The organism is Labilibaculum manganireducens (genome assembly GCF_963665805.2).
Classification (GTDB): domain Bacteria; phylum Bacteroidota; class Bacteroidia; order Bacteroidales; family Marinifilaceae; genus Labilibaculum; species Labilibaculum manganireducens.
Window position 1 is genome coordinate 346,030 of the sequence record NZ_CAXXEE010000003.1, and the last position, 115,343, is coordinate 461,372.

General features: G+C 36.6%; 91 protein-coding genes, 2 tRNA genes, 3 rRNA genes and 1 riboswitch (2 of these 97 only partly in view). Of the genes, 66 read left to right on the forward strand and 30 right to left on the reverse strand.

The window, feature by feature from the left end; translation table 11 throughout:
* Together ACHZAX_RS01475 and ACHZAX_RS01480 are read right to left on the reverse strand one after the other, a co-directional pair.
* On the reverse strand, positions 1–355 hold the 5' end (the start) of the coding sequence (locus ACHZAX_RS01475) for a GNAT family N-acetyltransferase (protein ID WP_101309405.1). Its footprint begins 623 nt before the window's first position; the window shows 355 of its 978 coding nt (coding positions 1–355); the start codon lies at positions 353–355; its stop codon lies beyond the left edge, outside the window.
* Positions 356–505: 150 nt separating this feature from the next.
* The gene (locus ACHZAX_RS01480) at positions 506–1,342 is read right to left on the reverse strand and encodes a 1-acyl-sn-glycerol-3-phosphate acyltransferase (RefSeq protein WP_101309404.1); all 837 of its coding nucleotides are present in this window, start codon (positions 1,340–1,342) and stop codon (positions 506–508) included.
* A gap of 207 nt (positions 1,343–1,549) precedes the next feature.
* On the opposite strand from ACHZAX_RS01480, the gene ACHZAX_RS01485 reads away from it, so the two are divergent.
* The 15 genes from ACHZAX_RS01485 to ACHZAX_RS01555 are packed head-to-tail and all read left to right on the forward strand — an operon-like array spanning position 1,550 to position 18,314.
* Positions 1,550–2,011 (forward strand): division/cell wall cluster transcriptional repressor MraZ, encoded by a 462-nt coding sequence (locus ACHZAX_RS01485; RefSeq protein WP_101309403.1) that lies wholly within the window; start codon positions 1,550–1,552, stop codon positions 2,009–2,011.
* Positions 2,012–2,069: 58 nt separating this feature from the next.
* Positions 2,070–2,975: a 16S rRNA (cytosine(1402)-N(4))-methyltransferase RsmH gene (gene rsmH / locus ACHZAX_RS01490; RefSeq protein ID WP_156196961.1), complete on the forward strand. Its 906-nt coding sequence runs from the start codon at positions 2,070–2,072 to the stop codon at positions 2,973–2,975.
* 2 nt (positions 2,976–2,977) lie between these two features.
* The gene (locus ACHZAX_RS01495) at positions 2,978–3,358 is read left to right on the forward strand and encodes an FtsL-like putative cell division protein (protein ID WP_101309401.1); all 381 of its coding nucleotides are present in this window, start codon (positions 2,978–2,980) and stop codon (positions 3,356–3,358) included.
* Complete coding sequence (locus tag ACHZAX_RS01500) at positions 3,358–5,475, forward strand: penicillin-binding protein (protein ID WP_320017764.1); 2,118 nt, start codon at positions 3,358–3,360, stop codon at positions 5,473–5,475. Before ACHZAX_RS01495 ends, ACHZAX_RS01500 begins: the two co-directional genes overlap by 1 nt.
* Before the next feature lie 10 nt (positions 5,476–5,485).
* Positions 5,486–6,943 (forward strand): UDP-N-acetylmuramoyl-L-alanyl-D-glutamate--2,6-diaminopimelate ligase, encoded by a 1,458-nt coding sequence (locus tag ACHZAX_RS01505; RefSeq protein ID WP_320017765.1) that lies wholly within the window; start codon positions 5,486–5,488, stop codon positions 6,941–6,943.
* Between the two features lie 2 nt (positions 6,944–6,945).
* Entirely contained in the window at positions 6,946–8,199 is a 1,254-nt protein-coding gene (gene mraY / locus ACHZAX_RS01510) for a phospho-N-acetylmuramoyl-pentapeptide-transferase (RefSeq protein WP_320017766.1), read from the forward strand.
* Positions 8,200–8,205: 6 nt separating this feature from the next.
* Positions 8,206–9,543: a UDP-N-acetylmuramoyl-L-alanine--D-glutamate ligase gene (murD, locus tag ACHZAX_RS01515; RefSeq protein WP_320017767.1), complete on the forward strand. Its 1,338-nt coding sequence runs from the start codon at positions 8,206–8,208 to the stop codon at positions 9,541–9,543.
* Between the two features lie 9 nt (positions 9,544–9,552).
* Positions 9,553–10,740 (forward strand): FtsW/RodA/SpoVE family cell cycle protein, encoded by a 1,188-nt coding sequence (locus ACHZAX_RS01520; protein WP_394698204.1) that lies wholly within the window; start codon positions 9,553–9,555, stop codon positions 10,738–10,740.
* The gene (murG, locus tag ACHZAX_RS01525; protein WP_101309395.1) at positions 10,724–11,824 is read left to right on the forward strand and encodes an undecaprenyldiphospho-muramoylpentapeptide beta-N-acetylglucosaminyltransferase; all 1,101 of its coding nucleotides are present in this window, start codon (positions 10,724–10,726) and stop codon (positions 11,822–11,824) included. Before ACHZAX_RS01520 ends, murG begins: the two co-directional genes overlap by 17 nt.
* A 3-nt stretch (positions 11,825–11,827) precedes the next feature.
* Positions 11,828–13,201, forward strand: a complete 1,374-nt coding sequence (gene murC, locus ACHZAX_RS01530) for a UDP-N-acetylmuramate--L-alanine ligase (RefSeq protein ID WP_320017769.1) — start codon at positions 11,828–11,830, stop codon at positions 13,199–13,201.
* Positions 13,195–13,935, forward strand: a complete 741-nt coding sequence (locus ACHZAX_RS01535) for a cell division protein FtsQ/DivIB (RefSeq protein WP_320017770.1) — start codon at positions 13,195–13,197, stop codon at positions 13,933–13,935. Before murC ends, ACHZAX_RS01535 begins: the two co-directional genes overlap by 7 nt.
* Positions 13,928–15,190 carry a cell division protein FtsA gene (gene ftsA, locus ACHZAX_RS01540; protein WP_101309392.1) on the forward strand — a complete coding sequence of 421 codons (1,263 nt, stop codon included), beginning with the start codon at positions 13,928–13,930 and terminating at the stop codon, positions 15,188–15,190. The genes ACHZAX_RS01535 and ftsA overlap by 8 nt, the downstream gene beginning before the upstream one ends.
* 33 nt (positions 15,191–15,223) lie before the next feature.
* On the forward strand, positions 15,224–16,534 hold the full coding sequence (ftsZ, locus tag ACHZAX_RS01545) for a cell division protein FtsZ (RefSeq protein WP_101309391.1): 1,311 nt from the start codon (positions 15,224–15,226) through the stop codon (positions 16,532–16,534).
* Positions 16,535–16,580: 46 nt separating this feature from the next.
* The gene (ftsZ, locus tag ACHZAX_RS01550; protein WP_320017771.1) at positions 16,581–17,819 is read left to right on the forward strand and encodes a cell division protein FtsZ; all 1,239 of its coding nucleotides are present in this window, start codon (positions 16,581–16,583) and stop codon (positions 17,817–17,819) included.
* A gap of 42 nt (positions 17,820–17,861) precedes the next feature.
* Complete coding sequence (locus ACHZAX_RS01555) at positions 17,862–18,314, forward strand: GatB/YqeY domain-containing protein (protein WP_320017772.1); 453 nt, start codon at positions 17,862–17,864, stop codon at positions 18,312–18,314.
* Positions 18,315–18,426: 112 nt separating this feature from the next.
* Here the strand turns inward: ACHZAX_RS01555 and ACHZAX_RS01560 are convergent, their stop codons facing one another.
* From ACHZAX_RS01560 to ACHZAX_RS01585, 6 genes are all read right to left on the reverse strand, one after another.
* Positions 18,427–20,550 (reverse strand): peptidylprolyl isomerase, encoded by a 2,124-nt coding sequence (locus ACHZAX_RS01560; RefSeq protein ID WP_320017773.1) that lies wholly within the window; start codon positions 20,548–20,550, stop codon positions 18,427–18,429.
* A gap of 252 nt (positions 20,551–20,802) precedes the next feature.
* Positions 20,803–22,059, reverse strand: coding sequence for a hemolysin family protein (locus ACHZAX_RS01565; protein ID WP_320017774.1), 1,257 nt, complete (start codon positions 22,057–22,059; stop codon positions 20,803–20,805).
* On the reverse strand, positions 22,060–22,263 hold the full coding sequence (locus ACHZAX_RS01570) for a hypothetical protein (RefSeq protein WP_101309386.1): 204 nt from the start codon (positions 22,261–22,263) through the stop codon (positions 22,060–22,062).
* 41 nt (positions 22,264–22,304) lie between these two features.
* Positions 22,305–22,874 carry an LPS export ABC transporter periplasmic protein LptC gene (gene lptC, locus ACHZAX_RS01575; RefSeq protein ID WP_143470864.1) on the reverse strand — a complete coding sequence of 190 codons (570 nt, stop codon included), beginning with the start codon at positions 22,872–22,874 and terminating at the stop codon, positions 22,305–22,307.
* Positions 22,875–22,878: 4 nt separating this feature from the next.
* Entirely contained in the window at positions 22,879–24,216 is a 1,338-nt protein-coding gene (locus ACHZAX_RS01580; RefSeq protein ID WP_143470863.1) for a tetratricopeptide repeat protein, read from the reverse strand.
* Positions 24,217–24,466: 250 nt separating this feature from the next.
* Entirely contained in the window at positions 24,467–25,204 is a 738-nt protein-coding gene (locus tag ACHZAX_RS01585) for a type III pantothenate kinase (protein WP_320017775.1), read from the reverse strand.
* A 204-nt stretch (positions 25,205–25,408) separates the two neighbouring features.
* Between ACHZAX_RS01585 and ACHZAX_RS01590 the strand changes: the two genes are divergently transcribed.
* A complete protein-coding gene (locus tag ACHZAX_RS01590; protein WP_320017776.1) occupies positions 25,409–26,515 on the forward strand; it encodes a PAS domain S-box protein in 1,107 nt (368 codons plus the stop codon).
* A 40-nt stretch (positions 26,516–26,555) separates the two neighbouring features.
* Here ACHZAX_RS01590 and mfd read toward each other — a convergent pair whose 3' ends face one another.
* On the reverse strand, positions 26,556–29,906 hold the full coding sequence (mfd, locus tag ACHZAX_RS01595) for a transcription-repair coupling factor (protein WP_320017777.1): 3,351 nt from the start codon (positions 29,904–29,906) through the stop codon (positions 26,556–26,558).
* A gap of 294 nt (positions 29,907–30,200) precedes the next feature.
* Here mfd and ACHZAX_RS01600 point away from each other — a divergent pair, with 294 nt between their 5' ends.
* Both ACHZAX_RS01600 and ACHZAX_RS01605 read left to right on the forward strand, forming a co-directional pair.
* Positions 30,201–30,866, forward strand: coding sequence for a hypothetical protein (locus tag ACHZAX_RS01600; protein ID WP_320017778.1), 666 nt, complete (start codon positions 30,201–30,203; stop codon positions 30,864–30,866).
* A gap of 13 nt (positions 30,867–30,879) precedes the next feature.
* Complete coding sequence (locus tag ACHZAX_RS01605; RefSeq protein ID WP_124993898.1) at positions 30,880–31,170, forward strand: YciI family protein; 291 nt, start codon at positions 30,880–30,882, stop codon at positions 31,168–31,170.
* A gap of 1 nt (position 31,171) precedes the next feature.
* On the opposite strand, the gene ACHZAX_RS01610 is transcribed toward ACHZAX_RS01605, so the two are convergent.
* The gene (locus ACHZAX_RS01610) at positions 31,172–31,756 is read right to left on the reverse strand and encodes a hypothetical protein (protein ID WP_320017779.1); all 585 of its coding nucleotides are present in this window, start codon (positions 31,754–31,756) and stop codon (positions 31,172–31,174) included.
* Between the two features lie 366 nt (positions 31,757–32,122).
* Here ACHZAX_RS01610 and ACHZAX_RS01615 point away from each other — a divergent pair, with 366 nt between their 5' ends.
* The 5 genes from ACHZAX_RS01615 (at position 32,123) to ACHZAX_RS01635 (ending at position 36,788) form a co-directional block, all read left to right on the forward strand.
* Positions 32,123–32,797, forward strand: coding sequence for a hypothetical protein (locus ACHZAX_RS01615; protein ID WP_320017780.1), 675 nt, complete (start codon positions 32,123–32,125; stop codon positions 32,795–32,797).
* 605 nt (positions 32,798–33,402) lie between these two features.
* On the forward strand, positions 33,403–35,061 hold the full coding sequence (locus ACHZAX_RS01620; RefSeq protein WP_320017781.1) for a hypothetical protein: 1,659 nt from the start codon (positions 33,403–33,405) through the stop codon (positions 35,059–35,061).
* A 264-nt stretch (positions 35,062–35,325) separates the two neighbouring features.
* On the forward strand, positions 35,326–35,451 hold the full coding sequence (locus ACHZAX_RS01625) for a flavodoxin family protein (RefSeq protein ID WP_320017782.1): 126 nt from the start codon (positions 35,326–35,328) through the stop codon (positions 35,449–35,451).
* A 14-nt stretch (positions 35,452–35,465) separates the two neighbouring features.
* Positions 35,466–36,005: a flavodoxin family protein gene (locus ACHZAX_RS01630; RefSeq protein WP_324292984.1), complete on the forward strand. Its 540-nt coding sequence runs from the start codon at positions 35,466–35,468 to the stop codon at positions 36,003–36,005.
* A 195-nt stretch (positions 36,006–36,200) separates the two neighbouring features.
* Entirely contained in the window at positions 36,201–36,788 is a 588-nt protein-coding gene (locus tag ACHZAX_RS01635; RefSeq protein ID WP_101309378.1) for a phospholipid scramblase-related protein, read from the forward strand.
* Between the two features lie 107 nt (positions 36,789–36,895).
* On the opposite strand, the gene fbp is transcribed toward ACHZAX_RS01635, so the two are convergent.
* Positions 36,896–37,918, reverse strand: a complete 1,023-nt coding sequence (gene fbp, locus ACHZAX_RS01640; protein WP_101309469.1) for a class 1 fructose-bisphosphatase — start codon at positions 37,916–37,918, stop codon at positions 36,896–36,898.
* A gap of 352 nt (positions 37,919–38,270) precedes the next feature.
* Here fbp and ACHZAX_RS01645 point away from each other — a divergent pair, with 352 nt between their 5' ends.
* The 14 genes from ACHZAX_RS01645 (at position 38,271) to ACHZAX_RS01710 (ending at position 63,551) form a co-directional block, all read left to right on the forward strand.
* The gene (locus tag ACHZAX_RS01645; RefSeq protein WP_320017784.1) at positions 38,271–39,527 is read left to right on the forward strand and encodes an aspartate kinase; all 1,257 of its coding nucleotides are present in this window, start codon (positions 38,271–38,273) and stop codon (positions 39,525–39,527) included.
* Positions 39,528–39,760: 233 nt separating this feature from the next.
* Positions 39,761–40,165: an endonuclease domain-containing protein gene (locus ACHZAX_RS01650; protein WP_320017785.1), complete on the forward strand. Its 405-nt coding sequence runs from the start codon at positions 39,761–39,763 to the stop codon at positions 40,163–40,165.
* Between the two features lie 931 nt (positions 40,166–41,096).
* Positions 41,097–41,204: riboswitch (SAM riboswitch) on the forward strand.
* A 461-nt stretch (positions 41,205–41,665) separates the two neighbouring features.
* Positions 41,666–42,985: an O-acetylhomoserine aminocarboxypropyltransferase/cysteine synthase family protein gene (locus ACHZAX_RS01655; protein ID WP_320017786.1), complete on the forward strand. Its 1,320-nt coding sequence runs from the start codon at positions 41,666–41,668 to the stop codon at positions 42,983–42,985.
* A 134-nt stretch (positions 42,986–43,119) separates the two neighbouring features.
* A complete protein-coding gene (locus ACHZAX_RS01660) occupies positions 43,120–44,151 on the forward strand; it encodes a homoserine O-acetyltransferase family protein (protein WP_320017787.1) in 1,032 nt (343 codons plus the stop codon).
* Positions 44,144–45,334, forward strand: a complete 1,191-nt coding sequence (locus ACHZAX_RS01665) for a homoserine dehydrogenase (protein WP_320017788.1) — start codon at positions 44,144–44,146, stop codon at positions 45,332–45,334. Before ACHZAX_RS01660 ends, ACHZAX_RS01665 begins: the two co-directional genes overlap by 8 nt.
* Before the next feature lie 58 nt (positions 45,335–45,392).
* A complete protein-coding gene (locus tag ACHZAX_RS01670) occupies positions 45,393–46,652 on the forward strand; it encodes an aspartate kinase (protein WP_320017789.1) in 1,260 nt (419 codons plus the stop codon).
* A 1-nt stretch (position 46,653) separates the two neighbouring features.
* On the forward strand, positions 46,654–50,325 hold the full coding sequence (metH, locus tag ACHZAX_RS01675; RefSeq protein WP_320017790.1) for a methionine synthase: 3,672 nt from the start codon (positions 46,654–46,656) through the stop codon (positions 50,323–50,325).
* A 102-nt stretch (positions 50,326–50,427) separates the two neighbouring features.
* Entirely contained in the window at positions 50,428–51,387 is a 960-nt protein-coding gene (metF, locus tag ACHZAX_RS01680) for a methylenetetrahydrofolate reductase [NAD(P)H] (RefSeq protein ID WP_320017791.1), read from the forward strand.
* A gap of 177 nt (positions 51,388–51,564) precedes the next feature.
* Positions 51,565–55,539, forward strand: coding sequence for a two-component regulator propeller domain-containing protein (locus ACHZAX_RS01685; protein WP_320017792.1), 3,975 nt, complete (start codon positions 51,565–51,567; stop codon positions 55,537–55,539).
* Positions 55,540–55,803: 264 nt separating this feature from the next.
* Positions 55,804–58,857, forward strand: coding sequence for a SusC/RagA family TonB-linked outer membrane protein (locus ACHZAX_RS01690; RefSeq protein WP_320017793.1), 3,054 nt, complete (start codon positions 55,804–55,806; stop codon positions 58,855–58,857).
* Positions 58,858–58,875: 18 nt separating this feature from the next.
* The gene (locus ACHZAX_RS01695; RefSeq protein WP_320017794.1) at positions 58,876–60,450 is read left to right on the forward strand and encodes a RagB/SusD family nutrient uptake outer membrane protein; all 1,575 of its coding nucleotides are present in this window, start codon (positions 58,876–58,878) and stop codon (positions 60,448–60,450) included.
* A gap of 72 nt (positions 60,451–60,522) precedes the next feature.
* Positions 60,523–61,341, forward strand: a complete 819-nt coding sequence (locus ACHZAX_RS01700) for a phosphatidylinositol-specific phospholipase C/glycerophosphodiester phosphodiesterase family protein (protein WP_320017795.1) — start codon at positions 60,523–60,525, stop codon at positions 61,339–61,341.
* On the forward strand, positions 61,338–62,846 hold the full coding sequence (locus ACHZAX_RS01705; RefSeq protein WP_320017796.1) for an alkaline phosphatase: 1,509 nt from the start codon (positions 61,338–61,340) through the stop codon (positions 62,844–62,846). Before ACHZAX_RS01700 ends, ACHZAX_RS01705 begins: the two co-directional genes overlap by 4 nt.
* Before the next feature lie 165 nt (positions 62,847–63,011).
* On the forward strand, positions 63,012–63,551 hold the full coding sequence (locus tag ACHZAX_RS01710; RefSeq protein ID WP_320017797.1) for a hypothetical protein: 540 nt from the start codon (positions 63,012–63,014) through the stop codon (positions 63,549–63,551).
* Between the two features lie 283 nt (positions 63,552–63,834).
* Here the strand turns inward: ACHZAX_RS01710 and ACHZAX_RS01715 are convergent, their stop codons facing one another.
* Positions 63,835–64,089, reverse strand: coding sequence for a hypothetical protein (locus ACHZAX_RS01715; protein ID WP_320017798.1), 255 nt, complete (start codon positions 64,087–64,089; stop codon positions 63,835–63,837).
* 172 nt (positions 64,090–64,261) lie between these two features.
* On the opposite strand from ACHZAX_RS01715, the gene ACHZAX_RS01720 reads away from it, so the two are divergent.
* Positions 64,262–64,900: a hypothetical protein gene (locus tag ACHZAX_RS01720; RefSeq protein WP_101309362.1), complete on the forward strand. Its 639-nt coding sequence runs from the start codon at positions 64,262–64,264 to the stop codon at positions 64,898–64,900.
* Between the two features lie 50 nt (positions 64,901–64,950).
* Here the strand turns inward: ACHZAX_RS01720 and ACHZAX_RS01725 are convergent, their stop codons facing one another.
* From ACHZAX_RS01725 to ACHZAX_RS01740, 4 genes are all read right to left on the reverse strand, one after another.
* Positions 64,951–65,892 carry a 2-hydroxyacid dehydrogenase gene (locus ACHZAX_RS01725; RefSeq protein WP_320017799.1) on the reverse strand — a complete coding sequence of 314 codons (942 nt, stop codon included), beginning with the start codon at positions 65,890–65,892 and terminating at the stop codon, positions 64,951–64,953.
* A 169-nt stretch (positions 65,893–66,061) separates the two neighbouring features.
* Positions 66,062–66,559, reverse strand: coding sequence for a hypothetical protein (locus ACHZAX_RS01730; RefSeq protein ID WP_320017800.1), 498 nt, complete (start codon positions 66,557–66,559; stop codon positions 66,062–66,064).
* A gap of 173 nt (positions 66,560–66,732) precedes the next feature.
* The gene (locus ACHZAX_RS01735; protein WP_320017801.1) at positions 66,733–68,073 is read right to left on the reverse strand and encodes a dihydroorotase; all 1,341 of its coding nucleotides are present in this window, start codon (positions 68,071–68,073) and stop codon (positions 66,733–66,735) included.
* 112 nt (positions 68,074–68,185) lie between these two features.
* A complete protein-coding gene (locus ACHZAX_RS01740; protein WP_101309358.1) occupies positions 68,186–68,917 on the reverse strand; it encodes a polyprenol monophosphomannose synthase in 732 nt (243 codons plus the stop codon).
* 856 nt (positions 68,918–69,773) lie between these two features.
* On the opposite strand from ACHZAX_RS01740, the gene ACHZAX_RS01745 reads away from it, so the two are divergent.
* The 11 genes from ACHZAX_RS01745 (at position 69,774) to ACHZAX_RS01795 (ending at position 81,879) form a co-directional block, all read left to right on the forward strand.
* Positions 69,774–71,293: ribosomal RNA gene (locus ACHZAX_RS01745) — 16S ribosomal RNA — on the forward strand.
* A gap of 146 nt (positions 71,294–71,439) precedes the next feature.
* Positions 71,440–71,513: transfer RNA gene (locus tag ACHZAX_RS01750), tRNA-Ile, on the forward strand.
* A 107-nt stretch (positions 71,514–71,620) separates the two neighbouring features.
* Positions 71,621–71,694, forward strand: a tRNA-Ala gene (locus tag ACHZAX_RS01755).
* Between the two features lie 120 nt (positions 71,695–71,814).
* Positions 71,815–74,691: ribosomal RNA gene (locus ACHZAX_RS01760) — 23S ribosomal RNA — on the forward strand.
* A 106-nt stretch (positions 74,692–74,797) separates the two neighbouring features.
* Positions 74,798–74,909 (forward strand): 5S ribosomal RNA (rrf, locus tag ACHZAX_RS01765).
* The 16S, 23S and 5S rRNA genes sit together here with 2 tRNA genes alongside, the layout of an rRNA operon.
* Before the next feature lie 274 nt (positions 74,910–75,183).
* Positions 75,184–75,453 (forward strand): 30S ribosomal protein S15, encoded by a 270-nt coding sequence (gene rpsO, locus ACHZAX_RS01770; protein WP_101263426.1) that lies wholly within the window; start codon positions 75,184–75,186, stop codon positions 75,451–75,453.
* Positions 75,454–75,555: 102 nt separating this feature from the next.
* Entirely contained in the window at positions 75,556–77,688 is a 2,133-nt protein-coding gene (gene pnp, locus ACHZAX_RS01775) for a polyribonucleotide nucleotidyltransferase (RefSeq protein ID WP_101311798.1), read from the forward strand.
* 101 nt (positions 77,689–77,789) lie between these two features.
* Positions 77,790–78,278 (forward strand): hypothetical protein, encoded by a 489-nt coding sequence (locus tag ACHZAX_RS01780; protein WP_101311797.1) that lies wholly within the window; start codon positions 77,790–77,792, stop codon positions 78,276–78,278.
* 174 nt (positions 78,279–78,452) lie between these two features.
* On the forward strand, positions 78,453–79,088 hold the full coding sequence (locus ACHZAX_RS01785) for a deoxynucleoside kinase (RefSeq protein ID WP_320017802.1): 636 nt from the start codon (positions 78,453–78,455) through the stop codon (positions 79,086–79,088).
* Positions 79,089–79,203: 115 nt separating this feature from the next.
* A complete protein-coding gene (locus ACHZAX_RS01790) occupies positions 79,204–80,928 on the forward strand; it encodes a tetratricopeptide repeat protein (protein WP_101311795.1) in 1,725 nt (574 codons plus the stop codon).
* Positions 80,929–81,066: 138 nt separating this feature from the next.
* Positions 81,067–81,879 carry a hypothetical protein gene (locus ACHZAX_RS01795; RefSeq protein WP_143470969.1) on the forward strand — a complete coding sequence of 271 codons (813 nt, stop codon included), beginning with the start codon at positions 81,067–81,069 and terminating at the stop codon, positions 81,877–81,879.
* Between the two features lie 2 nt (positions 81,880–81,881).
* Here the strand turns inward: ACHZAX_RS01795 and ACHZAX_RS01800 are convergent, their stop codons facing one another.
* Together ACHZAX_RS01800 and ACHZAX_RS01805 are read right to left on the reverse strand one after the other, a co-directional pair.
* Entirely contained in the window at positions 81,882–82,421 is a 540-nt protein-coding gene (locus ACHZAX_RS01800; protein ID WP_101311799.1) for an RNA methyltransferase, read from the reverse strand.
* A 101-nt stretch (positions 82,422–82,522) separates the two neighbouring features.
* The gene (locus ACHZAX_RS01805; protein ID WP_101311792.1) at positions 82,523–83,812 is read right to left on the reverse strand and encodes an arginine deiminase; all 1,290 of its coding nucleotides are present in this window, start codon (positions 83,810–83,812) and stop codon (positions 82,523–82,525) included.
* 1,321 nt (positions 83,813–85,133) lie between these two features.
* Here ACHZAX_RS01805 and ACHZAX_RS01810 point away from each other — a divergent pair.
* From ACHZAX_RS01810 to ACHZAX_RS01835, 6 genes are all read left to right on the forward strand, one after another.
* Positions 85,134–85,862 (forward strand): DUF6261 family protein, encoded by a 729-nt coding sequence (locus ACHZAX_RS01810; RefSeq protein WP_320017803.1) that lies wholly within the window; start codon positions 85,134–85,136, stop codon positions 85,860–85,862.
* A gap of 462 nt (positions 85,863–86,324) precedes the next feature.
* Complete coding sequence (locus tag ACHZAX_RS01815) at positions 86,325–86,840, forward strand: hypothetical protein (protein ID WP_320017804.1); 516 nt, start codon at positions 86,325–86,327, stop codon at positions 86,838–86,840.
* An 8-nt stretch (positions 86,841–86,848) separates the two neighbouring features.
* Positions 86,849–87,688: a hypothetical protein gene (locus ACHZAX_RS01820; RefSeq protein WP_320017805.1), complete on the forward strand. Its 840-nt coding sequence runs from the start codon at positions 86,849–86,851 to the stop codon at positions 87,686–87,688.
* 155 nt (positions 87,689–87,843) lie between these two features.
* Positions 87,844–88,290, forward strand: a complete 447-nt coding sequence (locus tag ACHZAX_RS01825; RefSeq protein ID WP_320017806.1) for a hypothetical protein — start codon at positions 87,844–87,846, stop codon at positions 88,288–88,290.
* A gap of 7 nt (positions 88,291–88,297) precedes the next feature.
* Positions 88,298–88,987, forward strand: coding sequence for a DUF4145 domain-containing protein (locus ACHZAX_RS01830; RefSeq protein WP_320017807.1), 690 nt, complete (start codon positions 88,298–88,300; stop codon positions 88,985–88,987).
* Positions 88,988–89,136: 149 nt separating this feature from the next.
* Positions 89,137–90,351: a hypothetical protein gene (locus tag ACHZAX_RS01835; protein ID WP_320017808.1), complete on the forward strand. Its 1,215-nt coding sequence runs from the start codon at positions 89,137–89,139 to the stop codon at positions 90,349–90,351.
* Positions 90,352–90,615: 264 nt separating this feature from the next.
* Here ACHZAX_RS01835 and ACHZAX_RS01840 read toward each other — a convergent pair whose 3' ends face one another.
* On the reverse strand, positions 90,616–91,758 hold the full coding sequence (locus ACHZAX_RS01840) for an IS91 family transposase (protein WP_320020417.1): 1,143 nt from the start codon (positions 91,756–91,758) through the stop codon (positions 90,616–90,618).
* Positions 91,755–92,585 carry a tyrosine-type recombinase/integrase gene (locus tag ACHZAX_RS01845; protein ID WP_320017809.1) on the reverse strand — a complete coding sequence of 277 codons (831 nt, stop codon included), beginning with the start codon at positions 92,583–92,585 and terminating at the stop codon, positions 91,755–91,757. The genes ACHZAX_RS01840 and ACHZAX_RS01845 overlap by 4 nt, the downstream gene beginning before the upstream one ends.
* Positions 92,586–93,696: 1,111 nt before the next feature.
* Here ACHZAX_RS01845 and ACHZAX_RS01850 point away from each other — a divergent pair.
* The 4 genes from ACHZAX_RS01850 to ACHZAX_RS01865 all read left to right on the forward strand — a co-directional run bounded on the left by ACHZAX_RS01850 (position 93,697) and on the right by ACHZAX_RS01865 (position 97,716).
* A complete protein-coding gene (locus ACHZAX_RS01850) occupies positions 93,697–94,032 on the forward strand; it encodes a hypothetical protein (RefSeq protein WP_101311137.1) in 336 nt (111 codons plus the stop codon).
* Between the two features lie 156 nt (positions 94,033–94,188).
* The gene (locus ACHZAX_RS01855; protein WP_320017810.1) at positions 94,189–95,283 is read left to right on the forward strand and encodes a serine hydrolase domain-containing protein; all 1,095 of its coding nucleotides are present in this window, start codon (positions 94,189–94,191) and stop codon (positions 95,281–95,283) included.
* Between the two features lie 631 nt (positions 95,284–95,914).
* Positions 95,915–96,739, forward strand: a complete 825-nt coding sequence (locus tag ACHZAX_RS01860) for an SDR family oxidoreductase (protein WP_320017811.1) — start codon at positions 95,915–95,917, stop codon at positions 96,737–96,739.
* Positions 96,740–96,801: 62 nt separating this feature from the next.
* Positions 96,802–97,716, forward strand: coding sequence for a helix-turn-helix domain-containing protein (locus tag ACHZAX_RS01865; RefSeq protein ID WP_320017812.1), 915 nt, complete (start codon positions 96,802–96,804; stop codon positions 97,714–97,716).
* A gap of 106 nt (positions 97,717–97,822) precedes the next feature.
* Here ACHZAX_RS01865 and ggt read toward each other — a convergent pair whose 3' ends face one another.
* Positions 97,823–99,511: a gamma-glutamyltransferase gene (ggt, locus tag ACHZAX_RS01870; RefSeq protein WP_320017813.1), complete on the reverse strand. Its 1,689-nt coding sequence runs from the start codon at positions 99,509–99,511 to the stop codon at positions 97,823–97,825.
* Positions 99,512–99,595: 84 nt separating this feature from the next.
* Here ggt and ACHZAX_RS01875 point away from each other — a divergent pair, with 84 nt between their 5' ends.
* The 3 genes from ACHZAX_RS01875 (at position 99,596) to ACHZAX_RS01885 (ending at position 102,014) form a co-directional block, all read left to right on the forward strand.
* Entirely contained in the window at positions 99,596–100,234 is a 639-nt protein-coding gene (locus ACHZAX_RS01875) for a DUF4294 domain-containing protein (protein ID WP_320017814.1), read from the forward strand.
* A 236-nt stretch (positions 100,235–100,470) separates the two neighbouring features.
* On the forward strand, positions 100,471–100,917 hold the full coding sequence (locus tag ACHZAX_RS01880) for a radical SAM-associated putative lipoprotein (RefSeq protein ID WP_320017815.1): 447 nt from the start codon (positions 100,471–100,473) through the stop codon (positions 100,915–100,917).
* Positions 100,917–102,014, forward strand: coding sequence for a TIGR04133 family radical SAM/SPASM protein (locus ACHZAX_RS01885; RefSeq protein WP_101311130.1), 1,098 nt, complete (start codon positions 100,917–100,919; stop codon positions 102,012–102,014). Before ACHZAX_RS01880 ends, ACHZAX_RS01885 begins: the two co-directional genes overlap by 1 nt.
* 6 nt (positions 102,015–102,020) lie before the next feature.
* Here ACHZAX_RS01885 and ACHZAX_RS01890 read toward each other — a convergent pair whose 3' ends face one another.
* Both ACHZAX_RS01890 and elbB read right to left on the reverse strand, forming a co-directional pair.
* Positions 102,021–102,581 (reverse strand): hypothetical protein, encoded by a 561-nt coding sequence (locus ACHZAX_RS01890; RefSeq protein WP_320017816.1) that lies wholly within the window; start codon positions 102,579–102,581, stop codon positions 102,021–102,023.
* 60 nt (positions 102,582–102,641) lie between these two features.
* Complete coding sequence (gene elbB, locus ACHZAX_RS01895; protein ID WP_320017817.1) at positions 102,642–103,295, reverse strand: isoprenoid biosynthesis glyoxalase ElbB; 654 nt, start codon at positions 103,293–103,295, stop codon at positions 102,642–102,644.
* Between the two features lie 121 nt (positions 103,296–103,416).
* Between elbB and thpR the strand changes: the two genes are divergently transcribed.
* The 3 genes from thpR to gcvP all read left to right on the forward strand — a co-directional run bounded on the left by thpR (position 103,417) and on the right by gcvP (position 108,035).
* The gene (gene thpR / locus ACHZAX_RS01900) at positions 103,417–103,989 is read left to right on the forward strand and encodes an RNA 2',3'-cyclic phosphodiesterase (RefSeq protein ID WP_320017818.1); all 573 of its coding nucleotides are present in this window, start codon (positions 103,417–103,419) and stop codon (positions 103,987–103,989) included.
* Between the two features lie 123 nt (positions 103,990–104,112).
* The gene (locus tag ACHZAX_RS01905; RefSeq protein WP_320017819.1) at positions 104,113–104,763 is read left to right on the forward strand and encodes an MBL fold metallo-hydrolase; all 651 of its coding nucleotides are present in this window, start codon (positions 104,113–104,115) and stop codon (positions 104,761–104,763) included.
* A 380-nt stretch (positions 104,764–105,143) separates the two neighbouring features.
* Entirely contained in the window at positions 105,144–108,035 is a 2,892-nt protein-coding gene (gcvP, locus tag ACHZAX_RS01910; protein ID WP_320017820.1) for an aminomethyl-transferring glycine dehydrogenase, read from the forward strand.
* 380 nt (positions 108,036–108,415) lie between these two features.
* Here gcvP and ACHZAX_RS01915 read toward each other — a convergent pair whose 3' ends face one another.
* The 7 genes from ACHZAX_RS01915 to ACHZAX_RS01945 form a co-directional block, all read right to left on the reverse strand.
* On the reverse strand, positions 108,416–109,387 hold the full coding sequence (locus ACHZAX_RS01915) for a D-alanine--D-alanine ligase (RefSeq protein ID WP_320017821.1): 972 nt from the start codon (positions 109,385–109,387) through the stop codon (positions 108,416–108,418).
* Positions 109,388–109,403: 16 nt separating this feature from the next.
* On the reverse strand, positions 109,404–110,480 hold the full coding sequence (locus ACHZAX_RS01920) for an RluA family pseudouridine synthase (RefSeq protein WP_320017822.1): 1,077 nt from the start codon (positions 110,478–110,480) through the stop codon (positions 109,404–109,406).
* A gap of 13 nt (positions 110,481–110,493) precedes the next feature.
* Positions 110,494–111,321, reverse strand: coding sequence for a PASTA domain-containing protein (locus ACHZAX_RS01925; protein ID WP_180327375.1), 828 nt, complete (start codon positions 111,319–111,321; stop codon positions 110,494–110,496).
* A 288-nt stretch (positions 111,322–111,609) separates the two neighbouring features.
* On the reverse strand, positions 111,610–111,768 hold the full coding sequence (rpmH, locus tag ACHZAX_RS01930; protein ID WP_096429514.1) for a 50S ribosomal protein L34: 159 nt from the start codon (positions 111,766–111,768) through the stop codon (positions 111,610–111,612).
* Between the two features lie 103 nt (positions 111,769–111,871).
* Complete coding sequence (gene rsmG / locus ACHZAX_RS01935; RefSeq protein ID WP_320017823.1) at positions 111,872–112,492, reverse strand: 16S rRNA (guanine(527)-N(7))-methyltransferase RsmG; 621 nt, start codon at positions 112,490–112,492, stop codon at positions 111,872–111,874.
* Positions 112,493–112,568: 76 nt separating this feature from the next.
* Positions 112,569–113,183 carry an RNA polymerase sigma factor gene (locus ACHZAX_RS01940; protein ID WP_101311120.1) on the reverse strand — a complete coding sequence of 205 codons (615 nt, stop codon included), beginning with the start codon at positions 113,181–113,183 and terminating at the stop codon, positions 112,569–112,571.
* Positions 113,174–114,307 carry a glycosyltransferase gene (locus tag ACHZAX_RS01945; protein ID WP_320017824.1) on the reverse strand — a complete coding sequence of 378 codons (1,134 nt, stop codon included), beginning with the start codon at positions 114,305–114,307 and terminating at the stop codon, positions 113,174–113,176. The genes ACHZAX_RS01940 and ACHZAX_RS01945 overlap by 10 nt, the downstream gene beginning before the upstream one ends.
* A gap of 246 nt (positions 114,308–114,553) precedes the next feature.
* Between ACHZAX_RS01945 and tgt the strand changes: the two genes are divergently transcribed.
* Positions 114,554–115,343, forward strand: the 5' portion of a protein-coding gene (tgt, locus tag ACHZAX_RS01950; RefSeq protein WP_124993242.1) for a tRNA guanosine(34) transglycosylase Tgt. Its footprint extends 341 nt past the window's final position; only the first 790 of its 1,131 coding nucleotides appear in the window; it begins with the start codon at positions 114,554–114,556; the stop codon falls past the right edge of the window.

Below are 115,343 nucleotides of genomic sequence, written 5' to 3' on the forward strand. Positions count from 1 at the left end.
ACCTTGAAGTTGCAAGATAGATTTCGCCATTTTCATCTTTAGGGGCCTCGCTGCACAAAATATAACGGTAGCCGCCAAGAATTTCTTTTGCCTTAGGATCCCAAACAATTAATTGATGATATGGTTTTTCATCCAGATCAAAATCATCAATATCAATATCTTTACCTGTACCTCCTCCGGCTTTACGGAAAGTAATTTCACGCAAACGTCCAACTTCTTTCATTAAATTAGGAGAATCATGATGAGTGAAGCAATAGATTTCATTCGATCCCTTGTTGGTCTTGCGTACAAATCTTTCTTCAGTCAGTTCTTTTTCAAGCTCCTCTCGTGGTACAGGGGGAATAATTTCTTTCATCAGTCGGTGTATTGATTCCTTTGCAAGGATAATTATTATTTTGGTTTTTTTTTACTAAAAATGATTTTCAAAAATACTTACATTATCGATAATAATGAATAGTACCGTGGCTAATATTTGATAAAACGAATAAGCCTTAAGGATAAGGATTTATTGATTTGCTAAATTATATGTTTTCTCTTTCATTTTTTCAGCCCACTTGTCATACGACATACTTTTGTCAAAGGTTTGGTATGAGACAGGCTTACCTACGCAAATAGTGAATTTTTTTCCTCTTTGCTTAAAAAGCTCGTTTGGCAAATATAACATTTCCAAATTAGATTTTAACCTTAGGAATTTCCTAAGATTGGCAAGGTTATAAAAGAAATTAGAGTTTCTTCCGTTAATGTGAATAGGTACTATATCGCGTTTGTATTTTTTTGCCTTCGAAATAAAACTTTTTTTCCATTCTAAATCTTCAATTTTCCCTTTTTGTTTTCGGGAAACTAAACCTGCCGGAAAGGTGAGTATTGTTGCTTCCGATTGGTAGGCTTCTACTATTGTTCTTGCAGCTTCTTTTGCTTGCCCTCCATGTTTGTTTATTGGTACAAAAACATCTGATAGGTTCTTGATATTCATTAGGATATCATTAACCAAAAACTTAATTTTCGGAAAATGCCTGCCGAAAATGCTGATTAAAATAATTCCGTCGGGACCACCTAATGGATGATTGGAAGCGAAAATATATCTGCCGTCTTTATTGATGTTTTCAAGACCTTTAATCTCAAAAGTAATTTGAAGTTCTTCTAAAACACTATCTGCAAATTCAATACCTTCTTTTTGATAGTTTCTTGATAAGAAATCATTAAGCTCTTCCTGATGGATGATTCTTTTAAGGTAGCGAATTATAAACTTAGGGAGTAGTTTTGAAATTCTTTCACTTTTACTTGCAAAAACCTTCTCTATATCAATTTTTAAATAGCTCTCAGGAGTGTTTTCTTTTTGCATAAAAATCTTAAATATTTTAATGTAGTTAGCAAATATCGCAATTTTCTTGCTTTGTTTTTCAAAGATTTATAACAATCTCAATATAATTGAGTGATAATTAGTTGGGATGCTTGTTAAAAGTTATTAACAAAACCATAAAAGTGGGAGTATGTGGTTGAAAGTGGGTAAATTTTTCTCTAATTTTACAATTGTAAATTATTTTTCCCAATGGTAACATTTATAGGTGATTATCCTTGTAGGTTGGACTCAAAAGGCCGTGTTTTGCTGCCTTCTGCTTTTCGGAAGCTTCTAAATGGAGGTTCTGAAAACCGTTGTGTTCTAAGGAAAAATCTTTACGAAAAATGTTTAGACCTCTACTCTATTTCGGAATGGGAGAAGCAAACCGAGATGGTGCGGGCAAAGGTGAATCCTTTTAATAAGAAGCATGCAGGATTTTTGCGGGAGTTTTTTAGAGGTACTGCAGAGGTCTTAATTGATGGGAATGGACGGATTTTAATTCCTAAGAAATTTTTTGATTTTGCCGGATTTTCAAAAGATGTTACCCTAGCCGGACAAGATGGGAAAATCGAAATATGGGATACTGAAACTTACGAAAAATCAGCTCTTGGACAGGATGGATTCAGCACTTTGGCTGATGAAATTTTAGGAGGAGATTTAAATAACGGGTAATCGTTGAGTATGAGCATTTAGAGTTGTTCCTTTGTGTTTCAATTAAAAAGATAAAAGAATGAGTACATATCATATTCCAGTTTTACTAGGAGAGAGTATTGAAGGGTTGGATATAAAACCAGATGGAATCTATGTAGATCTCACTTTTGGTGGAGGAGGCCATTCAAGGGAGATTTTAAAACATCTTACTACAGGCAAATTGATTGGCTTTGATCAGGATGTGGATGCAGAAGAAAATGTGCCAAAAGACGATCGGTTCATATTTGTCCGTCATAATTTCAGGTACTTTAAGAATTTTATGAAATATTTAGGTTACCCTAAAGTGGATGGAATTTTAGCCGATTTGGGTGTTTCTTCTCATGAATTTGATGTAGCCGAACGAGGTTTTTCTTTTCGTTTTGACGGCGATCTTGATATGAGAATGAATCAGGATTCGAATTTTACTGCTGCTGATTTATTGAATGAGTATAGTGTTGAGGATTTGTTTCGAATTTTCAAATTTTACGGAGAGGTTAAAAATCCAGGCAAGCTCGTGCGGTTAATTGATAATCAAAGAAAAGAAACGCCGTTCACTACCATTCAGCACTTTAAGGAAGTGATTGCTCCTTGTACGCCTAAGTTTAAAGAGCATAAATATTTAGCTCAGGTATTCCAGGCTATTAGGATAGAGGTGAATCAGGAGATGGATGTTTTGAAGGAAATGTTATTGCAGTCTGCTGAAATGTTAAAGCCGGATGGAAGATTGGTTGTGATCACCTATCACTCTTTGGAGGATAGATTGGTGAAGAATTTTATTCGGGATGGAAAATTTGAAGGCAATGCGGAAAAAGATTTCTTTGGGAATGTGCAAACGCCGTTAACCGCGATTAACCGAAAGGTAATTCTTCCGGGTGAAAAAGAGATTGAGCTAAATGGAAGAGCGCGAAGTGCGAAACTTCGGATTGCTCAACCTAAATCATTATAAGGATGTTTAAATTTCGAAAAAAATACAACGATTTCATTAAGCCTAGTGAGGAACTGAAAGAGACGTCTTCAGGTTCGGTTAAGGATTTTATTGATGGAAGTATTTTAACGAAAACGGAAGTGGTGCAACAGTTGCCTTTTATCATTTTCTTAGTTGTTTTAGGAATTTTTTATATCAGCAACAGGTATCGTTCAGAAAGAGTTTATCGCGATATGGTAGGTTTGGAGCAAGAGTTAAAGGAGCTAAGGTTTGAGTCGATAACAACAGCCTCCGATCTGATGTATATGAGCAAGCAATCGGAAGTTGTAAAAAGAGTGGAAAATGAAGGTCTTGATTTGATTGAAGCAACAGAGCCTCCCATTAAAATATATTTAGAGAAGTAGTGCCGATAAAAAAGGATATCATATGGCGGGTAGGGGCGATCTACACTTTGGTGATTATTTTTGCAATACTCATTGTTGGTAGAGTGGTAGCCTTGCAATTGTTCGAAGGAGATAAATGGCGAAGTAAAGCTCAGTCTCTTTCGCAGCGAGATGTGATCGTGTCGGCCAATCGGGGAGATATTTGTGCCGCCGATGGACGGCTTTTGGCAAGTTCATTGCCTTACTATCAGTTGCGAATGGATTTTCGTGCTTCCGGATTGACAGATTCTCTTTTTCGTGCCGATGTTGATTCTTTGGCACTTTGCTTATCGCGGTTTTTTCAGGATAAATCTGCAAAGGATTATAGAAATATGCTTTGGAAAGCGAAGTATCGAACCAAGTCGAACCGGTATTTTTTAATTCACCGAAAGAAAATTAATTACATCGGACTTAAAAAGATCAAGACCTTTCCTATTTTTCGTTTGGGGCAGAATAAAGGTGGATTAATCTGTGAACAGGAAAACAGACGCATACAGCCTCACTTAAATCTGGCCAACAGAACAATAGGATATTTGCTGGAAGGTGAACAAAATCAGCAAATTGGTAAGGTGGGTATCGAAGGTGCTTTTGAAAGTGATTTAAAAGGAGTTGATGGCATAAGTATCATTCAAAAAATGTCGGGCAGATGGTTGCCTGTAAATATGGTCGAGCCTAAAGATGGGAACGATTTGATCACTACCATTGATGTGAATTATCAGGATGTTGCTGAATCGGCTTTAGAGCAACAGCTTGTAAAATACAACGCACATCATGGATCTGTGGTTTTAATGGAGGTGAAAACGGGAGCAGTTAAAGCAATAGCCAATTTAGGTTTCGATGAAAAATCACAATCATATAAGGAAGATTATAATTATGCTATTGGTGAGGCTACAGAACCTGGTTCAACATTCAAATTGGCTTCAATAATGGCTTTGTTTGAGGATGGATATGTTGGTCCTATGGACTCTGTGGATACGGGGAATGGCGTATTTAGCTATTACAAAGAAAAAATGCGCGATTCTCATGAAGGCGGATATGGAAAAATAACGGTTCAGGAGGCTTTTGAAAAATCATCGAATGTGGGGATTTCGAAATTGGTAAACGATCACTATAAAAACAAACCTCGATCGTTTATTAATCGTCTTTACGAGTTTCGGTTGAATGAACCATTGGGGCTTGCTATTAAAGGAGAAGGAATTCCAAGTATCAAATATCCTGATGATCCATCATGGTCGGGAGTTTCTTTGCCTTGGATGTCGATTGGGTATGCGGTTCAGCAAACACCCTTGCAGACTCTTACATTTTATAATGCAATAGCTAATAATGGTAAGATGATGAAGCCTGGATTTGTAAAGGAATTGAGGTATCACGGCGATGTAATTCAAACTTTTGATAAAGAAGTCTTGAAATCTAAAATCTGTTCCGGAGAAACACTTAAAAATGTGAAAAACATGTTGGAAGGTGTTGTTTTAAGAGGAACGGCCAGAAACCTGCGGAATGCGAACTATACAATTGCCGGAAAGACTGGAACGGCACAAATAGCCGATAAAAATAAAGGTTATAAAGTTAAAGTGTACCAAGCTTCATTTGTTGGGTATTTTCCTGCTGATGATCCAATGTATTCGTGTATTGTTGTGATTAACCGACCAAATAAAACCAAAGGGTTCTATGGAAATCAGGTTGCCGGTCCGGTTTTTAAAACAATTGCAGATAAAGTGTATGCGATGAGCTACTCAATGCATCCAATAAAACCGGATGATGCAAGTTTAGAACCAAAGGTGCCGGTTTCATTGAATGGATATAAAAATGACCTGGACAAAGTGTTTGATGAATTAAACATTGAAATAGCGAATAAAGATATTCAGTCGGAATGGGTGATCACTTCGCGGAAAGACTCAATTATTGAATACAAATACAGAACAATTAAGAAATTTATGGTTCCGAATGTAAAAGGGATGGGCGTTCAGGATGCACTGTATATATTGGAAAATGCAGGACTGAAGGTTCGGGTAAAAGGCTTGGGATCTGTGTCCGGACAATCCATACAACCAGGAGCTTATTTTAATAAAGGAGATCATATTACAATCGATTTATCTTAAAATGTGACAGATGGGAATAAATATAAATGAACTGTTTGGTTCGGTAAATATACAGAGCATAAAGGGGAACAGGGATGTTGAAGTGAATGAGATTCATTTTGATTCCCGAAAGGTGAAACACGGCGATTTATTCTTTGCGTGCAGAGGAACCATGTCTGATGGTCATGATTTTATAAATACAGCAGTTGAAAAGGGAGCAGCGGTAATTGTATGCGAAGAGTTACCTGACAGCAGTACTTCTGAAACAACCTTTATTGTGGTTGAAGACTCTTCGGCCACGCTTTCGCAGATAGCACATAATTTTTACAACAAACCAACCGAAAACATACAACTGGTTGGTGTAACAGGAACAAACGGAAAGACCACAATTGCGACACTTCTTTATGATTTGTTTCGAACACTTGGCTATAAAGTTGGCTTGTTGTCAACAGTTTGCAATTATGTGGATGAAAAAGAAATTAAGGCAACTCATACTACCCCGGACGCATTGCAGTTAAATGCCTTGTTGGCGGAAATGGTTGAGGCCGGATGCGAATATTGCTTTATGGAAGTTAGCTCGCATGCTATCGATCAAAAGCGGGTTGGTGCATTGAATTATAAAGGAGGAATTTTTACAAATATCACTCACGATCATCTCGATTATCACAAAACATTCGATGCTTATTTAAAGGTGAAAAAAGCTTTTTTTGATCAGCTGGGGAAGAAATCATTTGCCATTACAAATGCCGATGATAAAAATGGAAAGCTGATGCTCCAAAATATGAAAGGGCATAAATTTACCTATTCAACTCGTTCTTTTGCTGATTATCGTTGTCAGATTTTAGAAAAGCACTTTACAGGAATGCTTTTGGAAATGGATGGCACAGAGATATGGACCAACTTTATTGGTGATTTTAATGCTCATAATTTATTGGCTGTTTATGGTACAGCTCGTCTTCTGAATCAAGACAAAGATGAGGTATTACGAGGAATAAGTGAGTTGAAATCTGTTGATGGAAGGTTCGAAAGTATCATTTCTACAGATGGCATTATGGCTATTGTAGATTATGCTCATACTCCGGATGCCTTGAAAAATGTCTTGGAAACAATCGAAGCTTTACGAACAGGAAACGAGCAGGTAATAACAGTTGTTGGTGCCGGTGGCGATAGAGATAAAACCAAAAGACCATTAATGGCAAAAATTAGTGCCGAATTAAGCGATAAGGTAATTCTGACATCGGATAATCCAAGATCGGAAGATCCTGATCAGATTATCAAAGATATGAAGGAAGGAGTGACTGCAAACAATACTCGAAAAGTATTAGCGATCACAGACAGAAAAGAAGCTATAAGAACAGCCTGTATGTTAGCGAAAAAGGATGATATTATTTTGGTCGCGGGGAAAGGTCACGAAGATTATCAGGAAATAAAAGGAATTAAGCATCATTTTGATGATAAGGAAATAATTAAGGAAATTTTTAAGCTGTAGTTATGTTATACTATTTATTTAGGTATTTAAATCAATTGGATTTTCCGGGAGCCGGGATGTTTGAATATATTTCATTTCGGGCGGCATTGGCCATTATGACTTCGTTATTTATTGCGACTGTATTTGGGAAAAAGATCATTCTCTTATTGCAAAAGCAGCAAATTGGAGAGATTGTTCGGGATTTGGGCTTAGCTGGTCAAATGGAAAAAAAAGGAACACCAACCATGGGGGGAATCATTATCATTATCTCCATTTTAATTCCGGTCTTATTATTTGCCAAACTCGATAATGTCTACATTTTACTAATGATTATTACAACTATCTGGTTAGGATTAATTGGATTTATCGATGATTATATTAAAGTATTTAAAAAAGACAAGGCCGGTTTAAGCGGCAAGCTTAAAGTAGCTGGCCAAATAGGTTTAGGTCTAATTGTTGGGTTAACCCTTTATATAAATGATGATGTAGTTGTTCGTGAAAAAACGAGTATGTCTGAAATAGGAATTCAAACCGAATTGGTTGACGAAGGATTTACATCGCAGGCTCCCGGGGCAACTCGTTTAACAACTGATGAAAAATCAACAAAAACAACGATTCCTTTTTTTAAGAACAATGAATTTGATTATGAGTCCTTAGTTGCTTTTGGTGGAGAATATTCACCTATGTTGGCTTGGCTGGTTTTTATAATCATTACCATATTTATTGTTACAGCCGTTTCAAATGGTGCAAATATCACCGATGGTTTAGATGGTCTGGCGACAGGTTCGTCAGCAATTATTGGTGCCACTTTGGGAATATTGGCCTATGTATCCGGTCACGTGGTGTATGCTGATTATTTGAATATCATGTATATTCCAAATTCAGGCGAACTGGTGATTTTTATTGCGGCTTTTATTGGAGCAACCATTGGCTTTATGTGGTACAACTCTTACCCGGCACAAGTTTTTATGGGTGATACAGGCAGTTTGTCTTTGGGAGGAATTATAGCCGTTTTTGCCATTGTTATTCACAAAGAATTGTTGATTCCTGTTTTATGCGGAATTTTTCTTGTTGAGAATATTTCGGTGATGATGCAGGTTTCTTGGTTTAAATACACCAGAAAAAAATACGGTGAAGGGCGAAGAATATTTAAAATGGCACCTCTTCATCATCATTATCAGATGAAAGGATATCCAGAACCAAAAATTGTTACCCGATTTTGGATTATTGGAATTTTTCTGGCGATTATAACAATAGTAACTCTAAAAATCAGATAAGTACAAATGGCAAAACGAATCGTCATATTAGGTGCAGGAGAAAGTGGTGTTGGTGCGGCTGTGTTGGCCAAATCAAAAGGCTTTGATGTGTTTGTTTCAGACTTAGGAGAAATAAGTCCCAAGTACAGGCTTGCGCTGAATAAGTATCAGCTTGATTTTGAGGAAATGCAACATACAGAATCTCTTATATTATCGGCAGATGAAGTTGTGAAAAGTCCTGGAATTCCTGATACAGCTCCTTTAATTGTTAAGCTGAATGAAAGAAATATTCCTGTAATTTCTGAAATTGAATTTGCGGGAAGATTCTCCAATGCTAAAATGATATGTATAACCGGCAGTAACGGAAAAACAACAACAACTTTGCTTTTGTATCATATGCTGAAGAAGGCCGGATTGCATGTTGGTTTAGCCGGAAATGTAGGAGATAGTCTGGCTTGGCAGGTTGCCGAAAAAGATTATACGCATTATGTGGTTGAGTTGAGCAGCTTTCAGTTGGATGGGATGTATGATTTTAGAGCTAACATTGCTATACTATTAAATATTACGCCGGATCATTTGGATCGGTACGATTATAAAATGGAAAATTACATCAATTCAAAATTCAGAATATTGCAAAATATGAAATCCGAGGATTCTTTTGTGTTTTGCACTGATGATGATATCATCAAAAAGGAATTAATGAATTGTGATACTCTTGCTCAATTATTGCCGTTTTCCGTTCGGGAAATAAAAGAAATGTGCGGATGGATTGAGAATGAACTTTTAAAAATTCAATACAACGAAAATCTCTTTTCTATGGATAAAAAAGATTTGTCTTTACCTGGAATTCACAACGTATATAATTCATTGGCATCAGGAATTGCCGGAAGTGTACTGCAAATTCGGAAGGAAGTAATTCGCGAAAGTTTAAGTGATTTTCAAGGTGTTGATCATCGATTGGAAAAAGTGGTTCGAGTAAGGGGAATTCAGTTTATTAATGATTCAAAAGCTACAAATATCAACTCTACATGGTACGCATTGGAAAGTATGGATGAGCCGGTAGTTTGGATTGTTGGCGGAGTTGATAAAGGAAACGATTATTCGGTTTTGTATGATTTGGTGAAAGAAAAGGTGAAAGGAATTGTGTGTTTGGGTGTTGACAACGCTAAAATTCATGCAGCTTTTGATGGTAAAGTGGATTTTATAGTTGATGCCGGATCTATGAAAGAGGCAGTGACTCAAGCATATCAAATGGCCAATAAGGAAGAGATTGTTTTGTTGTCTCCTGCTTGTGCAAGTTTCGATTTGTTCAAGAATTATGAAGACCGCGGGAATCAGTTCAAGGAAGAAGTAAGAAATTTATAAATTGAAGATATGGCGGGTTTTTTTAAGAATTTAAGCTTGAAGGGGGATAAGACCATCTGGATCATTATCTTTTTTCTGTCCATGATTTCTTTGTTGGTTGTATATAGTTCAACCGGAACACTTGCCTATAAGGTGAAAGGTGGGAATACATCCTATTTTTTTATTAAGCAACTGATTCTTTTGGGTGGTTGCTACATGATTATTTATGTAGTTCATCGGATACATTTTAAGGTATATTCCAGTTCAGCCAATCTGGTTCTGATCATTTCAATCGGATTGCTCATATTGGCAAAACTCGTTGGTACAAACTTAAATGATGCCTCAAGGTGGATCACCATTCCTGGAATAGGGTTCAATTTTCAACCGTCGGAGCTCGCTAAACTTGCGTTAATATTGCATGTTTCCAGAACATTGTCACGATATCAGGCTGAAGATTCCTGCAAAAAAGAGGCGTTTTGGCACATTGTTATTCCTGTAGGAATTGTGTGTTTGCTGATTTTTTTGGATGATTTTTCTACCTCAGTATTGTTGGGAGGTGTATGTTATTTGCTGATGTTTATTGGTAGAATAGCAAAAAAATATTTGTTCGGATCGGTGGGTGTTGTTTTGGGATTGGTGATTATGCTGATTGTAATGGCACCTTTGCTTCCCAGCATCGGACGTGTTCAAACCGTTCGGAGTCGAATCGTTAACTTTTTTGATAAAGACGAGTCAAATGCAAATAACAACCAGAATTATCAGGTAGAACAAGCGAAAATTGCTGTCGTTTCAGGAGGGATTTTCGGGAAGTTCCCAGGAAATAGTACACAGCGGAATTTTTTACCACATCCGTATTCTGATTTTATTTATGCCATTATTTTGGAAGAAATGGGTTGGATTGGAGGTTTTATCATACTGGCTTTTTATCTCATATTACTGTATCGCGCCGGCTTGATTGTTCGGAAATGCAATCGGACTTTTCCGGCATTGCTGGTGGTTGGTTTAACTTTAAGTATTGTTTTTCAGGCATTGACCAATATGGCAGTGTCGGTTAATTTAATCCCGGTAACAGGACAACCTTTGCCTTTAGTGAGTATGGGAGGTACATCGTTAATTTTTACAAGTGCAGCCTTTGGAATGATATTAAGTGTGAGTAATTGGGTAAATGAGGAAGAGAAATTGAATGAAGAAGCAAAAGTAAATGAAGCAGAAAATTAAAGTAATTGTTAGCGGAGGCGGAACAGGCGGACACATATTTCCGGCTATTTCAATTGCAAATGCTTTAAAACAAAAGCATAGCGATTGTGAAATTTTATTTGTAGGAGCCGAAGGGAAAATGGAAATGGAAAAAGTTCCTTCTGCAGGATATAAAATAGTTGGATTACCAATACGCGGACTTCAACGAAATTTTTCGAAGGAGAATTTGAAATTTTTTTCGAGGCTTTTTAAAAGTTTGAGAAAAGCCAAGGCCATTGTTAAGGATTTTCAACCTGATGCAGTTGTTGGTGTTGGAGGATATGCAAGTGGCCCGCTTTTACATGCAGCAGCTAAAATGGGAATTCCTACCGTAATTCAGGAACAGAATTCGTATGCAGGAATAACAAATAAACTTTTGGCAAAAAAAGCAAAAAAGATTTGTGTGGCTTACGAAGGAATGGAACGATTTTTTCCTGCTGACAAAATATTATTGACTGGAAATCCTGTTCGAAAAGATTTAATGAATATTGCTTCGAAAAAGCAGGAGGCAATGGCTCATTTTGGGTTAGATCCTGAAAAGAAAACCATTTTGGTTGTAGGGGGAAGTTTGGGAGCAAGAACCATTAATAATAGTATGTTGGGTTCGCTTTCAGCAATTTCAGATTCTGAAGTTCAGGTAATCTGGCAAACAGGAAAGTTTTACATTGAAAAGGTTCGTGAAGAATTGAAAAATTGGGACATCCCCGGATTAAAGGTTTTTGATTTTTTGGGGAGAATGGACTTGGCTTATGCTGCTGCCGATATGGTTATTTCCAGAGCCGGAGCAGGTACAATATCAGAACTATGTCTGGTAGAAAAGCCATGTATTTTGGTACCGTCACCTAATGTTTCAGAAGATCACCAAACCAAGAATGCCATGGCTCTGGTAAATAAGAATGCAGCGATAATGGTAAAAGATATTGATGCTGAAAAGGAATTGGTTGCGGAGGCATTAAAACTGATAAATGATGCAGATAAATTATCTGAGCTTTCGGCGAATTGCAAGGCTTTGGCGAAGCCCGATGCTGCAGATGAAATTGCAGAACAAATAATAGCATTAACATAGATTATGCGGATTAAGAATTATAAAAATATTTACTTTATCGGGATTGGTGGAATTGGCATGAGTGCTATAGCCCGCTACTTTAATTCCATTGGTAAGAATGTGTTTGGCTACGATCGAATGGCCACTCAGCTTACTGCGGAATTAACTGCGGAAGGTATTGGTATAACTTTTCAGGAAGATGTCGATCAAATTCCAGCACGTTATCAATCTAAGTATGATACTTTAGTAGTGTACACACCTGCTATTCCTGCAAATCATCCTCAATTGATTTATTTTCAGCAGCAACAATTTGAAATTATGAAGCGATCGCAGGTTCTGGGTTTGCTTTCCGATAATTTGAATGGTATAGGTATTGCCGGAACCCATGGTAAAACTACGGTTTCAACGATTACAGCGCATATTTTTAAAACATCAGCCTTAGATTGCAATGCTTTTTTAGGAGGAATTTCCCGCAACTATCAGTCTAATCTTTTACTGTCAAAAACCAGTCCCTGGATGATTCTTGAGGCTGATGAGTTTGATCGTTCATTTCTACAATTACATCCACAGTTGGCTGTAATTACCTCAATGGATGCTGATCATTTGGATATTTACGGCAATAAAAATGAATTGGAAAAGAGCTTTCAGGCTTTTGTTCATCAAATAAAAGAGGGGGGAATCCTTGTTTATAAAAAGGGATTGATTCTCACTCATGATAAACTTTCGGCTTATACTTATTCATTAGAGGAGAAAGCAGATTTTTATGCTGAGAACATCAAATTAGTGGAAGGATTTTACCAATTTAATTTGGTGTATCCGGATGGAATAATTAAAGATTTGTTGTTCTCCTACCCAGGGAAAATTAATGTTGAAAATGCAATTGCAGCATCAGCTATGGCTCTTCTTTGCGGTGTTGAAGCTGATGAGTTGAGAAAAGCTCTTTCAACTTTTAAAGGTGTTAGAAGAAGGTTTGATTATCAAATCAGAAATGAAAAAATTGTTTTTATTGATGATTATGCACACCATCCAAAAGAATTATGGGAAAGTATTTCATCGGTAAGGGAATTGTATCCTGAAAAGAATATAACCGGAATATTTCAACCTCATTTATATTCACGAACAAGAGATTTTGCAGAAGGTTTTGCTGCAAGTTTAAATCTTTTAGATGAAGTCATTCTTTTGGATATTTATCCAGCCAGAGAATTGCCAATAGAAGGGGTTAGTTCTGAAATTATTTTGAAAAACCTGAAGGTGCCAGCTAAATTATGTAGTAAAGGTGATTTGATAGAGTTACTTAGAGAGAAAGAATTTGAAGTTTTACTAACTTTAGGTGCAGGCGATATCGACAAGTTGGTTGAGCCGATTAAAAATTTAATTTGCGAACGATTGGAATGCTAAAAAAAATTGCAAACACATTAATTTGGGTATTCTTGCTGGGATACTTAATTGTAGTTTTTTCCTTTGCCAATGGCAAATCGGAGAAGCTGGTGTTTTCAGGTACACTGGTAAATGTGGTTGATAGTGTGAAAAGAGGTTTTGTAAGCAATTCTGATGTTGAAAGAATTATTAAGAAAAAATATCCGGGAGTTGTAGGGACTACTATTTCCGAAGTTAATAAAGAAGCATTGGAGGATCTAATAGACAAGATTCCTTATGTGAAAAAATCGGAAGTGTACAATTCGCTTTCCGGGAAATTAATTGTTGAAATTAAACAACGCAATCCAATTGTGCGGATTTTATCGGGGAATGGATATTATATTGATGCGGATGGAGAAAAAATGCCCTTGTCTGTAAATTTTACATCAAGGGTTTTGGTGGTTTCAGGGGCTGTAAATGATCAGTTGATAAAAGAAGAACTGTTTGAGTTGGTAAAATTTATTACAAATGATGAATTTTGGAAATCGCAGATCACACAAATTGATGTAGACAGAAACAAGGAGTATGTTTTAATTCCTCGTGTTGGAGCTCATAAAATTGAATTGGGGAGTATTGAAAACTACGAACAGAAATTTCAAAAATTGAGAGCTTTGTATACCAAAGGATTTTCAAAAAAAGGTTGGAATACGTATAGTAAAATCAATTTGAAATATAAGAATCAGGTAGTTTGCACAAAAAAGAATTTAAATGACTAGCAGGAATAATATCATAGCAGCTATCGATATAGGCACAACTAAAATTGTTGCCATAATGGGAGAAGTAGACGCCGATGGCAGGTTGCGGATTATAGGTATGGAAAAAACCGTATCGAGGGGCGTTAAGAGGGGAGTGATTCATAGTATTGAAGATACAATTGGTGCTATCAGTGAGGTAGTTGATCGATTGACAGAGAAAACCAACAAAGAAATTTCTACAGTTTATGTAGGTATTGCCGGACAGCATATACGGAGCATAAAGAACCGACAGTTTAAATACATCCAAAATGGAATTGGTGAAATTACTAAAATGGATGTTGAGGAAATCATAAATGAGAATTTTAGGATTCCAATTGAGGTTGGAGAACAAATACTGCATGTAATTCCGCAGGATTACGTAGTTGACAAGGAGGCAGGCATTCGGAATCCAATAGGAATGGCCGGACGAAGGCTGGATGGGAACTTCAATATTATTATTGGAAGAACTGCATCTGCACGCAATATTGAGAAATGTGTGAAGGAAGTTGGATTAGAAATTGAAGAACTGGTTTTGGAGCCTTTAGCTTCTTCTTTATCTGTGCTAAGCGAAGAAGAAAAAGAGGCTGGAGTTGTTTTGGTTGACATTGGCGGCGGGACAACGGATATTACAGTTTATTTTGATGGTATACTAAGGCATACTGCAGTAATTCCTTTTGGTGGCGATATTGTTACCCGAGACATAAAGGAAGGTTGCTCGGTACTTATAAAACAGGCCGAAGCTTTAAAAATTCAGTTTGGAGAAGCTGTCGCTGATTTAGTGGACGAAGAAAAGGTGGTTACCATTCCAAGTGTTGGTGGTTGGGATCCAAAGGAAATTTCTTTTAAAACCTTGGCTCAAATCATTCAATGCCGAATGGAGGAAATTATTGACAGTGTTAAATTTCAAATCGAAATTACAGGACTGCACGATAAAATTGGTGCCGGAATCGTATTGACAGGTGGAGGTGCATTACTTACGAATCTTGACGTGCTGACTCAAAAACAAACCGGAATAGATGTTCGCATAGGCTATCCCGGAGCATCATCTAAAATAATTTTAGATGAAACCTTAAATCAGCCAATTTATGCAACAGGAATCGGATTGATGCTAAAAGGTTTGAATAAACCTCGTAAAAAAACTCAGAATCAGAATACAGACAAAAATAAAACAGGCAAAAAGAAAGGATTTCAGAAATTTTTTAGTGCTTTGTTTGATACTGATGATTTGAAAATGTAAATAAAATATTGTAACCCTAATACTTGTGACATCATGATTGACGAATTGTTACCGGTTGATTTTGAACCTAAAGAGAAATCCATTATAAAAGTGATTGGTGTGGGTGGCGGTGGAAGTAACGCTGTTAATCACATGTTAAAAGAAGGAATCACTGGGGTCGATTTTGTAATATGTAATACTGATTCTCAGGCGTTGGAAAACAGTCAGGTGCCGATTAAGGTACAGCTTGGTAAATCACTTACCGAGGGTAGAGGGGCTGGAAACAAACCGGAAAGAGGAAGGGAATCTGCACTTGAGAGTATTGATGACATCAATAAAGTTTTAAGTGAGAAAACCAAGATGATATTTGTGACTGCCGGTATGGGAGGTGGAACCGGTACAGGTGCAGCTCCTATAATTGCAGAAACAGCCAGAAAGCAGGGAGTCTTAACTGTTGGAATTGTAACGATCCCATTTCGATTTGAGGGGAAACGAAGAATTGAGCAGGCGATGGAAGGAATTGCCAATTTGGAAAAGCATGTTGATGCACTTCTAATCATCAATAACGAAAAGTTGAGGATGATGTATGGTGATTTAAAATTATCGGATGCCTTTGCAAAGGCTGATGATGTTTTGTCTATTGCCGCCAAAAGTATTGCCGAAATAATTACTGTTCATGGTTATGTAAATGTCGATTTTGCCGATGTGGAAACCGTGATGAGGGATAGTGGTGTAGCCGTAATGGGATCAGCTTCTGCTTCAGGTGAAGACAGAGCACTTCGTGCTATTGAAGAGGCACTTACATCTCCGTTATTGAATAGTAATAATATTTGCGGAGCAAGAAATATCTTATTAAATATCATCTCTGGTAAAGATGAGGTGACCATGCAGGAGGTTAGTGTGATTACCGATTACGTTCACGATGTAGTGGGTGATGAGGTGAGTATTATTTGGGGAAATGGTAATAGTGATAGGCTGGAGGATGAATTAAGCGTTACAATTATTGCTACCGGATTTTCCGAAAGCCCTATTCCTGAATTAAGTATAGAACCTCGGAAATCAGTTCAAAATGAAGCTCCTAAATTGGAGCTGATTATTGAGAATCCAGCCGAAGCTGAGGAGATTGCGGCAATGAAGAAGCGTGAGGAGAGGCAACGAAGAGAAGAGTTGATGAGAAAACGCTCCGATGAAGACCGTGAGGAGTATGAGGTAGCAGAAGAGAAAAAAACGCCTGTAACTAAAAGTAAGGAACCTGTTGAAGTTGAGGAAGAAAGAGGAGAAGAGGAACATAAAAAAGGAAGTCTTGACAATTGGTTTAAAGATAAGTTTACACAGATTTTTGATAATAATGATTCTTCGATGTAGCGTTTTAAGCAACGTGAGATTATAAAGAGATAATTTTAGATATTAAATGACTGAGGATTTAATTGATTTTAGTTTACAGGAAAATGAATCATCGATTATAAAAGTAATTGGTGTTGGTGGTGGTGGCGGTAACGCTGTAAATTATATGTATAAGCAGGGCATAAAAGATGTGGATTTTGTCATTTGCAATACTGACGCCCAGGCCCTTGAAACAAGTGAAATTCCTGTGAAAATTCAGCTGGGCGAATCGCTGACTGAAGGTCGTGGTGCGGGTAACAAACCCGAACGGGGTGAGCAATCTGCGATTGAGAATTTGGAGGATATAATTGAGGTGCTGGCTGATAATACCAAAATGGTTTTTATTACTGCTGGTATGGGAGGAGGAACAGGCACAGGTGCCGCTCCGGTTATCGCGAAAGCGGCTAAAGAAATGGGGATTTTAACGGTGGGTATTGTTACGATACCATTTCGTTTTGAAGGACGCCAGCGATTGCATCAGGCCATTGAAGGAATCAATAAATTAAAAGAGAATGTGGATTCCCTTTTAGTGATAAACAATGAAAAGCTAAGCGAGATTTACGGCGATTTAAAGTTGTCTACAGCCTTTTCCAAGGCGGATGATGTGTTGGCAACCGCAGCTAAAGGGATTGCTGAGATTATAACGCTTCATGGTTATATCAACGTAGATTTTGAAGATGTAAAAACAGTAATGACGGATAGTGGCGTTGCAGTAATGGGATCTGCTTCGGCTGAGGGAGAGGATCGTGCTGTTAATGCCATTCGCGAGGCTCTTACATCACCATTATTGAACAGCAATGATGTTAGAGGTGCCCGAAATATTCTCTTAAATATTAGTTCCGGTCAGGAAGAGGTAACCATGGATGAGGTGGGACAAATAACCGACTACGTTCAGGAAGCTGTTGGCGATAGTGCTTCTATTATTTGGGGTACAGGTCAGGATTTGGCATTAGGAAACAAAGTATCGGTTACAATCATAGCAACGGGTTTCGATAATGGTTTAATTCCAGAGGAGAAGGCGACACCCAAAACTGCATCTTTTCAGGCTGGCAGAGGACGCAACAGTGCTGTCGATCAAGTAAAAACTATTTTAGAAGAAGAGGCGAATGAAAAATCGGAAGAGAATCAGTTAATCTTGACCGATTTGAAGGATACTGAAATTGATGAAATTGAAAATATTCCTGCTTACAAGCGAAAACTGAAGAATATAGACAACCAGAAATTTCAATCTGGTAAGGTTATTCGCTTTACTTTAGACGAAGAGTAGTCATACAGTCATAAATTTGATAGAAACTTAAAATACAGAACAATGGGTTTATTAGAACAGATCAATTCAGATATAAAAACTGCCATGAAGGCGAAGGAAAGAGACAGATTGGAAGCACTCCGAGCTGTGAAAGCAGCCTTTACAATGGAAATGACAAAAACAGGAGCTGCCGATATCGACAATGATTCTGCACTTAAGATCATTCAGCGGTTGGTGAAACAACGTAAAGATTCAGCCAGTACTTTCTCTGCCGGAGGACGTGAAGATTTAGCCGGAAAGGAACTTCTGGAATTAAGTTATTTAGAGGTTTATCTTCCTACTCAATTGTCTGATGAAGATTTGACCGCTGCTGTTCAGGGTATTATCACTAAAACCGGAGCATCTTCTATGAAAGATATGGGGAAAGTAATGGGATTGGCTTCCAAAGAATTAACCGGTAAAGCTGACGGTAAAGCTATTGCTGATAAAGTTAAAGAGCTTTTGTCTCAGCTTTAATAAGGAATTTAAGAGTGCTGCCTTTGCAGTATCTCTTTTTTTGGACAAACTTAAATGCACAAAAAAAGCGGGATGATAATTTATCATCCCGCTTTTTAATGAGTTTTACTCTCTAATAAAACTTGTATCTTTTATCAATAACATTTGCATTTTCTTTCAATGCCTGGAATGCCTGATAGTTTGTTCTGTATTGATATCCTTGCTCTAATCTTGATTTAAAAGCTTGAACGGTAACATCGGAAACTTCATCGCTGTTTTCGTTAGTAATAACAAGCATGTAAACACCTTGATTGCCTTCAACAGGAGATGAAATTTTACCTTTCTCCAGCATTGAAGCTGTACTTATTACTTTAGGCTCAATTCCTGCACCAGGAATCTGGAACGATTGGAAGCTGATACCTGTTGCAGTTTTAACTTCTAGGTTTTCTTTTTGTGCCACAGAAAGCAAACTTTGAGCTCCTGCACTGCTCTTTGTCATCTCAGCAATAATTAGTTCAGCTTTTTTATCTTTTCTGATCGCTCTCTTGATTTCAGAAACCTTATCTTGAATAGATGCAATTCCTTCTTCTTTTATATCAGAAAGGATCGCAACAACAAACTTGTTTCCAAATTCGAAAACTGCAGAGTTGTCATTATTCAATAAAATACTTTCCATATTATCAGTGTTATAGGCAGCTCTAACAAGATCTCTTGAATTTTCCAGTCCGGGGATCAATTTAGTTTCTCTTTTAAGATTTGCTGTTCTACGGTTTAAACCATCAGCAGTACTAGCTTTCTCGAACGCATTTTTGTCAAGATTGTTACCTGCAAAAGTACGGGCTTTAGCATAAGCTGCCTGAATTGTTTTTTGACTGGCTTCAACCTTACGGTCAACAATAGCAAGTTGAACTTTTTTCACAGCATTACTCATATTGGTAACCTGAATAACGTGAGCTCCAAATTGAGTTAGAACAACTTTTACCTCATTCTTTTTCGAAGAGAAAGCAGCATCGTTGAATGGCTGAACCATTTTTCCTTGAGTAAACCATCCTAAGTCACCACCGTTAACAGCAGAACCTTGATCTGATGAGTTTTCTTTTGCTAAAACAGCAAACTCAGCTCCTTTATCAAGTAAAACTTTCAAACTGTCAGCTTTTGCTTCAGCACCTTTATAGTCACCATTAACAGGACGAATTAGAATGTGACGGGCTTTTACTGAATCAGGAAGCATTTTTACTTCATGCAGTTTTGCCATTTTATACATTTCGTTTTCGAAGTAAGGGCCAAATACATCACCTTTATTTGCAGAGAACGCGAATGCGTTAAGATCAGCATTTGTGATTTCGTCTTGTTTGAAATAGTAAGCATTAAAATCACTGTCGCCATTCAATTCTACAAATTGAACGTTATTGCTTTCATTTGTGAAGTCTTCTTTCAAGTCAACAATCCATTTTTCAGTTGCTTTGTAATCTTCAGTAGAAGGTATAACGTCAAATGATACGTAATCAATTTTTCTTGATTCTGTTTGTTTGAACAGATCTTCGTGTTTACTATAGTAATCTCTGATTTCAGATTCAGTTACATTAATAGTACTGTCTGGAATTAGATTGTAACTTTTTACAATGTAATTGAAATCTACCTTTTTACTTCCTTTAGCAGCCATGTCTTTAACCAATACATTTGGCATGTAAAGACCTTTTTGAACTAAGGTATTGTACTTAACAAGATTTCTTTGCGTAATAATTGATTCTTCGATGTTTAACCAGTAAGCTTTTTGAGGAGTTCCGTTAGGAGCTGCAATTAATTGCTTAAGAGTTGCAACTACTTGATCCTTATCAACCAATCCGTTTTCGTTCTGAAATAACTGACGAATAGCAGGATCAATATTTCGACCTTGAACCATATCAAATAATTCCTCAGAAGAAATAGAAATTCCCAACTCATCATACTCGCGGTTCATTACAAATTCCTGAACCATCTGTTGCCAAACCTGCTCTCTTAAACGCTCAATCTGTTCCGATGGAATTGAGTTCTGTCCGGACATGAGTTTGTTAATCTCAAGACTATGATTGAATCGGTTTTGGAAATCACGGATGTTTACTGATTCCCCTGCAATTTCTGCCATCTCATTTCGTGAGTTTGCTAATAACGAACCACCTGATTTTAGAGCATCTCCAGCAATAAATGCAAGAAGAGCACCACCAATAATGATCCCTATAAAAACACCACGATTTCTTATTTTTTGTAATGTTGCCATCGAAAAAGATTTAAATATTCTTAATTAGGCTACGAATATACAAAAAAATGGGAAATGATCGCTTTTTATTGCAATTGGATTACTTGCTTTTATAGTAAAATAAAAAGAGACTTGAAAGTAATTATTTCTATCTGGAATAATATTGACCTGATCCTACTTACAATTGAGGATGCGGACATGCCCGAATATCTATTTTGGATATAAATAGAGGTGATTTTAATGTAGATAAGAAAATTGGGGATGAAGGATATTCTATAGAATTGTTAAGCGTATTTTAACAACGCGGGTATTGCTTACTTCCAGAATTTTAAAACTGAAATTTTCAATGCGAATTGTTTCATTATTCATTGGGATACTTTCGTGAGTGAAAATAAGAAAGCCGTTTAATGTTTCAAAGTCTTCTGATACGGGCAGGTTAAGTTCATACTTATCATTCAGATAATCTATTTCCAAACGGCCTGCGAAAATGTATTCTGTATCTGAAATTTTCTGTTCTTCCAAATCTACGTCATCATGTTCATCTTCAATTTCACCAAATATCTCTTCCATGATGTCTTCGATGGTAACCATTCCCGCTGTTCCTCCAAATTCATCAACAACTACGGCAACACTTTTATGTTCGCGCGTAAAAAGATTTAGTAATTTATGAGCGGGCATTGTTTCGGGTACAATAATAATATTGCTTAAGCCTGCTTTTATACTTTGTGGATTTTTAAAAATTACAGACGAGTGTATATAACCTACAATATTGTCTATTGAATCTTTGTAGATTAAAATTCTGGAGTATCCGGTTTCTATAAAGCGTTGCGTCAGGCTTGAAATATCACCACTAATTTCCATTGCCTCAATTTCATTTCGGGGCACAATGCATTCGCGCAATTTCACCTTCGAAAAATCGAGTGCATTTCTAAATATTTTTATGTCGTGAAGATCGTCTTCGGCTATGGTTTGGGCATCATGGCCTTCCTGTACCAAATGATCCAGATCAACTTTCCCAAAAGCCTGCGTTTCTTCTTCTTCGGTAATGTTAGTTTTAAAAATTTTTCGGATAATATTTTTTGATAGGAATATAGTGAACGATGTTATCGGATAGAATAAAATGTAAAAAAACATCACCGGAAGGGCAAACAGGTTCAAAGCCATGTTTGGATTGATCCTAAAAAGGGTTTTGGGTATAAATTCTGCAGTAACCAAAATTAATATGGTTGAAAGAAATGTTTGAACTGCCAGTATTATTGAATCGGAATCAATCCATATGGCTATAGAAGGTTCCAATAACTTAGCCATAAGAATACCATATATTACAAGGGCAATGTTGTTGCCAACAAGCATGGTACTAATATAATATCCTGGGTTTTGAGAAAAAATAGAAATAACCTTAGCCGAAACTGTATTTTTGTTTCGGTCAAGTTCCATTCGCAACTTGTTTGCTGCAATAAAAGCAATTTCCATTCCTGAGAAAAATGCAGATAAGGCCAGCATGATAAAAATAATGATCAGCTCGTTCATTTATTTCCGGGCTTTGTTTTTCTCTTGTAATTTCCTCATGTATCTTCTCCATACATACATCAAACCAGCAATGCCGGCGATAACATACAGCATAATACTTTCAGCAAATCCGTAATCAATTGTTTTGTGTACAGCAGCAATCAAGCCAACAATCATAACGATTAACCAAGTGATTTCTAAAATGAAAGGGAGTTTTTGTTTCATGTGTTAAATGATTTTAGATGCAATATAGTACGATTTTATTCTTATTGTTCTGTTTCATCATTTAAATATACTTCACCAGTAACTTTTTTGAGGGTAATCTTATCCATTTTATCATCAGAAGAAAAACCGATTCCTTCCAAAACCTGACCGTCATCTGTGGTAATTCTAACATATTGATCCGAATAAATGAGACCTTTACCTTGATCCCAGTACATTAATTCGGTATTTATTGTTTTCCCGTCATCACTAACAGCAATAACTTTATTTCTTAGTTCCCACAATTGATCTGAGGTAAAGTGTTTGGCATAATTTGCTTCTATTTGTCCGGCAACAGTTCCGTCATCGTCATAGGAAGTAATTTTTCCTCCTTTTGGGAAATCCTGATACTCTTTATCTTCGGTTTTCACATCAATAAATTCAACCGCAAAAGCACGATATTTAATTCGTGTCGAATCGGTGAAAATAAATTCAACATCTTTGCCCGAACGCTCCGGGGTTTTTTCGTTACTTGTAATACTTTGTACCTCTTTAATACTGTTTTCACAAGACAAAAGCATTGTAATCCCGGAAAGGATCACAATGCTTTTGATAATATTATTGATATTTTTCAATGTTTTATTCTGTTAATCTTGCTTTGGTTGATTCGTTAATCCAATCTCCAACTTTATAAGTATCTCCTTCTTTAATTCCTTCGAAGAAAGCTTCCTCTTTGCGAGGGAAATACTTAGAGTAAGTAGTAATTAATTCGCGGGCTTCTTCAGAACAATCAGGATCTAAAGCTTTAGCTTTAGCGAATTTATCAACAGCTACCCAATAAACAGCTTGTTTTTCAAGCGGACTTGATCCGTAATTTTTGCTGTAAGCCGCATAAGCTTTTCCAATCAACAAATAAGGTTGTCCCCAATTCGCTCTAAAGCCAGCAGCCTTTAATGCGTTGGATTTAGCATCACTGTATTTGCCTTGCATTAAAAGAATGGTAGCTAATTTGAAATGAAGGTCTGCTTTAACATCAGCATCTGTTTCCAATTCGATAGACTTAACTAAGTACTCTTTACTTTTGTCAAATTCTTTTTTCTTGATAAACATTTTTGCCAGATTGTGTGCAGCATCAGCATTAGGATCCAATTCGTATTTTCTTTCCGCAACTTCCGCATACAAAGCTCCATCTTCACATTCCTGACGATTCAACATTCTTAAGATCTTATTGATCAGAACCAAATCATCATGATTTGCATGAAATTTAGGAGTAAAGATATTGCTTAAGGTTTCACAATCAGCAACTCCGGCAGCAAAGAAAATTTGTTCTACATTCAATCTTGCGTTGTTGATATTGTCTTTTTTAGCTGGATCAGTCTCAGCATCCATTTGCTTCTTAGCCATATCCATAAAAAGAAGGTAATTGTCGATTACTTCTTCTGCTTCTATTTGATTGTTTTGAACCAAAACTTTTGATGCTTCCATTGTGTTGGCAATAACTTTCGCTTCAGCATCCAGTCCTTGCATTTCAATGGATTTTTTCATTATAGCATAAGCTTCTTTTACAGAAGGGATGTCTTTTTCACGGTATTGAAATAAATCACCACCTTTACGTCCAAGAATCCAACCTGCAGGATATTTACGATCTTTACCAAAATATTTAATTCGGTTATCGTAAACCATCATTAAAGTGTCAATGTATTTGTCATTCTTAGTAGCGCGGTATAATCCTTCCATTATTTTCACACCATTAATATAAGTGGATTTTTGGTAGGCGGGTGCATTTTTATAAACGTATCTCCATCCGGTAAGTGCTTCTTTGTAATTTCCCTGCTTTACCATCTCGATGTAAAGAGATGCGTTCAAAATTGTTTGAGCACTATCCAACCCATATTTTGATTCCAAAGTCTGAGCTTCCGCTTTAAACAGACCCGAAAACAAAAGAACCATTGTTACAATTAAAAGTCTTGTCTTCATATTACTATTTTTTTTTATAATCAAGTTACTTTTTATTTCAAAACCAAAAATGACATTTCGATTTACCTGCAAAATCTCAATATTTTAAACCAGGGTCTAAATATAACGAAAGTTTTAGTTTTGTCAGAACTAAAACTGCAAAACTCATACCAAAAATTAGTACAAGCTTCTAAACTGGTTGGGATATCTATATTTAAGAGCCCTTTGCAAAACTATAAATAAAATATAAAGCTGCAAAAAATACTGCTTATTAAGAGTGAATCAATAAATTAAATTCCAATATCTTATTCAAACCTTCCAATACGATTTCGGGATGATAAGCTGCTTTGTTATCTAATGATTTATTCAAAAAATGGGCATCTCCTCCGGTAATCACTACACGTAATTCCGGATGTATTGTTTTTAATTTGTTGATGTATGAATCTATTTCGAAGATCAGACCATTTTGAACGCCTGATACTATTGCATCATTGGTGTTTTTACCAATTAAACTGAAATCTTCATTTTTTGACAGCTCGGGCAGGTTTTGAGTAAATTCATGCAAAGCTTTGAACCGCATTTTTAAACCGGGAGATATACAGCCTCCTAAATATTGGGCTTTAGCAGTAACAAAATCGAACGTGATAGCGGTTCCGGCATCTATTACCAGTATGTCTTTTCCTTTATACAAACCATGTGCGCCTGCACAAGCGGCTAATCGATCGTAGCCGAGTGTGCTTTTCGATTCATATAAGTTTTCCAGTGGTGTGCCTATTTCTGAATTAAAAAACAGAACAACTTTGCAGGCCAATTTTAATTTGGAGATTAATTCTTCAGGATATTTTCTAACAGAAGAAATAATAACATTGGGTGCATTTTCACATTTTGATAAAAGGCCGGAAACGAATTCAGTTTCCCCTAATGTTGAGTTTTCAAGTCTAACTAATTGATTGTTTTCAAAGAAGCCTGACTTTATTTGTGTGTTCCCTATGTCTACTATTAAATTCAAAAGAGTCGGAATGATGGTAATTTATTGTAAATGTCTTGTAAAATCGCATAAAATTAGTAAACTTTAGGCATATTAGTCTATTGATACTTAGGTTTTTTATAATCATTTTAAATAAGATGGTATTTAATTATTCAGTAAGTACAATTTAAATGATTACATATCCTTTTTTAGATTAAAATCGATCACACATTCAATTTTAGATTGATGAAGAAAAAAATTTTAATTGTAGAAGATGACAGTTTAATATCGACCATCTTTCGGATGTTTTTAAAAGAACTGGGTTACGATCTTATCGGAATAGTAGAGGATGGAAAAGAGGCTATTCGTTTGTGTGAAACAATGAAACCGGATATTATTCTGATGGATGTTCATTTGGGTGGAGGTCTGGATGGAATTCAAACTACAGAATTAATTAAAACCAAATTTGACATTCCGGTTATCTTCCTTTCCAGCGATACTGAAGAAAGCACAATTCAAAGAGTTATTAATATTCATTCTTATGGATATTTGGTGAAACCAATTGATAAGAGGGAACTTGGTATTTCAATAGAATTGGCTTTTTATAAACATCAATTTGATTTGGATCAGAAAATGCGCGAACAGCGTTTTCGAAACTTCATTACCGATTCACCCGAAGCTATTATTGTGATCAATGAAAATGGTTTGATCGAATATCTGAACTGTCTGGGATTAAAATTATTCAAAACAGCATACATCGAAGATTTAATGGGCTTGCCCTTGTTGTCTTTTGTTGATGATGATTACTCGGCAATTTTTAAAGAGAGATTGGAGAATTCGTCGGCTATGGAAAAAGGAATTTCTTATACTCACCTGAAATTAAAAACCATACATGGCGAATTGATTGATGTGGGTTTGACCGGAGCTCAAATTGAATTTAATGGGAAGAAAAATTTACAATTAATTGTTCGTGATATTACGCGTGAGTTTGCCTATCGTCAGTTGTTGGCTGAAAAAGCGAATATCATTAATAATTTTGTTGATGGTGTTGTTACTTTCGACCTTGAGGGGAAGGTGAAATCTTGGAACCGGGCATGTGAACGGATTTTTGGTATTTCCGAAATCAATACTATTGGCAAAGCTTACAGCAGCTTGTTTATTTCTGATAAACAAAAAACTTTTGCTGAAGATATTTTAATTCCGGCAGAAAAGAAAGGCAAATATAAAACAAATTTTATTTTAGATATTATGGGTAAAAAGCAGGAAATTAAATTAATTGCTAATTTGCTGCGAAACGAAAAAGGAGAAGAAACCGGAGTGGTTTGCTACATTCGGGATCATTCGTGTTCTTAAAAAATAAACTCCGATCATTTTATCGATCGGAGTAATGATGTTATATCTCATTGATTAGAGCCAGTATTTCGCTGGCTTTTTTAATGTTCTTAATTTTTTCGAAACTAAGACTTAGTCTGTTTTTTGCTTCTTTCATTTTGCAGGGAACAACTTGTGTTTGCAGAAATTGCAGGACTTTGCTAAACTGTGCTGATTTATAGAAAGCTGAATCCTGATCGGAAATAAAATACAGAACCAGTTTTCCCTTTTTAAGAATGATTTTTTCGATTCCTAAATCCAAAGAAATCCAACGCAAACGAACAACATCCAACAGTTCAAGACATGGTTCGGGTAAGTCTCCAAACCGATCTTTTAGCTGAGATTCAAATGTTTTTATTTCTTCTTCGGTCTGAATGTTATCCAATTCGCGGTACAAACGAATTCGTTCCGAAATGCTTTCAACATATTTCTCAGGAAAAAGAATTTCCAAATCGGTATCTATTTGGCATTCGCTTATAAATCGGAGAACATTTTTTCCTTCATCTTTCTTTTCATCTTCGAAAACATCTTTGAATTCATTCTCCTTCAATTCCAGAAGTGCTTCGTTCAGAATTTTGTGATAGGTTTCGTAACCGATATCAGCAATAAAACCGCTTTGTTCGCCACCCAGTAAATTACCCGCGCCGCGAATATCCAAATCCTGCATGGCAATATTAAAACCACTTCCCAGTTCCGAGAAGTTTTCAATGGCCTGAAGTCTTTGTCTGGCTTCCTGAGTCATGGAATCATGCGGAGGAGTTAACAAATAGCAAAATGCTTTTTTGTTCGACCGGCCAACGCGGCCCCTTAACTGGTGCAGTTCGCTCAAGCCAAAATTCTGTCCGTTATTAATGATGATGGTATTGGCATTCGGAATGTCCAAACCAGATTCAATTATGGTAGTTGCAATCAGAACATCAAAATCGCCACGAATAAAATCAAGCATGATTTTTTCCAGTTTAGGCCCTTCCATTTGTCCGTGGGCAACCACAGTTGAAACACCTGGAACGGCTCTCTGAATCATTGCTTCAACGTCTTTGATATTTTGAACCCTGTTGTGAATAAAGAAAACCTGTCCGTTTCGTTCCACTTCGTAGGTAATTGCTTCCCGAATAATGTCTTCGTTAAAATTATGAATTTCGGTTACAATCGGATAACGGTTTGGTGGCGGCGTATTGATGATTGACAAATCCCTGGCTCCCAGCAAGGAAAATTGAAGAGTTCTTGGAATTGGAGTAGCAGTTAATGTTAAGGTATCAACATTTACTTTAAACTGTTTCAATTTTTCTTTTACGGATACACCAAATTTCTGCTCTTCATCAATAATCAGCAGGCCCAGATCTTTAAACTCAACATCTTTTCCTATGATCCGGTGTGTCCCGATTATAATATCAGTTTGTCCGGCTTTTAAATCTTTCAAAATCTGTTTCTGATCTTTCGACGTTCTCATTCTGCTGATATAATCTACCGTACAGGGAAAATTTTTCAATCGATCGTTAAAGGTTTTGAAATGCTGAAAGGCCAGGATTGTGGTCGGAACCAGAATAGCGACCTGTTTGTTATCAGCAACAGCTTTAAAAGCGGCACGAATTGCAATTTCGGTTTTTCCGAAACCAACATCACCACATACCAGCCTGTCCATTGGGTAAGGCGATTCCATTCCTTCTTTGGTTGCGATTGTTGCTTTCACCTGATCGGGAGTATCTTCATAAATGAAGGAAGCTTCCAATTCCTGCTGCATATAGGTGTCGGGACTGAACGAAAAGCCTTTTTCTGATTTTCGTTTGGCATAAAGGGCAATCAAATCCTTGGCAATGTCTTTTACCTTGCCTTTGGTTTTTTCCTTTAGCTTTTGCCATGTGCCGTTACCCAGTTTGTATATTTTAGGAGCAGATCCGTCTTTGCCTTTGTATTTTGAAATTTTATGCAGCGAGTGCAAACTCACATACAGAATGTCATTGTCTTTGTAAACCAGGCGAATTACTTCCTGTGGTTTGCCGTTTGTATCGATTAGCTGCAAACCTCCGAAACGACCAATTCCATGATCGGAATGAACGATGTAATCACCTGGGTGAAGGCGGTTAATCTCTTTAAGAGTTACCACTTCCTTGGCTTTGTGAACCGTTGAGTTCTTAAGCTGAAATTTGTGGTAACGATCGAAAATCTGGTGATCGGTGAAGATCGATATTCTCAGGTCTTTATCCGAAAATCCTTCATGAAGTGTATGGTTTACATCCTGAAAATCAACTTCAATTCCCTGGTCTTCAAAAATATTGTGGATTCGTTCAATCTGTTTTGGATTGTCGGAAAGAATATAATTCGATTCTGCTTTGGCATTGTTATTTAGTAAATGCTGGCCAAGTAATTCGAAATTTTTATTGAAAGCTGGTTGAGGACTCTGATTGAACTGAAGCTCTTCCTGAGCCACAAAAAAGAATTTTTGTCCGAATTCCAATGTCGAAAAATCACTTAGCTGATTCAAAAATTCTTTGCTGTTTATCAGGTAATCTTTAGTGGATACGGAATCTTCACCCATTTGCATAAAAGGAACCTTTTCGATGGTGCTTTCATATATAGATTGGATTCGATCACAGGAAAACTGTAAATTCCTGCACCAAAAAACGGCATTGCCGGGCACAAAGGAAAGAAAGGATATCCGGGAATCCTTCAGCAGACTTTCCTGAATGTTGGGAATGATATCAACGGAGTTTAGTTTTTTTATGGATAGTTGATTTTCCACATTAAACATTCGGATGGAGTCTACTTCTTCGCCAAAAAAATCAATTCGAAAAGGATGCTCATCCGAAAAGGAAAAAATATCAATAATGCTTCCGCGGATGGAATACTGACCTGGTTCTACCACAAAATCGGCTCGTTCAAATTCATAATCGACTAAGACTTCTTCCACAAATTCGGGAGATAATTTTTCGCCGACCTTAATTGTTAAGGTGTTTTCTTCCAGTTGTGCTTTACTAATTACTTTTTCGATAACGGCTTCGGGAAAAGTAATAATGAAAGTAGGATGCTTATCGGAATTCAAACGGTTCAGACATTCGGCACGAAGAATAATGTTCGAACTGTCAGTTTTCTCATATTGAACGGAACGTTTGAAGGAAGATGGAAAGAACAAAACGGTATCTTCATCAAGCAGATTGCACAGATCATTGTAAAAATAGGCAGCCTCCTCCTTATCGTTAAACAGTAAAATGTGCGGATGTTGGCCGGGTTTAAGGGCGGAAATCAACAAAGGGAGCGAAGAACCAACCAAACCTTTTAGGTGAAGCTGAAACTTTGATTTTTGTTCCAGATATTTTTCAATGCTGTATCGGGCAGGATGCTCCGAGAAAATTTGTATAAGTTGTTTTAGTTCCAAACCCTTGTCCTTTTTTTGTTGAAACGCAAATTTAGGGAAAATATTTTAGGGAGAAGGTAAAAGGGGAAAGGATCAGAATTCAAGTTAAAAGAACAAAGAGGTAAGTGTTAAAGATGCTTCGCGTTTTTAGATGTAGAATTCTCTTTTTGAAAGGAGATTAGAAAGGCATAGATATGAAAGAGATAAATAGGATTCAAATGTTTTTTTTTTGTTAATCATAAATAATGTTTACTTTTAATGATTCGCAAATTGTATCGTAGACGAGGAATGAATTTAATCTTAAAAAAATAAATCATGAGTAAACTATTGGGTCTTTCTGCATTGTTCATATTGTTAGTACTTGTTTCGTGTCAAAGTACAACGAAAAATAGATTAGTTATGAGCTCGGATCAGTTATTGATGGAGACATTTAGTGTGAAGCAAATTGAATCTTTACAATCAATTGTTGCCTATGTAGATGATATGGTTTTATCGAAAACTAAAACTGAAAATATTGAGGAAGCATACCATGAGTATTTTGATTCTTTAAGCAAGCAATTAGAGAATGGTATTACAAAGGATGGTTTTAAATTGAATGCTCCATTTAAAGAACAGGAAAAGTATCAATTCCTGAAAAATATAGATAAGGATGTTTTTAATGGGATTTGGGTCTTAGTGGCAGAAAGTAAGGTTTTAAGTGCTTCAAAAATAGCAAGTTTGGATCAGATGAAAGATTTGGAGTTAAGTACTTCTGGTTTATATATGGATTATCTAAATAAGCTTGGAGTGACAGATAATAGATATAAAGATTTATATGATTTAATTCAAAGTACAGGAGGGATGGTTGGTCCAAGTACTTTCATGTCGGTTCATGAAGGGTTTGATTTTGGAGTTGTTAAGAATCGATTGTGGGCGGCTATTTATCTTTTAAATTTAAAAGATATTGATATTGAAATGAAAGGATATCAGGAAGAAAATTAATACTTAGTTTATCATGTTCATCATCTCATTAACCTACAAAGTACCTATCGAAAAGGTAGAGGAAGAATTGAACAATCACGTTCAGTATTTAAAAGAGCAGTATGCTTTGGGAAATTTTCAGGCCTCGGGCAGAAAAGTTCCGAGAACAGGAGGCGTAATACTTTCAACAGTGAAGGATAAAAAACAATTGGAAGAAATTCTGGCTAAAGATCCTTTTCACAAAAATGATTTAGCCGATTATGCAATCACTGAATTTATTCCCAGCATGACGAGCGACGAGTTAACTTGTTTGCTGGAGGTTTAATTTAAAATCCATAACCGACAGGGCCGTATCCGGGAACACTAACATAGCCACGGGTATTGCCATGATCGGAATTGCCGGCACTAAAGCGGGTCGACCAGAAATTATCTCCGCCACTGCCTTGTCCCATATAATAGTTCTGCTGAGCGGCCAAATACAAATTAACAGTGGGAATTGGATTGCCCTCGTAACCGGCATTACCCTGATCATCGAACCAGTAAAAACCTGGTTGAATGTAATAACCCAATACATAGCTCCACACCAACCATTCGTTCCTGGGCAGTTCCCGCCCGTTAACCACTACACTTGTATTGCCAGCTGATGCGTCTGACTTTAATTCCCCAAAATCGTGTCCGGGCAGCATAAATCCGAAAGAAGCATAACCAACAACTCCATACAAACCACTTTTGCTGTCGTACCAGTAATTTCCAGCTTTGGGTTTTAGGCCATATTCATTTTCAAGATTGGTAAGTTGAGTTTCATTCAGCTCAAGATCATTAATAATCACTTTCCCGTTTTGACTGCAAGCAATAAAGGGAACTGTAAATAGAAACAGGCTTATTAAGAGTTTGTAAATTGTATTTTTCATTGTTTTTGATATTGATTTGTTCACGAATTGGATTTAAAATATACATATGTGTGCGAAGAGAATTGGAAGCAATGTAGGGTGCTTGTGTAAAATTACAACAAAGATGATGGAGTGTCAATAGCTTGTTGATGAGACTTGATGAGTGTTTAAAATGGAGTTGTGAAAAATAATAAAGAGAATTATGTGTATTTTAATAATCGAATTGTTAAATTTAAAAATTCGATCATAAAAAATAATATAGAAGAATTGAGTGGGAACAGAGATGATTGGTGAGTTTGAAGAGCTTGATGATAGTTTATGATCCGTAGTCTCGGAATAATTTATAAAATAACATAGAGAATATTTTTTAACTAAAATCAAATTAAAATGGCAGTATTATTGAATGAAAGAATGTCGTCGCAAACTCACATTAGTAAAGGAATGCGTCATGTAAGATTATGCAAGCGAACTCAGGGAACTGAGCAATTAGTTGCAAACATTCAACCTGCAATTGATGGCTTAAAAGTTAAAGCCATTGAAATCAGTGAGCAAAAAGAGTTGAGAGATTCAGCTCAGGATGATGTGTTTTACAACGATGCCCTTCTTGATGATGCGATAAGAAACGTATCGGATGAAGCTAAATTGTACGACAGGAAAAATCCCGGACGACCTGTTTATCAGGTTTTATTTCCTGGGGGCAAGTATTCCGATATTGTTCGTGCCCCTTTTGCCAAGGAACTGAATTTGGCCGAACAAATCGCTCAGCGTATCGGTAATTTAGGTGCCGAACATGAACTAAACTCCCTGCTTATCCCCCTTACTACTGCTATTGCAAATGTGCGAACCAGCATTACGAATTTGGATGCTGAAGAAACAAAAGTGAAAACAGCAATTGCAGACGAAGAAAGTGTGAAGGCAGAATTACGAAAGCAATATGAATTTAACTATCACGATGCGGCAAAAATGTTCGGTAAAAAATATGCCGACCGACTCTTCCCCAAAACCGCTGCTAAATCCAAAGTGAAAGAAGAAGCTGTGCTTTCAACAGAACAAAGTGAGTAAAAATTTGTTGTTGCATGTGTTACATGCCCGCATTTGGTACTTCATTGTGTTGAACTGAATCATACAAGCCTACAATCGCTGTCCGAAAAAAAATCGAGAGCTGTTTGCAGGCTTGCCAAGTGTACGAAAAAGAAAATGTGAATACAAACACATGCCTGCATACATGGCTTCAACACGAACTACAGGTAGTTTGCACGCATACAAACAGCTTCCGAAAATTTTGCAGCACCACATACAGATTTGCAAACAGCACTCCATCGTTTTGTGAGCCCAAATGTTTGCCTGCAAAGGGTGCTGCAACAAAAATGAACTTCTTTTTGAGGGAAGATTGGCTCGATTTACGGAGGGTATATATTTGTTGCTCTCACTCCGGGTGAGGGGATCAATTAATGATTGAGAATTTCAACTTGAACTTGTGTTTATTATACACATGAACCTGTCTTAAAATACAAAGGATATGGAAATATAGTACAGGTTTTGTGAATGTATACATGAATTGACAGTTGTTGTTGTTGTTGTTGTTGTTGTTGTTGTAATGTGTTGAAATGCAGGGCTTTGATTTCCCATTAACTTAACATGTAATTTTAAAAACAGGAGGAATTAATATGATTAAAATAAAAAAAGTAGTATCGCTTATAGAAGATAATATTGGATCGTTGGAAAAAGATGAAAAAGATTTTCTGGAAAATTTAGAAGATAAAGGATGGATTTCAAAAGATAGAATTTGTTTGAGAGCCATTGTAATAAAATGGCTGTTGTTGCATTCTGAGGAATTTGAATATTTTAAAAACAAAGTATTTTATGTAAATAATGTAAGTATTACTGGCCAACTGGATATAGAATACTTAAAAGTTGATTTTCCTCTTGTATTTATTGACTGTCATTTTGAATCGGGAATTAATTTGATGATTTCAACAATTAAATCGCTTTTTTTATTAACGTGTGAAGTAGAAAAATTGATTAATCTCACAGGGGCAAGAATAGATGGTCAGTTTAACTGTCGGGGTACTTTAATAAATGGCAGTGCCATTGATGACGAAAACGGAGATAAATACTCTGTAATTGCAGATAATCTAATTGTTACAGGGAATGTTTTCTTTAATCTGTCAGATAAAAAACCATTTGTGGCAAAAGAGGAGGTTAGTATAAATGGAATTCAGATTAGTGGCACATTAGATTGTAGTGGTTCATTTTTTGAAAAAGGGATTAATGCACAAAGTGCACAAATTAAACAAAGTGTATTTATGCGTGATGGTTTCAAAGCTTCAGGAGAAATCGATTTGTTAGGTGCATATATAAAAGGATCTTTAGATTGTGGCTCAGGAATATTTAATAATCCTAATGGAATTGCTATTAAAGGTAGCCGTATGATGGTTGACGGAACTGTTTTCTTTGATGCTTATAAAGATGATGAAAATACGGTTGGGAAAAATATTCGTATAGATGGGATTGTTGATTTTAAAGGTGCAGAAATAACTAAGAGTTTTAAATTAAAAAGCGTAGAAAAAACTGATAACTATAAACTTAATTTAACAAATGCTTTTATTCATACACTTGAAGATGAAAACACGGGGTGGCCCCCAAAAGGTAATCTTATCTTAGATGGTTTTATTTTTGAAAATATTTCAAATGAATCTCCTCGTAAACATGAAGAGAGATTGAAATGGTTGGGTTTACAAAAAAAAGAGACCGAGTTTACTCCACAACCATACAGACAACTTGCGAACGTTTTAGATAATTTGGGTTTAGAAAAAGATGCACGCGAAATACGTATTGCAATGAATAATGAAATACGAAATAAGTCTCAAAAATGGAAACAAAAGTTCTGGTTAGGTTTTTCAGGAATGCTTATAGGTTATGGATATAAGCCATTTAAAGTTTTGAAATTCGCATTGGTAATATGGCTTTTGGGAACATTATTCTACATTGCTGGAGATGAATACAAATTAATACAACCTCCCAGTAAATTTGCGTATAAAAATTATTCTGACTCTTGTAAACTAGATGTTTTAGAGCCTTTTGATTACTACCCTAAATTTAATCCACTGGTTTATTCACTGGATGTGTTTTTGCCAATTGTCAATCTTCATCAAGAAGAAAATTGGCGTCCGGTCAGCAATAAAAAAGATAGCCAATTTTATGAAATTTTCAACATAAAAGGAGGCGGTCTTTTAAATTTATGGATGTATTTCCAAATTTTATCGGGCTGGTTTTTAACTACAATGCTTGTGGGTGGTATTTCTGGCTTAGTTAGAGATAAATAATCTACTCCCGCTCCCGCACGATTGCATCGTGTGGTTTATAGAAAAAAGCAGAGCTAACAACTTACGGATGGTAAGCATTTGATGCTCTCAACAAATCTGCCGTAGATTTGAAACTTGCTAAAAAACCTAAAACCAAAAAGAAAGTATTTGAGAAAAGGATACCTCATTGTATTCAGAACAAAAGAATGACTAAACTTGCCTTGATATTAAAATCACAAGTTGCAAACTTGCAATGAGAACAGAAAAAAGCATATAAATTTAAGAATGAAAGTAATTGCATTTAATGGTAGTCCCCGTAAGGATTCCAATACGTTTACCTTACTTAATAAGGCATTGGAAGGAGCGGCATCAATGGGAGCCGATACCGAATTGGTTCATCTCTACAACTAAATTACAAAGGGTGTATTAGTTGTTTTGCCTGCAAATTAAAGAATGGGAAAAGTTATGGCAAATGTGCTGTTAAGGATGATTTAGCTCCATTTCTGGAGAAAATTGAAAATATTGATGCGATTCTGTTTGGGTCACCGATCTATTTTGGTTCAATATCGGGTGAGATGCGCTCTTTTATGGAACGTATAATGTTTCAGTATTTAGAGTACAAAGGGGGTTATCCTTCTTTATACAAAAGGAAAATAAAAACCGGATTTATTTATAATATGAATATTTCTAATGATACAATGCATGAATATCAATACCGTCAGGAACTTAGCAGGATAGAGGCTCACAGCAGGAGGACTTTTGATTCGTCAGAAGCACTTTATGTAAACACGCAGTTTGGAGATGTTAGAGGAGTCATTGAAATAGATGGATTTGATAATATATCGTCTATTTATAGATTAAGTGAAGATCACAGATACAAAACAGATGATAAATTTATTGTAGGTTTTGGTTTGGAAGAGACAACAACTAATTTTCTTCTGAAAATTCGGTTTAAAGCATCATAGTTTGGGTTCTCATTATTATACTTGATTATAAATAATGTTTACTTGCGTAAAAATATTATGGATAATAGTATTGCTTAAGGCTTACAAACAGGCAAGGTGTTTTTCTCTAAAATAGGAATGATGAAATTAAATTCAGATAACCCTTTGGTATCTCTTACAAAATGGAGTGAGACCATTCAACAAAACAAATAAAATATGAATCCAATTTTAAGTCGAAATTCATTTTTCGTGAAGGAACATGTTGGCATGTTCAAAGCAGCAAATAATTTTGATATTTTCAATCCTGAAAATCAGGAAATGATAATGACATGCCGGGAAGAAAAACTTGGTTTTTTCACCAAGATGCTTCGCTTTACCGACTATAAGAGAATGACTCCTTTTAATATTGAAATTAAAACTGTTTCAGGTGAAAAAGTACTAACAATAAAACGGGGTGTTTCATTCTTCTTGTCTACAGTTGAAGTTTTTGATGAGAACGATAATTTATTGGGAAAGTTCAAACAAAAATTTTTCTCAATAGGTGGAAAATTTGATGTTATTGATTCTACTGAAAATATTTTGTGCACCCTTAAAGGAAAATGGACCAGCTGGGATTTTAAATTCAGTAAAGGGGAAATGGAGTTTGCTCATGTAAGTAAAAAATGGGCTGGAATTGGCAAGGAATTGTTTACATCAGCAGACAATTACATGTTGACGATTGATGAAAAAGTAACTGCAGATAATCCGATGAGAGTTTTAATTCTTGCAGCAGTAATGTGTATTGATATGGTTTTAAAAGAATAAGTGACCAATAAGTCAAGAAAACAAAGCCACTTCTCAACTGAAAAGTGGCTTTGTTCAATATTGTATTTTGATCTCACATCTCTTATCTAATATCTCACAATTATTTTTTAAATGTTGTTGAAGAAATGTAAAAACTCTTCGGTTTTCTTCACCATGTTTGTCGATCCGGTATAAAACGGAACACGTTCGTGAAGCGAAGTAGGTTTAATGGTTAAAATTCGCTGTGTGCCATCGGTAGCTTTACCGCCGGCTTGTTCAGCAACAAAAGCAATTGGATTGCATTCGTACATCAAACGAAGTTTTCCGTTGGGGTTTTTACGGGTTTGCGGATAGATAAAAATACCACCGTTCAATAAATTTCGGTGAAAATCGGCCACCAAAGATCCTATGTAGCGGGAAGTGTAGGGGCGATTCGATTTTTGATCATATTCCTGACAATACTTGATGTATTTTTTTACACCCATTGGGAAATTGATGTAATTTCCTTCGTTGATGGAATAAATGGTTCCCGTTTTTGGTGTTCTAATGTTGGGATGCGACAAACAGAATTCACCGATCGAAGGATCCAAAGTGAATCCGTTTACTCCTTTTCCGGTGGTGTATACCAACATGGTTGACGAACCGTAAATGATATATCCGGCCGCAACCTGTTTGGTTCCTTCCTGAAGGAAATCCTCAATTTTGGCAACTTCCCCCCGGGGAGAAAGGCGTTCGTAAATCGAGAAAATGGTTCCGATCGAAACATTTACATCGATGTTCGATGAGCCATCAAGCGGATCCATTGCGAAAACATATTTTCCATGTTTACTCAATTCGTCATCAAAAATAATGATTTCTTCATTTTCTTCCGATGCAACAGCACAGCATTCACCACAGGCTTTTAAGGCATCAATAAAGTGAGTGTCTGCAAAAACATCCAGTTTCTGCTGATCTTCTCCCTGCACATTTCGATCTCCATGTTCACCTAAAATATCAACCAGGCCGGCTTTGTTCACAGCACGGTTTACAATTTTAGATGCAATTCCGATATGATGAAGTAATCGGGATAATTCTCCCTTTGCTCCAGGATGATCGGATTGTCTTTGGATGATGAATTGATTTAGAGTTTGAACATTGTTGTGTTCAGTCATTTTTTTAAGGCTTTTTGGTTTACATTCATTTGGTGGCATAAAGTTATGCTTTTTTGTGAAACGCCGAAACACTTATTTCAAACGTTTACGGCAATTAATTTTAAGGTGTGAAGCCTTGGTATATTAGGTATGTAATATGTGAAAGGAAAATTGTTGTTTTAATGGCATTAAACAGGTTTTGTTTTCAACCGCGTTTTTTCTTTTTTAGGGCTAAAAAGTGCGAAATGAATTACAGGATGATCTTAAAATTTTACCAACTTTGCAATGCTGAAACAATATTTTGTAACTTCAGTTTTTATTTTGAAAGCGGGTTTAAATAACTTTTTAGTAAGAATTATCTAACAATTTTTTGATGAACATATTTAAATTTGGCGGGGCTTCGGTAAATAGTGCTGATGGTGTACGGAATTTTGTAAAAATTGTACAATCCTACAGAGAGGAAATGATTATTGTATTGTCGGCAATGGGCAAAACAACCAATGCTTTGGAAGAGATCGTTGATTCTTTTGCAGCTAAAAAGGATGGGATTGAATTTAAAGTAGATGCATTGCAAACATACCATACGAAGATTATAAATGAATTGTTTTCGAAAAAGGATGATGCTGTTTTTTCGAAAATAGAATCTCTTTTCGGGCAGTTGCGGGCTTATCTGCAAAAATCTCCTTCTTTAAGTTACGAATTTGATTACGATCAAATTGTGTGTTTTGGAGAGTTGATTTCTACAACAATTGTATCTGAATACCTTCGTTTAAGTGGTACGCCAAATAAGTGGGTGGATATCCGTACTTGTTTAAAAACGGATGATACTTATAAGGAAGGACGAATTGATTGGGAGCTTTCGCAAAAGCTGGTGCCTCAGGCTTTCGGTTTTACCAACACATTTGTATACGTAACCCAAGGATTTTTGGGTGGAACTAAAACCAATCAGACAACAACTTTAGGACGGGAAGGCTCCGATTATACTGCTGCAATTTTATCTTATATCCTTGATGTGGATAAATTGGCCATTTGGAAAGATGTTCCCGGAATTATGAATGCAGATCCAAAATGGCTGCCCGATGCGCAAAAATTAGAGCGTATTTCATATCAGGAGGCCATTGAACTTGCTTTTTATGGTGCTAAAGTAATTCATCCAAAAACCATACAACCCATTAAGAAGAAGAAAATTCCTTTGCAGGTGCGCTCTTTTCTTAGTCTGAACGAGTCAGGAACTTTAATTAGTACAGCTTCTAAAAAGCAGGATCAGTTAATTCCTGTTTATATTCGTAAACAAGATCAGGTGCTGATTTCGATACGACCAAGTGATTTTTCTTTTATACTGGAAGAAAATTTAAGTTCGTTGTTTTCCATTTTTGCAAAACACCGGGTGAAAGTAAATTTAATTCAGAATTCGGCAATTAGTTTTTCGGTATGTGTTGATAATTCAGATAGAAGATTGAAAAATTTAATTGAAGAAATTTCTACCAAATTTGAAGTGAGATACAATGAAAATCTGGAGTTGATTACGATTCGTCATCACAATTCTGAAGCTGTTGAAAGAATGACCAACGGCCGGGAAATACTGCTGGAACAACGAAGCAGAGATACTGCACAATTTGTGTTACTATAAGTTTACATTTATTTGATGAGAATTTCACCCCTCTGTCCTTCGGACATCTCCCCTGAAAATGGGAGAACTCTTTAAGCTGCATATGTTCTTAGTTTTTTGCAGAAAAATTGATTGTTAGAATCTTTCCCTTTCAGGGAATCGTAGCGAAGCAGAGATCGTGAACACATTTTAAAAATAAATTACTGTGAACCAAGTGCCGACAGGCGAAAGGGTGATTAATAGTACAAAATAGCATGAAGTATATTGAAATAAAGGATGTTAAGAGGAAATTAAGATGCAATCCTACATTATCCGAAAAGCTATTGTGGAAATATATTCGAAACAGAAAGCTACTGGGGAGGAAATTTTTAAGGCAACATGCAATTATCTATGACCATTATGAGGATGAAAATTTCTTCTTTATACCTGATTTTTATTGCGAAGCAGAGAAGCTTGCCATCGAGTTGGATGGGAAAGTACACGATTTCACCAAGGTGAGAGATGTAAAAAGGGACGAAATATTAACTGATATGGGCATTAAAGTGGTGAGATTTAAAAATGAAGAATTAATAAATATGCCTACTGTTCTAGCGAAAATTGAATCTTACTTTCATAGAAATGATAATGATCCTGTATTTGAAAGAAAATCCTTAAAGTAAATTTTTCCTCACCCCTCTGTCCTTCGGACATCTCCCCTGAAAGGAGGAGAACTCACTAAACAGCTTATGCTCTTATTTTTTTGCAGAAAAATTGATTGTATGAATCTTTCCCTTGCAGGGAATCGTAGCGAAGCAGAGATCGTGAACACATTTTAAAAATAAATTACTGTGAACCAAGTGCCGGCAAGCGAAAGGGTGAAAAGTAGCAATTTTAATTTGTGGTTTTTCCTCACCCCTCTGTCCTTCGGACATCTCCCCTGAAAGGAGGAGAACTCACTAAACAGCTTATGCTCTTATTTTTTTGCAGAAAAATTGATTGTATGAATCTTTCCCTTGCAGGGAATCCCGAAAGCTTTCGTGGTGCCGACAGGCGAAAGGGTGAATAATAGGAAATTTAAAAAAGTATCCATTCAAATTTGTGGTTTTTCCTCACCCCTCTGTCCTTTGGAAATTTTCCCTGAAAATGGGAGAACTCATTAAGCTGCATATGTTCTTAGTTTTTTAACGGAAAAACTTTCTAGTTGAATCTTTCCCTTGCAGGGAATCCCGAAAGCTTTCGTGGAGCCGACAGTCGAAAGGGTGAATAATAGGAAATTTAAAAAAGTATCCATTCAAATTTGTGGTTTTTTTCACCCCTCTGTCCTTCGGACATCTCCCCTGAAAGGAGGAGAACTCTTTAAGCTGCATATGTTCTTAGTTTTTTAACGGAAAAGCTTATTGCGGAATCTTTCCCTTGCAGGGAAAGTGCCGACAGGCGAACGGGTGTAAAAAAGCAAGAGTATAATATGATGTAAGTTGAATTTTTAAAGGAACAGAAGAATGTTTTTTTTTAATAATAAAAGACAAAGAGGTCGGGAATGTTTGGTGAATTCAAAAACTTCCCTATCTTTGTTCCCGTTATATAAGGTAAATCTCTCAGGAGAATATCTATAATTTATACAGAAGAAGTAAGAGAACAGGCTCGTTGACCTTCTGACAACCGCGGCTTCCATAGCTGAAAGGTGTCAAATCCTGACCAAATTTTTGGTGAATATAAATTAACAGATTATGAAGAAGACTCAAATTAATTACAATCAGCAGGCTCATCAGGAGCAAAACTTCACGTTGCAATCTTCAACCATGTTGATGATGCGAATGCAGCAAATGATGCGTATGATTTAACGCATTCTTTCTAAAATCTTTCCCTTTTTTTAGATACTGGTGCGTATAAAATAACACCGAACCCGGGAATTCAAATTCAATTTTGCTTACTTTTTATATTTCTGCTTTAACAGAAAGATGAATAGGTACAACCAAATCTGAAACCACATTCAGAATGTTTGAATCTAAGCAGATATGTTTTTGCGACATTCAGAAACTTCAGTTTCTAACTAATTAATCAATTTTTAAATCAAGGAATAGGCTTTTAAGCTGAATAACAAGTCGGATAATCTGATTGTTATGTAATTGCTAAAAGTGAATGGCTGACAGCAAACAGCCTGTTCGAAAAACAGAATCGCTATGTCAAATAATTTAAGATACGAAACATTACAGATACACGCAGGTCAGGAAGTTGATGCAGTAACCAACTCGAGAGCAGTTCCTTTGTATCAAACCACAGCTTACACTTTTAATAGTTCAGAACATGCAGCAAACCTGTTTGGATTGAAAGAATTCGGGAATATTTATACTCGTTTGGGGAATCCTACCAATGATGTTTTCGAGAAAAGAATTGCGGCCTTGGAAGGCGGAGTTGCAGCTGTTGCAACAGCATCCGGTCAGGCGGCTCAGTTTTTGGCGCTGACAAATATTCTGGAAGTTGGAGACAATTTTGTTAGTGCCTCACAAATTTACGGAGGAACATACAATCAGTTTAAGGTTCAGTTTAAAAAACTGGGAATAGAGTGTCGTTTTGTTGATATCGATGAGCCGGATACTATTATTCCGTTGATCGATGAAAAAACCAAAGCTATTTATGTTGAGGCTTTACCGAATCCTAAATTCTCAATACCGGATTTTGAAAAAGTATCTGCAATAGCTAAGAAATATGATTTGCCGCTTATCGTGGATAATACTTTGGGAGCAGGAGGATATTTATTCCGTCCGTTGGAACACGGAGCCAATATAGTTGTGGAATCGGCAACCAAATGGATTTGCGGTCATGGAACAGCTATTGGAGGAGTAATTGTAGATGGAGGAAACTACAATTGGGGAAATGGAAAATTCCCTCAGTTTACTGAGCCTTCAGAAGGATATCATGGATTGGTATTCTGGGATGTTTTTGGTGCCGGCGGACCATTTGGAAACATTGCTTTTGCAATTCGCGCCAGAGTAGAAGGTTTACGGGATTATGGATGCAGCCAGAGTCCGTTCAATTCTTTCCTTTTATTACAAGGATTGGAAACTCTTTCACTGCGTTTGGACCGTCATGTTGAAAATACAGTTGCTCTTGCCAAATGGTTAGAAGAGCAAGATTGGGTGGAGCAGGTAAATTATCCTGGTTTGCCATCAAGTCCTTACTACGAAAGAGCTCAAAAATACTTCAAAAAAGGAGCCGGATCAGTTCTAACTTTTAAAGTTAAAGGTGGAAAAGAAGTTGCTGATAAATTGGTTGATGGTGTGGAACTACTTTCACATGTTGCCAATTTGGGAGATGCAAAATCTTTAATCATTCACCCAAGTTCAACCACTCATGAGCAGTTGAGTCTGGAAGAGCAAAAAGCTTCGGGTGTTGAGCCGGGGTTGCTTCGTATTTCAGTAGGTATCGAACACATCGAAGACATTAAAGCTGACATCAAGCAATCTGTAGAGAAAGCAATTAACGTAGAGACAATCAATTAGTTCTTATAGTCAAATCCCAGTCGGAAATTTTTTAGTCGGATTTTCGACTGGGAACTTAAGGTTTCGCTCAAGAATATTTTGGGTGAAATTTTTACAAAGCAAAAAAACAACAAACAAAACAAAATCAATAAACAGTGAATCCAGAATGTTACATCCATAAAGAAGGTTTACAGCTTGAATCAGGTGAGTGTCTGAAAGAGTTGGAATTGACCTATCACACCTATGGGGAATACGATCCGCAAAGGAATAATGTGATTTGGGTTTGTCATGCTCTTACTGCTAATTCGGATGTTTTCGATTGGTGGGAAGGATTATTTGGTGAAAATGATTTTTTCAATCCGAAAGATTACTTCATAGTTTGCGACAATACGCTTGCTTCCTGCTACGGTTCAACGGGACCTCTCTCAAAAAATCCGGACAACGGACAGGCTTACTATCATGATTTCCCTCAGTTAACTGTTCGGGATTTGGTTGGGGCGCATGAAATTTTGAGAAAGCATTTAAAAATAGAACGTATTCATATGATGATAGGCAGCTCATTGGGTGGCATGCAGGCCATGGAATGGGCTTATCTGTTGAATGGGAAACTGGACAATCTGGTGATATTGGCTTCCAACGCAAAACATTCTCCTTGGGGAATTGCTTTTAACGAATCGCAGAGAATGTCAATTGAAGTAGATCCAACCTGGAAAGAATCGAATGATGAAGCTGGTTTGAATGGCATGCGAGTGGCTAGATCGATTGCTCTGCTTAGCTACAGAACTTATTCGACTTACGATCATTCTCAGCAGGAAAATGAAGAAGGCAAAACAGATCATTACCGGGCAAGTTCTTATCAGAGGTATCAGGGCGAGAAGCTGGCGCGCAGATTTAATGCTTATTCGTATTGGCATCTTTCAAAAATAATGGATAGTCATAATATTGGCCGTGGAAGAAATGGTTTAGTTTCCGCTTTGAACGAAATCAAATCAAGAACATTGGTAATTGGTGTAAATTCCGATCAGATTTTCCCAATTCAGGAGCAGCGGTTTATTGCTGACAATATTCCAAATGCAGAATTCCTGGAAATCAATTCAATTTACGGACACGATGGTTTCCTTTTGGAACAGGAACAATTAACTGAAGTATTAAAAACATTCTTAAACGATAACAAAACTAATGAGTAATAAATTAAAAATAGGCGTTTTTGGCTACGGTGTTGTAGGTTCCGGATTGGCTCACGTTCTTAAAAACAGCAAAGGACTCGATGCATCTATCGTGAAAGTTTGTGTGAAAGATGCAGAAAAGGAAAGAGATTTAGATGCTAAATTATTGACAACAAATCCTGATGATATTTTAAATGATCCGGAAATTAATGTAGTTGCTGAATTGATTGATGATGCAGATGCAGCTTATCAAATTGTGAAAACTGCTATGCAAAATGGAAAGCATGTGGTTTCTGCCAATAAAAAAATGCTGGCCTATCATATCGAGGAACTGATTCAACTGCAGTGGCAATACAAGGTTTCCTTTTTGTATGAAGCTTCGGCATGTGGAAGTATTCCTATTATCAGAAATTTGGAAGAGTACTACGACAATGATTTATTGCAATCGGTAAGCGGAATCCTGAACGGATCATCCAATTATATCCTGACAAAGATTTTCAATGAAAATCTGGATTACCATCTGGCATTAAAAGAGGCACAGGATTTAGGATTTGCTGAAAGTGATCCTACATCGGATGTTGGTGGGTTCGATACTTTATACAAACTGATTATCCTTACCGTTCACGGATTTGGTTTGTTTGTGCATCCCGATGAGGTTTTTAATTCGGGAATCGCGAATCTTTCGCCAAAAGATATTGAATTGGCATCGCAAAAGGGGTATAAAATCCGATTGCTGGGAAAAGTAACCAAGGTAAACGGCAATAGGGTGAATTTGTTTGTTGCCCCAAAATTTGTAAGACCAAAAGAGCATGCTTATACGGTTGAGAGTCATTATAACGGCGTTTTAATTCAGGGGAATTTCTACGACAATCAGTTCATGTATGGAAAAGGAGCGGGTGCACATCCAACCGGATCGGCAGTTTTATCGGATATAACAGCTTTGGCCTACAATTACAAATACGAATATAAAAAGCTGAAATATTATGGTGGTTTGGAATACACCAACGATATGGATGTTGAGATTTATTTGAGATACACAGATAAAAACGATTTGGAATTCTTTGATTTCAAGGAGATATCGGAATCGCTGACTGGAAAAGATTTTAACTATGTAATTGGAACATTGAATCTTTCCGAACTGATAAATATCCGTAAGCAAATTGCAGGGAAAGATATTTTCCTGGCTTATTTGGGTGATGAGTAATTTTGAATTTGGGGTATGGGCATCAATCTCATATCTGGCATCTCAAATCTAACTAGAAATGATCATATACAAATTTGGCGGTGCATCGGTAAAAGATGCTGCTGCTATTAAAAATATTTGTCAAATTATTGGCAAAGTAAAGCGTCCGCTCACAGTGGTGATTTCGGCAATTGGTACAACTACCAATTTGCTGGAAGAACTGGTAGATGCTTATTTTTCCGGAAATGATAAAGCCTTGGAACTTTTTGATCTGCTGAAGAAAAACCACACTTCAGTGATCGATGATTTATTCGAAGAAGTTCCTGCGAAGGTCAGTTCGGAAATAAACGCTCTTTTCATCGAGCTGAAAACCAAAATTTCAAAACCATCATCTGATCAGTTCAATTTTGAATACGATCAGGTGATTGGTTTTGGAGAACTCTTATCGACAACAATTGTAGCATCCTATTTAAATCATATAGGACAACAAAACAAATGGATTGATGTTCGAACTTGTTTGGATTCCGATGATAATTACGTAGATGCCAATATTATTTGGGATTCGTCGAAAGAAAAAGCCAATGCCGTATTTCCTGATAATCCGACTGCATTATACATTACGCAGGGGTTTATTGCCAGAGATCCGAATGGTTTCACCACCTCTTTAGGAAGAGAAGGTTCGGACTACACAGCCGCAATTTTAGCTCACTTGCTTGGCGCTGATAAAATGATTATCTGGAAAGATGTTTTGGGAATTTTGAATGCAGATCCTGATTATTTTGAGGAAACAACCAAATTGGATTTAATTCCTTATCATGAAGCAATAGAGCTTTCTTACTATGGTGCCAGAGTAATTCATCCGAAAACCATAAAGCCGTTGCAGGCAAAAAAGATTCCTTTGTGGGTAAAATCATTTATCGATCCATCGCAAAAAGGAACATTAATTACAAAAGGAGATCAGCCACAACCATTGCTGCCAAATTACATTGTAAAAAAAAGACAGTTGTTAGTGACTTTAAAACCGCTGAATTTTTCTTTTATTGGTGAAAAAGACCTTGTTTTTATTTTTACACTGGTTACAAAGTATAGAATAAAGCTTAATTTTACTCAGAACACTGCGGTTAGCTTTGCTTTTTGTGCCAATAGTTCCGCAAGAAATATGCAGGATTTGGTGGCAGAATTGGAAGAAAAGTATGAGGTTGAATTGAGTGATGATCTGGAATTGATCACCGTTCGGCATTATACGCCGGCCACAATCGAAGAAATACAAAACAAACATCATGTTCTGGTAGAACAAAAGAATAGTAATACTGCAATCTATCTAACAGTCGCAAATTAATATGGAACAGAAATTTACATCTATTAAAGAGGCATTACAGAAGCAAATTCTTGTTTTAGACGGTGCCATGGGAACAATGATTCAGGCACACAAGTTGACTGAAGCAGATTTTCGTGGAACCCGTTTTGCAGATTTTTCAAGTGATCAGAAAGGACACAACGACTTACTGACTTTGACTCAGCCTGAAATCATTAAGGAGATTCATCAAAAGTTTTTGGAAGCCGGAGCCAATATTATTGAGACCAATACATTTAATGCCAATGCAATATCATTGGCCGATTATCAATTGGAAGAACTGGCGTATGAACTGAATTTTGAAGCAGTGAAAAATGCCCGCGCAGCTGTCGATGAAATGAATCTACTTGATCCAAATACTCCACGTTGGGTAGCGGGAGCAATAGGCCCAACCAATAAAACGACTTCCATGTCTCCAAAAGTTGAAGATCCTGGATATAGGGATGTAGGTTTTGATGATTTGGTGAGAATTTACACCGAGCAGATAAAGGGATTACTGGATGGTGGAGTGGATGCACTTCTGATAGAAACAATTTTTGATACATTAAATGCCAAGGCTGCTATTTATGCGGCTGATTTATTGCTGGAAGAAAGAGGATTGGATACACCAATCATGATTTCGGGAACCATTACTGACAACAGCGGACGAACTCTTTCGGGACAAACCCTGGAGGCTTTTGTTACTTCAGTAAAATGTGACCGATTGTTGAGTATTGGACTGAATTGTGCTTTTGGAGCCAAAGATTTGGTGCCGTATATTCAACAATTGGATACGCTGCTTCCGGTTTACGTGAGTGTTTATCCAAATGCAGGTTTGCCAAATGAATTGGGAGAGTACGACGAAACTCCACAAACCATGTTGAGTGATCTGAAAGAATTATTGGATAACAAGAAAATAAATATTGTTGGAGGTTGCTGTGGAACCCGGCCGGAACACATTAAAATATTAGCTGATGCGGTTAAAGGTGCTGCTCCCAGAGAAATTCCGGTTGTAGAAAAGGAAACCCGTTTGAGTGGATTGGAATTACTGCGGATAAATTCGCTCACCAATTTTGTGAATGTAGGAGAACGGACTAATGTGGCAGGTTCTATAAAATTTGCCCGTTTAATTCGTGAGAAAAAATACGAAGAAGCACTTTCAATTGCTCGCAATCAAGTTGAAAACGGAGCACAAATCATCGATGTAAACATGGATGATGCCATGTTGGATGCTGAAAAGGAGATGGATATTTTCTTAAAGTTATTGGTGTCTGAGCCGGAGATTTCCCGTGTTCCCATAATGATCGACTCATCGAAATGGTCGGTGTTGGAAACAGGATTGAAATGTGTGCAGGGAAAATGTGTGGTCAATTCAATTTCTTTGAAAGAAGGAGAGGCAGAATTTATTGATCATGCAACCAAAATAAAAAGATACGGAGCTGCTGCGGTCATCATGGCTTTTGATGAAAAAGGTCAGGCCGATACTTTCCAGCGAAGAACTGAAATTTGCGCAAGAGCCTATAAAATATTAACCGAAACGGTTGGCTTTCCTGCGGAGGATATCATTTTTGATCCCAATGTACTGGCAATTGCCACAGGAATTGAAGAACACAACAACTATGCGGTTGATTATATAAAAACCGTAAAATGGATCAAAGCCAATTTGCCACATGCTAAAATTAGTGGTGGAATCAGCAATTTGTCATTTTCTTTTCGTGGAAACAATACAGTTAGGGAAGCAATGCATTCCGTTTTCTTGTATCATGCCATAAAAGAAGGCTTGGATATGGGAATTGTAAATCCGGGAATGTTACAGATTTACGATGATATTGAGCCGGAACTTTTGGAGAAAGTGGAAGATGTGGTTTTGAATCGGAAACCAGAAGCGACTGAAGTACTAATTGAATTTGCCGAAGGATTAAAATCGGTAGGGAAAGTTCAGGTGAAAACCGATGCCTGGAGAGAAAAACCTTGTTTCGAAAGACTTTCTTATTCTCTGGTAAAAGGAATCACCGATTACATTGAACAGGATTCTGAAGAAGCCAGACAGTTGTTGCCTCGTGCATTGGATGTGATTGAACAACCTTTGATGGATGGAATGAACATTGTGGGCAATTTGTTTGGCGAAGGGAAAATGTTTTTGCCTCAGGTGGTAAAATCAGCAAGGGTAATGAAAAAGGCTGTTGCTTATCTTCAACCTTTTATCGAGGAAGAGAAAAATAGTTTGACCGATGCGAAAAATGCCGGTAAAATAGTAATGGCGACCGTTAAAGGTGATGTACACGATATTGGGAAAAATATTGTTGGCGTAGTTTTAGGATGTAACAATTTCGAGGTGATTGATTTGGGCGTTATGGTTCCAAGTTCAAAAATTTTAGAAGTCGCCATACGAGAGAACGTGGATGCAATTGGTTTAAGCGGGCTGATCACTCCATCCTTGGAAGAGATGTGTTTTGTTGCCGAAGAAATGAAGCGGCAGGGCTTGAATATTCCTTTGGTAGTAGGAGGTGCAACCACTTCGGAACTGCATACTGCAGTTAAAATAGAACCAAACTATGACAATGGTGTGGTTCACGTTGTAGATGCGTCCAAGTCGGTTGGAATCTTTAAGCAGTTGTGCGATAAAAATAAAAGAGAAGATTTTCTGGCAAAAACCCGTGATGAGTATCAAATGGTGCGTGAAGATCATGAAAATAAAAAACCGGTTGAATACTATACTTTGGATGAGGCCCGGAAAAACAGAGAGCAAATTGATTGGAAAACTGCTCCTGTTTATCAGCCGAACAAAACTGGATTGCAGGTGCTGAATAACTTTTCGATTGGCGAAATCCGCAAATACATCGATTGGACTTTCTTTTTTGTAGGCTGGGAGCTAAAATGCATGTATCCTGAAATTATGGAAGATCCGGATTTTAAGGAACAAGCTAAAATCCTTTTCGATGATGCCAATTACATGTTGGATGTAATTGAGCGCGAAGGATTGATTGAAGCAAGTGCGGTTTACGGATTGTTTCCTGCCAATAGTGTTGGTGATGATATCGTATTGTATACCGATGAAGACAGAACAAATGAAATTACCAGATTCTGCGGCATTCGTCAGCAGGAGAAGTTTAAAAAAGGACTGAGCAGTTTGTGCTTGAGCGATTTTGTGGCTCCAATTGAATCGGAAAGAATCGATTATGTAGGTGCTTTTGTCGTAACAGCAGGTTTGGGTATTGAAGAAATACTTCAGAAATTTGCCGAAGATCATGATGATTACAACAGCATCATGATTAAGATTTTGGCAGATCGTTTGGCCGAGGCTTTCACGGAATTATTACACGAGAAAATTCGGAAACAAGATTGGGGATATGCTGTCGATGAGGATCTGAACGTTGAAGAAATGCTTCGTGAACATTATCAGGGAATTCGTCCTGCTTTTGGATATCCATCATTGCCCGAGCATTCCGAAAAACAAGTGCTTTGGGATTTCTTGGATGTAGAGAAGAATATCGGAGCAACATTAACCGAAAGTTTTGCCATGTATCCGGCAGCTTCGGTAAGTGGATTGATTTTCGCTCATCCGGAGGCATTGTATTTCTCTATCGATAAAATTAAGGAAGATCAATTAAAAGATTATGCCTCCCGAAAAGGAATATCCGAAGAGAAGGCAAAGAAGCTTTTAACTTCTATTTTATAGAATTAGTTATAATAAAAATAGTAGTTAGCAGCTGGTAACTAGTAATTTGTTGATTGAATTACTGCGTACTAAAAACTAACGACTAATATCTAACAGAAACCAATGAAAGTAATCGAACTATTAAATCAGGCAATTGAGAATAAAACCACACATTTCTCATTTGAATTGTTGCCTCCTTTGCGGGGAAACAGCATATATAAAGTTTTTAACACGATAGATAAACTAAAGGAATTCGATCCTAAGTACATTAATATCACAGCACATCGCGATGAGGTGGTTTTTACAGAATCGGAAAGTGGTTTAATTGAAAAAAAAATTACCCGAAAGCGCCCGGGGACGGTAGCAGTTGCGGCAGCAATAAAAAATGAATACAAAATAACTGTTGTTCCTCATGTAATTTGCAGCGGATTTACTCCGGAAGAGACTGAAAATGCACTTTTGGATTTAAATTTTCTGGGTATTTATGATTTACTACTACTTCGTGGTGATTCATCTTCCCGCCATGCTTTTATTTCCAGTGAAGGAGAGCACAAATATGCGATCGATTTAATCAATCAGGTGAATAAAATTAACAAAGGCGGATTTTTGGATGGCACACATGTTGAGCCTTTTGCAACTCCGTTTTCTTTCGGTACGGCCGGATATCCTGAAAAACACGAAGAAGCTCCAAATATTGATTCCGATATTTATTGGTTGAAAAAGAAAGTGGATGCCGGAGCCGAATATATCGTTACCCAAATGTTCTTCGATAATCAGAAATTCTTCGATTTTGCAAAAAAAGTACGCGATGCCGGTATTACAGTTCCTGTTGTTCCGGGTATTAAGCCAATATCTGCATTAAGCCAGTTAACAGTGCTTCCGCAGATTTTTAAAACCGATATTCCTGAAGCATTAGCTGCCGAAGTTCGTAAATGCAAAACCAACGATGAGGTGAAGCAAGTGGGAATAGAGTGGGGAATTCAGCAAGGAAAAGAATTGATTCAGCACGGGGTTCCTTCCTTACACTTTTATACACTTATGGCATCCGATTGTGTAAAAGAAATAGCCAAGGCAATTTATTAAACATGGTTTAGCTTTTAGGTTGAAGCAGAGAATTGCTCTGCAAGAGTGTAAAAAAAGGTCGTTAGGAACTATCAATTAGTTCCTAACGACCTTTTTTTGTGAAATATTCTTTTGAAATGAGATCAGAGTACATTCAGATAAGGATAACCATTAGATAACGTTATAATTACATATTGATTGGATTTACTGTCTTTCTTTGATCAATTAAAGGAAGATGCAATAATGGTTCGTAAATTGGTTGTTAGTTTATTATTATTGATATTCGTTTTACCTCTTACTGCTCAGAATTCATATAGATTTCAACAGGTAACTGTGGAAGATGGATTGGCAAATAATACAATTCAAAACATTACAGAGGATAAATTTGGACGAATATGGTTTGCTACCTATGATGGTTTAAGTTTGTTTGATGGGTTTGAGTATAAAATAGTAAGACCATTTGAATCAGGATCAGAAAATGAAACTTCGGTTGGTTGTGCAAATATAATTACTGTAGATTCCATTGGAAATATTTGGGTCTTGTTAGAAAATAGTACTCTTGTACGCTTAATTAATGATAATGGCGAGAGTATTTTTTACAAAGATTTAGCTGTTGATAAAAGCAGTAAAAATACGATTGGTTTGGATTCAAATGGGAATATATATTATCAATCGGGTAATACTTACTATAGCTTTGATTCAATTCGCAGCGATTTCAAAAGAGTCCAGAAAATTGATATTCCACAATTCTTTCCTGTCGAAGAAATTACAAAGCAACTAAAGTTCTTATTTCCTCGAGTTGAAATATATTCAATATATAGGTCTCCTAAAGGAAATGATATTTGGATTTTAACATTAAATAAGGGAATTTTTTATTGTAAGGATGGAGATGTCTCCCATTTAATCAATTATGGGATGAGTGTTCCTGATCCTCATAAAATATCGAGTAATGAAGTTTATTGTATTTTTGAGGATCGATCTGGTAATATATGGATAGGAACTAAAAATTCGGGAATTAATGTTGCTTTTTCAAAAGTAGATGAATTCAAAACTTTCAACGTTATTGGTTCTGACAACCCGGATTTACAGACTACTATTCGAGCTATTTATCAGGAAAAAAACAGTAAGTTATGGATTGGTACGTACAATAATGGAATTGTGATAAAGCAAGGTGAAAAAATTGAAAGAATTCATCTTGCAACACAAGGAAAATTAGATAAATGGGATTGGGTTCGTTCCATTTATCAAAGTAAGGATCAATATATTTGGGTGGGAACTTATGTTGGTATTTGTCGAATTCATCCGGAAACCAAAGAGATTAAATATTGGCCGGTAGGGAGGAATAAAAATTTACCTTCATTAGGTCGTATTTATAGTATTGCTGAAGATCAAAAAGGAAATTTGTATTTAGGAGAATGGGGAGGTCTTGATTATTATGATCGGGAAAAAAATCAATTTATTTGTTTCGATACTTTAGATGAGTTGAAAAACATACACATTCGAAAATTGCATTTATGTACGAGTGGAGATTTGTGGATTGGTACCGAAGCCCAAGGGATTTTTGTGCTCGATACAAAAACACATAGGATTAAGAAGCACATTACAAAAGGGGATGCTGAGAATAATTCTATCTTAAGCAATAGTATTTTTGATATTTACGAAGATAGTGCTGGGACTATTTGGGTGGCGAGCTTCGGAGGACTTAATGCTATTGACGGGAAGTGGAACGTGAAGGAATTTGCTTACTTGAATAAGGATTTGCCATCAAGTCTTATTTATCATGTTTTTGAAGATGCAAAGCACAATTTGTGGTGTGGTTCTCCCAAAGGCATTATTCACGTAAATTTGCAATCGGAGCAGGTCAGAGTTTACGATCAAAAGGACATTGGCAATATTTCAGAATTTGCAGAAGGAGCAGCTTTTAAAAATCAGGATGGTATTTTGTTTTTTGGCGGATATAATAATATTGTCAGCTTTCATCCTGATTCAATTCATTCTTCTGCAGAAATTCCCATACCAATGCTCAAATCGGTATGTGTAAATGGTGAAAGCTGTGCCGAATTTGCCTATGGAAAAGTTTGTGATTCTTGTTTTGTCTTTCCTTTTTGGAAAGACAAAATAAGCTTTAGTTTAAAAGGGATACAGCTTAGTTCTCCTAATAAAATTAAGTTAGCTTGGATACTGAAGTCTTTTGATCAAAATTATCAGACTTTTCAAGGACCTGTTCATGAAATTTCATATTCCGATTTGCCACATGGGGAATATCAATTGTGGATAAAGACTGCTAATGCTGATGGAATATGGTCTGATGAGAAAAAAATGTTTTCGTTTAAAATTGAAAAACCCTTTTGGTTGGAGTTTTACTTTATTGTTTCTCTAATTTTCTTTTTAGCTATATGTATTTTGACTGTAGTAAGGATAAGGTTTTTACAGGTTAGACGTAAAAATAAGAAACTGGAAGATATCGTAATTAAACGAACTTTGAAAATTGAAAATCAAAAAGAAAAACTCCAGCAGGTAAATCAATCTTTAGAAGAGAAGAATGCTAAAGTATCTGAACAAAGGGATCAGATTCTTGCACAGAGAGATCATCTTTTCGAGATGCATAATAGGCTCGAAGAATTAAACAGATTAAAACAAAATTTTTTCACCAATATTTCTCATGATATTCGAACACCTCTGACTTTAATTATTTCTCCTTTAAGTGAACTCCTTCAGAACAAGAATCTCTCATTAGAAATGCGTACGAAATTACAATGTATGCAAACAAATTCAAACTATATTCTTCAACTTATTGAACAGGTGTTAGATAAAAGAAAACTAGAAGTTGGAGGTTTGCATTTGATTTTTAAACAAGGAGATATTGTAAGTATTATTAAAACAGTTATTAATTCATTTATGAATCAGATGGAGTCAAATTTACTGAAATTGACATTTCTGACCAGTCATGAGAGTTTTTATTGTCGGTATGATTACGATAAACTGCAACAAATCGTATTTAATTTACTTACAAATGCAATAAAATTTACACCGGCAGGAGGGCAAATTACTTGTGAATTAATATTGAAAACGAAAGGTTTTGAATTTAGTGTAACTGATACAGGTATTGGAATCCCTTCTGATAGGATTAAGTATATTTTCGATCGATACTATCAAGTAGGGAAATCATCGCAGCCCGAAAATGAAGGGGTAGGTATTGGCTTATCATTGGTAAATGATTTTGTTCATTTGCTAAAAGGTAGGATTCAGGTAGAAAGTGAAGAAGGTTCTGGCAGTAAGTTCATTTTATTTTTACCTTTTCATTCTGCCAAAGGGCCAGAAGATATAAATTATGCATTAAATCAAGAAGTCTCACCAGTTGAAAAGGAATTCCTCGCAAACATCGATATGGACGAATCAAGGAAAGAGTTGATTCTTTTAGTTGAAGATAACTTTGATTTGAGAGAATACCTTACGGAAGTTCTGTCGGAAAAATATCGTGTAGTAACTGTCGCAAATGGTTCTGAAGCATTAAAGTATTTAAAAAAGGATGCTTCTGTAAATCTTATTTTATCAGATTGGGTGATGCCTGAAATGGATGGCATTCAATTGTGTCAGAATTTAAAGAAGAAAGGAAGGTATCGAGGTATTCCTTTTGTTCTTTTAACAGCATTGTCAGAAATTGAGAATCAGAAAGAAGCTTATTATTCTGGAATCGATGATTTTATACCAAAGCCCTTTCAGATAGAATTGCTTTTTCTTAAAATTTCAAATTTATTACAGAGAAACAAGCAAATAAAAGTGGCAGCTAATACTGATGCAGTAATGAAACCAGAGAACAAAATGGTGGAAACCTATGATGAAAAGTTATTTGCAAAGCTGAAAGAGATGATGGAAAAGGAAATATCCAATGCTAAATTTGGACAAACAGAATTAGCTAAGGAAATGGGGATGAGCCAAATGCAATTGTATCGAAAACTAAAGGAATTCACAAGTATGTCGCCTAATGAATTTATTCGATCGTTTCGAATTAAAAGAAGCTTGCAATTACTTGAAAGGGAAGGGATTACCATTAATGAGGTTAGTGATATGGTTGGTTTTAACGATCCGAAGTATTTCAGTCGTTGTTTTGCTAAGCAACAAGGAATGACTCCTTCTAAATATCGAAACATTCATTTGAGTAATAAAAAATAAGTTTTTGTGTTTTAACCGAAAATCACTCTATTGTTAAGGCATTGTTAATGTAGAAAGAATCCTCTTTTTTTAATAGAAATATCCCCAAAGTGTAAAATTTATCTCCTTTTTCCGAAAGAATTATCCTCCTCCTTTTTTTTAAGATGAAATACTTTAGCATTCGAAATCAGAAATATAATATGCTTTGGTTTCAAATTTTTATTCTGTCAGAAGAGTAAGTTGTTGAATTATTCAGTTTTAAAACCTTAATTTATTTAAAGCAAAATGAAAAAACTATTAATTCTGTTTTCGTTGGTTATTATTTCGATAACGATTATGGCTCAAACGAAACTAACCGGAGTGGTGTATGATTCAGAGAAGTTGCCACTCATTGGAGCGAGTATCCGAATAAGCGGAACAAGCGAAGGAACTGTTGCCGATATGGATGGAAAATTTTCATTCGAAACAGATCTTACAAAAGGGAGATTACAAATTTCATTTATTGGATTTCAATCTATTGAAAGGGAATTTGATGGCTCACAGGACTACACTATTTACTTAGTGCAAGAAACAACTAGTTTGAATGATGTAGTAGTAATTGGTTACGGATCGTCGCGAAAAAGTGATTTGACCGGTTCTGTTGCTTCTGTTTCCAATATGGATCAAATAAGTAGTCGTCCTATTACAAGTGCGCAAGAATTTTTGCAAGGAAATCTTGCTGGTGTTACTGTTCAGCAGCAAGGAGGTGATCCTGCAAGTACTCCAACAATAACTATTCGTGGGATGGGATCAGTTAATACAGAATCTCCATTGTGGGTAGTTGATGGAATGCCTTATTATGGTGGTACACTAAATCCTAATGATATTGAATCAATAACTGTCTTGAAAGATGCAGCATCTGCAGCAATTTATGGTGCACAGGCTTCATCTGGTGTTATTGTGGTGACAACAAAAAGCGGTAAAGCTGGTAAACTTTCTGTTGCTGTTGATGTGTTTGCTGGAGTTCAGCAAGCTGATAATTTACCTGTTCCTTTAACGGCAGAAGAACAAAACTGGGCTTATAATACTGCTGCTGATAACAGTGGAGCTACGAGAGATCCGGCTCGTGATGTGAGCTTAAATCCTTGGGGTGGAGTTAATCGCACCAACTGGATTGACGAGATTTTCAGGAAGGCATCTGTTTACAACGCTAATGTTGGTTTAAGTGGAGGAGGTGAAAAAGGAATTTATAGTGCTTCGTTCAGCTATCAGAAAAAACAAGGTTTGCTTATTAATACATCATCGGAACGTATTGGCTTACGAGTAAAATCTCAATATAATTTGAGTGATAAAATGAGAGTAGGACAAAACCTTTATGTTTTAAATGAGGAAGCTATTGGAACCAACAATACATCAAGTTACTCAGGAACAATTATTAATGCCATGTATATGCCGTCGGCGGCACCAGTTTATGATGGAGAAGGCAATTTTCATGGTGTAGCTCCCAAGGGTTCAGACTATGCAGGATCTTATGGTGATGTTTATAATCCTGTTGCTTTGTTGAAACGTCCTGCTACAAGTAATCCTGTTACTTATATTGATGCCAATGCTTATATTGAATTTGATTTCATTAAGGATTTTAAATTTCGCTCTTCTCTCATGTTGAGTTTGAAGGATTCAGAGTATAAGAAATTTACACCTAAAATTCCAGAAAGTGGAAGACCATCGGAAATGAATTACCTGAATCAAAGTTGGTCAAAACGTAACAAATGGATTTGGGACAATCAGGTGAGTTATTCTAAAACGATCAATAATCATCATTTAGATTTCACAGGTGTTTATTCTGCACAATATACTAAGTATGAGTATAATTTGGTGAATGCACAGGATTTTGCAAGGGAAGAAAGCTGGTATCACTATCTTGAAAATGCTGGTTCTATTAATTCTTACTCAAGCGATGCTTATGAAGATGCATTAAATTCTATGATTGGTCGTTTTCGTTACAACTATAGTGATAAATATTTTTTGATGGGAAGTATTCGTCGTGACCAAACATCTCGATTGAGTAGCGAAAATAACAGTGATTTATTCCCATCGGCATCTGTTGCCTGGAAAATGAGTAATGAGTCGTTTATGCAAGAATTGAATTGGATTCATTCAATGAAATTACGTGCTTCATGGGGACAGATAGGGAATATTCAGTCAGTAAGTTATTATGCATATAATGTGCCTATGTCTTCTCAGCGTCCTACTTTAGGTGAAAGCGATGCCCAGAAGGTTTCAGGATACTACGTTAAACAACAGTCAAATCCCAATTTAAAGTGGGAAACTTCTGAATCATTTGATGTTGGATTAGATTTGTCTTTATTCAAAGGCAGTTTGGAAATTACTTCTGATTATTTTGTGAAGAATACTAACGATATGATTATGACTAATGCTGCAGATTCGCATCTTGGAGTGAACGATGGTCCAACTTCAAACGTAGGAACGGTCGAAAATAAAGGATTTGAATTTTCAGCTTTGTACAAAGGCAATATTGGTAGTTTAAAGTATTCAGTAAATGGAAATTTTTCAACGACTAAAAATAACCTGAAAGATTTGGATGGATATACCAGCAGCTATATTTATCACAGTAATAATGTACGCTCAACATTGTATCCATACCGATCAGAACCAGGGCAAGAATTGTATTCTTATTATTTGATCTCTTCTGATGGTATTTTCAAAACTCAGACTGAGATTGATAATTATACAGGATCAAACGGACAGTTGATTCAACCAAATGCAAAACCAGGAGATTTAAAGTTTATTGATTCGAATAAGGATGGTGAGATTAGCAACGAAGATCGAACTTATAAAGGAAATGCATTTCCTGATTTTACTTATGCATTCAATTTCTCTGCTGAATATAAGAATTTTGATCTAGCCTTAACTTTCCAAGGAGTATCAGGAGTAAAGTTGTTTAATGCCTACAAATTCACTGCTTATAATGCTGCGCAACAGGGGTATAACTTGGATAATCGGGTCTTAAATGCTTGGTCCGAAAGTAATATAAATTCTGAGATTCCTATGTTGAGAGTAGATGATCCTAATTCTAATTTTGGAACGAATTCGGATTGGTATTTAGAAGATGGTTCGTATTTACGATTAAAGAATTTAACTATTGGGTATAATGTTCCTGCTTTGTTATTGAACAGAATCTGCCAAGGATCTTCACTTCGGGTTTATTTCTCTGCAGAAAACCTTTTTACGATTACTGATTATACAGGTCTTGATCCTGAAGTTGGAGGAATTGGTTTGGATCTTGGAACCTATCCGGTTGCAAAAACTTATTCACTTGGTTTATCATTCAAATTTTAATTTAAAATTATCATTATCATGTTGAAAAAATATATGTCAAAGGCTTTGATTTTTGCTTCTTTTGTTGGAATCGTGTCTTGCTCAGATGATTTTACTTCACTCACTCCATTGGGAAGTGCAACAGAGTCGAATTACTTTCAAACGCAGGCTGATGCCGAAGCTGCTGTAAATTCAATGTATTATTATATGGGCGATGAAGATATGTTCTCCCGCGGTTTTATGTGGTACATTAATGCTTCTGATGATATGATTACTGGTCGTATTAAAGCAGAAGCTGACAATATCAAGAATTTCAATCTGACTGGAGACGAGGGTTATGCAAGCTGGATGTATCCTCAGTCTTACAAAATAATTCGTCGGGCTAACGATGTTTTAGCAAATGTTCCGGATATGGACTTCGATGAAAGTGTAAAAAAACGTTGTCTGGGAGAAGCTTATTTTATGCGTGCTTTCCATTATTTCTGGGTTGCTTCAGCCTATGGAAATGATGTGAGTGGAGGTGTTCCCATTGTGACAGTTGAAAATATGAAAGAGACAAAGTTTCAGCGTCCTGCTTCAGTTACTGAAAATTATGCTCAAATTGTGGAGGATTTAACAAAAGCTGCAGATTTATTGCCATTGTATACCTCTTACTCATCTGAAAATAAAGGTCGTGCGCATAAAGATGCTTGTTATGCATACATTGCTAAGACCTATTTGTACTGGGCACAGTACGATGATTCTAAATGGGAAAAAGTAATTGAGTTTTGTGATAAGGTAAGCAATTCTGGTTCGGGGCGTAAATTAATTGACACGGATACGCCTGAGAGTGATTTTCGATCAGTGTTTACATATCAGAATGAATTTGGCTCGGAATATATTTGGTCTGTTACTTCAGGTATCGACAGAGGTAGTAAGTTAGTTGGTGTGATGCTTGAAAATAAAGGCTGGGGTGTTTACAACGGCTGGGGGTACTATACACCAACAGAGGAATTATTTGAGGCTTTTGAAGATGGAGATTACCGTCGTTCAGCTACAATTTTGAATTTTGGAGACGAATTTCAGTTTTGGGGAGAAAGTCGCAGGTATTATTCAACAAATTCTCTTTCTGGTTTTCAGTTCAATAAATACATGGATATTTATTCGTATGCCGATCCTATTGGGAATGGTTTAATTAATGCCAACGGTGATGCTCTTTATACTATTCAGGATGTGCCAGTTTTACGTTATGCGGAAGTGGTTTTGATGAAAGCAGAAGCAAAATTGAAACTAAGCAAAAATGCGGATACAGAGATTAATTTGATTCGTAACAGAGCTGGTTTGGCTTCAAAAGTAAATTGCACAATGGCTGATTTGAAACAGGAACGTCGGGTTGAGTTTGCTGGTGAGTTTGCAAACCGTCATCGAGATTTGGTGCGCTGGGGAGATGCTGAATCTATCTATTCTAAACCACTTCATGGTCGAATTCATTCAGATAAAACAAATCCTGATTCACCTTATACGATAGAGGAAGTTTGGCCAGCACGTACCTACAAACCAGATGTTCACAATGTTTGGATTATTCCGAGCGAAGTGATCTCAAGTTCAGGTATTGATCAAAATATTGGGTGGTAAATACATAATTACGAATGCCATTGATATATTGAATTGGTGGCATTCGTATAATCTTGGCTAAATTAAAGTTCAATGATGGTATTCTTAAGAGTAGTACTTGTTGCTGTTGCAGCAGTAATTTGTTCGGTAACTGTTTATGCGCAGCAATATAATTTTAAAGGTGGTCATTCGCATAACGATTATCTTCAGAAGCGTCCCTTATTTGAGGCCTTGGAAAATGGAATGGTAAGTATTGAGGCAGATGTTTTTTTACGCAGCGGTAAACTTTTAGTGGGACACAACGAGAATAATCTGAGGTTAGAGCAAACACTGGAACATTTGTATTTGAACCCATTATTACAGTTGACAAGGGACTCATCCAAAAAATTTAATCCAATTATTTTGATGATTGATATTAAGGATAAAGGCAAGGAAACTTATACTGAATTGAAGAAGATGTTAATACCATATTTGGAGATGCTAACTTGTTTTTCAGATAATAAAATTAGGCAGAAATTAGTAACAATTATTATTTCGGGAGACCGGCCGGTAGAGATTTTGAAAAAAGAAACTTTAAGGTATGCTTTTTTGGATGGTCGTATTTCAGACATAGACAAATTTAAAGATTCAAACCTTTTTTTACTAATTAGTGATGATTGGAACACATATTTTACATGGAAAGGCAAGGAGGAGATATCAAAAAAAGATTATGAGAAATTATGCTGTTTAACGGAAGCTTGCCACTCTCAAAATAAAATGATACGATTTTGGGGAATGCCTGATGAATTATCAGAATCAGTTAATTACTGGAATGTTCTTCGAAATGCAGGTGTTGATCTTATTGGTTGTGATTGCCCTTCGTGTTTTAGTAACTATCTTAATAAATTGGATGAAAAGCAAATAAAAAAATGAAATATATACATGGGTTTATAGCTCTGGTCTTGATAATCGTAAGTAATTCTGCCTGCCAAAATAAAAATCTTAAGTTACATGATGATATGATTCGGAATGAATCGGAATTTTGGAACAAAAGATCCATTTCACATGTGATACTAAATCAAATGATTGGGAAAGAAACACAAGTGATTTGGAGCACAACTTCTCATACTGCAGCACCAGTTCCTTTAGGTGCTGTTGGACCTGAAAAATATACAAAGATGTTGCAAGGTCCTATCCAAAACGATTCGTTAGGACGGGTATTGAAAAGTGCTGTTAAAGAAAAGTTAAATGTAATAATCGTAATTGGAGATGGAATGGGAAATATGCACATGGCATTACCAATTTATGAGCGATATGCACAAAAAAATAAGATTCCTACTTATTTCGAACGTATAATGAGTGAAGGGGCATGTGGATATTTGTATACAGGTACTGCCAGAGGATTGGTTACAGGATCAGCAGCTTCGGGAACAGCAATTGCTTGTGGAAAAAAAACACTGATGAATATGATAGGTGTAGATTCTTTGGGAATGCCTTTACAAAGCGCATTAGCATTAGCCATAAACGGGAGATACAAAACGGCAATTGTTACTGATGCAGGAATAACCGATGCAACTCCTGCTGCTTTTTATGCACATTCTATTAATAGGGATGCGGAACAGAAAATAGCTGATCAATTAGAGGCTTCGAGCAATATTGATGTGATTTTAGGAGGAGGAGCAAACCTCTTTTTCCCCAAAGGAACAATTTTTTCAGATTTTGAAGGAGTGCCTGAATCTTTAAATTTTGAATCTTTAAGAACTGATTCTCGTAATTTAATTGAATCTTTTCAAAAAAAGGATTATCAATTTTGTTCCACTTTAAGACAATTACAAAACATTGAAAGAGGCAAAGTTATAGGTTTATTTGCCAGCGGAGGATTGCCTGCTGCAATTAACCGCGATGAATCAACCGTATCAATTCCAAGTGTGAAAGAGATGGGAAATAAGGCTTTAGAATTGATTTCGGATACAGATTCTCCTTATTTTGCAATGATTGAATGCGCCAGAATTGATTGGGAGGCTCATGATAACGATATAGCTTCGGTTTATAAAGCAGTTGAAGAAATGAATCAGGTTTTAAAAGATGCGTACAGAAAATACCAGGAATCTCCGGAAAATACATTATTGATTTTTACCGCTGACCATGAGACTGGTGGGCTAGAGGTTGCTTATCGAAAAATGCCTAAAGAAAATGCATTTCATAAGAAAATGGAAAATGGGGAAGAATGGGAAAACATCACAAATCCATTGTTATATAAAATATTTGTAAAAAATTTGGAACGACAGAAAAAATCTGTTTCCAGTGTGTTGGGAGAGTCTGCAACACTTAGCGAATTAAAAATAAATATCAGAGAGAAATTGGGAATTGCGCTTTCTAATGATGAGGCAGAACAATTATTTTACTCGATGACTGATTATAAAAAATATAAAGATTAACATTTTTTTTTCATTTAATATAGTTTGGATTTATAACGTCAACAGAAGACAGCTGTTGGCGTTATTTTTTTTGCCATTTAAATTGGAAAAATCCGATTAAAAATTGTGATTGTTACAATAATAATTATCTATGTACTGTTTCTATTTAATATTTAAAAATTAGTTATGAAGAGAAGAATAATTTTATTGAGTTTGATGCTTGTTGCAATAGTAGGGAATGCCCAAATTTTTAATACATCAGGAATTTTAAAAAGTGGTGAGGCGTCGATTGGATTTGAACCTTCTATGTTGGTATCCAATGGATCGAATGAATTTTTAATGTTTTTTCATGCTGGAGTAGGTGTTGGAAGAAATATTGATTTGGGAGCTAAGATTGGTGCTTTTGGTGATGAAACTTATTATGGTGGCGATGTTGAGTTTGGAATCAGCAAGAACCTCTCATTGTCAGCAGGAGCTCACCATTTTCATGATTTTGGGTTCGATGGAACAGCCAATGTAACTGTTCCCTTGGCATCGGGAACAAAATTGATTACCGGATTAGATATGGATATTAATTTTGGCGATGAAACTGCAATCCCACTTTGGGTGCCAATTGGTATAAGAGTTGCCGTTGGAAATGGATGGTCGCTGATTATGGAAGCTGAAATTGAATTAACCGATGAGGCTTATCACTATTTTGGAATTGGAATGGCTTACGGATTTTAGAATTTACACTCATTAATAAAAAGAGGCTGTTTCGTAGTTATGAGACAGCCTCTTTGTTTTAGATAACTTTATTTTCCAAACTCATCAATATTTTTTTGAGCCCTAACTTCCGATAGCTTCCTGTTCGATTCATGAGTCCAGTCACCAATGTGCAGACTCAGCAATACTTTTTCCGCTTCAATCTGATAAACAAGCACCTTTCATCTGACCAGATGAGGATTTTTCACCAGGTAAGGAATGCGAACCCCCTTTTCAGTGTATTAGTAATAAGGTAAATCGGTTTTTAAAATTTATTCAGGAATTTATCATTTACCAAAAACATCGTTTCCTCCGCTTGCTGCACATACAGACTCATAATATCGCATTGCTCAAACAAGTCTTTCATCTGTTTTTCTTCACAAAGCTCGCCTGAATAGTTGAATTTGTCGTAAGCAGTTGTTTTTCTGTGAAAACCTTTAATGGAGAGGCAAGTGATATTCGTATAACTGTATCTCATAATTCTAATAATATCGTTTTTAGGTTCTGTTTGTAGTGTCATATTTGTTGATGAAAGGCTTTTAATTGTTGACTAAAAGCTATTGAGGAAAGATTTTTTTGAAAAAAATATTTTTCTATTAAGTATATTTTATGTAAATTGAATTAAACAGTAATACTTGTGGTATTGGTGATTATTTTTACATAAAACAATATAATGTTATTAACTTAAACTCATGAAAAAGCGAAAAACAAGCATTCAGAAGTTAAAAGAATTTGCGAGGCAGTCTAATAGAAATATTGACTTTTCAGTGAAGCATTGTCATGGTAATGCTTTGAATCCTCTTATTTATAATCTTCGAAATCTGTATATTACTAATAATGGAGGTGAGAGTAGTTATTTTGTATGTTTTGGAGATTCCCGAAAGATAAATGAAAAATCAACGTTTAGTGGTGTTTTTTTCCCAATATCGATGTGCAGATCAGCTAAAATACTTATCAGAAAGAAAAATATAAAGGATATATTTAATCCCTTCTTATCGCAGAGTGATTATAAAACGGGCAATGAATCTTTCGATTCTCAGGTGGTGATAGAGGAGTTTGATTCTATCGGGACAAATAATATTTTTAAGAATTTAGAGATACAAGAATTGATTTGTAACTCATTGGAGTTTGATAAAAGGCTTAAAATCGGAGTGAATCTTGTAAATGCCAGTTTTGTTCCGTCATTAATAAACAGATCTCATTTTGGAATTTTTACTACAGACAGTTGGTTTGTTGAACCGGAAAAAATAGAAACCTTATTCAGCATTGCAGAAGAAATCAGAAGTCATATTATTCAGCTTGAGGAGCCTAAGCTGGAGCTTCATATTTAAAATACAAAACCTTTAATTTAATTAAAGGTTTTGTATTTTGGTAAGAATCATTACTCTCCAAATTCATCAATAATCTTTTGAGCCGTAACTTCCGATAGTTTAATATTCGATTCATGTGTCCAGCCTCCAACATGCGGACTCAACAATACTTTTTCCGATTCAATTAAATATTGAAACTCTGCAGGCAGCTCTGATGCATGCAAATCTTCGAAGGAAGTTTTTTCAAATTCCAAAACATCCAAACAAGCACCTTTTACTTGACCCGATTCTAAATTTTTCACCAAATCAGCAATGCGAACAACTTTTCCGCGAGCAGTATTAATAAGGTAAATTGGCTTTTTAAATTTATTCAGGAAGTCATCATTCACCATAAACATTGTTTCCTCTGTTTGTGGCACATGCAGACTCAAAACATCGCATTGCTCAAACAAATCATTCAACTGTTTTTCGTCACAAAACTCATCCGAATAATCGAATTTATATTTGTCGTAGGCAATAACTTTGCAACCGAAACCTTTCAAGCGCTGGGCAAAAGCACCACCCATATTTCCATATCCAATAATACCAATGGTTTTTCCTTTTATTTCGATGCCTCGATTTTCTTCCCGTCGCCACATTCCATTTCTAACTTCCCAATTGCACCGGCACAAGTTGTTGAAAAGAGAGAGCAGCATTCCTACGGCATGTTCACCAACCGCATCTCTGTTTCCTTCCGGAGCATTAAAGCATCTAATCCCTTTGCTTTCGGCGTAGTCAACATCAATGTTTTCCAATCCGGCACCCACACGACCAATAAATTTCAGGCGGGTAGCCTGATCTAATTCTTCCTTGTTTAATTTGAATTTACTGCGGATAATAAAGCCGTCGAACTCATGAAAAATTGCCAGAAGCTCTTCTTTGTTTTTTTCAGGTGCATAAGTGCATTCAAACCCTGCTGCTTCAAGCATTTCTCTTAAACGTGCGTGGGTTGAATCTATAAATAGTACTTTCATTGTATAAGTGTCAAGTTTAAAGGATCAAGAATCAAGAGAGTTCATGATTTAAATTTTTAGTGTAAAAATAGATGGAAATTCAGAAAATGAACAATTTCAGGTCAAGTATTAATTAGATGAATAGCTAAGAATTGGAATTGGTTTACAAATCTGTGTAAGGCTTAAATAATCAATTTTTATCAGCATTTAAATTTACTTCAAAACTAGCCTTGTAGCCTCTAACTTTTCCTAAAGCATCATATATCTCGTAGCCAAACATCATTTTATTAACTCTCTTTTCAAGAGAAAGCTTTTTCGCATCCCAAAACCATTCCTCTTCAAACTGAATGTTTCCTGTTTTATTCATCAAATCACTTTCGGCTATTATTTTTTCAAGTTCAGGAATTGATAACCGGTGATTGTCGTAATAATCAAAGGCCGGAAGATCGCCATTTCTTACCGCATTAATAATGTCTTTTACAAGGTCGTGAATATTGGTATTTGCAAGGCATTCAGTTTTCCAATCATCCTCAGGATTTGGATTAGTCACCAAAACCTCATAAATAATAGGATTGGCGATTTTTACACCAGAATATTCTTTGTTTTCAACAGTATCTTTCTGCTGGCAGGAAAACAAAAAAAGCCCTGAAATAATCAGAGCTGTTTTTATACGATTATAGTGTTTCATATGTTTATTATTTGTTTTTCAGTTGCCATATAGCCTGTCCCGAACTTGTTTCGGGAGAACTTACCATGCTGAAATAATCATCTCACTGTATGTTAAAACACCTTTTGGCATGAACGTTTCATATTTTGAAAATTTCACCTTTCACCTTTTTTCTTATTTCTCAAATCTCACTTCTACCTTTCAAAACTCAGCCTCATTCCTTTAGAACTGTCATCAAATACACCATTGTCGTAGGCCAAATGTCCATTAACAAAGGTTTTGTCCACTTTATATTGGAATTTCTCGCCATCAAAAGGAGTCCATCCACATTTGTATAACGAATTGGCATTGGTAGCCATCCAGTCATCTTCTTTTAAAATAACCAAATCGGCGTAGTATCCCTTGCGAATAAAACCACGTTTTTCAACCTGAAAAATTTCAGCCGGAGTATGGCACATTTTCTCCACTACCTTTTCCATACTGATTTTTCCTCTACGTGCTTGTTCCATCATAGCTATCAGCGAATGCTGAACCAAAGGACCACCACCGGCGGCTTGCATGTAGTTGCCATCCTTTTCTTCCGGAGTATGCGGAGCATGATCAGTTGCAACCACATCCAAACGATCATCCAAAAGAGCTTTCCAAAGCGCATCCTGATCTTTTTTTGTCTTAATTGCAGGATTCCAACGTATTCTCGACTTTTTAGTCAGGTAATCTTTATCATCAAACCATAAATGGTGAACACAAACCTCACTGGTAATTCTTTTATCTTTTGCAGGAATCGAATTATCAAACAAATCCATTTCCATTGCACTTGACAAATGCAGAATATGCAAACGAGTATTGTATTTCTTTGCCAGTTCGATAGCTTTCGATGACGATTTGTAGCAAGCCTCGGCACTTCTTATCACACCATGATACTCCATAGGAATGTCATCACCGAATTTTTTCTGATATTCAGCCTGATTTTTATCAATGGTGGGAGTGTCCTCACAGTGGGTTGCGATCAACATGGGCGATTTTTCAAAAATCTGCGAAAGTGTGTCAATATCATCTACCAACATGTTTCCGGTCGACGAGCCCATAAATATCTTAATGCCACAAACCGATTTCGGATCAGTTTTTAATATCTCCTCCAGATTTGTATTTGTAGCACCCATATAAAAGGAGTAGTTTGCCAAAGATTTTTCAGAGCCTAATCTATAGCGTTCTGTTAGCAATTCCTGAGTTACCGTTTGTGGTTTCACATTGGGCATATCCATAAACGAGGTAGTTCCCCCGGCAACAGCAGCTCTCGATTCGGTATATAAATCCCCTTTTTGTGGCATTCCCGGATCACGAAAATGAACCTGATCATCAATAACACCCGGAATCAGTAACCTTCCGGCAGCATCAATAACAGTCCAATTCTTATCTGTAACTTCAGGAGTTGAAGTGTATATTTCTTCAATTAGTTGATTTTTCACAAGAACACTTCCTGCAAACTTTTTGCTTTCATTAATAATCAAGGCATTTTTAATTAGAAAACTTGACATTTGGTTGCTTAGTTAATGTGTTGTAATGTTTTGTATTTATAGTATATAGATGTTTAGAAAGCCTCACTATTTTATCAAATAAATTAATCTCACAGCTAACATCTCATTTCTCCTATCTATTATATTTTGTGAAAAAGCTTCTCAACTTCATTTTAATCACTCCCCAAACAGCTTCATTAAAAATTCCACCGCTCATTTTAGAGGTTCCCTGGGTTCTGTCGGTAAAAATAATTGGTACTTCAATAATATTGAAACCATATTTCCAGGTCGTAAACTTCATTTCAATCTGAAAAGCATAGCCTTTAAATCGGATGTTATCCAAATTAATCGTTTCCAATACCTTTCTTGTATAGCATTTAAAGCCGGCTGTAGCATCATGAATCTTCATTCCCGTTACAAACCGGACATATCTCGATGCAAAATACGACATCAATACTCTACCCATAGGCCAATTTACAACATTTACACCGGAAACGTAGCGCGATCCAATGGCCATATCACCACCTTTTTCCGAACAAGCCTTATATAAGTGAACTAAATCTTCCGGATTGTGTGAAAAATCAGCATCCATTTCGAACACATATTCATATTTGCGTTCCAACGCCCATTTAAAACCAGTAATATATGCTGTGCCCAAACCAAGTTTGCCCTTGCGTTCTACAATGTGCAGCTGCGAAAATTCATTTTGCAGTTTCTTTACAATAGCAGCAGTCCCGTCTGGCGAGTTATCCTCTATAATCAGAATATCAAAAGCTGTATCCAGCGAAAAAACCTTCCTTACAATCGCTTCAATGTTTTCTTTTTCGTTGTAAGTTGGGATAATAACAATACGATTTGTCACCATGAGAGATTAATGTGTTAAAATAATTTTGCAATACGAAGATAGTATATCTACCTAAAATCTTTTCCGAACGATAGTTAAAAAGCCTAAAATTTTCAATTTTAATCCGACCATTCCCAATTTTCTATAAAAAGAATAGTAAAATTGGTCGGGCTATCCGCTAAATCTTTTACCTCGTTCCTCACTAAAAGGATATCGCTTCTATCCGTAATGGGGGATTCTCGCGATCATCAGCGAATCATGTTTTACTCAGCACCATCAGGAATCATTCACTCATTTACTTTTCATCAAAAATTATTCAATCAGGTTATCAATGAGTTAAGATAATGTTTAGAAATACTTTCCAAATGCATTAGGAATTGGGAAAAATAATCATTTATCTTTGCACCGCTTTCAAGGGAAAGTGTCCAGTGTTTAGAGTGATTTGGGGAGTAATTTTTTTATCACAGGAACGGGCTTTATTTTTTTTGAAATTTTTTCACTTAGGGATTAGGATTTATTAAAATAAAAGATTTATCTTTGCACCCGCTTTCGGAGCTAACGAGCTTGTGGGTCACCAGGAAACTTGGGGATTACAGCGAAATTACCCTGAAAAAAAAGTTGAAAAAAGATTTGCAGATTAGGAATTAAATTCTTTATCTTTGCACTCGCTTTCAGAGACAGAAACGACTGTCTTAATTAGAGAATGAAATTTTAGAACAGGCTGCCTTTTTAAGGAAGGGGAAAACGGCCGGCAGAAGTTCTTTGAAAATATTGGAAACAAGAAGTTAGGTAAATACAGGGAATAATAACCTTGTCAATAAAGAATTACGATAACTATAAATACATCCAGGAGCAGAATTACAACAAAAGTTTTTATACAACGAAGAGTTTGATCCTGGCTCAGGATGAACGCTAGCGACAGGCCTAACACATGCAAGTCGAGGGGTATAGGCAGCTTGCTGTCTAGAGACCGGCGCACGGGTGAGTAACGCGTATGCAACCTGCCTTTTACCGGGGGATAGCCCAAAGAAATTTGGATTAATACCGCATAATATATTTAGATCGCATGGTTTGAATATTAAATCTACGGAGGTAAAAGATGGGCATGCGTAGCATTAGTTAGTTGGTGAGGTAACGGCTCACCAAGACGATGATGCTTAGGGGGTCTGAGAGGATAGTCCCCCACACTGGTACTGAGACACGGACCAGACTCCTACGGGAGGCAGCAGTGAGGAATATTGGTCAATGGGCGCAAGCCTGAACCAGCCATGTCGCGTGCAGGATGACGGCCCTATGGGTTGTAAACTGCTTTTTTACAGGAATAAACTTTGCTACGTGTAGTGAACTGAAGGTACTGTAAGAATAAGGATCGGCTAACTCCGTGCCAGCAGCCGCGGTAATACGGAGGATCCAAGCGTTATCCGGATTTATTGGGTTTAAAGGGTCCGTAGGCGGGCTTTTAAGTCAGTGGTGAAATCCCGGAGCTCAACTCCGGAACTGCCATTGATACTGAAGGCCTTGAATTTAGTTGAGGTGGGCGGAATACGTTATGTAGCGGTGAAATGCATAGATATAACGTAGAACACCGATTGCGAAGGCAGCTCACTAAGCTAACATTGACGCTGATGGACGAAAGCGTGGGGAGCGAACAGGATTAGATACCCTGGTAGTCCACGCCGTAAACGATGATTACTCGTTGTGCACAATACACCGTGCGTGACTGAGCGAAAGCATTAAGTAATCCACCTGGGGAGTACGTTCGCAAGAATGAAACTCAAAGGAATTGACGGGGGCCCGCACAAGCGGAGGAACATGTGGTTTAATTCGATGATACGCGAGGAACCTTACCTGGACTTAAATGTAGATTGACCGGCTTGGAAACAGGCTTTCTCTTCGGAGCAATTTACAAGGTGCTGCATGGTTGTCGTCAGCTCGTGCCGTGAGGTGTCGGGTTAAGTCCCATAACGAGCGCAACCCCTATCGTTAGTTGCTAACAGGTTAAGCTGAGGACTCTAGCGAGACTGCCACCGTAAGGTGAGAGGAAGGTGGGGATGACGTCAAATCAGCACGGCCCTTACGTCCAGGGCTACACACGTGTTACAATGGCCAGTACAAAGGGCAGCTACCAGGTGACTGGATGCTAATCTCAAAAGCTGGTCTCAGTTCGGATCGGAGTCTGCAACTCGACTCCGTGAAGTTGGATTCGCTAGTAATCGTAGATCAGCAACGCTACGGTGAATACGTTCCCGGGCCTTGTACACACCGCCCGTCAAGCCATGGAAGCCGAGGGGACCTGAAGTACGTAACCGCAAGGAGCGTCCTAGGGTAAAATTGGTAACTGGGGCTAAGTCGTAACAAGGTAGCCGTACCGGAAGGTGTGGCTGGAACACCTCCTTTCTGGAGCTTGGAAGTATTGTACTATAGGAATTTCGATTCGATAAGAGTTATAGACTGTATTTCCTGACTGATTGTTTTCATAAATTTATTTATACCATAACCCATAGCGTTAGGGTGTTTTCACCGCTAAGCAGGTAGGTAGTAATAGTCCTGTAGCTCAGTTGGTTAGAGCACTACACTGATAATGTAGGGGTCCGCAGTTCAAATCTGCGCAGGACTACTATTAAGTTATGAATTAAGAATTAGGAATTATGAATTACGAAATTGAAAGAGGACGTAATTTGGAATTAAAGATTTTTAATTAGTAATAGAGTGAAACGATACTATGGGGGATTAGCTCAGTTGGCTAGAGCGCCTGCCTTGCACGCAGGAGGTCATCGGTTCGACTCCGATATTCTCCACACAAATACGATGGTGTATTTAAAGTTCTTTGACATATTGAAACAAAATTAAAGTAGAAGTAACTAAAGTAAAGAAACAGGGATGAATACCGGTAACGGGATTTATTTTTGTTAACACAATAAGAAGTAATTAAGAGCGTATGGCGGATGCCTTGGCTCTCAGAGGCGATGAAGGACGTGATAAGCTGCGATAAGTCATGGAGAGGTGCAAATAACCTTTGACCCGTGAATTTCCGAATGGGGCAACCCACCTGTTTTAACAGGTATCCAGCAATGGAAGCAAACCCGGAGAACTGAAACATCTAAGTACCCGGAGGAGAAGAAAACAAAAGTGATTCCCCCAGTAGTGGCGATCGAACGGGGATCAGCCCAAACCTATATTGTTTCGGCAATGTAGGGGTTGTAGGACTGCAATACGAGAAGTGGCGTGAAGTGGAAGTGTTTGGAAAGACACACCGCAGGGGGTGATAGTCCCGTACACGTAAGCAAAACCGAACCAGCAGTATCCTGAGTAGCGCGGAACACGAGAAATTCTGTGTGAATCTGCCGGGACCATCCGGTAAGGCTAAATACTCCTGAGAGACCGATAGTGAACAAGTACCGTGAGGGAAAGGTGAAAAGCACCTCGAACAGAGGAGTGAAAAAGTACCTGAAACCATACGCTTACAAGCGGTCGGAGCACCTTTTGGTGTGACGGCGTGCCTTTTGCATAATGAGCCTACGAGTTACTCCTCACTAGCGAGATTAAGGGCTTCAGGTCCGTAGTCGAAGCGAAAGCGAGTCTGAATAGGGCGTAAAGTTAGTGGGGGTAGACGCGAAACTTGGTGATCTACCCATGGTCAGGCTGAAGCTCTGTTAATCCAGAGTGGAGGGCCCAACCCGTTGACGTTGAAAAGTCTTGGGATGAACTGTGGGTAGGGGTGAAAGGCCAATCAAACTGAGAAATAGCTCGTACTCCCCGAAATGCATTTAGGTGCAGCGTCAGAGTCGAGAGTTATAGAGGTAGAGCTACTGATTGGATGCGAGGGCTTCACCGCCTATCAAATCCAGACAAACTCCGAATGCTATAACTTATATCTGGCAGTGAGCCCGTGGGTGCTAAGGTCCACGGACGAGAGGGAAAGAACCCAGACCATCAGCTAAGGTCCCCAAATGTATGTTAAGTTGAACTAACGAGGTGAGATTGCATTGACAGCTAGGATGTTGGCTTGGAAGCAGCCATTCATTTAAAGAGTGCGTAACAGCTCACTAGTCGAGCGATCCTGCATGGATGATAATCGGGCATAAAACATACTACCGAAGCTATGGATTTAGAATTTATTCTAACTGGTAGGGGAGCATTCCAGCGGCGCAGAAGCAGTGTGGTAATGCATTGTGGAGCTTCTGGAAAAGCAAATGTAGGCATAAGTAACGATAATGCGGGTGAGAAACCCGCACGCCAATAGACTAAGGTTTCCTGATCAACGCTAATCGGATCAGGGTTAGTCGGGACCTAAGGGGCAGCCGAAAGGCGAACTCGATGGACAACGGGTTAATATTCCCGTACCGGCATTAACTGCGATGGGGTGACGAAGAGATGAAAGCACCGCGAACTGACGGAATAGTTCGTTGAAGACCGTACGTGATGATAGATGCAGGCAAATCCGCATCTTGAGCTGAAAGTCGATAGTACTGCAATGCTACGGCAGCGCAGATAGTGTGCCTAATTTTACTTCCAAGAAAAACCTCTAAGCATCAGGTTAAAGCTGCCCGTACCACAAACCGACACAGGTAGTCAAGTAGAGTATACTAAGGCGCTCGAGTGATTCATGGCTAAGGAACTCGGCAAAATAGTCCTGTAACTTCGGGAGAAAGGACGCTCTCAGCGATGAGAGCCGCAGTGAAATGGCCCAGGCGACTGTTTATCAAAAACACATGGCTTTGCAAAAACGAAAGTTGAAGTATAAGGCCTGACACCTGCCCGGTGCTGGAAGGTTAAGTGGAGATGTTATTTTCGGAGAAGCATTGAAATGAAGCCCCAGTAAACGGCGGCCGTAACTATAACGGTCCTAAGGTAGCGAAATTCCTTGTCGGGTAAGTTCCGACCTGCACGAATGGTGTAACGATCTGGGCACTGTCTCAGCCATGAGCTCGGTGAAATTGTAGTATCGGTGAAGATGCCGATTACCCGCAACGGGACGGAAAGACCCCGTGCACCTTTACTGCAGCTTCACATTGATTTTGGGTAAGTAATGTGTAGGATAGGACGGAGACTACGAAGCGGGTTCGCCAGGACTAGTGGAGTCAACCTTGAAATACGTCCCTTTGCTTATCTGGAGTCTAACGTCTGACGACGGACAGTGTGTGGTGGGTAGTTTGACTGGGGTGGTCGCCTCCAAAAGAGTAACGGAGGCTTCTAAAGGTACCCTCAACACGTTTGGTAATCGTGTGAAGAGTGCAATGGCACAAGGGTGCTTGACTGTGAGACATACAGGTCGATCAGGTACGAAAGTAGAGCATAGTGATCCGGTGGTTCCGCATGGAAGGGCCATCGCTCAAAGGATAAAAGGTACGCCGGGGATAACAGGCTGATCGCTCCCAAGAGCTCATATCGACGGAGCGGTTTGGCACCTCGATGTCGGCTCGTCACATCCTGGGGCTGGAGAAGGTCCCAAGGGTTGGGCTGTTCGCCCATTAAAGTGGCACGCGAGCTGGGTTCAGAACGTCGTGAGACAGTTCGGTCCCTATCTGTTGTGGGCGTTGGAAATTTGAGAGGATCTGACTCTAGTACGAGAGGACCGGGTTGGACGAACCTCTGGTGCATCTGTTGTGGCGCCAGCTGCATTGCAGAGTAGCTACGTTCGGAAGGGATAAGTGCTGAAAGCATCTAAGCACGAAGCCTACCTCAAGATGAGATTTCCTTTAAGGGTCGTTGGAGACTACGACGTTGATAGGTTGCAGGTGTAAAGGCGGTGACGTCAAAGCCGAGCAATACTAATTACCCTAAAACTTCTGAGTGGGGTGTTCATTTCTGAATTTTTTCGGAAGTTATTTTTACTTTGATTTTTTTGATATGTCTATGATATTATCTTGAGGGTGTAAGCCCAATATTAGATGAATGATTTTAGGTGTCTATTGCATCGGGGTTCCACCTCTTCCCATTCCGAACAGAGAAGTTAAGCCCGATAGCGCCGATGGTACTGCCTTTTTGGTGGGAGAGTAGGTCGACGCCAACTTTTAAAGAGTCTTGTTCCAGTGAGGAATGAGACTCTTTTTTTTTTTGCCCTTAAATTGGGTGTTGAAACTTGTGTTTCGTGCGAAAATAATTTCGGAAGGTTAGTAAAAAATAGCCAATCAGTTGGTAGTGAAAGTAATTCGCAATATTTCAGGATTTTGAATCGATGTTTTTATTAAGATATCTTGCTTTGTAGAAAATATTGCTTAATTTTGCGAACTGGTTGTATAATGCAATCAGTTATAATAAGTTTTAAATTTTCAAATAAAAGAATTATGTATTTATCAGCAGAGAAAAAGCAAGAGCTTTTCGAGAAGTACGGGAAGTCTAACAAAGATACTGGGACTGCAGAATCACAAGTAGCTTTGTTTTCATACCGTATCAGTCACTTGACTGAACATTTAAAGAAAAACAGAAAAGATTACAGTACCCAACGTGCACTGCAATTGCTAGTAGGTAAAAGAAGAAATTTTCTTGATTACTTAAAAGCAAAAGATATTGAAAGATACAGAGCTATTATCAAAGCTTTAAATATTCGTAAATAATATCATATTAAAGCAATCCCGAGTAATCGGGATTGCTTTTTATAATATATAGCGACATCCTGTTGCTTATCCTAAAAAGAGTTTGAAATAAACTACACAAAGATGAAAGTGATTGAAAAAATAATTGAATTAGGTGATGGAAGGTCCATCACAATTGAAACAGGGAAGTTAGCAAAACAAGCTGATGGAGCTGTTGTAGTTAAAATGGGTAAGACCATGTTGTTGGCTACTGTTGTGTCTGCAAAAGATGCAAAAGCGGATGTTGATTTTATGCCTTTGTCGGTTGAATATAAGGAGAAATTCAGCGCATTAGGTAGATTTCCTGGAGGTTTCATGAAACGTGAAGGCAGACCTTCAGATTATGAGATTCTTGTTTGTCGTCTTGTGGATCGTGCTCTACGTCCATTATTCCCTGCAGATTACCACGCAGAGACTTTTGTTTCCATTAACCTTATTTCGGTTGATGCCGATGATATGCCTGACGCTCTTGCAGGCTTAGCTGCATCTGCAGCGATCGCAGTATCAGATGTTCCATTCTCAGAACCAATTTCTGAAGTTCGTGTTGCCCGAATCGATGGCAAAATGATGATTAATCCATCTCGTACAGAATTAGAAACTGCTGATCTTGATATGATTATTGCTGCTACCATGGATAACATCATGATGGTTGAAGGTGAAATGTCTGAAATTTCTGAAGCTGAAATGCTGGAAGCTATCAAATTCGGTCACGAAGCTATTAAAGTTCAATGCCAGGTTCAAGTTGAGTTGGCTGAACTAACAGGTAAAACTGTTAAAAGAGAATATTGTCACGAAACTAATGATGAAGAACTTCGTCAGTTAATCGTGGATAAAACATATGCTAAGGTATTAGCCGCAGCAAGATTACAAAACCCAAATAAGCATGAACGTTCTGATGCATTTGGTGCAATAAAAGAAGAGTTTATAGCTGAATATTCTGAAGGTAAAGACGCTTTAGAGATTAACAAGTCTTTGATTGGCCGTTACTATCACGATGTTGAAAAAGACGCTGTTCGAGAAATGGTTTTAGAAGATCGTGTACGTTTAGATGGTCGTAAGACTGACGAAATTCGTCCAATCTGGTCTGAAATTGATTATTTACCAGGTGCTCACGGTTCTGCTATATTTACCAGAGGTGAAACACAATCATTAACTTCAGTTACTTTAGGGACTAAGTTGGATGAGAAAATGGTGGATGACGTATTGTACAGAGGAAAAGAGAAATTTGTTCTTCATTATAATTTCCCTTCATTCTCAACTGGAGATGCCCGTCCTTCGCGTGGTATCAGCCGTAGAGAAGTTGGTCATGGAAATCTTGCTTTTAGAGCTTTAAAAGGAATGATTCCTAAAGATTCCCCATATGCTATACGTGTAGTTTCTGATATTTTAGAATCTAATGGTTCTTCTTCAATGGCTACTGTATGTGCAGGAACATTGGCGTTGATGGATGCAGGTATTAAGATTAAAAATCCGGTATCTGGTATTGCAATGGGATTGATCTCAACTAAGGGTGCTGAGAAATATGCTGTATTATCTGATATTTTAGGTGATGAAGATCATTTAGGTGATATGGACTTTAAAGTAACAGGTACTAAAGATGGTATTACAGCTACTCAAATGGATATTAAAGTGGACGGACTTCCTTACGAAGTTTTAGCTCAAGCTTTAGATCAGGCACGTTTGGGGCGTCTTCATATTCTTGGAAAAATTAAGGAAACTATTAGTGAACCAAGAGAAGATTTGAAACCTCATGCTCCGCGTATTGTATCTATTGAAATTCCAAAAGATATGATCGGTGCAGTAATCGGACCAGGTGGAAAGATCATTCAGGAGATTCAGGAATCAACAGGTGCTGTTCTTGTTATCGAGGAAATTGACAATAAAGGTGTTGTTGATATTTCGGCTAATAATAAAGAAGCTATTGATGCGGCTTTAGCTCGTATTAAGGGTATTGTTGCAATTCCTGAAGTTGGAGAAATCTACAAAGGAAAAGTAAAATCAATTGTTGCATTTGGTGCTTTTGTTGAAGTTCTTCCAGGAAAAGATGGTTTGCTTCATATTTCTGAAATTGAACACAGAAGATTAAATACAGTTGATGAAGTTTTGAAAGAAGGTCAGATTATTGAGGTAAAACTTATTGAAGTTGATGCTAAATCGGGTAAACTGAAACTTTCTAGAAAAGCTTTGTTGCCTAAGCCTGAGAAAGAGGAGAAATAGAAAATTAAATATATGATTGAAAATCCCGGATTTATTCCGGGATTTTTTTTTGTTATTAGCTGAATGACTAACTTTAAACCTTCTAAAACAGAATCGACTTTATGACTGAAAATTGGGTTAGTACGATATCAAATAAAATTGATGAACAAATTGATCTTCATATATCAGTGCGCGATTATCGATTTTATCAAATTGAAAAACTAAAAAGAATAGCAAAGCATTTAAACAATGATGAGAGTTGTTTAGAATGTAAATACGCCCGAAAAGAGTTGGAAACTATCGTTCTGGAGTTGGATCGATTAATTAACAAGTCAGGCGTAAATAAAAGTGAATATGAGAAAAAAGTTGAAAGCTTGCTAAAGCATTTAAAAGATAAACATAAAGTTTTTCAGGCTCATTATTTCACTTATACTTATTCCGCAACATACACATTCTTTGGAGCTGGTTTAGGGCTTCTTTTGTCTTACGGGATATTTTATAGTTTCAACCCGTCAGTGTTTTTTCTGACTTCTGGAATTGGAATGTTTGCCGGAAATGTTCTGGGGAGCAGAAAAGACAGGATTTTAGTTCGGGAAGGAAAACAGATTTAGACTGAAAAAAAGAATATCAAATTCGAATAAATAGATGGACTTTTCTAATCTTACTTATAGCTGGGAGCCATAGTTACTATTTTATTTGCAATGGCTCTTCCTTTTTTATAAAAAAGCCTGATATTTGTGCCTCATTTTCTATTTTTATGTCTCCAAATCTGTAACTCACTATTAATGGATTATAAATTTATCGTAATAGAAGGAAATATTGGTGCTGGTAAAACCTCACTCTCTCATAAGATTGCGGAACAATATAATGCGAAGCTAATTTTAGAGCAGTTCGCAAATAATCCGTTTTTACCCAAATTTTATAAGGATCCGGATAAGTATTCATTTCCTTTGGAGATGTCTTTTTTAGCCGATCGGTACAATCAGTTAAAAAAGGAATTAAGCGAGAGAGATTTATTTAAATCATTTACTATTGCGGATTATTACTTTATGAAATCATTGATTTTTTCGAAGCAAACGCTTAAGGATGATGAGTATAGTTTGTATCGGCAGTTTTTTCATATTATTTATAACTCCTTACCAAAACCTGATTTATACGTCTATCTTCATTCCAATGTAGATAAGCTCTTAAACAACATAAGAAGCAGAGGGAGAGAGTATGAACAAGAAATTTCAGCAGATTATTTGCAGAAAATACAGGATAGTTATTTTGGATTTTTTAAACAACAACAGGAACTTAGCTTTCTTGTTATAGATACAAACAATATTGATTTCGTTAATAATCAAGATGATTATAATAAAGTTTCAGATGCGATATTCGCTTTTAACTGCAAAAAGGGGGTAAATAGAATTATTCTCTGAAGGCCTTGTTATATCAAATAAAATTATCGAATCGATTTAATTTGCATAAAATTTTCTTAAATTTGTTTTTGAACTAGATTATAATGTTTAAAGTTAAAATAATTAAGTAGTTGTTATGAAAAGATCAAAGGTTATTTCCCTGGCTTCTTTGCTGTTATCAGTTGCAGTTCTTACGAGTTGTGCAGGATTGAGCAAAATGAAGAAAGAAGCAAGTAACATCAAGTATCAAGTGACTCCTGAAGTTTTGGAAGCTCATGCAGATATGGTTGATGTAAAAATCACTGTTAATATTCCTGCAAAGTATTTCAACAAGAATGTTGTTTTAGTTGCAACTCCGGTTTTAAAGTTTGAATCAGGAGAGAAAGCTTTCCCTTCAAAAACTTTGCAAGGTGAAAAAGTTCAAGGAAACAATACTGTTGTTCCTTACGAAACAGGTAAAACAATCACTTACACAGGAAAAATCCCTTACGAGCAAGCGATGAGAATTTCTGACCTTGAAGTAAGAATGGTTGGAAGTAAAGGTGATAAGTCTCAGGAATTTGATCCTTATAAAGTTGCTGATGGTGTTATCGCTACTGCTACTTTGGTTCAAAATTCTCCACGTAGTATTGTTGGAAAAGATGCTTTCCAAAGAATTATTCCAGAAAGTAAAGAAGCAGAACTTCATTACTTGATTAACAGCTCTGAAGTTCGTTGGTCGGAAATGAAAGCTGATGACATTACTGCTCTTAAAGCATATTTGGATGCTGCTAAGATGGATGAGAATAAAGAATACAAAGGTGTTGAAGTTGCTGCTTACGCATCTCCGGATGGAAAGCAGGATTTTAATGAAAAATTAGCTGCTAAACGCGAAGGTTCTTCTTCTAAGTACATTAAAAAAGAAATGAAGAAAGCTAAAATGAGTGAATATGCTGCTGAAGAATTCTTTAAAAGCAAAGTTACTCCTGAAGATTGGGCTGGATTCCAGGAATTAATGAAAGCTTCTAATATTCAAGATAAAGAGTTGATTTTACGCGTTCTTTCAATGTATTCAGATCCTGAAGTACGTGAAAAAGAAATCAGAAACATTTCAGCTGCTTTTGACGAAGTGAAAAAAGAAGTACTTCCTAAATTGAGAAGAGCTAAATTCACTGTTAACGTTGACCTAATTGGAAAAACTGATGCTGAATTAAAGTCTCTTGCTTTAAGCAACCCTTCTGAATTGAATGTTGAAGAATTATTATTTGCTGCTTCATTAGTTGATTCTGCTAAAGATAAATTGGCTATTTACGAAACTGCTAAAAAACAATTCTCTAACGATTGGAGAGGTTATAATGATGCTGGTATGATCTTATTCGGAATGAATAAAGTATCTGAAGCTAAATCTAACTTTGAAAAAGCTGATCAACTATCTGCAAACAATCCTGTTGTGAAAAACAACTTAGGTGCTGTTGAGTTAGTAAACGGTAATGTAAGCGAAGCTGAAGTTCTTTTCGGAGCTGCAACAGGAGCTGGAAACGAAGTGAATTACAACTTAGGTATTGTTGCTGTTAAAAAAGCACAATACGATACAGCTGTTAAGCAATTTGGTGAGTGTACTGCTGCTAATGCTGCATTGGCTAACATCCTTGTTGGAAAATACAATGTTGCTTTAGACAAATTAAATGCTAACACCAGCGATGATGCAATAGTTTATTATTTGAAAGCTGTTGTTGGTGCAAGAACTGATAACAATAACCTTGTTTTCACAAACCTTGAAACAGCTGTTGCTAAAGATGCTTCTTTAAAAGCTGCTGCAAAAACCGACATGGAATTTGCTAAAGTTTTCGAAGATGCTAAATTCAAAGCTATCGTTGAATAATTAATTATTCCTAAAATATTGAGAAGCGACCCATTTATGGGTCGCTTTTTTTATTCTTGTAATGTATTTATTCAGTAGATTTTTTATCTTCGTCTTCTCACTATTATCAGTGAAATAATGAATTAATTTGATTGTAGAATGGAAATCCAATTCCCATATAAAGTAGTAAACAATTTTCAAGGCTATATTTTCTTTTCGGAAATGCATCACCAAACAAAGAGTTGTTTTGAGGAGCAAATTGTTCTGAATTTTGCAAACACTAAGGTGATTGAATCCAACTTGTTTGCGATATTGGGAAGCGTTATTGCCGGTTTGGAGCGCAGGAAGAATAAAATTCGACTTGTGAATATGCAGGAGCCTATTCAAAACTTATTTAATTCCAGGAAGCTGATTAATGGTTCTGCCCGTAAATATTTATGGAAGTGTTTTGTGAAATGCCAGCAGTTTGCTTCGGTAGATGAAGAGGCTTTGGCTGATTATTTGGAAAAGAGGATCTTTCCCGAGCGACCTGAAGTGAAATTAAATAAGCAGCTGAAAATGGCTGTTCAATTGTGTGTGGCCGAAGTTTACCGGAATGCTTTCGCACACAGCAACTGCAAAGAAGTTTTTATTGCACACTATTATTCTGTTTATAATAAGAAGCTTTTAATAAGCATTGTAAGCCAGGGGCGGCCATTTAGTTTACTCGTAAATAAGACTCTAAATAAAAGGTTAAATGGTGTAGGAGCCATCGAGTGGGCTGTTGAGAACGGACATACAACAGGAAAAGACACTCACAAAGGAATTGGATTGTATACGATTCGTCAGTTTATAAAGCAAAATCAAGGCAAAATTCAAATTATATCGGGCGATGGAGTTTGGAAACAGGTGAAGCACCGAAGCTTTTCAAAATTACATGAAAAAGAATTCCCGGGATCCGTTATTACCTTAGAATTTAATCTTCAGGAATAAGCTTACTTTTTCTGATAATTTAGTTTTGAGAAAAGATCCCAAAGCACGATTCCGCAGCTTACAGATACATTAAAAGAGTGCTTGGTACCGAACTGAGGTATTTCTATACAACCTTCAGAAAGACTTACAATACTCTGTTGAACACCTTTTACTTCATTCCCAAAAACCAAGGCATATTTCTTAGCGGAATCCATTGTGAAATTTTCCAGAGATGTGCTGTTTTCTGCTTGTTCAACAGAGTAAACATCAAAGCCATTACTCTTTAATTTTGCAACAGCATCTTCTGTTTTTTCGAAATATTCCCAATAGACAGAATCTTCCGCTCCTAAAGCAGTTTTGTGCAATTCGCGGTGAGGAGGGGTGGCAGTAATTCCACAAAGATATACAGCTTCAACCAAAAGCGCATCCGATGTACGAAAAACAGAACCAATATTGTTCAGGCTTCTTACATTATCCAAAACAATAATGATGGGCGTTTTTTCAGATTCTTTAAACTCATCGATGCTTTTTCTGTTTAGCTCGCTGTTTTTTAGTTTTCTCATTGCTTTTATTGGAATGTATAAGGTCAATATTAGAATTGGGTACAAAAATATAAAAAAAGGAATCCTTTTGAGATTCCTTTCGTTTAATTTTGTTTGAATTGTTACCAGTTAACAGGTTTACGGCGAACGGGCATAGTCATACAGCGCGCACCACCACCACCACGTGGTAATTCCGATCCCTCAAGAGTTATTACATATTTTTCGTAGTCAGAAAGCTCTACTTTATGACGAATAATGTCTTTTGCACGAAGAATTTCGAATCCGTTTTTATTCATTGCATCCATGGTGTGAACGTTTCGTCCGTAACCAATCACTTTTCCCGGGCCAACGGCAAAAAAGTTAGCTCCGCTGTGCCATTGCTCCCTCTCCTGATTCCAGGGATCCCCGTTTCCGCCACAATAAATAGGTTTCAAATCCATTCCAAGTTTTTTCAGAGCCTGAAGAAGATTGTTCTCACGGGTGATAGAAATAACTTTTCCGTTTTCAATGGCAATGTGAACAGTCTGGTATTTGTTTGGACGGATAATTAAGGGTTCGTAAACCATACATTTATCAACATCTAAAAGGGTGAATACCATATCCAAATGAATGAAAGATTCCGGATGACTAGGCAACTCCTGTATTAATAAATGACGTTGTGTTTTGTCTTTTTGGCAAAGTAACTGAGCCAGAATAAAATCAATACCCTGAGTTGATGTGCGGGTTCCGTTACCAATAATCATGATGTCTTCACGGGCAATTAATACATCGCCTCCTTCAATGGTACAATTAGGATCCATTTCAGGATTATCAATGGGATTAACCGTTTTTGTTTTAAATCCAGGAGTATAATCAAAAATCGCCTGCATAATCAAGGATTCTCTATCGCGAACCGAACTGGCCATTTTACCAATCAGAACCTCGTCCAGAACTGACATTGAAGCATCCCGGGTAAAGAAGAAATTGTGCAGTGGCCGCATCGCATATCGTTCCTTACTCAGAAATTTAGTGAGGTTGTCTCTTTTTAAAGGAACACCTTCGATTAATAGAGAAGCAAGGTCCAGAGGTGTCTGTTGCAGCAGGAAATCTTTTATGCAGTAAGTGTTTCCTTTAACACTTATCTGAGGTTCCATTGCAGAAATTTGGTCAATAACATTCTCTTTGGCTTTTTCATCTGCAAGCACATCAGCCAGTAAATCTTTAACCTGATAGGTTTCTGAAATTTCAGAAAGAACACCGCTTAATTGTTTGTATTCATCTTTTGCAACCGATAGGTTTAAAATATCACTGTAAAGAGCTCTCTCTGCATTTTCGGGAGTCATGTTTTCAACTTCTGAACCAGGAGTGTGAAGGATTACACCTTCCAATTCTCCAATCTCCGATCTTACATTTAATTCTACATACTTTGTCATACCTCTCAATTAAAGTACCGTTTGTTATAGTTGTTTGCGTCTAAAAATACATGTTTTTAGATTTGCAAATGAAAGAAAAATTTGGGGCATTGAAAAGGATTGCGTTAAGTAAATTTCGATTTTCCTTAACAGTGTCTGAAATCGTTAAGATCATGATCAATACGAAGAGTTTGAATCTGGAAGTTACTTTGCGTGTTATGTAATGTAGTGTTGGTATTGACGGCAGAATGCCGACACATTTAAATTATTGGTTTTTTGGCGTTTCCTAAATTCCCCTGCACAATTGTTTCGGGAAATTCAGGTCAGGCTTTTCGCTATTACTCCTCGCCATAACCTTCCGCTTCGCTTCAGATATGTCTGCGGGGTAGCCGCTTCAATCCTTAACGCAGGCATCTGTATAATTATATAGAGTATAACACCCAATTTATCCAATTGGTATAAAACCAAAACCTCTAAATAATTCATAAAACCAATACCATACCTAAACCTCCCTGGCAATTTTCACTACGCTTTGTTCCAATTTCCTTATCCATAATAAAAATAATTTGCTGATTGCACAAATCACTCTCGACAGCCAATGGCGTTTTACCTGCTATTTATAGCTGCCAAACAATATTGTCCTAATTGATTTTAACAATTGGGCTTTCCGCCCAAACCCGACATCATTTCTTGTCTTGAAACAAGAAACGAAGCAAAGAAATTCAAGGCTGCTTTTAAAAAAACTTCCTTATTTAATTCAAACCTAAGTGCGTACGGGCGATCTTCGAACAAGTTCTCAGCTTCCCGGTCTTACTAAAGGTTTGAACTAAAACGAAAGCTCTTTAAAAAAGATGCCAATCAAATACCTAACTTAAATTGTACCCCTTAAGATTATCACGAGCTGTAAGTTTTTATAAAAGAAGTAATTAATACTTATTCTCAAAAAACGTTTAGGACGCAATTGGCTGCCAAATATTTTCTTTGATGTATATTTTGTTCAGTAATAAAAAAAGCACTACATTCATTATGTTTTTTACGTTAAAATAAGAAGGAGTGGGAGGTGATTGATTAGATATTAAATGCAAATGCTGGTATTTCAATCAATATCAATTTTGGTAAGCTAATAAAAATTGTTTTTTCGTTCAATATCAATAGTGATAAATCCTGAGGAAAGGTATTTTTGATCAATGCAAATGGTGATAAATCCTTAGGATGTGCTTATTCATACAATATAAATAGTAATAAAGCCTTAAAAATTGATTTTTTGCTCAATATCAATATTGATAAAGCAAAATAGATATTTTGAATAATCAATAAATACTAATCTTTATAATGATGACCCATGGCATTGATTAAGAAAATTACGCCGAGCAGTCGCAATGGCGATATTAGTGCATTGTTTAGCCTTATTCTAAAAGCATTTGCAAAAATTGATTGGAGTTCAGACACGTATTTGACTTCCATAATTGAAAAGATAAATGCTGGTAACAGCTCCCTGATTGAGGCATTGCGGCGACTGAAAGTTTATTCTCAGATGGCAGAGAAAGACCGCGTGCGCAATATGGCAATTAGAGATTTGTTTAAGTTGGTAGAGGGCTATGTTCATATTCCTATTGCTGAGATGAAAAAAGCCGCCTTGGTGGTTGAGAATGTATTGGAGCAATATGGTTTAAGCATACAGAACAAAGATTATGCTGCAAAATCAGCAAATATTGAGTCCTTACTAAACGATTTAGCCAAACCTGATGTTGTGGCAGCTATTGCAAACTTGAAAGGCGTGGCCGAAACGCTTGCCGCTTTGGATGCGGATCAACAAGATTTTGAAAATGTGGCCTTGCAACAAGCAGAGGGGGAGAGTGTGAAGAAAGGTTTGGCTTCTGCCAGTCAATTGAAGAAAGAAGGCGTTATTGAGATTAATACCAATCTGATAGGCTATATGAACACCATGGCAAAAGTAAAGCCAGCCACTTACCAGGCTACGGCCAAAACAATTGCCGAGTTAATCAATCAAAATAACGAATTGGTAAAACGCCGCCGCAAAACAAAGGAGGCAGATACCGAATTGGTGTAAAAACCACCTGCTGAGAAGGTGTTCAAAAAGGAATATTTTGTATTGGATTGTCATGTTGAGCGAAGTCGAAACATCTGTTTTTCAAAGTGAAAGATTCTTCGACAGGTCAGAATGACAATAGAACAATACTTTTTGGACACCTTCTTTGTTTTGCAGAACAGCACAAAGCAAATAGAAAAAAAGGCTCTGCTTTTGGAAAAAAAACCAAAAGCAGAGCCTTTTTTTGTGCAATTGCTCACATTCTGCAAGTTGGCAACTTTGACAGCTTGAATCTTGGTTTCGCTTTACTACCTTAGTAAGGTTTTTTACCGATAATGTTTCATGTTATCATCATAATATATGTACATTACTGCCCGATATGGGTCGGTAAATACACTTTTTAAAAAAATATAAACGAAATAAAGCCCATTGCTTTATTAGGAGTTGTAGGGCATTAAAACCAAGACCCAAATAGTTAACTATATGAAGAATACTAATACATCCTATGGCAATAATTCAACAAATATCGGAAAAGCAGAAAATGTTGTCTTAAACTACAATAATCAAGAACCTACTAAAATTGATTATTCTAAGAAAAGCCTGAAAGAATTCGCAGTTAGCCCATTGAAGCTATCGTTAAGCGGCTTTTTAAGCTTTGGTGGTTTAATGATTACGTATTTTTCTCTATTTTTCAAATACCCAATCCTAGAACTTCCGACAATCATTAATGTATTGCCATTTCTGGGTATTCTTACTCTAATTGCAGTTACGGTCGGAATAACACTGAAAAATAGAAGATTTATACCTTTTCTCAGTATTTATAGCCTTGAATCTGATGGGAAAAGTATCTTTCTAAAAAGAACAAAAACAAAATGTCCCATTTGCCATTCAAGTATGCGAATATTTAGAAAAGAAGATGGTGTATTTGTTTCTTGTAAAAGGAATCCTGAGTTACACTCTTATTCATTCGATTATACGACATTTATTGATAACGAATAATGACAATTATGGAAGACACTATAAATGAATTAAAAGCATATAAGCTTGAAACATTTCCAGTAGAAGAAATTAAAGCCTCTATATTTAAATTTGGTAAAGTACCTGTTGCGGTAACTGATTACGATGCAGGAAAGATAATACATCGAGCTAGACCAATTAAGAAAGGTATTAATTTAACCGAAGACCATGAGTTGTCATTCACTCCCGAAGAATACAATACAAAATACCAAAGAGCAAGTACTCCTGAGCAAACAATGTTTTATGGAGCAGTAGTTCCTGAAATTGAAGGTGAAGGAGAGATTACGTCAGAGAGGATAATTGGTGCATCTGAGGTAAGTGATTTCTTAAGAAATCCAGAATCCGAAGATGGAGAAGAGATTATTGTTTTTGGCAAATGGTTAGTAAAAGAAAAGATTACACTTTTATCTATAATAAATCCAGAAGTCCAGAATAATAAGATTAAGTTCTTCCAAGATATGACAAAAGATTACCATACTTTCTTAAATAGTATTGGAGAGAAAAAGAAAGATGCAATTGCTTTTCAAGAGTATATGTCTTCCGAATTCTCAAAATCTGAAATTTTAGGTGAACATGATTACTTAATTACTGCCAAATTCACAGAAAACCTAATTGAAAAATGTGATGGTGTTATATATCCGAGTGTTCGAGCAGATTACAACGGTCTTTGTGTAGCAATTAAACCTGAGTCTGCGAAAACGAAACTTGAATTGATAGAAGTTCTTGAATGTTCACTAATTAAGAAAGATAAATCTATCAAGTTAACGAATCTTAGACACACAGATAAAGTAGAAGATGGTAAATTTAAATTAATTGAACTCAAAGAATAACGCCCTACAACAATGTGTATAATTCATAAGGGTTTCAGAGGTTTTTAAGCGTTATCACCCGCATCAATTTTGGATGGTAAGTTGATAGGTTTGAAGCCCGAAACCCCTTACGAAATCATACACTTAACGTTGTACACAATTAAAAAACGCAGATTATGAATATTGACTTATCAGGTTGGAACCTTATCAAAGACGGACAAATAGAAGGTGATTTTGAAGGTTTTGATGATGAAATGATATTTGAACTAACTGATGGTTCGATTTATTATCAATCGAATTATAAATATAATTATTCGTATTCATATAGACCAAATGTGAAAATCTATTCAAATGGATATTCAAAGATTTTAGTAGTAGAAGGATTGGATGATTATGCAGAAATTACCGAGACAACTTCTATAAAAAGTAAAATTATCAATGATTTTAAAGGTTGGTCTGGTGATACAATTTTCGAACTTCAAAATGGTCAAATTTGGCAACAAGATAGATATAAATACAAATACTTTTATGCATATCGTCCAACGGCAATTATAGTTAAAATAGGAAGTCATTATGTAATGACGGTAAAAGGAAAAAGCATTAGAGTAAAAAAACTTAAATAAATTTCATATGGCTTTTAATTGGACTTGCCCACACTGTAAGAATAAGACAACAGTAAATAAGGATGACCATTCTCAGGATGAATCTATGTTGCACATCAATAATACTGATGGAACAAAATATCTTGTTATTGATTGGATAGTTTGTCCAAACACAGAATGTAAAAAACTTTCATTGTACACTTCACTTCACGAATATACTTTTCGACCTCATATTTGGGAAAAAGGAGATTTTATAAAAGAATGGACTCTTTTACCAGACACAAAGGCAAATATATTTCCTGACTATATTCCTCTACCCATAAGGCAGGATTATGAAGAAGCATATGCTATACTAGAGTTAAGCCCAAAGGCTTCTGCAACTTTATCTAGAAGATGTTTACAAGGAATTATACGAGATTTTTGGGGTGTAAAAAAGGGACGATTAGTTGATGAAATTAATTCAATTGAAGATAAGGTTGACCCTTTGACTTGGAAATCTATTGATGCAATAAGAAAAGTTGGAAATATTGGAGCTCATATGGAAAAAGACATTAATTTAATAATTGATGTTGAACCGAAGGAAGCTCAACTTCTTGTACAGCTAATAGAAATGCTTTTTGAGGAATGGTATATTCATAGATATGAAAGAGAGTTGAAATTAAATGCTATTGTTGGTGTTGCTGAAATTAAAGATGAAGCTAAAAAGAAAAAAGAATAACTGTGTACAACACGCGGTATAAAACATTGGGGTTTAAGTGGTTATTCAAACATTCTGCCACGCATCAAGTTCGGTGTAACTGGACAGGAAAGTAGCCCGCAATCCCCAACGTTTCATACCGCCACCGTTATGCATAAAATTAAGAAACGATGTACCACGATAAACTACATAACAAGACATACATTTCGGATTTTATTTCTTCAATAAGAACTCAACTAGTAGAGGAAATTAAATCACTTGATGGCAAAAAAAATATTGATATTGAGGCTCAAAAAAGTAGATTGTTCAAAAGATATACTCTAGGACCTTTAAAAGTTGATTCTCCAATTCCTTCTGAACCAAGGAGGAAAAAGAAGATGTTGTATAATAATTGGGGGCAACAATATGAGGCTGACATACATGAGATGAAAATTACTTTACCTTTTGAAGGCAATGGCGAACTATTTTATTGCAAACCTTCATCATGGACTATGGTAAGTCCACAGGTAGACTCCATTGACAATAATGGGAAGAAAATTAATTTTACTATTGAGCTACAAGAATTAAACGAGCAAGAGTATAACAAAGCCGTTGGAGAGGTAGTTAGTGATATAAAAGTTAATGTTCCAAATGTAAATAAAGATATAGCCTCTTGGGATAACGGACTACAAGTTTTTATTGACGGAGAATTTCAAAAATTTGAAGGTTTTTTATCACAGAAAAACTCATTTTATGAAAGTATTGGATTAACTGTTACTTCTAAAGCTGACCAATTTATTACACCTTCTCCTGTAACAAGAAAGGTAATACCTAAGCCAAAATTTGAAGAAAAGGGGAATATTAAAAAGATACATCCAAAATTAAAGGATGATGTATATCGAGATATAATTACAACATTAAACAATGTCGGTAGAGCGATTGAAAGAAAACCGTCATTATACATTGGAAAAGGAGAAGAAGACATTCGTGATATGTTTTTACTCTTTTTAGAAACTAGGTATGAAGGGACAACTGCAACTGGCGAGACATTTAATAAGAAAGGAAAATCTGATATACTATTAAAATATGCACCTGATAATAGTAATTTATTTATAGGAGAATGTAAAGTTTGGAAAGGTTCAAAGATATTTTTAGAAACCATTGACCAAATACTTGGATATTTAACATGGCAAGATTCAAAATCCGCAATTCTATTATTTGTGGACAATGAAAGTCTAGAAAATGTTCGAAATGTTGTAAAATCAGATATTGATAATCATGGTTGTTATAAGAATACAGTTCAAGAGAGTGATGATTCATTCTCATATATTCTGACTTTACCAGAAGATAAAAGTGTTGAAATAAATATTGAAATAATATTCTTTCATTTACCTGGGAGGAAGTAAATTCTATGCATAACAACTAAGCGTTCGTGTGGCAGGAACTGCCCAGCATGAACGGTGGGTTGACGTAACCGATGACAGAATTCTGACTCTTATGGGGAATGGTGTAAGTGAAAACCTTTTTAGAAAGGGAATTTAATATGGAAAGATTTTTAAATGCAGTAATTTCAAAGAATAATAGAAAGTTGTAGATCCGTCTACAGCTTTTTTTGTGTTTTAGATTTAGAATAGTTGACAATGGCACATAGCTATGGCAGTAGCCTTTTGTTAAGACTTTATTTTTACAATAGCCTGAATAATTGATGTATCAAGAGCTTTGATGTTTTTCGGAGGGCCTCGATTATCAAAATACCGGATAGTGATGAGTTCTCCTTTTTTACAAGTTGGACAAATTCGATGTTTACTTTTTTGTTCTAGGCAAATAGTAATCGAGCCCAATTTCTCGTGCAAAATGGGCAGTATTTCTTGTTTTAGCGAACTAGAAAGTATGCCGTAATGACGAATGCGTGTAAACCCCTTTGGCAAAATATGTAAGGAGAATCTTCGAATAAATTCTCCATCCTGTAAGCTTACCAGATGTTTTTTTCCTCCCTGCCGGTAATCTTTGGCCATAAAAGTTACTTTCCCTTCTGCTATATCTATCAGTCTGTGGTTGCTAATGGCAACTTTGTGGGTGTATCGGCCAAGGTATTCTACCACTTGTTTGGAGCCAAAGAAAGGCCGTTTGCAGTACACCACCCACTTTTTCTGAAACAATTGTTTGTAGATCTCTGGTGTGAGATTAAAATGCAATCTGATTTGCCGGGTAAAACGTGCCCGAAAAACTTTACTCATAGCTTTTACAGGAAACAAATATTTATCCTTTCCCTTAGCCACTTTCCATTTTTTATTACGATTAATCCCACCACCAGGAACAATGCAGTGTAGATGTGGATGAAAGGACATATTTTGCCCCCAAGTATGAAGAATACTAATCATCCCCGTTCTCCCTCCTATAAATTTAGGATTGGCTGCAAAGTCTTTAACTACACTCCAAGCGGTTTTAAAAAGAATGGAATAGACTGTTTTCTGATTGGCAAATGTTAGTTTGTTTAGCTCTGATGGCAAGGTAAAAACTAGATGATAGTAAGATACATTGATCAATTCATTTTCGCGTGCGAGTATCCACTGCTGACGTTTGTGTCCCTGACATTTGGGACAATGACGATTTCTACAAGAGTTATAGCTAATATGTATCCCCTTACAATCTGAGTTCAAACACTGATCGATATGTCCGCCCAAAGTTGCAGTTCTACAAATTTCGATGGCATAAAGCGTTCTTAGTTTCCACCGATTGGGAACCTTCTGTTCTAACTTATGGTGATTTCTTCTTAAGATATCAGCCACTTCATACTTAGCTTTCAGCGCTATTTCATCTTATAGATTCTATCCATAGGTGAAAAGGCTTTATGCTTATCCAGATTGCAGATGTGAAGATAAAGCATGGTGGTTTTAATATCGGTATGTCCCAACAGATCTTTAAGTGTCATAATATCAGTTCCCATTTCCAGAAGATGAGTCGCGTAAGTATGACGAAGAATATGGGAACTGATCTGTTTTTTGATTCCCGATTTCTTACGAGCTTCATTAATAATCCACCTCACACCATTTGCTGAAAAATGTTGAACTGTTCCATCGGGTCCATTCCCATTAAACAGCCAGATGTATGGACGAAGAATAGCTATGTATTTTTTAAGTGCATAAGATAAGTTGTCACCCAATGGCACATAACGATCTTTTCGCCCTTTGCCTTCTTTGATGTGTAGCATTTTACGATCCAAATCCACATCTGGAATTTTTATATTGAGTAGTTCCGATCGCCTCAATCCACAGCCATACATTAAGGCAATCAGCATTCTATGTTTTAGTAATTTAGGTGTTTCTATTAAGCGTTTTATCTCTGGAACACTCAGTACTACCGGAAGTTTGTGAACTTTTTTTAAGGATGGTAATTTATGCAGTATGGGGGCTTTATCGTAAAGTTTGTAAACAAAACGCAAACCATAAAGTGTATGCTTAAAATAAGACGATGAAGGTGTTTTCTTTTTCGATTGCAGATAATGAAGGTAATCTAGTACTTGTTCAGCATCTAAATCGAGAGGTGAACAGTTAAAATGAAGTGTTAATGTAGCCAAACAGCGAGCATAATTAGTAAGCGTACTCAAACTTTTACCAGAAAGCTCAATAGAGCGTTTCATCTTACAATAAATATTGTTAAATTCATCGCATGAATTACATGCCCGTTCGATTAAGGTGCTTTTTTTTCATAATACGAATTTTAAATTAAATACTATCTAAAGGTAAGTAAATGGGTTCTTTAGCTACCTTTAGGTTTCGTTCAACAAAAGCTAAATTTCATGGGCGGTGACGAGGAGTTTGAAGCTTAGTCCAATTAAGAAACACCAGCAAGCCAATTAAATCGGCTTGCTTACTTGGCGGTTTGAAAGATCAATTCTTTTAAATCGCCCACGCAACTTAGTGTGCCAAGAAGCTGCACATCGGCATAAAACCGTGCAGCATGCTTTATTTGAGATGGTGGAAAGCAGTTGTAAGCTTGACCCACCGATGTCGTCTTACAGGAAGTGGCAATATTCTGTCAAAAGTCGCAAAGTATGTTATGCGATGAAAGTAGAAACGTTACAAGAATAGTATTTGTCGCGCTTATGCGTGGCTTAAAAGAATAAAGAAACAGTTTCCCTATTTGTTTTATCACTGAAAACTGAATTTTTCTATTTAACTTGAAACTCGATTTATATACGACAAGAGCCGTATGATGGGAGAGTATCATGTACGGTTCTGTGAGAGGCTTAGGGTGAATTGAAAATCGACGAAGTCAAACTCCCTTTGCCTACTCGACTACTCAACGTTACCATGCATTTTAACAGCGGCTCATTTTCAACTGATTTTAAGGACTTTAAATTAAATGATTACATTTTCGAACTAATGTATTTTAAAACTTTATGAGTGGGTTAGATTACAAAACTGTCCTACTCGACTGATTTTTGATTAAAAGTTCTGCAATTGTCAAAACGACTGATTTACAGATAAAAAAGCAGATAAAGCAGAGACAAAAAGAGATTATAAATAAATAATTTGGACAGATTTCTAGATAAAGCAAGTACGGAGAGAGTCAAATTTTGCGTGATGCGAGCTTGCCCGATTATTTGAAACTTGATACAGCGTTAAAATTTGACAGATTTTGCATTATTTTCATTGATTAGAAAACAATGAGTTCTAAAACAAACGATTGATAAATTGACGATTAGATTAAAATAAATTATAAATTTGTCGATATAAATCAATGACAAAATGGATAATATTTTAATACAATATCAAGAGTTAACTGAAAAGCTTAAAGAAAATCTTCCCTTAAAAACTTACCCAATTCGGGAGTTAGTGCAAATTTTCCGCAAAAATGGACATCCAATTACCTTAAAAACAGAATTGACAATCATAGATGTGATTAACAGTGGAGATATTTCTGGAATAATGTGTACGATTGAGGGACCAGATGAATATAAAATGGCATGTGGTTTGACTCATCTGATTTTTTCGAAATCATCAAAATTTTATGGTCAGATTGCTGATTATCAAAAAAAACGAGCAAAAAGGATTAAACAATTAAATCAAACAGGACTAAACTAAAAAACGCATGGTAACTATTCCATAAGGGTTTCAGTGGTATGCCAGCGGCGGTTTTCCGCTCATTATCTCGTCCTTATGCGGACAGATAATCACACGCAAACCCTTACGTAACATACAATTTACCATTAGGTGTTATTGAAAGAAAAACCAAATACCATGAAAAATCTAATTGGAGTTTTAATTATTTTAAGCTTCATTGGCTGCAATACAAAAAATGATTGCTCCTATCAGAAACCAATTGACATAAACGATGGACTGAAGGTATCTACACTTGATTCATCTAAATTAGATACAGCCATATTCAATAAACTAAACCAAGACATTTGTAATGGTAAATATGGGAATATACATAGTTTACTGGTGATTGAAAATAACAACTTAGTGATAGAACAATATTATAATAATTGGGAAAATGGTAGACTTCATATTTTAGCATCGAATACGAAGAGTTTCAATTCTTTATTGATTGGTGTAGCAATAGAACAAGGGTGTATTAAAAGCGTTGATCAAAGAATGTTAGATTTCTTCCCTGAATATGAAAATCTTAAAAAAGACACTCTAAAAAACAAAATAACGATTAAAGATCTGTTGACTATGACATCAGGTTTTAAGTGGGATGAACATTCTTTACCCCTTACTGACCAGAACAATATGGGTAGACAAATGGATAAAACAGAAGACTGGTTGAAATCGTCATTAGAATTACCTATGGATACAATACCCGGAACAAAATATGTGTATAGTGGACCTAACAATATTATTTTGAGTGAAATTATAAAAAGATCAACGGGTAAAAATATTGCAGAATTTGCTCAAGAATACCTTTTTGAGCCACTTGGAATCAAAGAATATAACTGGATTTCTAAAAATGGCATTTATGATGGGGGTGGTGGACTATCTCTTAAATCAAGAGACATTGCGAAATATGGACTATTACATTTGAACAAGGGGAAATGGATTGATACAGAAATCGTATCTGAAAATTGGATAAATGAGATTTTTACTCCATTTATTGAAATCAAACACCCTTTTTATAGTTGTTATCAGTGGCAAATGGTAAAAACCGAATTTGGTTTTAACGCTTGGTTTATTCCAGGAAATGGTGGACAAATTATAAATATTATTCCTGATTTGGATATGGTTATAGTAATTAATGCCGACAATAGAAATGTGCCACATAAAAAATTAGAGCCATTGGAATATTTGGTTAAAGATATAGCACAACTACATCCAAAGATGAAAAATGAATAAACAACAACACCTAACATTGCATATGCTTTATGGCGGATTACGTTATGAAAATGAATACTTTAGTTCCAAATATAAATCAGTGTGGGCAGAAAGATTTGTCTTTTGAAGTCCGCCACAAAGCATAGTGTGCCAAGAAGCTGCACATCGGCATAAAACCGTGCAGTATGCTTTATTTGAGATGGTGGAAAGCAGTTGTAAGCTTGACCCACCGATGTCGTTTTACAGGAAAGGGCATCAATTGAAGCGAAGCGTAAATCATGAGTGCTTTTGAAATAAACAATTTACGAACTAAACCACTTAAAGGTGCTTTGGTAAAGAGCCATGGTATTGAGCGTTTAGGAATTTCGAAGCAATCACGAACACCCGTGATAATTTTCGTGAGTAAAATCTATACCAAGAGTATAGCAGGTATTAATAGAAGAGATGAACCCTTCGTCAAGCTCTAAACATCCAGTGAACTACTGAAGAGGTGTCGGGAAGTGGCAATATTCTGTCAAAAGTCGCAAAGTATGTTATGCGGAAAAACGAGTACGCAAAAAGTATACAACAATCAGCAATTTGAATACATCTACACTTTTGAGTTGCCATAATTTTGCTTCATAATTAATTGTATAACTTTAAAATATTGGAAATGAGCAAAACAATTTTAATCACGGGAGCATCATCAGGAATAGGAAAAGCAACAGCCAAAAAATTTCAGGCAAAAGGTTGGAATGTTGTCGCAACAATGCGTAAACCTGAGAAAGAAAATGAACTAGCATCACTAAAAAATGTACTAATAACCAAACTAGATGTTCAAGATTTAACAAGTATAACAAGTGCCATTGAAGAAGGAATTGGTAAGTTCGGGAAAATCGATATCGTTTTAAACAATGCTGGATACGGTATATTGGGTACATTTGAATCTGTAGCTAGAGAAAATATTTCGAGACAGTTTGATGTAAATGTCCTTGGTCTCTTTGATGTAACAAGAGCTATATTGCCGCATTTTAGAAAAAACAAAGACGGAATGTTCATCAACATATCATCGGTTGGTGGTAAAACAACCTTTCCAATGATGCAGTTTTACCATGCTACAAAATTTGCTGTTGAAGGTTTTTCAGAATCTTTACAATATGAATTAGAACCCATTGGAGTAAAAGTAAAAATAGTAGAACCTGGTAGCATAAAAACAAATTTTTCAGGTCGTTCTTTGGATTTTCAGCACAATGATGAATTAACAGAATATAACGAATTTGCATCAGGAGTTATGAATACTTTTGAAAAATTAATGAGTTCTGAACACAGGAATAGTCCAGAACTCGTAGCAGATGTAATTTACAATGCCGCAACTGACGGAACGAACACGCTTAGATATGCAGCGGGTGCGGATGCTGAACATTTATTGGAAGCTAGAAAAACGATGAATGATACCGAGTTCCTTAGCATGATGAAAACGAACCTAAACATTAAATAAGAAATAGAAAAGCACACTTTAGGGAGTGAAAGTGTGCTTTCTTTCACACAAAAATAAGTGCATTGAAAGATTTTATAAAAATAGAAACCATATCGGAAATTCATCAGTTTTTAGGCTTGGCAAAGCCAAAACATCCGCTTGTTTCGGTATACCGAATTGGAAGTGCTCTAAATAATTTGAGAGTTGATAATTTCAGGTATTCAATAGGTTTATACCAAATTAGCTTCAAAGATAATTGTACTCTTACCATTACAAACTACGGTAGAAACTCATATGACTATCAAGATGGTACATTGATTTTCACAGCACCAAACCAAGTAATGGAATTTAAAAAAGCAGAAAAAGCCGAAGTTAACTATGGTTGGACCTTAGCTTTTCATCCAGATTTGATTCGAAAATCAGAATTAGGAAAAAAGATTGAACATTATTCGTTCTTTTCATACGCATCGAACGAAGCCTTGCACTTATCGGATGAAGAAAGAAAAACAGTCGCCGAAATTGCTAAGAAAATCGAGAAAGAAATTAGCACTAATATTGACTCACATAGTCAAACCTTGATAATTTCAAATATAGAGTTGTTATTGAATTATTGTGTTCGTTTTTATGACCGACAGTTTTATACCAGAACAAACCTAAATCAGGATATTGCAAGTAAATTTGAGCAACTACTAAAAGATTATTACAACCAAGAAAAGCAATTGGTATTCGGAATTCCAACAGTTCAATACTGTGGAGAAGCACTGAATATGTCGCCTAAATATTTAAGTGATTTACTGCGAAAAGAAACAGGACAAAGCACACAAGACCATATTCATCAATACATCATTGAAAAGGCAAAAAACAGACTATTGAATTCCAACGAAAGTGCAAGCGAAATAGCTTATGCTCTGGGGTTTGAATATCCACAATATTTTAGTAAAATCTTTAAAAAGAAAACAGCAATGAGCCCAAGCGAATTTAGGAAAAATCTGAATTAAAAAAGCCCAGTGCCTAACAACTAAGCATTCGTGTAGCAGTAACTGCCCAATAGGTACGGTGGGTTGATGGTTCCGGTATATCAATTTAAATTAAGTTTATTCCCAATTAATATCCAGCAGCCTGCCCATCTTTTCTCGATTCCGAGGCTCCAAAATACACATCTCTTTCTTCATCATATAGAATAGCCTGATAGCCGCCATATCCGCCCATGTCATATTTTATTTTGTGGCCTTTTTCCATCAACTCACGAATAGTTTGGTAAGGAATTTCCGATTCTAAATTTACCCATCCGCCATCTGTCATTTTCTCTCCGGTTGGCTGTGACGAACCATCATGACGAATTCTTGCTGCGTCACCGGCTTCCTGCAGATTCATTTTAAAATCAACTAAATTGGCAACAATCTGTGCATGACCTTGTGGTTGCATGGCACCGCCCATTAAACCAAAACTGACGTATGGTTTGCCATTTTTGGTAATGAAAGCTGGGATAATTGTATGAAACGGACGTTTCCCGGGTTCGAACACATTGGCATGTCCTTCTTCCAGACTGAATAATTCTCCTCGATCCTGTAACACAAATCCCAAACTATCAGGAGTCATTCCTGATCCCATGCCCCGGTAGTTGCTTTGTATTAAGGATACCATATTTCCCTCTTTATCAGCCACAGTCAGGTAAATGGTATTGCCCTGCTCCAGTTCACCGGCAGGATAGCTTTTGGCTGATTTGTTGGGATCAATTAAAGCTTTTCTTTCAAGTGCATATTCTTTCGAAATCAATTTTTTTAGTGGAATTTTCGAAAAGTCAGGGTCGCAGTAGTACTTTGCTCTATCCTCAAAGGCCAGTTTTTTAGCTTCAATAAAAGTATGCAGGTAATCACTGCTTCCAAATCCCATTTGTGCGATGTCGTACTCTTCAAGAATATTTAGCATTTGAAGAGCTGCGGTGCCTTGTCCGTTGGGTGGTAGTTCCCAAATATCATAGCCCCGGTAATTTATAGATACCGGATCAACCCATTCCGATTTGTGCGAGGCCAAATCATCGTAAGAAAGAAAGCCACCTTGCTCTTTCATATATTTTGCAATGGTTTTGGCAATATCACCTTTGTAGAATGCATCGCGGCCGTTTTTTGCTATTTTTTCCAATGTATTTGCTAAATATGGGTTCTTGAAGATGTCACCCTTTTTAGGCATTTTTCCATTTGGCATGTATGTTTCCGAAAATCCTTTGTATTTCATTAATCGATTGGCACTGGCATTCATATAGTAAGCAATAAGTTCGCTTACCGGAAAGCCATTTCTGGCATATTGAATTGCTGGATTTAGAATTTGTTCCATATCCATTTTCCCAAACCTGTCATGCACGGTAAACCATCCATCGACACAACCGGGAACAGAAACGGGCAAGGCTCCAAATGATGGAATAGAAGTGTAATTGTTTTTCTTGAAATATTCAAGACTTAGCGATTTTGGGGAACGTCCACTTCCATTTAAACCATACAGTTTTTTTGTTTTTGCATCCCACAAAATGATGAAAATATCGCCTCCAATTCCGTTTCCTGTAGGTTCCATTAAACCCAGTATGGCATTGGCTGCAATTGCGGCATCAATTGCATTTCCTCCGGCTTTTAATATGTCTAGTGCAACTTGAGTGGCTAGTGGTTGACTGGTGCAAGCCATCCCGTTTTGTGCGATAACTTCAGATCTTGTTGCAAAATTAAGTCCGGTAACCCGGTCTTGAGAAAATACTGCCAATGCGAAGAGTGATAGCAAGCAGAGGAGAAAAGATTTTTTCATTTTACAGGGATTTTTATGGATTAGTTATTGCTTGAGAATACACTTAAAGATAGGAAAGATTATCTTTGATTAAGAATTTTCGTTATGGTCAGATGGTTTACAACAGGCTTGATTATTTTATTTGCTTTTGCTGGTTCGGCATCGGCAAAGGAGTTGTGCGATATTCGTTTAGTTACACAACAAGACACTGTCGTTTTCCTCGATACCAATTTGCATGTAAATCTCGATGAGGTTAAAATTTTACGCTACAAAAAAAAGAGAAGAAAGCACTATCAAAATACCCGGCAGTACTGGCGGATGGTTCGAAATATTCGTATCGTTTATCCATATGCCGAGGCCGCCAATGAAACCATCGGGAAGCTTACCAAAGATTTAGAAGGAATTGAAAGCAAAAAAGAACGCCGTAAACTCATCCGAAAAGAATACAATGGCTTGATGAAAGATTACAAAAAACCTCTGATGAAACTCAGAATTTCGCAAGGCAAATTGTTGATGAAGTTAATTGATCGGGAAACCGGAAACACCGGCTACAATCATTTAAAAGAGTTGAAAGGATCGTTTACAGCAATATTTTGGCAATCGGTGGCTGTGATGTTTGGTTCATCGCTAAAAGCAGAATATGATCCTTTGGGCAACGATTGGATGATTGAAGAAATACTCGACAGAATGAAACGAGGCGAACTGCTGCCTCCGGGAAAATTGCCTTTAAGGAGGATCAATTAAAATTGAAAACCTTCTGAAAGCCCCGGGAAGAGCGCTTACTTTTGCGAAGGGAGGGTCACAGGCGCGAAGGAAGGCCTGTTTTATGCGAAGGACGGTCCGCAGAACAGAAGGGTCAATAAAATGGGTGTTTTTGTGTTGATTAACGTGTTTATTTCTTATAAATTGATAATCATGTTTTTGTTTATTAGAAGCAACCTTTAGTATGTTTCTGCATCAGATAGTTAAAACTTAATCATATGAAACAAAAAGTATTGAAGAAGTGCAATAAATTAATTGCCGTTCTTTTATCTATTATGGGCATAGGTGGTACAATTTCCTTTACCGGATGCGATGGTGGTGGAAATGGTGCTGTTGAGTATGGAACACCTCATGCAACCTTCAAAATTTACGGTGCAGTAACTTCTGAGAATAAGGTGGCGATACCGAATATTAAAGTGAAAATGCAATACGATTCAACTTACACCGATGAAAAGGGAAAGTATGCTTTGCAGGTTGTTGAATTTCCTCAGGATCAAAATTTTACAGTTAGGTACGAAGATATTGATGGCAGTGATAATGGCAGTTACCTTTTAAAAGACAGTATTGTAGAGTTTAAGGATCCTCAGTTTGAAAATAGTACAGGGTCGTGGGATCGTGGCGAAACAGCAAAGGAAGTGAATGTTGAACTATCAGAGGACAAATAATGAATTCGAAACTCTCGTTGCGTAAAAAAATAGCTCTTGAACTTTTTAGAAAATACCGGGACAATGCAAAAAAGCTGCATCAGCTCAATTATATATTTTGGGAATGCACTTTGCGCTGCAATTTGAATTGTTTGCATTGTGGCAGTGATTGTAAAAAAGAAGCCTTGGTAAAGGACATGCCCATTTCCGATTTTATTGGTGCTATTGATGATGTATCCGGTATTGTAGAGCCAAATAAAACCATGATTGTTTTAACAGGAGGAGAACCATTGGTGCGAACTGATTTGGAAATTTGTGGAAAACAATTGTATGAGAGGGGATTTCCGTGGGGAATGGTTTCCAATGGATTTCATCTTACTTTCAAAAGATTGCAATCTCTTTTGCAAGCTGGTTTGCGTGCCGTTACCATTAGTTTGGATGGATTGGAGAATTCGCACAATTGGTTGAGAGGGAATCCAAAAAGTTTTGAAAATGCAGTAAATGCCATTGGGCTTTTGTCCGAAACGGAAGATCTTAAATTTGATGTGGTTACATGTGTGAATCAAAAGAATTTTAATGAGTTAGGCCAGATCAAGGCGCTGCTTTTATCCAAAGGGGTTAAAGAGTGGCGGCTATTCACGGTTTTTCCGATAGGAAGGGCAAAGGAGCATAACGAATTGCAATTGAATCCGGTACAATTTAAATCTTTGTTCGATTTTATTGCCAGGGAAAGAAAAAAAGGCGACATCAAATTGAACTACGGTTGCGAAGGTTTTTTAGGAAATTACGAAGGTGAGGTGCGTGATAATCTGTTTTTTTGCCGGGCGGGTATTAATGTAGCCTCTGTTCTGATAGACGGTTCCATCTCGGCATGTCCAAATCTTCGGGATAACTTTTCGCAGGGAAATATCTATCACAATAGTTTTAAGACAACCTGGGAGAATCAATATTCCATTTATAGAGATAGAAGTTGGATGAAGACAGGTGAATGCTCCGATTGCAGTTCGTTTAAATATTGCGAAGGGAACGGTATGCACCTGCGTGATGAAAAAACCGGGAAATTGTTATTCTGTCATTTAAATAGAATAAAAGAAGGTGAAGAAGCCTGTAAAGTATAGATTTCCCTAACGTTTAGTGCTTAAATATTCCTCCATTCTGCGATCAAACATCTGGTTTTTCTCTAAGTAATCAGCAAACTTATTGTGCCCCGATTCCTCAATAAACTTCTTTAAATCGTCAAAGGCTTGTTCTTTTTTTTCCTCGATATTCATTCTGTACAGGTTCATGCATTGTTCAGCCTTTCTTTCCCATTTATATTTTTTAATGATGATTGCTTTGAGTAGAAAAGAAATTAACAGGCTTGATATTAGTAGAATAAAGCCTGAGGTTTCAGGAAAAAGAAGTACAGGCAGTATCAGGAAAAAAACCGGTAAAAAGGAGGCAATGCAAAATATTCCTATAATTATGTTGTTGTAGTATTCGGAAAAATGAATCAATTTCTTTTTTTGCGAGGAATAAAAAATCAGCCAGTTGACAAATAGATTCAGAGCCATGCTATACAGAAGAATTGCCGCCTCATACGCAGAATTAAGGGAGAAGAAAACAGCGGCAAAAAGGAATAAATTGGAAAGGATGAAAGGATAGATGTGATTTTCGGCAGCATCTTTGGCGTTTCGGTTTTTCATAGAAGGAATTATGATGTTGGCTTATGGCAAGCAACCAAAAGCCAACAGCTAATGGTTTATTTATAATGCCATAATTGTTTTCACTACATTGTCTGCTCCATCACCAATTTGAGCAATTGTTGCATCAAGCATATAGCAAGGAGTTGTCACAATTTTATTCTCTTTATCAAATACAATTTCACCGTGAGTTGTTGTAACATGAGTTGCTCCCATTTTAGAAATTGCTTCAGCAGTTTCTTCATCTTGTCCGATGGTAACTTCAACATCTCCCAGAACTTTTGCAATAAGGGCAGGAGCGATGCATAAGGCACCGATTGGTTTTTTTGCTTTGTGCATCGCTTTTAAGGCGGCTTCAGCATCTGGATTTACCTGACAGCCGGCACCTTCAAAAGCAAATGTGCATAGATTTTTTGCAACACCAAATCCTCCGGGGAAAAGAATGGCATCAAACTCATCGGCCGAGAACTCCTTTAAATCTTTGATATTTCCTCGTGCAATCCGGGCAGCCTCGACCAATACATTTCTTGTTTCGGGCATTTCTTCTCCTGTAATATGGTTAATTACATGGTATTGATTGATGTTTGGAGCAAAAACCTGATAGCTTCCTCCGTTTTTTGAAATGGAATATAAGGCTAAGGTTGCTTCATGAATTTCAGAACCATCATAGACACCTGATCCTGCTAGAACAACTGCAAATTTTTTCTTTGAATTCATTTTTAGATACTTTATTTTACGGTTTATGATGTTTGTTTTAAATAAACGAATATCTGTTCTTTATATTTCATTGTGGAATTAGCCTGAACTAATTCCATTTTTATAAATACAAATTATAAGAATGAAGACGAAACGTATATTTGTTGCAATAAAGATAGATAATACACATCAAATTAATGAGCTTTTTCGTCAAGTTGGATTTGATTTAGATGAAGAAAGAATAAAATGGGTGAATAAAAACGGATTTCATATTACGCTTCTTTTTATGGGAGAGACAGGTATGGAGGAAATGGCTGCGATTATGGATAAATTGAAGACGATTGGAGCTGATTTTGATGTTTTTCGGTTGAATTTAAAATCGCTCGGCGCTTTTCCTTCAATCGAGCACCCAAGAATTTTGTGGGCTGGCATTAATTCAACTTCAGGCTTATATAAACTGCAGGAGAAAATTCGAATTCACCTTGAAAGTAAAGTGTCTGAGGATTATAAATATACACCTCACCTTACTATTGGCAGGATTAAAGGAGGAGTTAAGAATCCTGAAAAGGTAAAGAAATGCCTGCTGAAATGGAAAGAATGGGAAGATAGTGAGCTTCTTATCGATAAGTTTGTACTCATGGAAAGTTTACTTACGAAAGATGGATCCGTTTATCATGTTTTGGAAACTTTTAGCTTGAAAAATCAGAATGTGTGAGTTGTTTTTCATTTGTAAAGTGTTGAAATAAATAATTATAAACGGCTTTTAAATTTTCCTCTCATCAGGATTTTTTAAATTAATGATTAAATGTAAATTTGGGCTACTTAAAAATATTCGAATATGATTACGATAGAAACATTGGTGTTTAATCACTGGCAGGAAAACACATACATATTACATGATGAAACAGGGGAGGCAGTCTTGATTGACTGTGGTGTTTTCTTTAAAGACGAAGGCAGAAAGCTGATTGATTTGGTTGAAAAGAAAGGGCTGAAACTGGTAAAGCAGTTGAATACACATTTGCATATCGATCATGTTTTGGGCAATCAATTTATGAAAGATCAGTTTGGTCTGCTTACTGAAGCTCATAAAGATGATGAATTTTTGTTGGCTGAAGCTCCTAATTACGGGGTTCGATTAGGATTGGAAAATGTAGTGGAGCCACCTCCTATTGGGAAACTGATTAAGGAAGGTGACATTATTAAATTTGGAAATTCGGAGTTGAAAGTTATTCATGTTCCCGGACATTCACCCGGTCATGTGGTGTTTTATAATGAGGAACAAAAATTTTTAATTGCAGGTGATGTTTTATTCCGCGAAAGTATTGGGCGAACCGATTTACCTTACGGAAATTACGAGCAATTAATTGAAGGAATCAAAACCAAACTTTTGGTTCTTGACGATGAAGTTTGTGTTTACCCAGGGCATGGGCCGGCAACTTCTATCGGACATGAAAGATCTAAGAATTTGTTTTTAAAAGGATTGAGTTAAATCAATTAAAATATTCCAGAGGGTGTCCAAAAAGTATTGTTCTATTTGTCATTCTGATCCCGATGAATCGGGACGAAGAATCTTTCATTTTGAAAAACAGATGTTTCGACTTTGCTCAACATGACAATTCAATACAAAATATTTCTTTTTGGACACCCTCTCTTTGTATCCCAAACTCACTTAAAAGAAAGCTGTAAATGTGATAAAAATCATATTTGTATCACTCTATAAAACAGTTTATTAAGAGGGATTGTTGTTGGGTATGAGGATATTGGATAACAGTGATTAAATTCAGGGTTCAACCTCCTCGTAAATTTAAATCTTTTACTACTTTTACGAACACAAATATTTTATAAACAACACCTAATTTAAACAACAATATGGCAACTGAAAAGTTTGTTTCCCGTCACATTGGACCTCGTAACGGCGATATTAAAACAATGTTGGAAACTGTTGGTGCTCCTTCTCTGGAAGCCCTGATTGATGAAACAATCCCTTCAGATATTCGTTTGGAAAAAGCATTAGACCTTCCAAAAGCATTATCAGAATACGAATATTTTTCGAAGATTAAAGGAATTGCTGCTAAAAACAAAGTATTCCGAACATTCATAGGACAAGGGTATTACGATACCATTACTCCGGCTGCTATTCAGCGAAATGTATTGGAAAATCCAGGATGGTATACCCCTTATACACCCTATCAGGCAGAAGTATCGCAGGGTAGATTGGAAGCTTTATTGAACTTCCAGACTATGATTTTGGATTTAACCAAAATGGAACTTGCTAATAGCTCTCTTTTAGATGAAGCAACTGCCGTAGGAGAGTCAATGTATATGATGCAGGCTCTGCGTTCCCGCGCCAAGAAAAAGGCTGATGCAAATCAGTTTTTTGTTGATAAGAATGTTTTTGCTCATACTCTTGACGTTTTAACTACTCGTGCAACTCCTCTGGGAATTGAGCTGGTTGTTGGTGATTTCAATACATTTGAATTTACTGATCAGGTTTTTGGAGCTATCGTTCAATATCCGGCTTCAAACGGTAGTATTCAAGATTATGCAGCTTTTGTTGAACGTGCTCATCAGGCTGAAGCATTGGTTGCTGTATCTGCTGATTTAATGAGTTTGGTGTTGCTAACACCTCCAGGTGAGTGGGGTGCTGATATTGTTGTCGGTACATCTCAGCGTTTTGGTGTTCCAATGGGATATGGCGGACCTCATGCAGCATATATGGCTTGTCGCGAAGCTTACAAAAGAAGCATTCCCGGACGTATTATTGGTGTAACCAAAGATGCTCAGGGAAACAATGCTTTGCGTTTGGCTTTGCAAACCCGCGAACAGCATATTAAACGTGAAAAAGCAACCTCTAATATCTGTACAGCGCAAGCCTTGTTAGCTACAATGGCTGGTTTCTATGGTGTTTATCACGGTCAGGAAGGTTTGAAGAGAATTGCAATGCACATTCATTCAGCTGCAGGTATCTTATCTGATGGATTAAAATCCTTGGGGTATCAACAAACTGTTGAAAACTTCTTTGATACTTTGCAGGTTGTAGTTCCTGCCGGGGTTTCTGTTGAGGAAATTCGCAAAGCTGCATTGCAGGCTGAATTCAATTTCTATTACATTAACGATACTACAATTGGTATTTCAATTGACGAGAAAATTAGTGCAGAGGAATTAAGTGCTGTTCTTACCATTTTCTCAAAAGCAGCAGGTAAAAATGAAGTTGTTGTGGAGGGTATTGAAGATAAAATTTCATTCGATTCAAAATATGCTAGAACAAGTGAATTTTTAACTCTGGATGTATTTAAACGTTACCGTTCCGAAACGGCTTTGATGCGTTACATTAAAAGCTTGGAAAAGAAAGATATTGGATTGAATACATCTATGATTTCTTTGGGATCGTGTACAATGAAGCTGAATGCCGCAGTGGAAATGCTGCCAATCAGCTGGCCGGAGATTGGTGGAATTCATCCATTCGTTCCTGTTGATCAGGCTCTTGGTTACAAGGAAATTATTGAAGATCTTGAAAAATGGCTTTCGGTTATTACCGGATTTGCAGGTTGTACTTTACAACCAAATTCAGGTGCTGCCGGTGAGTATACCGGATTAATGGTGATTCGCGAATATCATATCTCAAGAGGTGAAGGCCATAGAAATGTGGTTTTAATTCCATCATCAGCACACGGAACAAATCCTGCCTCGGTTACAATGGCTGGAATGAAAGTTGTGATTGTCAACTGCGATGAAAACGGAAACGTAGAATTTGAGGACTTAAAAGCCAAAGCAGAAAAACACAAAGATGATTTGTGTGCATACATGATCACCTATCCATCTACACATGGTGTGTTCGAAACAGGTATTAAGGCAATGATGAATCTGATTCATGAAAACGGAGGACAGGTTTACATGGATGGAGCGAATATGAATGCTCAGGTTGGTTTAACAAATCCGGGTACAATTGGTGCTGATGTTTGTCATTTGAATCTTCATAAAACATTTGCAATTCCTCATGGTGGTGGCGGACCTGGTGTTGGTCCAATTGCAGTAGCTGAACATTTGGTGCAATTCTTACCTTCTCACAAATTTGTGAAAACTGGCGGCGAAAATGCAATTACTGCAGTGGCAGCAGCACCATTCGGGTCGGCAAGTGTATTGCCAATTACTTATGGTTACATTGCCATGTTAGGTGCTGATGGCTTGGAGCAAGTTACAAAAACGGCAATTTTGAATGCTAATTATTTGGCTTCATCTTTCGAGAAGCTGGGTTTCAAAATTTTATATAAAGGAGCAAAAGGGCGCGTTGGGCACGAGATGATTTTTGACTGCCGCGAGTTCAATAAATCAGTTGGAATTACCGATACCGATATCGCTAAGCGATTAATGGATTATGGATTCCACGCTCCAACATTATCTTTCCCTGTTCATGGTACATTAATGGTTGAACCAACCGAAAGTGAGCCATTGGAAGAGATGGATCGTTTCATTGAGGCATTGGCGAAAATCAATGAAGAAATGAAAGAGATTGAAGATGGTGTTGCTGATGTTTCTGACAATGTATTGAAAAATGCACCTCACACACATAGGGTATTAACTGCTGATGAGTGGAATCATACATACAATCGTCAAAAAGCAGCTTATCCGTTAAGTTGGGTTGCTGATAATAAATTTTGGCCTTCGGTTGCTCGTGTTGATGATGCTTTTGGTGATAGAAACCTGATGTGTACATGTGCACCATTAGAAGCTTATATGGAAGAACATATCGATGTTGACTAAGTAATATCAGATAAATATTTTAAAATCCGGTGAGTTAATTTTCATCGGATTTTTTTTATAAACAAGAGCGAAATTTAGGGCACAAAAAAGGAGGCTGCCCCGGCCTCCTTTTTGTTCTATTACTAACCCTAAAATTTAACTATGAAAATAATGAATTGAATAAATTCATTAAATCTATGTGTGTTTACGTTAGGGTTCTGAAAAAGTTTTGGTTAGTAAGAGCTTAGAGTTTATATTTTGTCTGATTGATTTTCATAAAAATGACTCTTTCCCTTTTGCTGCAAGTCTTTCCTTGAGACGGAAAAAAATGAAAAAAAGACAGTTTTATCTTCATTTAACTAAATATTGTAATTGTCAGTAATTCAGATGTTTAAATTAATTTAAAATTCATTTTCAATCACCATACTCAAAATATCTTTTAAATCTATATTCATAGCAGCAACTTGTTGGGGTATAAAACTAGTTGCTGTCATTCCAGGAATAGTATTCGCTTCTAAAATGAAAATTTCATCTTTTCGAAGCATGTAATCAACCCGAACAATCCCTTTACATTTTAAAGCGTCATAAATTTCCGAAGATAAATTCTGTATTTGAAGAGTTAGCTCTTCTGAAATTCTCGCTGGTGTAATTTCATCAGCCATTGTGGGATCGTATTTGGCTTCGTAATCGAAGAATTCCTTTTTAGGCAATACCTCTGTTACTGGAAATACAAGGGATTCTTTTTTTGTCTTCACTAAACCACAGGTGAATTCCAATCCGTCTATAAATTCTTCGATGATAACTTCTTTTCCTTCACCAAAAGCTTTGGCAATGGCTTCATCCAGTTCATCAACTTTTTTAACTTTCGAAATGCCAAAACTAGAACCATCTGCATTTGGTTTCACAAAACAAGGCATGCCCAGATTTTCATTTATTGCTTGGGTCGAATAGTTTTGGTCTATTTTAAGAAGAATCGACTTGGCAACCTTAAAGCCCAACGATTTTAAGTAGGAATTACAAGCATGCTTATTAAAACTAAGCGAACTGCTAAAAACATCGCAGGTTGAATGGGGAACAGCAAGTAATTTTAAATATCCCTGCAAAATTCCATTTTCTCCGGGAGTTCCATGAATTCCAATATACGCGAAATCAAACTTTACCTTACCTTCTTCAGTGCTAAAACTAAAATCATTTTTATCGATCGGATAATATCGATCGTCGATTTTTACATTCCAATCTGGTCCTTTTAGTATTACTAAGTAAGGAGTGTATTTCTCAGCATCCAGACATGAGAAAATATGATTTGAAGTTTGCAGGGAGATTTCAAATTCAGCAGAATCTCCACCTGCAATTACAGCGATTGTTCTTTTCATTGGGTATATTATAGTTTTATTGCTCTTCTTCTTCCTCTATAGGTCTGTTAGAGGTGTAATCTCTCCATTTCTGGATTAAAGTGGCCATGTCATCAGGTATCTCCGAATCAAATGAGATATATTCTCCGGTTACCGGATGATTGAAGCCTAATGTTTTAGCATGTAAGGCTTGGCGCGGACAAATTTTAAAACAGTTCTGAACAAATTGTTTGTACTTGGTAAAGGTGGTTCCTTTTCTGATATCATCTCCTCCGTATTCAGCATCGTTGAATAGGGGATGACCAATACTTTTGAAGTGGGCACGGATTTGATGAGTTCTTCCGGTTTCTAAAACACATTCTACCAAATTTACATAGCCAAGTCTTTCCAAAACTCTGTAATGGGTTACAGCATGCTTTCCATGTTCACCATCAGGGAAAACATCCATAACTTTTCTGTTTTTAAGATTTCTTCCAACATGACCGGTTATTGTTCCTTTGTCGTTTTCAAGATTTCCCCAAACCAATGCTCTGTATTTACGGTCACTGGTTTTATTAAAAAACTGCAATCCCAGTTTGGTTTTAGCATCTTCGGTTTTGGCAATTACCAATATCCCGGATGTGTTTTTATCAATACGATGCACCAACCCCGGACGAGGATCTTTTGCATTAAATAAAGGGAGGTTTTGCAAATGAAAAGCCAAAGCATTAACCAATGTTCCCGAATAGTGCCCGTAGGAAGGATGTACAACCATTCCCGGCTCTTTATTAATGATTAAAAAAGCATCATCTTCATAAACAATATTTAAAGGAATATCCTGAGGAATAATTTCAATTTCTCTTGGCGGATAACTCAACACAACGGTGATTACATCCTTTGGTTTTACCTTGTAGTTACTCTTAACAGGTACACCGTTTACCAAAATGTTTCCATTGTCAGCAGCATCTTGAATTTTATTTCTCGATGAGTTTAACATTCGGTCAACTAAGAATTTGTCGATTCTAAGAGGATTTTGTCCAGGATCGGCTTCAAAACGAAAATGTTCGAATTGTTCCTGGTTTGCATCCAAATCTTCGTCAACATTGAAATTATCTATTGGTTCTTTTTCAGTCATTTTTTCAGTTGTTTTAGTAAAGCAAGTTGCTTAAACTTAGTTGCTGCAGAGAATCAGCGCGTTGTAGTTTTACCGAATCCCGTGTTAGCCAGATATCAATTTTAGAACCAGGTTGAATCCTTTGATCGTTATCAAAAGAAGGATATTGTTTCCAAACTTTGGATTGAATAGAATCAAAATGGCTGGTAATTGATTGATCGAATTGTATTTTTCCCAAATTCATATTGGATAGAATGATTTTTTCTTTTGCCTGAGATTTTGTTTTCCCAATTAAATTTGGAGCAATAGTTCCATTGTTATCCCCTTTTCCCAGAACTAAGTCTATGCTTGCGCCTTTATCAACCATACTGCCGGCAAATATTGTATCACCGTTGTATTTTGGAAATAGCACAAGGTTAAAAAATTGATTTTCGGCGTATTCTAATTTTCCAATCTGAAAACCATTGGTTATTAATAATTCATAGGCTTGCCGGAATGAATTATCGACCAAATTAGGGAAACGAACCTGTTCAGGTTTGTTGGCATTAATGGTTAAAAATAAACTTCTCTTTCTTTTAACAACCGCACCAGCTAAAGGTCTTTGGTCAAGAACCGTGCCCGGAGCAAATTTGGGATTGTATATAGAATCGTAGATAGAGAAAACCAATTGCTCAGTTTCCAGTTTATTTCCGGCTTCTTCAATACTCATACCATATAAATCCGGAACTTCAAGTTCTTCTCCGTGATGGGTGTACCATCTTAAACTAATTAGAGTGATCCAAATTAGAACTATTGTAATTAATAAAGCGATTCCAATCTGTATTAGAAATAGCTTACTCGTAAAGAAATTTACTGATTTCATCCTCATTAGGGGCTTTAGAATTCTTTATAAACAACTACCTGCAAAAGAAAATATTGCTTGAATTACTTTTCTTTTGCTTTCTACAAAAATAGCAGAGATTTTTTAGATTATAGAAAAAAATGGAGCAAACCGGAACTAATTATTTGATTTGAGATTAATCCATAAAAAAAGAGCTCCCTCGGAACTCCATCTTCATCAATAATAGAATATTGTCTATTCTATAAAATACAAAAAAGTAAAGAATATAGAATCCTTTACTTTCTGTATATCGTCAACTTAATTTAAAAATTAAGCCTTGTGTTTGTGTTCACTAGAAACAGATAGTTTTTTTCTGCCTTTGGCTCTTCTACGAGATAATACAGCTCTGCCGTTTGCTGAAGCCATTCTCTCTCTGAATCCGTGCTTGTTTCTTCTCTTTCTATTTGAAGGTTGAAATGTTCTTTTCATCGCGAAAAATTTTTATCGAATAAAGTTATTATATGCGTTGATTTCGGATTGCAAAAATAGGGTTTTTTTTAATCTAACAAAAAGATCAGCCCTTTTATTTTCACTAAATATCAAGATGTACTATTTTTTTTGTCTCAAAGAATTCCTCCGAGAAATAATTTGAGCATTCGTAAACACTGATTCTGCTTCCATATTCGGAGATTTCATCATCAAAATCACCACCCTTTAAATAAATAATTCCATTGGGTAAACTATTTTGATCTTTCACCTTACTATTTTTAAGAACCATGTTTACAAATTTTGGAAATGCCGTAACAGCTCTGCTTACAATAAAGTCAAATTTATCTTTAACCTGTTGTACGCGAATGTGTTCGGATTTTACATTTTCCAGATTTAGTGCATTCGCAACTTCGGTTACAACTTTTATTTTTTTCCCGATCGAGTCGATTAAATAAAAACTGCATTCTGGAAATAAAATAGCCAGTGGAATTCCTGGAAAACCACCACCCGTTCCAACATCCATTATCTTTGTGCCGGGAGTAAACTGAATCACCTTAGCTATTGCTAAAGAATGTAAAACGTGATGTTCATAGAGTGAATCCATATCTTTTCTGGAAATAACATTAATTTGCTCATTCCAAAAAGTGTATAATTCTTTTAATCTGAAGAATTTTTGTTCCTGTTCTTTAGTTAAATTGGGAAAGTATTTTTTGATGATTTCCATGCCAAATGTAAATTTAAACTTGGCAAATATAGGCTAAATTTTGAAGATGCGAATGAAAAAGAAGTGAGGATGCTGTTTAGTCTTTTTTCTTATCAATCTTTATCTCAGTATCTTTTAGAGTGTTAAAAAGTAATTCCCGTGCTCGAAATAATTGTGCTTTTACAGTGCCAATAGGCAGATTTAATTCTTTTGCAATTTCCTCATAGGAAAATTCTTCAAAATAGCGCAACTCTATTAGCCTTCGGTAGCGTTCTTTTAAACGACCTACCTCACTGCGCATTATTCGGGCTTTCTGATCCCTAATAAATTCTTGTTCAGGGTTTAGCGTGTTGGATTCCAAAGATATACTTCTCTCGTTTTCAGAGTCATCTTTCCCATCAATAGAAATAGTATTGCCTTTCTTTTTTCGGAGAAAATCAATACAGTTATTGGAAGCAATTTTGAACAGCCAGGTGCTAAATGCATATTTTGGAGAATACTGTTTGATGTTTCTGAATGCTTTCCCAAATGCTTCAAACGTTAAATCTTCTGCATCATTTTTGTTGTTCACCATTTTTAGCAACATGAAGAAGATCGCGTCTTTGTATCTTTTGAAAAGCTCCTCATATGCTTTTTGAGTACCATTAATAGCAGATAAAACAAGCCTGTAGTCGTATTGAGCTTTTTCCGAGAGGTTAGGATTTATTTCCATTGGTTGCTTTTACTGAGAATGAAATTTGTAGACAAAAAATATATTTTTGAAAATAACACAAAAATCTCATATAAGTACGAAGATAAAAATAAATTTTCTTCCTTCAAATGCCTGGTACTTATTTTAAATAAGCTCCCAATTAGTATTATTCTTGTTAAATATATAATTGCAGTGAAAAAGTATAAGTGTGTGAAGAGTAACGCGTAAATACTGATACTGTAAAAGATCATTTTGCTTATTGGTTCTAAGTCAATAAGTAAACGAATTTTGAAGGGAAGGTATTTTCTGCATTTGTAATAATGTCTGTTGATTCTGATCCATTGGTCAAAAGCACAAATTGAAGACAGGTTAATTTTGGCCTCGGGCTGAAGACACACAGATGCTCCGGAAAGTTTAGCAAGTTGAAAAACCATTAGGTGATCATATCCAGCCTCAAAGTGGGAATGCTTCACAAAACCTTTGTTTGCAAAGAAATCGGATTTTTTATATCCCAAATTATCACCATTTCCGGAATGAGCGTTTCCTGAAGAAGCAAAACCAGCACTTTTGATATTTTTTGAGAGTAAATCGAATTTCAGAAAATTATAAAAAAAGCCTTTTTTGTTCTCAAAATTAGCATAGCCTATGTGTACTCCTTTGTCCCATGAGTCTACGAATTCCTGCAGCCATTTGCAGCTTGAGGGTTTACTATGGATATTGGTGAAAATTATTTTTTCATTCTTAGCTGCTTTAATCCCAATACTTAAGGCCAGCTTTTTGTTGTGTTGAAATTTATTATCCAAAGGTATTTTTGTAGAGCGAAGATGAGGGTATCTTTTCTGAAACTCTGTAATTATCGTCTCGGTTTCATCTTCACTACCATCATTAACCAAAATTAACTCAAAGTCGGGATACTCCTGTTCCAGGAATAGTGAAAGATTTTCTTGTAAATAACATTCCTCATTTTTCACGCATATAACAATAGAAACAGGTTCTGTTTTTATGTTGTGATTGGTTTTTTTCTCTTTTTTGAATAATTGGATGTACCGAAGTTGATATAACATCTGTATGCAAAAAGCAACCAAGAGAACAATGAGGATAGCCCATTGATTAAAAGAAGTCGGCAGAGTAATTATTGTTTCCAAATTCAGGCATGTTTATGTGCCTCAAAAATAAGAGATTCTTATCGATAAAAAAATTTTGATATGCAGATTGATTTATGTTAGCAAAGATGACTTGTCTATGTGTCTGATATTCTAGCTTTAGGGATTGTCAGTTTACCTTCGGACAAGGGAAGTGATTCAGAAATAAGATTAATTAGTATCTTTGCTGCCTGATTTTTTTACGAATTGGTTGAGATACCTGATTGTAAGTAAATATAAATAGGTCATATGGATTTTAAATTACTGAATACAGATACTAAGTCTTCGGCGAGGACAGGGGAGTTAACTACGGATCATGGGAAAATTCAAACGCCCATTTTTATGCCGGTAGGAACACTTGGTTCTGTAAAAGGTGTACATCAGAGAGAGTTAAGAGATGATATTAATGCCGAAATTATTTTAGGTAATACCTATCATTTGTATTTGCGTCCAGGTTTGGATGTGCTGGAGAAGGCGGGTGGTTTGCATAAGTTTAATGGTTGGGATCGGCCTATTTTAACAGATAGTGGTGGATTTCAGGTGTTTTCTTTGGCTGAAAACAGGAAGTTATCAGAGGAAGGTGCAATGTTCCGTTCACACATTGACGGCTCGAAGCATTTCTTTACTCCGGAAAATGTAATGGATATCCAAAGAACCATTGGTGCTGATATTATTATGGCATTTGATGAATGTCCTCCCGGAACATCTACTTATGAGTATGCAAAAACTTCACTTGAGCTTACTCAAAGATGGTTAGAGCGTTGTGTGAAAAGATTTGATGAAACAGAATCAAAATATGGTTATTCGCAAACTTTATTTCCGATAATACAAGGTTGTGTTTACAACGATTTGCGGATTAAAGCAGCTGAACATGCAGCATCTCTAAATCGGGAAGGGTATGCAATTGGAGGTTTGGCAGTTGGTGAGCCCGTCGAGGATATGTATTCGATGATAGAGGTTGTTAATCAGATTCTGCCTAAAGATAAACCGAGATATTTGATGGGAGTTGGAACTCCTGTTAATATATTGGAAGCCATTT

Excerpts from the sequence above, each read along its gene's own strand:
- ACHZAX_RS01480 (WP_101309404.1), bottom strand. The coding sequence starts at position 1,342 with ATGCAAAAAGAAAACACTCCTGAGAGCTATTTAAAAATTGATATAGAG.
- ACHZAX_RS01485 (WP_101309403.1), top strand. The coding sequence starts at position 1,550 with ATGGTAACATTTATAGGTGATTATCCTTGTAGGTTGGACTCAAAAGGC.
- rsmH (WP_156196961.1), top strand. The coding sequence starts at position 2,070 with ATGAGTACATATCATATTCCAGTTTTACTAGGAGAGAGTATTGAAGGG.
- ACHZAX_RS01495 (WP_101309401.1), top strand. The coding sequence starts at position 2,978 with ATGTTTAAATTTCGAAAAAAATACAACGATTTCATTAAGCCTAGTGAG.
- ACHZAX_RS01505 (WP_320017765.1), top strand. The coding sequence starts at position 5,486 with ATGGGAATAAATATAAATGAACTGTTTGGTTCGGTAAATATACAGAGC.
- mraY (WP_320017766.1), top strand. The coding sequence starts at position 6,946 with ATGTTATACTATTTATTTAGGTATTTAAATCAATTGGATTTTCCGGGA.
- murD (WP_320017767.1), top strand. The coding sequence starts at position 8,206 with ATGGCAAAACGAATCGTCATATTAGGTGCAGGAGAAAGTGGTGTTGGT.
- ACHZAX_RS01520 (WP_394698204.1), top strand. The coding sequence starts at position 9,553 with ATGGCGGGTTTTTTTAAGAATTTAAGCTTGAAGGGGGATAAGACCATC.
- murG (WP_101309395.1), top strand. The coding sequence starts at position 10,724 with ATGAAGCAGAAAATTAAAGTAATTGTTAGCGGAGGCGGAACAGGCGGA.
- murC (WP_320017769.1), top strand. The coding sequence starts at position 11,828 with ATGCGGATTAAGAATTATAAAAATATTTACTTTATCGGGATTGGTGGA.
- ACHZAX_RS01535 (WP_320017770.1), top strand. The coding sequence starts at position 13,195 with ATGCTAAAAAAAATTGCAAACACATTAATTTGGGTATTCTTGCTGGGA.
- ftsA (WP_101309392.1), top strand. The coding sequence starts at position 13,928 with ATGACTAGCAGGAATAATATCATAGCAGCTATCGATATAGGCACAACT.
- ftsZ (WP_101309391.1), top strand. The coding sequence starts at position 15,224 with ATGATTGACGAATTGTTACCGGTTGATTTTGAACCTAAAGAGAAATCC.
- ftsZ (WP_320017771.1), top strand. The coding sequence starts at position 16,581 with ATGACTGAGGATTTAATTGATTTTAGTTTACAGGAAAATGAATCATCG.
- ACHZAX_RS01555 (WP_320017772.1), top strand. The coding sequence starts at position 17,862 with ATGGGTTTATTAGAACAGATCAATTCAGATATAAAAACTGCCATGAAG.
- ACHZAX_RS01560 (WP_320017773.1), bottom strand. The coding sequence starts at position 20,550 with ATGGCAACATTACAAAAAATAAGAAATCGTGGTGTTTTTATAGGGATC.
- ACHZAX_RS01565 (WP_320017774.1), bottom strand. The coding sequence starts at position 22,059 with ATGAACGAGCTGATCATTATTTTTATCATGCTGGCCTTATCTGCATTT.
- ACHZAX_RS01570 (WP_101309386.1), bottom strand. The coding sequence starts at position 22,263 with ATGAAACAAAAACTCCCTTTCATTTTAGAAATCACTTGGTTAATCGTT.
- ACHZAX_RS01580 (WP_143470863.1), bottom strand. The coding sequence starts at position 24,216 with ATGAAGACAAGACTTTTAATTGTAACAATGGTTCTTTTGTTTTCGGGT.
- ACHZAX_RS01590 (WP_320017776.1), top strand. The coding sequence starts at position 25,409 with ATGAAGAAAAAAATTTTAATTGTAGAAGATGACAGTTTAATATCGACC.
- ACHZAX_RS01600 (WP_320017778.1), top strand. The coding sequence starts at position 30,201 with ATGAGTAAACTATTGGGTCTTTCTGCATTGTTCATATTGTTAGTACTT.
- ACHZAX_RS01605 (WP_124993898.1), top strand. The coding sequence starts at position 30,880 with ATGTTCATCATCTCATTAACCTACAAAGTACCTATCGAAAAGGTAGAG.
- ACHZAX_RS01610 (WP_320017779.1), bottom strand. The coding sequence starts at position 31,756 with ATGAAAAATACAATTTACAAACTCTTAATAAGCCTGTTTCTATTTACA.
- ACHZAX_RS01615 (WP_320017780.1), top strand. The coding sequence starts at position 32,123 with ATGGCAGTATTATTGAATGAAAGAATGTCGTCGCAAACTCACATTAGT.
- ACHZAX_RS01620 (WP_320017781.1), top strand. The coding sequence starts at position 33,403 with ATGATTAAAATAAAAAAAGTAGTATCGCTTATAGAAGATAATATTGGA.
- ACHZAX_RS01625 (WP_320017782.1), top strand. The coding sequence starts at position 35,326 with ATGAAAGTAATTGCATTTAATGGTAGTCCCCGTAAGGATTCCAATACG.
- ACHZAX_RS01635 (WP_101309378.1), top strand. The coding sequence starts at position 36,201 with ATGAATCCAATTTTAAGTCGAAATTCATTTTTCGTGAAGGAACATGTT.
- fbp (WP_101309469.1), bottom strand. The coding sequence starts at position 37,918 with ATGACTGAACACAACAATGTTCAAACTCTAAATCAATTCATCATCCAA.
- ACHZAX_RS01645 (WP_320017784.1), top strand. The coding sequence starts at position 38,271 with ATGAACATATTTAAATTTGGCGGGGCTTCGGTAAATAGTGCTGATGGT.
- ACHZAX_RS01650 (WP_320017785.1), top strand. The coding sequence starts at position 39,761 with ATGAAGTATATTGAAATAAAGGATGTTAAGAGGAAATTAAGATGCAAT.
- ACHZAX_RS01655 (WP_320017786.1), top strand. The coding sequence starts at position 41,666 with ATGTCAAATAATTTAAGATACGAAACATTACAGATACACGCAGGTCAG.
- ACHZAX_RS01665 (WP_320017788.1), top strand. The coding sequence starts at position 44,144 with ATGAGTAATAAATTAAAAATAGGCGTTTTTGGCTACGGTGTTGTAGGT.
- ACHZAX_RS01670 (WP_320017789.1), top strand. The coding sequence starts at position 45,393 with ATGATCATATACAAATTTGGCGGTGCATCGGTAAAAGATGCTGCTGCT.
- metH (WP_320017790.1), top strand. The coding sequence starts at position 46,654 with ATGGAACAGAAATTTACATCTATTAAAGAGGCATTACAGAAGCAAATT.
- metF (WP_320017791.1), top strand. The coding sequence starts at position 50,428 with ATGAAAGTAATCGAACTATTAAATCAGGCAATTGAGAATAAAACCACA.
- ACHZAX_RS01690 (WP_320017793.1), top strand. The coding sequence starts at position 55,804 with ATGAAAAAACTATTAATTCTGTTTTCGTTGGTTATTATTTCGATAACG.
- ACHZAX_RS01695 (WP_320017794.1), top strand. The coding sequence starts at position 58,876 with ATGTTGAAAAAATATATGTCAAAGGCTTTGATTTTTGCTTCTTTTGTT.
- ACHZAX_RS01700 (WP_320017795.1), top strand. The coding sequence starts at position 60,523 with ATGATGGTATTCTTAAGAGTAGTACTTGTTGCTGTTGCAGCAGTAATT.
- ACHZAX_RS01705 (WP_320017796.1), top strand. The coding sequence starts at position 61,338 with ATGAAATATATACATGGGTTTATAGCTCTGGTCTTGATAATCGTAAGT.
- ACHZAX_RS01710 (WP_320017797.1), top strand. The coding sequence starts at position 63,012 with ATGAAGAGAAGAATAATTTTATTGAGTTTGATGCTTGTTGCAATAGTA.
- ACHZAX_RS01715 (WP_320017798.1), bottom strand. The coding sequence starts at position 64,089 with ATGACACTACAAACAGAACCTAAAAACGATATTATTAGAATTATGAGA.
- ACHZAX_RS01720 (WP_101309362.1), top strand. The coding sequence starts at position 64,262 with ATGAAAAAGCGAAAAACAAGCATTCAGAAGTTAAAAGAATTTGCGAGG.
- ACHZAX_RS01725 (WP_320017799.1), bottom strand. The coding sequence starts at position 65,892 with ATGAAAGTACTATTTATAGATTCAACCCACGCACGTTTAAGAGAAATG.
- ACHZAX_RS01730 (WP_320017800.1), bottom strand. The coding sequence starts at position 66,559 with ATGAAACACTATAATCGTATAAAAACAGCTCTGATTATTTCAGGGCTT.
- ACHZAX_RS01735 (WP_320017801.1), bottom strand. The coding sequence starts at position 68,073 with ATGTCAAGTTTTCTAATTAAAAATGCCTTGATTATTAATGAAAGCAAA.
- ACHZAX_RS01740 (WP_101309358.1), bottom strand. The coding sequence starts at position 68,917 with ATGGTGACAAATCGTATTGTTATTATCCCAACTTACAACGAAAAAGAA.
- rpsO (WP_101263426.1), top strand. The coding sequence starts at position 75,184 with ATGTATTTATCAGCAGAGAAAAAGCAAGAGCTTTTCGAGAAGTACGGG.
- pnp (WP_101311798.1), top strand. The coding sequence starts at position 75,556 with ATGAAAGTGATTGAAAAAATAATTGAATTAGGTGATGGAAGGTCCATC.
- ACHZAX_RS01780 (WP_101311797.1), top strand. The coding sequence starts at position 77,790 with ATGACTGAAAATTGGGTTAGTACGATATCAAATAAAATTGATGAACAA.
- ACHZAX_RS01785 (WP_320017802.1), top strand. The coding sequence starts at position 78,453 with ATGGATTATAAATTTATCGTAATAGAAGGAAATATTGGTGCTGGTAAA.
- ACHZAX_RS01790 (WP_101311795.1), top strand. The coding sequence starts at position 79,204 with ATGAAAAGATCAAAGGTTATTTCCCTGGCTTCTTTGCTGTTATCAGTT.
- ACHZAX_RS01795 (WP_143470969.1), top strand. The coding sequence starts at position 81,067 with ATGGAAATCCAATTCCCATATAAAGTAGTAAACAATTTTCAAGGCTAT.
- ACHZAX_RS01800 (WP_101311799.1), bottom strand. The coding sequence starts at position 82,421 with ATGAGAAAACTAAAAAACAGCGAGCTAAACAGAAAAAGCATCGATGAG.
- ACHZAX_RS01805 (WP_101311792.1), bottom strand. The coding sequence starts at position 83,812 with ATGACAAAGTATGTAGAATTAAATGTAAGATCGGAGATTGGAGAATTG.
- ACHZAX_RS01810 (WP_320017803.1), top strand. The coding sequence starts at position 85,134 with ATGGCATTGATTAAGAAAATTACGCCGAGCAGTCGCAATGGCGATATT.
- ACHZAX_RS01815 (WP_320017804.1), top strand. The coding sequence starts at position 86,325 with ATGAAGAATACTAATACATCCTATGGCAATAATTCAACAAATATCGGA.
- ACHZAX_RS01820 (WP_320017805.1), top strand. The coding sequence starts at position 86,849 with ATGGAAGACACTATAAATGAATTAAAAGCATATAAGCTTGAAACATTT.
- ACHZAX_RS01825 (WP_320017806.1), top strand. The coding sequence starts at position 87,844 with ATGAATATTGACTTATCAGGTTGGAACCTTATCAAAGACGGACAAATA.
- ACHZAX_RS01830 (WP_320017807.1), top strand. The coding sequence starts at position 88,298 with ATGGCTTTTAATTGGACTTGCCCACACTGTAAGAATAAGACAACAGTA.
- ACHZAX_RS01835 (WP_320017808.1), top strand. The coding sequence starts at position 89,137 with ATGTACCACGATAAACTACATAACAAGACATACATTTCGGATTTTATT.
- ACHZAX_RS01845 (WP_320017809.1), bottom strand. The coding sequence starts at position 92,585 with ATGAAACGCTCTATTGAGCTTTCTGGTAAAAGTTTGAGTACGCTTACT.
- ACHZAX_RS01850 (WP_101311137.1), top strand. The coding sequence starts at position 93,697 with ATGGATAATATTTTAATACAATATCAAGAGTTAACTGAAAAGCTTAAA.
- ACHZAX_RS01855 (WP_320017810.1), top strand. The coding sequence starts at position 94,189 with ATGAAAAATCTAATTGGAGTTTTAATTATTTTAAGCTTCATTGGCTGC.
- ACHZAX_RS01860 (WP_320017811.1), top strand. The coding sequence starts at position 95,915 with ATGAGCAAAACAATTTTAATCACGGGAGCATCATCAGGAATAGGAAAA.
- ggt (WP_320017813.1), bottom strand. The coding sequence starts at position 99,511 with ATGAAAAAATCTTTTCTCCTCTGCTTGCTATCACTCTTCGCATTGGCA.
- ACHZAX_RS01875 (WP_320017814.1), top strand. The coding sequence starts at position 99,596 with ATGGTCAGATGGTTTACAACAGGCTTGATTATTTTATTTGCTTTTGCT.
- ACHZAX_RS01880 (WP_320017815.1), top strand. The coding sequence starts at position 100,471 with ATGAAACAAAAAGTATTGAAGAAGTGCAATAAATTAATTGCCGTTCTT.
- ACHZAX_RS01885 (WP_101311130.1), top strand. The coding sequence starts at position 100,917 with ATGAATTCGAAACTCTCGTTGCGTAAAAAAATAGCTCTTGAACTTTTT.
- ACHZAX_RS01890 (WP_320017816.1), bottom strand. The coding sequence starts at position 102,581 with ATGAAAAACCGAAACGCCAAAGATGCTGCCGAAAATCACATCTATCCT.
- elbB (WP_320017817.1), bottom strand. The coding sequence starts at position 103,295 with ATGAATTCAAAGAAAAAATTTGCAGTTGTTCTAGCAGGATCAGGTGTC.
- thpR (WP_320017818.1), top strand. The coding sequence starts at position 103,417 with ATGAAGACGAAACGTATATTTGTTGCAATAAAGATAGATAATACACAT.
- ACHZAX_RS01905 (WP_320017819.1), top strand. The coding sequence starts at position 104,113 with ATGATTACGATAGAAACATTGGTGTTTAATCACTGGCAGGAAAACACA.
- gcvP (WP_320017820.1), top strand. The coding sequence starts at position 105,144 with ATGGCAACTGAAAAGTTTGTTTCCCGTCACATTGGACCTCGTAACGGC.
- ACHZAX_RS01915 (WP_320017821.1), bottom strand. The coding sequence starts at position 109,387 with ATGAAAAGAACAATCGCTGTAATTGCAGGTGGAGATTCTGCTGAATTT.
- ACHZAX_RS01920 (WP_320017822.1), bottom strand. The coding sequence starts at position 110,480 with ATGACTGAAAAAGAACCAATAGATAATTTCAATGTTGACGAAGATTTG.
- ACHZAX_RS01925 (WP_180327375.1), bottom strand. The coding sequence starts at position 111,321 with ATGAAATCAGTAAATTTCTTTACGAGTAAGCTATTTCTAATACAGATT.
- rpmH (WP_096429514.1), bottom strand. The coding sequence starts at position 111,768 with ATGAAAAGAACATTTCAACCTTCAAATAGAAAGAGAAGAAACAAGCAC.
- rsmG (WP_320017823.1), bottom strand. The coding sequence starts at position 112,492 with ATGGAAATCATCAAAAAATACTTTCCCAATTTAACTAAAGAACAGGAA.
- ACHZAX_RS01940 (WP_101311120.1), bottom strand. The coding sequence starts at position 113,183 with ATGGAAATAAATCCTAACCTCTCGGAAAAAGCTCAATACGACTACAGG.